This is a genomic window from Thalassospira lucentensis MCCC 1A00383 = DSM 14000 (genome assembly GCF_000421265.1).
Taxonomy (GTDB): Bacteria; Pseudomonadota; Alphaproteobacteria; order Rhodospirillales; family Thalassospiraceae; genus Thalassospira; species Thalassospira lucentensis.
In genome coordinates, this window is sequence record NZ_ATWN01000001.1 from 634,018 (window position 1) to 749,360 (window position 115,343).

Consider the following 115,343-nt stretch of genomic DNA (forward strand, 5'->3'; position numbering starts at 1 on the left):
AACATCGCGTTAATTTCCGCCGATGGGGGCGCTGTATGACCGATGTCATGGTTTATGTGCAGCATTTGCTTGGTATTGGACATGTCCGTCGCATGGCCTTGATCAATCAGGCGATGCGCGAGCAGGGGTTAACGGTGACTGTTGCCAGCGGTGGTATTCCGGACCCGGCACTTGATTTTGCTGCAGACGAAGTTGTGCAATTGCCCGCATGTCGCACAGCAGATAGCAATTTTTCAGGCCTTGTTGACGCCAATGATTGTCCGATCAATGAGGATTGGACAAGCCGCCGGACACAGGATTTGCTGGCGGCATTCAAAAAGGCATCGCCAAAACTGCTTCTGATTGAAATGTTCCCGTTTGGGCGGAGGGCATTTCGGTTCGAATTGATCCCCTTGATGGAGGCGGCACAGAAGGCCGGTGTTCCCATTATCTGTTCGGTGCGCGACCTTTTGGTGCGTAAGAAAGACCCGGTAAAGACCAAGTGGATGCGCGATGTCGCGCGTCAGTATTTCGACAAAGTTCTGGTGCACGGCGATCCTGATCTGTTTGGCTTTGACCATAGTTTTCCATACGCCAATGATATCGCCGACATGATTACCTATACCGGCTATGTGGCGCCAACGAATGCATCGGAATATTTGAACAGACAGGATGATACACGAAGTGGGGTTCTGGTATCGGCGGGCGGCGGTGCGGTTGGTGTTGAGCTGATCGAAATTGCCATTGCTGCGCGGGAGCATTCAGAGCGGTTTCGAAATGCGCAGTGGGACATCGTTGCCGGGCCGCATTTCGCGCAAGAACGCTTTGACGCAGTATCGCAAACATTGCCGCCCGGCATGGTTTTGCATCGCTTCCTGCCAGACTTTCGCGCCCGCATGGCCAAGGCTGCTGTGTCCGTTTCGCAAGCCGGGTACAATACGTTGATGGATGTTCTTTCGACAAAGACACCTGCGGTTATGGTGCCGTTTGCCGAAGGTGGCGAAAGTGAACAAAAAGAGCGCGGCGAAATTTTATCAAGTGCCGGTGTCATTTCCTTGCTTGATCTTAGTGGCCTGACTGCGCAATCATTAGCAAAACAAATAGATCGTGCCAATCAACCGCAAAATCTCAGTATTGCGTTGGATGGTGCGCAAAGAACTGCGGCACTTATCGCAGCTTTGATAAAGGGATCGGCATGAGCAGTTGGGATCATTTGCGCGCAGAACTTGATCTGTGGCAGTCCGAAGGACGGATTGCCACGGCTTGGTGGCGCGATGATGATGCTGTAACGGTAACCCCGCAACTCGATACCATTCTGGCATTTGAACAGAAATACAAGGTACCGCTTGCCTTGGCCGTGATTCCGGCAAATTTGCAAAACGGTCTGGTCGAGCGGCTGGCAGAAACTCTTGATACCCGCGTGTTGCAGCATGGATGGGCCCACCAGAACCATATGCCTGACGGGCGCAAAAAACAGGAACTTGATGACGTGCGCGATCTTGGTGCTGTCGTTGCCGATTTGCGCAAAGGGTTTTCGGTGCTCTCATCACGGTTTGGGAACCGGTTTCTTCCGGTGGTTGTTCCGCCGTGGAACCGGATCGCCGATGATGTGGTCGCAACCCTAAATTCCCTGGGTTTCTGTGGTTTAAGCACCTTTAATGCGCGCCAAACTGCCGAGCCGTATAAGGGGCTGTTGCAGGTAAATACCCATGTCGATGTCATTGATTGGTGGGGCAGTCGTGGATTTGTTGGTGAAGACGTGGCGCTTGGGTCTATGATCGCCCATCTTGCCGCCCGTCGTACCGGTGCTGCTGACCCAAAAGAGCCGACTGGTATCCTGACCCATCATCTGGTCCATGACGGGGCAACAACACATTTTCTTGATAATCTTTTTTCGATGGAACATTCAGCACTCAGCTGGCTAAGAATTCCCGGAGTATTTCCATGGCAATAAGTCCGAACAAACATCCGGAGCTCGATGACGCGCCAGTCGTCGACGAAGCGATTGATCCGGTAAAACCAGCCGGGGTGCATGATCGTGATGTGCAAATGCTGGCCTATCCGACAAAAACAATGGCGCCTGATTTGGCCAAATCAATTGTTGGTTTGCTGATTTGCGGGGTGATTGCCCTGATCCCGGAAATGCTTGCCATCATTCAATGGACCTCAGCCGGGCTGTCCTTGCTGTTCATTTTTTACTTTGTGCGGACTTTGCTGCGGTTCCAGTCGAAAATTTACATTTCCGAATATGGCATTCGTCTTTCAAGCATGCGGGGCGGGACGGCGTTTGCCTGGTCGGAACTTTCAAAGTTCCGTTTGCGTTACTTCAGTACCAAGCGCGATGGCAACAAAGGTTGGTTTGAACTTACACTGCAAGCCGGAGATGCCAAGATTGTTGCAGAATCCACCTTGGTCGGCTTCGACGAACTTCTTGATATTTCTCGTGATTGGGCGAAAGATAACCAACTTCTTGTGGACGACGTTACACGTACCAATCTGATGCGCATGGATGAGGCTGAAACGCTTGTTCGGGCTGTCGCATCAGAAAGGTCAAATGGTGGTGCCTAAGAAATTATGACTGACATTCTGCGTATCAAGGACCTGAAAGTTGAATTTGTTTTGCCCCATATGCGGGTCAAGGCAGTCGAAAACGTCACTTTTCGGATTGGTGCGCAGGAAACAGTCGCTTTGGTCGGCGAATCAGGGTCGGGCAAGAGCACAATTTCACAGGCCATCATGGGGCTGTTGCCCAAGGCCGCACAGATCACCAACGGTTCGATTATATTTGCAGACCCCGACAAGCCCGGAACACGCGTCGATATTGCCATGCTTGACCGTTCTGGCGCGCAAATGCGATCAATCCGCGGTGGCCGGATATCGATGATTTTTCAGGAGCCGATGAGCTCCCTGTCCCCGCTTCATACCATTGGCGATCAGATTTGCGAGGCCGTCCGCCTTCACCGAAAGGTCGGCAACAGCGAAGCCCGCGAACTTGCCAAGGAAATGCTGACCCTTGTCGGGTTTGCCGACCCAAAACGTGCGCTTAAGACCTATCCGTTTGAATTGTCTGGTGGTCTGCGGCAGCGTGCGATGATTGCCATGGCCATGGTGTGTCGACCTGCCTTGTTGGTTGCGGATGAACCGACGACTGCACTTGATGTCACCATTCAGGCGCAAATACTGCGTTTGATCCGGGAAGTGCAAAGCGAACTTAAAATGTCGGTGCTGCTGATCACCCACGATCTCGGGGTGGTGGCCAATATGGCCGATCGCATGGTGGTTATTTATGATGGCCGGGTTGTTGAGTCGGGCAGAACCGATGACGTGTTTATCAATCCGGGCCATGCCTACACCCAGTCGCTGCTCGCTGCTGTACCGCATTTTGACATGGGGCCCGACGAACGGCTAAAGCCGTTGCGTGAAATCAAACCAAAGACCGGTAGTCTTTTAGCGCTTAACGAATCCGAAGATGATCCACGCGAACAAACCGAAGTTCCACCGTCATTGGCCTTACATCCAAGCATGGCGAGCGAACCTGTATTGGCCGTCCGTCATCTCAGCAAAAGCTTCACCCAGCGTAAGGGCAACTGGTTTAAGGCCGAACATCATTCAATCCCGGCAGTATCGGACGTATCGCTTACGGTGAACCGCGGCGAATGCGTTGGTCTGGTTGGCGAAAGTGGTTGTGGCAAGACAACGCTGTCCAAGCTGATTATGCGGGCAATGGACCCGGATGATGGATCGATCCTGTTTCGCGGTGAAAGCGGTCAGATGACCGAGCTGACGGGCCTTGATGAAGATCAGCTAAATCCATATCGCAAACGCATCCAGTTTGTTTTTCAGGACCCGTTTGGATCACTTAATCCACGCATGACAGTGCAGGATATCATCACAGAGCCAATGATCATCCATGGGGTCGGCAATAGCGCCTATCACCGTAAGATGGTGCTCGAACTGATGGAAGTTGTCGGGCTCGACCCACGTTTCCTGAGCCGTTATCCGCATAGTTTTTCTGGTGGTCAACGCCAGCGTATCGGCATTGCACGTGCGCTCAGCCTTAAGCCGGACCTGTTGATCTTTGACGAACCGACGTCGGCACTTGATGTGTCAGTTCAGGCGCAAATACTTAATCTTTTAAAAGATTTACAACGTGATCTTAATTTGACTTATCTGTTTATCTCGCACAACCTTGCGGTCATAGATTATGTCGCGGATCGCATTGCTGTGATGTGTGCTGGTCGTATTGTTGAGTCTGCACCACGTGAACAACTGTTCCGCAACCCGCTGCATCCATATACGCAGGCGTTGCTCAATGCTGTTCCGTTTGCTGATCTGGACCATCCACTTGATTTCAACAAGATCATGGATGGCAAGGCGTCTGATCCGGCGCGCTGGCCTGCACCCTTTACGATTAACCGTAATAGCGACCCGAAAATGATGCAGTTTGCCGAAGACCATTTTGTACGCGCCGAGCGTGCCGATTTTACGGAGATAGCAATATGACCCGGTGGCCCAATGACAAAGGTTGTGTTTTTCGCCATGCCATCATGGGGGCTATCTTCGCCGGTGGGCTTTGCTCCGGTGGGGCAGTTCTTTCGACATCAGCGCAGGCCGAGGTGCCGTATTTTGAGGATGCCGTTGCCACTGGCGACTTGCCACCGATGCTTGATCGATTGCCAGAACATCCCAAAGTGATCGATTTCGAGGCCGAGGATAAAACTGTTGGTAAGTATGGTGGCCAGTTCGTGACCATCATGGGTCGGTCAAAAGACATCCGCATGGCGGTTGTTTACGGCTATGCACGGTTGATCGGTTATGATGAAAACCTTGATCTTAAGCCTGACATTCTTGAAAGCCTTGATGTGAACGAGGAGGGGAATGTCTTTACCCTTCATCTTCGCAAAGGTCATAAATGGTCTGACGGCGAACCCTTTACCGCCGAAGATTTCCGCTACTACTGGGAAGACATTGTTAACAACGATGAACTGTTCCCAGTCGGTCCGCCGCGGTTCCTGTTTGTTGGCGATGAACCCGCAACCTTTGAAATTCTTGACGAATTTACGGTGCGATATAGCTGGTCACAGCCCAATCCGTTCTTTTTGACCGAACTTGCCGGTACAAGGCCACCATTCATTTATCGTCCGGCGCATTACCTAAAACAGTTCCATGAAAACTACCGCGATGCGGCCGAACTGGATGCCATGGTCAAAGAACGCGGCTTGCGCAGCTGGGCCGTGTTGCACACCGATATTGACCGGCCCTACAAGCTTTCAAATATCGACCGTCCGTCGCTTGAGCCGTGGTTGATCACCACGGAAGAACCGTCTGATCGATTCGTCTTTGTGCGCAACCCGTTTTATCATCGGGTTGATCCGGCCGGGAATCAGCTTCCCTATATCGACAAGATGATCTTTAACATCGCCAACTCCAAATTGGTCCCGGCAAAAGTCGGGGCAGGAGAGGTCGACCTGCAAAGCCGTATTCTGTCGCTAAAGGATTACACCTTCCTCAAACAGGCCGAACCACAACAAAACTATAACGTCCGCCTGTGGGATGTCGGGGCCGGTGCCTATGCCGCACTTTATCCAAATCTGACCTGCTCTGATCCGGTGTGGCGTGGTGTATTACGCGATGTTCGATTCCGTCGGGCATTGTCGCTTGCGATCAATCGCACCGAAATCAACCGCGTTATGTTCTTTGGTCTGGCACAGCCAACCAACAATACGGTTCTGCCAAAAAGCCCGCTGTATAAGCCGGAATATCGCGAAAACTATATCCAGTTCGACGTTGATAAGGCCAATGCCCTGCTTGACGAGATGGGGCTTGATGAACGCAATGGTGATGGCATCCGGCTTTTGCCTGATGGTCGGCCAATGGAAATCATTGTTGAGACAACAGGCGAGAACCCCGAACACGATGATATGCTTGAGCTGGTTGGCGACAGCTGGCGTCAGGTCGGGATTAAGATGTTTGTCAAAGGGCTACAGCGCGAAGTTTTGCGCAACCGGGCCTATACTGGCGAAACCATCATCTCGATTTTCAATGGCATCGACAACGGTTTGGCAACACCCAATTCCGTTCCGTCCGAATTTGTCCCGGTACAGCAAGACACCCTGCAATGGCCGAAATGGGGGCAGTACTATCAAACCGACGGCGAAGCTGGCGAAGCACCAGATATGCCTGCGGCCAAGGAATTGATGGTGCAATACCGCAAATGGCAAACTGGCAATGACGCTGCACGGATGGCGGCTTGGCAGTCGATCCTTGATATCAATTCGGAAAACATGTTTTCCATTGGATTGATCGGGAATGTACCGCAACCGGTTGTTGTGGATAAAGATATGCGCAATGTGCCGGAAAAAGGTATCCATAGTTGGGAACCGGGTGCCTTCTTTGGCATTTATCGACCAGATACATTCTGGTGGGATCGATAAGACGAACAATTTGATTATTCGACGGTTTGTTCCTGATGTGGGATTGGGAATAAAACGTTTGGGGGAGCGTAACCGCCGATGCTGACCTTTCTGGCTAGACGGCTTTTTGTAATGGTGCCGACACTGATTATGATCAGTGTTCTGGTGTTTGTGATCATTCAGCTTCCCCCTGGGGATTTTCTGAGCACGTATCTCAACGAGCTGCAGTCGCAGGGCGAGGCCGTTGATCCGGCAAAAATCGAATTTTTAAAGCACCAATACGGCCTTGATCAGCCGCTTTACGTACAATATTTCGATTGGGCTTGGGGGCTTTTGCACGGCGATCTTGGGTTTTCATTCGAATATAACCTGCCGGTGACCGAAGTTGTCGGCGACCGGCTATGGTTGTCGCTGGTTCTGAATTTCAGCACCATTTTGTTCATCTATATCGTCAGCTTCCCAATCGGCATTTATTCCGCCACCCGGCAATATAGCTGGGGCGATTATGGTTTTACGCTGCTTGGTTTCCTTGGCCTTGCGATGCCAAACTTCCTGTTCGCACTGGTTTTGCTGTATTACGCCAATGTGGTGTTTGGCACCTCAATCGGCGGGTTGATGGATCCGGAATTCATCAATCAGGGTTGGTCGTTTGCCAAGATCATGTCCGTTGTCGAACATTTATGGGCGCCAGTACTTGTCATCGGGACATCGGGAACAGCATCCATGATCCGGCGGTTGCGGGCCAACTTGCTTGATGAGTTGGGCAAGCAATATGTCGTTACAGCTCATGCCAAGGGGCTATCACCGCTTAAGGTGCTGTTTAAGTATCCGCTGCGCATGGCGCTTAACCCGTTTATTGCCGATATTGGTAATATCCTGCCGCAGGTGGTTTCGGGGTCGGTCCTTGTATCGGTTGTCATGTCCTTACCGACAACCGGGCCGATGTTGCTGACTGCCTTGCAAAGTCAGGACATGTACCTTGCTGGTTCATTCCTGATGTTTTTGGCCCTTCTGACGGTTGTGGGGATGTTTGTTTCCGACGTGTTACTGGCCTGGCTTGATCCACGCATTCGATTGCAGGGAGGGGTTGGAAAATGAGCAGTGACGAAGAAAAGCGCAACGCGCATTTTGTCGATAAAGCACCCTTTAATCCCTATGAACGCGATGCCCTGACGCCAGAACAGGAAAAATACTATCTCGCATCGCAGTGGCGTTTGACGTGGTGGCGCTTAAAACGCCATCGGTTGGCCTATGTCTCACTGATCATTTTGGCTGTGATGTATGCGTCGGTGTTTATTGTCGAATTCATCGCACCCTATGCGCAGGAAACGCGTAATTCGAACTTTATCCATCATCCTCCGCAATCCATTCACCTGTTCCATGACGGGGAATTTGTCGGCCCGTTTACATATGGCACGGATTTCTCTGTCGATATGGAAACGCTTAAGCCGAACTACGTCCCAAACATGGACCGGGTTGATCGGCTTCGGTTCTTTTGCTCTGGCGATGATTACGAATTCTGGGGCCTGATTAAAACCGATTTTCATTTCGTGTGTCCGGCGCAAGACGGCACCTTATTTGTCTTTGGCACAGACCGACTTGGACGCGATATGTTTTCGCGCATCATTTATGGTGCGCGGGTATCGCTCACCATCGGTCTTGTCGGCATTACCGTCAGTTTCTTCCTTGGTATCGTGATTGGCGGGGCAGCGGGCTATTACGGTGGTTGGGTTGATGCAACCGCGCAGCGCGTGATCGAGGTGATCCGTTCCTTGCCCGAAATCCCGCTTTGGATGGCATTATCAGCAGCCTTACCGGTCACCTGGAGCCCGATCCTGATCTATTTCGGGATAACGATCATTCTGGGCCTGATTGACTGGACTGGGCTTGCACGTGCGGTACGTTCCAAGCTGCTTGCGCTGCGCGAAGAAGATTACGCGCTTGCGGCCCGTCTGATGGGCGCAAAGCCCAAACGGATTGTCGCACGTCATCTTCTGCCAAACTTTGCCAGCCACCTGATCGCATCCGTAACCCTGTCGATCCCCAACATGATCCTTGGTGAAACAGCGCTTAGCTTCCTGGGGCTGGGCCTACGGGCACCGGTGACAAGTTGGGGCGTGTTGCTCAATGATGCGCAAAACATCAACGCGGTTGCGGTTTATCCATGGCTGATGTTGCCGGTGGTGCCGGTGGTGATTGTTGTTCTGGCGTTTAACTTCCTGGGCGATGGCCTGCGCGATGCGGCCGATCCCTATAAGAATTAGGCGGGATTAAGCAGCGTTCATTTACACCAAAGGGCAGCTCTCTGAGCTGCCCTTTGGTGTCTGTATAAGCTTGGTCTATGGGTGCGTTATTTCTTATGCAGCCACAGGCTGGTCTCTATCGCTCCCCTTGGCAGATGGATGCTCTTTGCCGGTGACGCATCGACAAGCTCTTGAAGCCTTGTCGTCGCATAGGCACTCGACCACAATATTTCAAAGCCGTTTCCGGCCAAAAGGGACGCAACACCCTGTTGTTCATTATATCCGCGCCACTGCCATTTTGACGGATAATCATCGGGCAGGGTGATGTCGTGGATATGAATGATCGTGCCGCTGGGCAATGTCGGGATGACTGATGAGAACAGCAAATCAACATCGGTGCCGGGCATCAGGATGTGGCTTGAATCAATCGACAGGATATCGGCCCCTTCGATGGTCTCAAAAACTGTCTGGTCGGCCTTTTGCACGATGGTTTTCTCAACCGTAATCGGCAGTTCGGCAATATCGGCGCGTGGTGCCGGGTCAATTGCGTGAAACGCGGTTTCAAGGTCACCGTCACGGATCGCACGGTGATAGAACCGGGTTGAATGACCCGATCCGATTTCAACAATCCGCTTGGGACGAAATTCACGCGTCATGACATAGGCCATCATGCCATCAAGGCGCGGGAACCAACTTTGCTGCCAGCGCGGTTCGGGCGGCACGGCATCGTTTAGCGTATCAAATATGCTTTGGTATTTTTCCGCCTTGGTCAGCCATGCTTTCATGGTTGGCGCTGCATGATCCATCATGCGTTCAATCGCCGGGTAGGATGGTTTTCCAACTGCCTTGGCGGTTTCATCGGCATAGCGATACGGGATGAAGTAGCCCGCAGGTGAACTGCCAAACAAGGTTTTCAGACCGAATTTCCAGCGGCGTATTCGGCGTGATAACGGCATTGACGTCATGAAGGCTCCCGTTTGGCGGATTTGGTTGTGTTTGTATTCAATGAAACTCTGTCAGTCACAGAATGTCTTGTCCTCGCCGCGCCAACTTTGCATAAGCCAGAAGGCAAATACCAGCGCAATCCCTGAAAGTCCGGCCATGGCGTAATAGGCGTGCGATCCGAAATGTTCATATAGCGGGCCGGATGCCCAGATGCTGCTGCCCAAAAACACCCCCATCGACAAGGTCGCCATCAGGCTTTGTGCCGAGGTCGCCAATTGTTGCGGAATGGCGCGTGCGATAAAGCTGACAGCTGCCAGATGGGTGATACCAAAGGTCATGGCGTGTAACGGCTGAACAAGAACAATCATCCAGAATGCATCACTGCTGCCCAGCACAATCCAGCGCACGATACCCGCTGTTGCACCAAGGGCAAAAAGGATCCCCGGATGGCGGCCTCGCACAAACTTGCCCGCAACTGCAAACAGCGCGATTTCGGCAATCACCCCGATGGACCAGAATGTGCCGATCATTTCATGGGAATAACCAACCGTTTCCCAATGGACTGAGGCAAAGCTGTAATAAGTTCCATGCGACCCTTGGGCAAAGCCAATACAGCCAAGATAGATCAGGAAAACCGGCTTGCGCAGCAGATAAACAAGCGATGATCCGGACCTCAGAGAACGGTCTGTTTGCGGATCAGGCATGCGGGTAGTGATGGCAAAATTGACGATACCGGCAATAAACAGCATCCAGACAATCCATGTGGTTGAGGTTCCATCGAGAACCCAACCCGCACCATAGGATGCAAAAATAAATGCAAGCGACCCCCAAAGCCGGACGCGCCCGTAGTCAAGGTCGCGGGTTTTGCATTCATGCACGGTAATGGTCGTGCCGAGTGGCAGCAGCGGGGAAAACGTAAAGCCAATGACCACCGATAACCCGGCAAGCCACCAAAAGTTACTTGAAACCGGAAAGGCCAGAACGGTCAGGACATAAATACCCGCCAGCCACATCATGGGTGTTTTACGATTGCCCGTATGGTCGGCGCGCTGGGCAATCAATGGATCGGCAAACACCCGCACCCAGTTTGGCAGCGACAGCAAAATACCGATTTCACCGGCCGACAATCCTTGCGCCTTCAACCACACTGGCCAATAGGGTAGGAAAACGCCTTGGATCAGGAAAAGCCCGACGAAAAACAGCGCAAGGATCGTTGCTGTTTGCATCCGTTCGGACGATTGCAGGGGAAATTTGTCGTGCATACTCATGCCGTGATTTTCCGCCGTTTCAATCCGCGAATGATGAACCGTGCTGGATGGATCGCATGCATCAGCTGTTTTTCCAATGGCAGGGGCATGGCGCAAATCTCACTGGCAAGAATTTCGGCGGCAAGCGGGGCGGCAATCAACCCGCGCGCCCCAAATCCGGTACAGATATACACGTCCCTGTGGTAAGGCGCATTGAAATATCGCGCGTAATTCTTGCCTTTGTCCAGATCGGGATAGGCCGCAAGGAAGGCATCATAATCAGGGGCCGGGCCGACAATGGGCAAATGATCGGTTGTGACAGTACGAAGTGCCGCACGACCGCCCAGGTCGCCGGGCGAAAGCATTTTTGCCATATCGGGTAACACATCGGCCAGTTGGGCAATGTTAACCGCATGGTCGCTTTCGCGCAGATCGGTTCGTGTGTCGTCACGTGCAAAGGTTGCCCCGAATACGTGAACACCTTTACGCGCAGGGGTTATGTATCCCGTATGGCTCAACACACAGCGGATGGTCTCGCGGCCATGTGCATTGCGGACAAGACTTTGCCGAAATGTACTGATCTGGCCGCGAACGGGCTGCATGTGCGCGCTAAGCCACGCCGTTTGTGAAAGTTGCCCGGTTTCGGTGGCACCGGCGATGATCACGGCATCAAACGGGCCGTGCTGCGCCCCATCACGGGATGCCAAAACTTTGCCCGATGTATCATCGGAAATTGTGACGATTTCTGTGGAAAGATGGATGGCAATCCCATCCAACAGGGCGTTCACAAAGGACGGCGGATTAACCCAGCCAGCATTCGGGTAAAACAACCCGCCCGCAGGAAGGGGCAAGCCAAATGCTGTACTGGCCTCATCACGGTTAAGGGCTTTGACCAAATCGGGCTTGTCAGGTAGGCGGGCCATCAGACCATTTTGACGTTCTTGCGTGCGCAGGTCCGTTACCAGGGAAAGCACACCACAGAAATCAGCATCAACCAGCCCTGCCTCCGCAAGGCGTTTGATCATGTGATGGCTAAACCGGAACCCGGCTTCGTAAAAGCGTCCCATAATCGCGTTATCGACGGTTAAATAGGGTTCGAGCATCGCAACCGCATTGCCCGATGCCGCACTGGCCGTATGGGTATTCTTTTCAAACAGGTGGACGTCACACCCACGTTGTCGCAGGGCTTGCGCACAGGCCGCACCCGCCATGCCGGCCCCAATGACAGCCACGGATCTGGGGGGACGTGCTTTGGGTAAGACAAACCATGGCTCATCGGCAATCTTTAATCCGACCTCCGACGGTGTCTTGGCGGGCAGGGTGGCGATGATCATGTCACGCTTGTGATTAAAGCCCCGGCGTTTGCTGACCGTGAAACCTGCATCTTTAAGCCCGTCACGCGCAATGCGCGCGGAGCTAAAGGTCGCCAGTGTCGCCCCGTCATCATTTGACGCCGACGCAAGTGCATCAAACAGCTTTGGCTGCCACATGTCGGCGTTTCGCGACGGGGTGAAGCCATCAAGGAACCAGCAATCAACCGTACCGTCATAATCACCAAAACAATCAGTCGCATCACCGATCAGGACCGTCAGGCTGATTGCGCCATCGCCAAGGATGAAACGATGGGCGCCGGGTAACATGGTCTCATTCGGCCAAATATCGACAAGTTGCTGTGAGAAATCCTCAAGTTCCGGCCAACTTTGATGGGCACGGATCATGTCGTCGCGCGAAAGAGGGTATTTTTCGACAGTGACGAAATGCAGGCGCTTTGATCGCTTGGGGTCTTGTGCCCAACGCTGCCAAGCCGCTAGAAAATTTAGCCCGGTACCAAACCCTGTTTCCCCGATGGTGAAATTATCACGCGTTTGCCATGCGCTTGGCAGGTTGTTGCTTGCAAGAAATACATAGCGTGTTTCTGCCAGACCATCTTTGGGGCTGAAATACACATCGCCAAAATGCGGTGAAAACGGCACATTGCCGTCGCGCCAGGTTATGTCACCGGCAACGGGATCAGCGTTTTCACCCGGCGCATCGGCTGTCATGCCGAAAGTACTTCGTCTTGCAGCTCGGGCACAAGGGCAAGTGCTTCACGCACAACCTCTGTTCCAGCCCCTTTGCGGTGCGCATTTTCACTTAAATGCCGACGCCATTGTTTGGCACCGCGCATCTGTTGAAAAATACCCAGCATATGGCGGGTAACATGGCCAATCGTGCCGTTTTCTTCGCCAAGGTGTTGTTCGATATAGGGCAGCATCGCCTCGACCACCTGATGGCGGGTCAGGGGGGGCGTGTCATTACCGTAAAACCGCTGGTCCACGTCCGATAAAACATATGGGTTTTGATAGGCTTCTCGCCCGATCATTACCCCATCGACATGCTTAAGATGATCTTCGGTCTCATCAAGCGTCTTGATGCCACCATTGATCAGGATTTCCAGTTCGGGAAATTCCTGCTTAAGCTGATAGACCAGCTCATAGCGAAGTGGCGGTACTTCACGGTTTTCCTTGGGCGAGAGGCCCTTGAGCCACGCCTTGCGGGCATGGACGATGAACGTCTTGCACCCGGCATTGGCCACGGTTTCGGTAAACCGTTTGAGCGACGGATAATCTTCCTGATCATCAATGCCAATTCGATTTTTGACTGTGACTGGCGCCTCGCTGGCCGCAATCATCGATTTAACGCAATCGGCAACGACATCCGGTGTCGCCATCAAACACGCGCCAAACGCCCCATTTTGCACCCGATCAGATGGGCAACCACAATTAAGGTTGATCTCGTCGTAGGCATATTGATTAGCGATATCACACGCACGCGCCAGATCATCGGAATCACTGCCACCAAGTTGTAAGGCAATCGGATGTTCCGCATCGTTAAAACGCAGATGCCTGTCCACACCGCCATGAATGATCGCACCTGTTGTGACCATTTCGGTATAAAGCAACGTATGCCGACTGATCTGCCGCAAGAAAAAGCGATCATGCCGGTCCGTCCAATCCATCATCGGGGCGACGGAAATACGTCGATTAACAGTCATATCTGTGCCGTTCGTCATCAAATCGGGGTCAATGGGGTTGCCGTCGTCAAGGCGTGGTCTTTATATAGGTTCAATGATTTAGGGTCAAAACCGTTTACATGATGCATGGCTGCATCGCACGGATATCAAAACAGGAATGAACATGGTTACGATTTACGGCATCAAGAATTGCGACACGGTGCGCAAATCCCTGAAATGGTTTGACGCCAAGGGTGTTGAAAACAAACTTCATGATTTCCGTGTCGATGGCATTGATGTCAAAACCATTGCGGGCTGGTTGGATGAAGTTGGTGGCAAGGTGCTGATCAATAAACGCGGGCCAAGCTATCGCAATCTGTCAGACACCGATAAGGCAACGCTTGAGCAGGGCGGACCAGCGGCGGCGGAAATCCTTGTGGCCAATCCAACCGTGATCAAGCGTCCTGTGGTTGATTTTGGAAATACCCGCACCGTCGCCTATGACGAAGCCCGGTGGGCAGAACTGGCTGGTGTGTAAGGATAATCAAAACATGACCAAACCAGTTGTACGCGGTGTAATCTTTGATTGCGATGGTGTTCTTGTTGATACCGAAACTCTTGCATGTCGTGTCTTGACCGAGCAGCTCTGTGGCTATGGTTGCGATATGGATATGCAGAAAACCCATGATCTTTTCATCGGCGGTACACTTGCGATGGTGCCACCCAAAATGAAAGACCTGTTTGGCATTTCCTTGCCAGAAGACTGGCTGTCAGAATGCTATTCGCGGACTTTTACGGCATTTCGCAACGACCTTGAACCCTATGCCGACCTCGGCCCGATCCTTGATCTTCTGGATGCCAAGGGCATCCCTATGGCGGTTGGCAGCAATGGTCCACATGACAAAATGGAAGTGTCATTGGGCAAGGTTGGGCTTAAAGAACGCTTCAACGGCAATATTTGTTCGGCCCACGATGTTGCTAATGCCAAGCCACACCCGGATGTCTATTTGCTGGCAGCTAAAAAGATCGGTGTTCCAATTTCAAAATGTGTCGTCGTTGATGACAGTCAGAACGGTGTGCGTGCAGGTGCTGCGTCCGGTGCGACCACCATTGGTTTGGTTGATATCACGCCCGCCGACATGCTGCGCGCAGCGGGGGCCGATTACATCGCAAGCGACCATAAAGAGCTGAATGCCCTTCTTGATGATTGGCTAACTGTCTAACTGGCAGCTAAGCCTGAATGTATGACGTTTCCAATGAAAAACGGGCAGCCACACTATGTGCTGCCCGTTTTGTCTGACCAAGGTGGTTACTCCCCGATCACGATACCTTCGCGCCGTGGATCGGCGCCACCAATCAGCCCATCCTCGGTGATCATGATGGCATGGATACCGGAATTGAGATCCCGAATGCTGGTCTCAAAGCCCATGTCCTCAAGGGCTGGGGCAAGGTCCTCGGCCCAGGTACCTGCTTCCAGATCAAAGGTACCGAACCGGTTGACCAAATGGGGCATGGTGACCGCGGCCTGAGGATGTTGTTGCCAGTCAATCATGGCGATGATCGACTGTGTGACATAGCCAATGATCCGTGACCCGCCGGGCGATCCGGTTGCGATAAATGGTTTGTTGTCCTTCATGACGATTGTCGGCGCCATTGAAGAGCGGGGGCGTTTGCCCGGTTCAAGCCGATTGGCGATGGGAACGCCGTCCGTGTGCGTGCGGAAGGAAAAATCAGTTAGTTCGTTGTTGAGCATGAAGCCCCGCACCATCAGGCGTGAGCCAAACCCGTTTTCAATCGTGGTCGTCATAGATGCAACGTTGCCGTAGGCATCAACAATGGAAAAATGGCTTGTGCTGGGAAATTCGATGGCGTCGTCGTCTGAAAGGTTCATCGCGTGGCTAAAGGCTGGCGTTCCCGGTGCGACATCTTCAAGGGCTGTATCGCGGTTAAGCTGTTCTGACCGGTCTGCGAGATAGTCCGCGTCAAGCAACCCGGTTAACGGCATAGGAACGAAATCAACATCAGCCATATAACGTCCACGATCCGCAAAGGCCAAGCGGGATGCATCCCCAATCAGGCGCCAGCTTTCTGCTGAATTCGGGCCAAGCGATGCAATGTCATAAGGCTTCAGAAGCCCAAGCGTCTGCCCAACGGTGAGGGCACCTGACGACGGCGGGCCCATGCCGCAAACATCATATGCACGGTAGGTCGCGCAAACCGCAGCGCGTTCTTTGACGTGATAACGGGCAAGATCGCTAAGCGATAAAACACCGGGGTTCCAGCTTGCACCGGTGACTTTGGCGACGATGTCTTTGGCTATCTGTCCGGTATAGAAGTTCGTTATGCCGTTTTCGGCCAAATCTTTTAGGGTCGTGGCATATTGCGGGTTTTTTAAAACCGTCCCGACTGTCAGTGGCGCACCGTCTTTGTCAAAGAAATAGCTTTTCGCAACCGGATCACGTGAAAGCTTTTCTTGGTCACTGGCGATCAGTTCTGCCAGTCGCGGGGACACTGAGAAGCCGTTGGTTGCTGTGCTAATTGCCGGGGTAAGCAAATTTGCCCATGGGAGTTGCCCCCACTTTTCGTGGGCGGATTTCATCAAGGCCGGAGTCCCCGGTGTTCCGACCGACCGTCCACCAACAACTGCATCATAGAATTCAAGCGGTTCGCCGTTTTCATCTTGAAACAGGGTTGGTGTGGCATTTTCCGGCGCGGTTTCACGCCCATCCAGCGTTGTAAGCTTTTCCGAACTGGCATCATAATACACCAGAAAAGCACCCCCGCCGAGGCCCGAGGACTGCGGTTCTACAAGGCCAAGCATTGTCTGTACGGTGACCATTGCATCAATCGCATTGCCGCCACGGCGCAGGACGTCTGCCCCTGCCTGAACTGCAAGCGGGTTGGCCGCCGCGATCATCCAGTTATCGGATGTGATCGACTGGCTAAGCCCGATGCGTTGTGTGCTGCCGGTTTCTGGCGCGACGGCGTCGGTGGCCTGTTGGGCATATGCCGATGGTATGGGGATACAGGTTAAACAGGCGACCGTCACAATTGATGCAAGGCGAAAAGATGTGTTTTTGTGGGGCATATCAACAACCTTTTATCTGGTGAGACACTAAATCCAGAGGTTGTTCATGCTTCCAGAATTTCCACAAAATGGAAAGCGCTTGTTTTCGCCGTTGTCATGCTGCGCTTTTGTTGCCCTTGCGACGTTCCTGAGTGACGAGTGTAACTTCAAGCCATTGCAGGATAGTTTCTGCAACCTTTTCCCAGTTTTTATCAAGCATCATGGCATGCGCGATATCATCAATCAGCGCATAGTCGGCGTTATAGCGTCGGGCGGTCCGATGGATCAGCTCGCTTTGGATGATTTCGTCATTGCGTGCCCCAAGAACAAGCATCGACGGTACTTCTGTGGATGGCAGAAAAACCGGGTTTGCCCCCATCATATCCATCAATGCCCGATGACTTTCGGTCTCGAGCCGCCCAAAATAGATCATGCCTTCATCTTCGGCGATGTCAGGTGATAGCATCGCACGGCCAAGACGCTCACGCAGCAGGGTGTGCGGTCCAATAGCCTGTAACCAGAACATCTGGAAAAACAGATCAGGCTGTGCCATCGCCATCATTGCGTTGCTTGCCAAAAGCCCCTCTGGCGGCACGGATGCCAAAAGAACTGCCGCTTCGGCGGTATGGCGTTCAAGATATTTCTGAATGACATAGCCCCCCATCGAATGACCGATCAGGATAGGCTTTTTGCCGAGTGTCTCGACGATTTCTTCTAAGTCCTCGACGTAGTCGTCAATTGAGGCAAGGCTGCGCAATGCGCGACCACCACTGCCGCCATGACCACGAAGAGAGAAGGATATTGTTTCAAACCCCTGATCTGCAAACCAGGTGAGGAAATGTTCGTTCCAGCACCAGGCACCGGTATAGGCACCATGGACAAAAACGATTGGGTTTTTGCTTTTGGCTTTGCCAGTCGGGCTGCGGCGAAAGATTTCCAACTCGGGACTCATGGTCGGTCTCCTTGGTAATGGGACGGACGAAAGATCAAGCCTTGTCTGAAAACGTCAATCACATGTTCGCACATGCAGCATGGATAAGTCTATCTTGATCTGGTTTCAAACATTTCAATGCGCAATGATTGTCAGTCTACTTTTGTTTGCATATGATCAAACTTGATACTGCAATGGGGTGGACCTTCCTGTTTTAAGACAATGGGCTGTTCTCATAAAAACAACACAAAAGCGAAAAGCACGGACACATGGTTAAATTATCTGTCGTCGGGATTTTGGCGGGTTTGGACGAGGAGGCGCTTACTGATGTGGAGCGCCACATTAACCGGAAAAACTTCTCGGCCGGGGCACAAATGATCGAACCGGAAGCCGATAGTTCAGATGTTTATCTGATCCTGTCTGGTCGGGTGCGGATCGTGAATTACTCGCTGTCCGGGCGTGAAATCACGCTTGAAGAAATCGGGGCAGGCGGCTGTGTGGGACAGCTTTCAGCCATTGATGGGCAGCCAAGATCTGCCTGTGTGTTTGCTGTGAACGACACAGAGGTCGCCATCCTAAGTCCGGCCAATTTTGAAACGGTTGTCAAAAGCCATCCGTCGGTCGGTTGGAACGTCATTCGCGAACTCGCACGCATTGTACGCACATCCACACGGCGCATTGTCGATGTAAGTACCCTTGGTGCCAACGAACGGGTGGTTGCCGAAATCATGCGCCGTGCACAGCAAGTCTCAGATGATACAGGTGCAGCAGTATTGTCACCCGTGCCGGTTCATTCCGAAATCGCCGGACGTGTCAGCACATCGCGTGAAACGGTGGCCCGCGTTATGGGCAGTCTTGGCCGCAAGGGGCTTGTGAACAAAGTCGATAACGGCCTGCATGTCCCTGATGTGCGTCGACTTGAAGAATTCCTGAGTGAATCAATCCACTAAGCTGTAATCTGCTTTAACTTGTGGCTTTGAATGAGTGTCTCGGATGGACAGTCATCGCCGAAAATTATTTTCTAATTGTGATGGTTGTCACAGAAATTCGATGATCGCGGGGGTAGTAATAGTCTTGTGACGGACAGTTAGATTGTTCGACACATCTCCCCCAAGAGAGTTTACTGGCCGTACATTTTTATGTACGGCCATTTTTTTTGCGTTATCGCATGGCTGTTTTCCCAAGCGCCCGGTAATGTCGCGCATGACTTTCATGGCGTAGCCAAGCAGGAGAAAATCCACCATGCGTATGTCTGTTATTCTGGCGGGGCTGAATGGCGCTATCGCGGTCGGACTGGGCGCATTTGCCGCCCACGCGATGGCCGGAAGCGACATGGACTATGCGCGCGGTCTTGTTGAAAAGGGCGCACATTATCAATTGATCCATGCCGTGGCCCTTGTTGCAATCGCGGCAGTTGTTCGCCAAGTGCCCGATGAAAAGCTTTTGCGGGCTGCTGCCTATGCCATGTTGATTGGAATCTTGTTCTTTTGTGGCGCGCTTTACGTGATTGCGTTTACCGGCTTGTCAGTTTTTGGCGCCGTCGCACCCATTGGGGGGATCGCGTTTATCGTCGGCTGGTTATTGCTTGCTGTGGCTGGGTACCGGCAGTTTTCGTCTTAGGGGACGTGCGGGTGTGGACAGGACGTAATGGTCGTCCTTTAAAGGTGGGGGGGCATTCAGTTCGAACTGGCACAACCTTTCGGGACAAATAAAAAAAAGACGTGCCCATAAGGACACGTCTTTTTTAAAGTCTGAGTGCAATCAAGTTCCGAAGAACCAGATTACTTCATTTTCGCTTCTTTGAACACGACGTGCTTACGCACGACGGGGTCGTACTTGCGAAACTGGAATTTCTCGGTGGTATTCCGCGGGTTCTTCTTAACAACATAGAAGTAACCGGTATCTGCGGTGCTTACCAACTTTACGAGGATCGAAGCGGGCTTCGCCATGTCTCTGCATCCTGTGTTCAGGTGTATCTCAGGCGCCGGAACATAAAGGTTATCGACAGACTGTCAAGCCATTTTGGCAAAAAATAATGCATTTTTACTCGACGTTAAAAATGTCCGCGATTTCCTGTTGTCCAGCAAAGACGAGCGTCCTGTAATAAGGGTGGTTTTTGATCAATTCAAGGGCAACTTCAACGTCAAATCCTGTGCCATGCGTATCGGCCGGGCAGACGTCCCGAAGCTCTCGCCGTGTTGCTTCGTCCTGATAATCAAGACTGCGCCACTTTGTCATGATCTTGGTGATCTGATCGTGATGGGCCAGTGCATTTGTTACTTGATCGGACGCATTGATTTTCTGCGTCGCCGGTGTGCCCGTACAGACCGCCGGGAACAGACCAATTCGATCAAACGTGTAGCCAGAAGGTGCCGTCATGCGTGACCACGTGAACGTCAGCGTACCTTTGTTAGGAAGATCGTTGATGGCCTGAACAGAACCCTTGCCAAAACTGGTCGATCCAATCAGCACGGCGCGATTGCGATCTTGAAGTGCTGCTGCGACCAACTCCGCCGATGATGCCGTGCGCCCATCAATCAGGACCACAAGCGGGACACCAGAACTGACATCACCTGTTTCAGCTTTAAACACATGACGTGCGGCCATCACGCGCGAAAACGTGTTGCCAATGGGACCGTTTTCCAAAAACAGGTCGGCAACTGCCACACCCTGCTGCAAAAGGCCGCCACGGTTGCCACGAAGGTCAAGGATGACCCCTTTGAGCCCGCCAGGACGTAATTGAGCCGTTAGAAGGCTGTCACCAAGGGCAGAGGCCGTAGCATTGTTAAAACTGCTCAGGCGCGCAATCAGCACATTGTCGCGAAACTCGGTAAAGACTGTCCGGTCAATCACCCGTTCACGCACAATCTCCATCGGGATGATTTGTAGCGAACTGGCGGTATTGACCTCCATGCGCACACTGCTGCCTTCTTCGCCATGCAAAAGGTCGGCTGTGAACTGGCTGGTCTGGCCATACATGTCATCGCCATTGACTGAGATGATCTCATCACCCGGATGCAAACCGGCCAAATCGGCTGGACTATCAGGATGAACCAGTTTGACCACAGGGTATCCTTCCCCGCCAATCACACGGACCCCGATCCCGATATAGCCATCACGACGATTGCGCGCCGTTTCAGCCTGCTTTGGGCCTTCATAACGGCTGTAGCGATCCAGATTGCGGATCGCACCGCTGATCAGGGCGGATTGAATGTCGAGTGTCGAACTGGAACGCAAATCCGGCGAATAAGCCCGGTATGTACTCAGTCCCTTGATGGTGATCTCTGACCACACCATCGGGCTGCCGCCACTGTCGGGCGTTTTGGGAAGCTCGATGGTTTGCACCGTTTGCGTGCCATAGTTCAGAACAAGGTCATCAGGGGTAATATTTACCCGAATGTTGTTATCCAGATCAGAAAGGCCATCAAGTGTGTTAACCAGAATCTGTTCACGGCTGATCGGATCAATATAGCGTGTCGCAACCAGTTCAATAGTCTGGTTAAGCAGATCTCGCGTTTGCGGATCATCAACTGATGTTATTGCGGGCTGGTTGGATGTGGCGCATGCTGCTTGCCAAAGACAGGCACCAACAAGTACGACCATACGCAAATGTCTTCGCGGACGGCACGTCAAAGAGCAGGTGTCGGTGATTGGCAAAGCAGCTGTAACCAATTAAATGTTCCGGTTCAAATAAAGTGCCAAGAGGACTAATTCTAAAAGAAAACCGCCATCAGGCCAATGGCTATCCTTTGATCCCCATGGCCCATTGCGTGCCCAGAACAGCTCCCTTGACGAAGGGCAGAATGCCAAGGCACAACACAACAGTTGTCGGCAGCCAGACAACCAATTGAAGTGTCATCGACGGGCTCATGGATTGTTCCATGGCAAGGGCGCCTGACACAACAATGTGTCCCACCAGAAAAATGGTAAAATAGGGCGGGGCATCGTCACAGCGGTACTCGCCAATCGGATGTTCGCAGACGTCGCATTCAGATCGAAGTTTAAGATAGCCGCCAAAAGCAAAACCTTGGCCGCAATTGGGGCATTTGCGGCGAAAACCACGGCGCAGACCTGTCATTAGTCGGCTGCCGCGGCTTTGTTGTGGGGCGTGCGCGTCGGTCATGGGGCGAGAACTCCAGTTTCTTTTTTGTCCCCTTGATCCGGGGGCTAAAAAGGGGCATTGAAACGTCAAACCATCATCATGATGTTCAATAGCGTAAGCAAGAAAATTCGTTCCACCCAATTCAGCCCCTGCGCGAACTAAAGATTATTGAGCGTTATCAAATACCTGCCAAAGGAGTCGCCCAATGGGAAATGCTGACGATATCGTCGCCAATCTTAAACAGGACTTCATTGAGGACACCGTGGACCGGGTCGACCGGATTGAAACCACAATTGATCGTATCGCAGGTGGTATGGATGAAGCCGGACCGGGGATTGCCGAATTGCGCCGCGAAGCCCACACCGTTAAGGGACTTGCGGGCTCATTCGGCTTCCCACTGGTTGGGGCAATTGCCCATCGTCTGGAAGACTACATTGCCGAATTGACCGAGATTAATGATCTTGAAGCGGCTTCCCTTGTCGATTTCACCAGTTGGATCCGTGAGATCATTGAAAGTGGCACCAACCCGGCTGCGGACGAAGAAACGCGCATTCTTCGCTCTTTGCCGACCCGCAGTGTCACGACCGAAGATGTTGGGACAAAAAGTGCTGCGGTCACGACCAATGACAAGGAAGTTCTGCTCGTCACGGCAACCGCTGTTCAGGCGCGTTTTCTACAACGTGAGTTGCGTGAAAAGGGTTTCCGCACCATCACGGCACGCACTGCGGTCGAAGCATTTGAAACCGTCGTGCAATCACATCCTGATGCCGTGATCACAGCCGCCGTTCTTGATGGATTAAGCGGTATTGAACTGATCCGCGCACTGGCTGCGATGAAAACTCTGGCCAATAAAAAACTTGGTTTGCTGACAAGCTTCGATGCCGGTCATCCCGACCTTGAAGGCTTGCCGGGCAATGTTGCGATTATCAGTAACCGCGGCAAACAAACAGCCGACCATCTTGCAAAATTCATCGATACATTGATGTAAGCAATGTTTGTAGGAACCAGACAGGTGCGAAAAAGGGCGGCCCCCTAAACGGGCCGCCCTTTAAGCGTCTTAACGGATGTCTTGGGTCTTATTGCGGTTTGTCGCCGCGTTTTGCATTGCTGCGTGCAACGCGGTCTGACGCGACCATTTTACGCTGCTTTTTCGGGGTTGTTTTCTTTTTACCCCCGGGCTTGGCTGCACCTTTCCCCTTCGACTTTGTCGCTGACGTACCACCCGGACCAGCGGCATCACGTGGGCCGGATCGGAATCCCGGCTTGCTGCCGTGACGATGGCTGCGATCCCCCGGGCTGCCGCGGCGGTTTTGCTGGCCACGACGGCCACTGCGTGGGCGTTCTTCCAGATCGCGTGCCGTGATATCGGCATGTTCGGCCAAACGCAGTGCCAGCGATCCTGTGGCGGCATCAGCATCTGCAATACGCACAACAACCTGATCGCCCAGACGGAACGTCTTGCCCCGGTTTTGGCCAACCAATGCGTGGTTGGCGGGGTCGTGAACGTAATAGTCGTCGGGCAGGGTGGAAATCGGCACCAGACCATCCGCGCCGGTTTCCTGCAACGAAATGAACAGGCCAAAATGTGTCACACTGGAAATCTTGCCGGGGAATTCGGCGCCGACCTTATCAGACATATAGGCCGCAACATACCGGTCAACCGCATCGCGTTCTGCCATGGCCGCCCGGCGTTCGGTGCCAGAAATGTCTGCACCGATTTGTTCGAACCGTTCACCTTCTTCCGGTGGCAGGCCACCTTCACCAAGTTTCAATCCGGCAATCAGTGCGCGATGAACCAGAAGATCGGCGTACCGGCGGATTGGGGATGTGAAATGCCCGTATTTGTTCAGTGCCAGACCAAAGTGCCCAATGTTGTCGGGGCTATACATTGCCTGTGACTGACTGCGCAATACCACGGTATTGATCAGTTCGGCCTCTGGCGTGTCTTTGGCTTTTTCAAGGATCTGGTTGAAATCACGTGGGCGCAAAACGGCTGCCTTATTCAGGGTATAGCCAGCCCCTTCAAGGAATTCTCGCAACGCTTCGAGCTTTTCCTCACTAGGCGCATCGTGGATACGATACATGCAAGGTTGCTTGATACGCTCAAGTTCCTCGGCCGCGCAAACGTTGGCCGCGATCATGAGTTCTTCGATCAGTTTATGGCTGTCAAAGCGGGCACGCGGTGCAATGGCAACGATCTGACCCTGTTCGTTCAGTTCGATCTTGCGCTCGGGAACATCAAGTTCCAGAACGCCACGGCGTTTGCGTGCCTGCAGGAAGGCGTCAAACGCGCCATAAAGCGGTTTGATGACCGTATCGACCAGCGGACCCGTCGTATCGTCTGGCTGCCCATCCACGGCGCGTTGAACTTGATCATAGGTCAGACGGGCCGCAGAGCGCATCATCCCGCGACAGAACTTATGTCTGAGTTTATGGCCGTTTTTGTCGAGCCACATTTCAACAGCCATACAGCCGCGGTCTTCATGGGGAACAAGCGAACACCAACCGTTTGACAGTTCAAACGGCAACATCGGCACCACGCGGTCAGGGAAATAGCAACTATTGCCGCGTTTTACTGCCTCGCGGTCAAGCGCATCGCCCGGACGCACATACCAGGACACATCGGCAATCGCCACCATAAGGTGCCAGCCGCCTTCGTTTTCCGGATCGGTGTCGGCTTCTGCCCAGACCGCATCATCAAAGTCACGCGCATCGGCACCATCAATGGTGACAAGCGGGATGTCGCGCAGATCTGTACGTTTGTCCATCGGCGTTGCCTTGGACTCACGGGCCTGTAATTCGACTTCTGGCGGGAATTCAAATGGAATGCCACGCGCATGGATCGACACAAGGCTGATCGACTTTGGTTCGTTGATGTTGCCAAGAACTTCGGTGATGCGGCCTTTGCGCAATCCAAAATGTTTGCCCGGCAGAATTTCGGTTAAAACCAGCGCACCGGTCTCAAGATCGGGATGATCATCAAGTGGCACGGCGATTTCGCCGCTATCCTTGCGGTCTGTCGGCACAACACGGCCTTCGCGCTCGTTCGGTCGATAAAGACCCAGAACGCGTTGAGGACCGCTACCCAGAACCTTCATGATGCTGGCTTCGTAGGTCTGCTTGCCAGTATAGCGCAACTTGGCGAGGATTTTGTCACCAACGCCCGGTGCACTTGGTCCACCGCGACGGATCGACTTGACTGTGATCTGTGGCGGTTCGTAGTCGTGCTTCCAGACATTTGGCTTGGCAAGAACTTCGCCGTCATCGTCAATGCCGGTGATTTCAAGAACATCGACCGGGGGCAGGCGGTCTGGTTTATCAAACCGTCGACGTCCTTTGACGACGTCACCGCCGATATTCAGGTCTTTGAGGACTTTTTTAAGCTCAATTTTGGCCGCACCTTTAATGTTAAAGGCGCGCGCGATCTCGCGCTTACCGACCGGGGTCGGGCTCATGCCGATGAACTCAATGATTTCTTCCCGTGTCGGGAAGTGCTTCTTATCGTCTCTATCGTTCGCCAACTTTGCGGCGTCCTTTCAATCGTGTCACCCGAAAAAGGAAGGCGGCGATTACGTCGCCGCCGCCTTTTTCGTGGTTGTCTTTTTCGCTGCAGGTTTCTTTGCTGCTTTCTTGTTAGCGGGGCCTTTCTTGGCCGCTGTTTTCTTCGGAGCCGCTTTCTTCGCCGTGGCTTTGGTGGTTTTGCCCGACTTGGATTCCTTTTCCTTAATCGCCTTAATCGCCATCTCCAGCGTGATGTCGTCACGTTCAACGTCGCGGATGTTGGCGATGGTCTTTTTGTGCTTCACAAACGGACCCCAGCGACCAACGGCAACAAAGATCGGTTCATTGTCGTCAGGATGCTTGCCGATCTCCGTGCCGGCCTTTTCACGTTTGTCCGCAATCAGGGTAATGGCGCGGTTTTCGCCAATCGTCAGAACGTCATCATCGGCCTTAAGGGACGCAAATATGCTGCCTGCCTGAACATAGGGGCCGAAACGACCAACATTGGCTTTCATTTCTTCACCGGTATCAGGATAAATCCCGACCAGCCGCGGCAACGTCAGAAGCTCCTCGGCTTTTGACAGGTCAACGACCGACGGTTCCAGCCCCTTGGGCAAGGATGTCCGTTTCGGTTTGACCTTTTTGGGCTTGCCGTTTTTGCCTTCAACTTCTTCTTCTTCGCCAAGCTGCACGTAAACGCCGTATGGGCCTTTGCGTAGTGTAATTTCCTTGCCGGTTTCCTTGTCAATACCAAGGACCTTTGGTCCGGCATCAAGTTCGGAATCACTGCCGTTTTCATTGGCAACCAGCGGACGGGTGAAATTACATTCCGGATAGTTTGAACAGCCAAGGAAGGCGCCAAACTTACCCAGTTTCAGACTCAGCTGACCGTCTTCGCATTTCGGGCATTTGTGTGGATCTTTGCCGTCTTCGCGGGTCGGGAACAGATAGTTTTCCAGCATTACCTGAAGCGCATCAAGTACTTCGGTGATTTTGAGTTCTTTGGCTTCGTCAACATTGCCTTTGAACGAAGACCAGAAATCTTTCAGAACATCTTTCCAGGCCAGATTGCCCATTGAGACTTCATCAAGCTGGTTTTCAAGGTCGGCGGTGAAGTTGTACTGCACATAACGTTCAAAGAACTTCGACAGAAACGCTGTGACAAGACGTCCCCGATCCTGTGCGACAAAGCGACGACGTTCGAGCAAGACATAGTTACGATCCTGCAACACTGAAATGATCGACGCATAGGTCGACGGACGGCCAATACCGAGTTCTTCCATCTTCTTGACCAGGCTCGCCTCGGTATAGCGGGGCGGGGGCTGGGTGAAGTGTTGATCAATGCTGACTTTGCCAAGATCGGGTTTCTGACCTTCTTTTAACGGCGGCAGACGGCGGTCTTTTTCATCGTCTGAATCATCATCCTTGCCTTCCTGATACAGTTTCAGGAAGCCATCAAACTTCACGACCGAGCCATTGGCACGCAAAACAACGTGATTGTCATTCGATGACAGATCAACCGCAACCTGATCAAAACGCGCGTCTTCCATCTGACAGGCGACGGTCCGCTTCCAGATCAGGGTATAAAGGTTCAACTGATCTTTATCGAGGTGTCGCGCCACCTGATCGGGGCGACGGAACAGATCGGTTGGGCGGATGGCTTCGTGGGCTTCCTGCGCGTTCTTGGATTTGTTGGCAAAGCTGCGCGCACTGGCCGGCAGATACTGATCACCGTAATCCTTGCCGATCAGGCGACGTGCCGCGGCGAGTGCTTCGCCCGACAATACGACGGCATCGGTACGCATATAGGTAATCAGACCAACGGTTTCGCCGCCAATATCAATCCCCTCATACAGGCGCTGGGCAAGCTGCATGGTCCGCTTGGCCCCAAAGCCAAGCTTACGCGATGCTTCCTGCTGCAAGGTTGAGGTGGTGAAAGGCGGCTGCGGACGGCGTTTAACGTCTTTGCGCTCAACCTTGGAAACCGTGTAGCTACGCGATTCGACTTTTTCTTGCGCAATCTTGGCGGCGTCTTCGTTGCCAAGGGCGAGTTTGTCGAGTTTTTCACCATTCAAATGGGTGAGGCGGGCCGAAAAATTGCCTTCCGGGATCGTAAACCCAGCTTCGAGCGACCAGTATTCATCGGCGCGAAATGCTTCAATCTCGATTTCGCGTTCGCAAATCAGACGAAGTGCGACCGATTGCACACGGCCAGCCGACCGTGAACCGGGCAGTTTACGCCACAGAACCGGCGACAGGTTAAACCCGACCAGATAATCCAATGCGCGGCGCGCCAGATAGGCATCGACCAGCTCTTTATTAAGCTCACGCGGATTGGCAATTGCCTCGGTAACAGCCTTTTTGGTGATCTCGTGAAACACGACGCGATGGACATCACGCCCACGGAGCAATTTTTTCTGCTCAAGCACCTCAAGAATGTGCCACGAAATGGCTTCACCTTCGCGATCCGGGTCAGTCGCGAGATAGATGGTATCGGAGTCTCGCGCTGCCGAAGCAATTTCACGGATCTGTTTTTCAGATCGACCGTCTGTTTCCCAGATCATCGAAAAGTCGTTATCGGTATCGACCGAACCGTCTTTGGACGGAAGGTCGCGGATGTGACCGAAAGAGGCCAGCACCTTAAAATCATCACCGAGATATTTGTTGATCGTCTTGGCTTTGGCCGGGGATTCGACGATGACAAGATTCATTACGTTTTTCGTGTCCGGTTCTTGCGCCCGAAGGCGATCATTATGTTGTGCTTCGAATAATCCGAATGAGCGACACATATATATAGTGTATCGGAAGTTCAGACCAGATTGCGCAAATTGCAGCAAATCACAACAATATTTGTCACGCCCGATTTCGACGCGACTCTCATTTGGCGATACGCGATACCCTATTTCCGGGGTGACGTTCAACCCTTCCTGCAAGTTCGAGTTCAATCAGAATGCTCGAAATGCTGTTTGCCGGAAGCTCAGACGCCCGAATAAGGTCATCAATCAGAAGCGGTGTGGTCGATAAAAGATCAAGAACTTTGCCACTCTGATTTACATCGGTGTCGGTGGGGGATAAATCCCCCAGTTCGCTATCAATTTCAATGCTTTGTGACGGTTCTTTTGATCCGGAATTTTCCGCATCCTGAACAATCGATTGTGCGATGTCATCATACCGCGCCGGATCGCTATTTGCCTCAGGGCTGCGTGCGTTCGTGTTAAATTGATGAAAATCTTCAAAAAGGTGCGTGTTTTGCGTCGCATCACGCAAAGCATCCAAAATCACATCCGCAGAGTCGCATAATATTGCGCCATCCCGGATCAGGCTATTTGGGCCTGCTGCACGCGGATCGGTTGGGGAACCGGGGACGGCAAACACATCGCGTCCCTGTTCACCGGCAAACCGTGCCGTGATCAATGACCCGGAATTTCGGCCCGCCTCAATCACAACCGTTCCGTATGATAGGCCGGAAATAATGCGGTTCCGCCTTGGGAAGTGACGCGCTTGTGGCTGTAAGCCGGGCGGCATTTCAGAAATAACACAGCCCTGTTCGCACAGTTTGCCATAAAGATCGCGATGTTCGCGTGGATAGATAACATCAACCCCACCGCCCAGAACGGCAATGGTGCCACCATGTGCATTTGGGTCAGCCTTCAAGGCCGCTTCATGGACTGCCCCATCAATGCCGCGCGCCATGCCTGACACCACAACATACCCTGCATCACATAGGCTGTGGCTAAGCTTTCGGGAAAATCCGCATCCGTTGGCCGATGCGTTGCGTGCCCCGACCAGCCCAATCGCAGGGCGGGCTAAAAGCTCAACACGGCCGATGGCATAAAAATAGGGTGGGGCATCTTCGATCCTGGCCAGCAGGGCTGGATATTCAGGGTCGCCAAAAATGATTGGCTTTGCACCACATGCCTTGGCGGCTTCAATCTCTTTGATCGTATCATCTCGACTAGCAAGACTGATTTTACGAGACGATTTAGTTCTGACGAGGAAATCAGGCAAGGCTTCAATAGCGTTGAGCGCGGAATCAAACTGGTCAAGAAGCTTGCGAAAGGTGATCGGACCTATATTGCTGCTAAGCGCCAGTCGCATACGCGCTAGACGTTCAGACTGTGGGTATCGCAATGGTGGCTCTATGTTTTTCCGCATATCGTTATAATTGTGGGCTTTAAGGTGTTTGTTCATCAAGAAAATCAACCAAGAGTGAGTTTTGTCATATTTTCCGTATCCCGAATTCGGTATCTGTGATGATTGTAATGCAATTCATGGTTATGTAAAGATTTGCGTCACCATTTGATTACATATGTAATCAAATGTATTGACTGCACGTAAAAGATGTGTAAGTTTCCATTTTATTGAAGCTAAAGTCGAGCACGTAATGGTGCTCTAATGTTTCCGGACGACTAAGGAGACGGATATTGTCCAATAAATCAGTCCCATTCAGTGTTCGTCTAGCAGCGGAAGATGCCGAGTTTGTTGCGTCTCTAAGTATGTCCGGGGCTGTTACGCCCAGTGACAAAATTCGCCAGATCATTTCCGAAGCTCGATTGCGCAAAGAAACCGGGCAGGACTTTAATGAAGTTCTCAAGTCTGTTCGGGATGACCTTCGCCCTTCGCTGGACAATCTGAGAAATCTCGAACGGGAGTTCGAGATTGAATCAGAGTTGCTTCACTACTTTGCCGACTGGATTTGTGAAGTACATGCTGAGTTGATTTCTGGCCCGAAGGGCGGAGATGATCTTCTCAAGTTTGAAGCGCGGATGGCTCAGCAGGCCGTTAAACTTTCCGAATATGTGCTGCGCCTTGCCATTACCGAAGATGCTCCGTGTTTTAATCCGGGGCTTATGAATGACTTAACCCGACGTATTGTCGAACTGTCGCGGCTCGTGGAAGCGCGAAATCAGAAGGAGAGTGTCAATGACTGAAGGATTATCAAGTCGTGTAAGCCGTATTATTAGTGGTGGACTGAATGCCATTCTTAATGCGGTCGAAGATGCGGCACCTGATGCAATCATGGAACAATCCATCCGGGAAATTGACGATGCGATCGAGGATGTACGCACAGAATTGGGCCGTGTGATTGCGACCAAACATCTCGCGAACAAGAAACTGTCGGACAAAAACTCTGAGCATGAAGATTTGTCTGACAAGATCGAAATAGCGTTAGGTCAAAAACGAGAAGATCTAGCTGAGACTGCTGTTTTCCATCAACTGGATATTGAAGCGCAAATCCCTGTTTTGGAGCAAAGCATTGCCGAAGCTGCGGAGCAGGAACGTGAGCTTGAAGGTTATATCGCTGCTCTACAGGCCCGTAAGCGTGAAATGAAGGAAGAATTGCAACATTTCCTCCAAGCGCGCCAAATATCCGGGGTTAAAACGTCAGATGGTGGCGCTGAGGCTTCGGTGGAACGTGGTGTTTCGAATGCAACAAAGACATTTGAACGTGTAATGGAACGTCAGACCGGCCTTGGTTCGGGCGGTCTGACCGCACCAAAGACCGCTGCTCAACTGCAGGAACTTGAAGCCCTTGCTAGGCAAAACCGCGTAAGCGAACGGCTAGCTGCGATAAAAACCCGTTTGAACAAATAGATGGTTTTGCAATGTTGCTGTCCTATGTGAATGAAACGGCAAATTTTCCATTCTCGGTCGCACTGGTGATCGTTGCAATTCTTGCTGCGATTGAAGGTGTGGGCCTTATGGTTGGGGCAGGGATATTTGGCTTCCTTGATGGATTGTTGCCAGATATTGATATTGATCTCGACATTGATGCGCCGGATCTTGCGAAGCCATCTCTCAGCGGGCAATTCTTGACCTGGCTTCGAATTGGCAAGGTTCCAGCTATATTCTCACTAATCGTATTTCTGGTGGCATTTGGCTTACTTGGCTTATTCATACAGGGATTAGTGAACGCTGTATTCGGTGCGCCTTTGCCGGCTTTGCTGGCCTCTATCCCTGCATTCGCCTTTTCAATGCCGGTGCTAAGTGTTGGCAATGCTGTTTTGATCAAGGTTTTGCCTCAAGACGAAACGTCTGCCGTTTCGCGCGATAGTTTGATTGGAAAACTAGCTACCCTTACTGGCGGCGAGGCGCGATCAAAATATCCGGCTCAGGCCAAAGTAAAGGATCAGCATACCCAAACGCACTACATTTTGGTTGAGCCAGATATTGGAATGGACAGTTTTATCCGCGGTGAGCGGGTTCTGATCGTTCGCCGAAAGAAGTCTGTTTATTTCGCGATTAGGCCGGAATCAAACGGTTTGACGGACTAGAGATGTTTATCTTCTAAAAATACTGGTGGAGAATTTTTGATGTACGGCAGAACAAGTATGTTTGATGGCCTATTAGGCGTTGGCACGGTGGCGATTGTGATTGTCGTCGCGATGTTGGCGATGGGCATGATTTTGATGCGGTTGTACGTCCGAGCATCAAAAGAAACTTCCTTTGTACGTACAGGTTTTGGTGGCCAAAAGATCATCATGAATGGTGGTGCATTGGTTTTCCCGATTCTGCACGAAACCATTCCGGTCAATATGAATACACTGCGTCTTGAGGTGCGCCGTGATGACGATCAGGCATTGATCACTCGGGATCGTATGCGTGTTGATGTGGTGGCAGAATTTTATGTTCGTGCCCAACCAACGGAAGAGTCAATTGCTGCTGCCGCACAAACGTTGGGTAAGCGCACGATGCAGCCAATGCAGCTTAAAGAACTGGTAGAAGGTAAGTTCGTCGATGCATTACGTTCGGTTGCAGCCGAAATGACGATGGAAGAACTCCATGAAAAAAGAACCGATTTTGTACAAAAGGTACAGCAAGCGGTTACAGAAGATCTTTTGAAGAACGGTTTGGAATTGGAATCTGTTTCTTTAACCGGTCTTGACCAGACCGGAATGGAATTCTTCAATCCGAACAACGCGTTTGATGCAGAGGGCTTGACCCGCCTGACAGAGGAAATTGAACGTCGTAAAAAGATCCGCAACGATGTTGAGCAAGATACGCAGGTCCAGATCAAGACCAAAAACTTGGAAAGTGAGAAGCTCCACCTTGCGTTAATCCGTGACGAGGAATACGCCAAGCTTGAGCAGCAACGCGAAGTGGAGGTGCGTAAGGCAACGCAGTTGGCCGAGATCGCACGCCATCGTGCAGAACAAGAGCAAGCAGCAAAGCAGGCAGAGATTAATTCTGTTCAGAACGTCGAAAAGTCAAAGATTACTGCCGATAAAGGCGTTGCCGAAGAACGGATCGAGATGGAACGATTGATCCGAGAAAAAGAAATTGAAAAGGAAAAGGCAATCGAACTTGCCGAACAAGTACGTGCGATTGCTATTGCTGAAAAATCCAAAGAGCAATCCGAAGCGCAATCTGTTGCTGATATCGCACGCGCCAAAGCCGTTCAGGCCGAGGAGAGAGTGACGACTTCTCGTGAAAACGAGGTCGCCGAACGTCACAAGGTGATTGAACTGATAGAAGCGGCAAAAGAAGCTGAACGACAGGCAATTGGCATCAAGGTTGCAGCGGAAGCAGAAAAAATGGCGGCATCGGATCGTGCAGATGCCCTGCGTGAAGAAGCTGAGGGTGAAGCTGCGGCAGAAAAACTCCGTGCGGAAGCAGCTGAAATTCGTTATCGCGTCGATGCAGAAGGAACTAGAGCGATCAATGAAGCGCAAAATGTCCTATCGGCGGAGCAGATTGCAATGCAGATCAAGGTTAAGCTGATTGAAAATCTGGATCAGATTATTCGTGAAAGCGTCAAACCTATGGAAAACATTGACGGTATCAAGATTATTCAGGTCGAAGGTCTTGGTGGAGGATCCGGTTCAAATGGTGCGCAGGCTGGCAGCGGTAACCTCGCCGACAATGTTGTCAACAGCGCCCTTCGCTATCGTGCACAGGCGCCGTTGTTGGATTCCTTATTGAAGGAAGTCGGGATTAACGGGGGTGATATAAATAGTATCGCCTCAATTTTACCCGAAATGGGTGGTTCGGTTGAAGCAGAGAAAGCTGGAGGCGGCGCCGCGAATCAGACACCTGAAAAACCAGCAAATTAAGTGATACTTCGCCTGTTGATTTGAAGCAAAGAAGCCCATCCAGAAAAATTGGATGGGCTTCTTCTTTATATATTTTGTGGCCTTGATGTCGTGCGTTCTACAAATTCACTTCTTTTTCTGGCCAATCTTTGGTTCTTCACTGCGCAAAAGGCGGCCAATATTGTCGTGATGCGCCAACCAGACAATCACCGCCAAAAACACACCAAGCCATCCAGCACCCGGATCATTGGCAATAAAGAAAGCGGCAAGTGGGGCTGCGATCATCGCAATCAGCGCCGAAAGCGATGAGATGCGGAATATCAGCGCCATCACCAGCCATGTAAGTGCTGCGCAAAGCCCCATGATCCAGTTTACGGCGGCCAGAGTTCCAAGGGTCGTGGCAACACCTTTGCCGCCCTTAAACCGCAGCCAGACCGGGAACATATGGCCAATCACAGCACCACCGCCGGCAAAGATGCCCTGTTCGACGCCGACAAGGTGGGTGAAAATCAGAACCGCAAACGCGCCTTTGCCCGCGTCCCCAATCAGGGTCAGGAAGGCAAGACCCTTGCGTCCGGTGCGTAAAACGTTGGTTGCACCAATGTTGCCCGAACCGATTTTGCGAATATCACCAAGACCGGCCATGCGGGTGAGGACAAGGCCAAACGGAATGGACCCCAGCAAATAACCGCACACTGTTGCCACCTGAAGCGACATCAACATTGCTTTGTAGGTTGCATCAAGTTCCATCTCAGGCACCTTCCGTAAAGACTTCGCGGCCATCAATCAGGGTGCGCAAAACGCGACCCTGCGTCAGACGGCCATCAAAGGGCGAGTTTTTTGATTTGGACTGGAATTGGTAAGGATCAATTTTCCACGGACGGTCCGGATCAAAGATCACAAGATCCGCAGGTGTTCCTTCTTCAAGCGTGCCAGCCCCCTTGATGCGGACAAGTTCGGCCGGAACACGGGTCAATTTCGTGATGACCTCAAGCAGTGACATATGCCCGTTGTGATAGAGCTCAAGTGCGATGGGCAGCAACGTTTCAAACCCGACACCACCGGCGGCGGCTTGCGCAAAGGGCAGGCGCTTTGAGTCAACATCTTGCGGGTTATGGTCCGACGCAATGGCATCAATCGTGCCATCGGCCAAACCGGCAACAATCGCCTGACGGTCATCTTCGGATCGAAGGGGGGGGGACAGTTTGGCAAATGTCCGGTAATCAGACACCGCGTTTTCATTGAGCGCAAAGTAAAACGGTGCCGTGTCACACGTGACTTTTAGGCCACGTTTTTTGGCCTTGCGGATCACCTCAACCGATTCACCTGTCGAAATATGGGCAAAATGCAAACGTCCACCCGTCATTTCAACCAAACGCAGGTCACGCTCAATCTGAATAACCTCGGCCAAGGGCGAAGCACCCGAAAGTCCAAGACGGGTGGCAAGCTCGCCACTGTTCATCGCCGCACCCTTGGAAAGTTCCGGTTCTTCGGGATGCTGAACAATCATGCCGTCAAAGAAGGTCGAATAGGCCAGTGCCTGACGCAAAAGGCGTGCACTGGCAATCGTCTGAATGCCATCGCAAAAGGCAACCGCACCGGCCTGATGCAATAGGCCAAGCTCGGTAATTTCCTTGCCTTCGATGCCTTTTGATACCGCGCCATAGACAAATACTTTTGCCAGACCAACCTTGCGTGCGCGCCGGGCGATGAATTCAACACCGGCCACATCATCAATCACCGGGTCGGTGTTGGGAAGGGCGATGATGGTTGTAATGCCACCGGTGGCGGCCGATTTCCCGGCGGTTTCGATGGTTTCTTGGTGCTCAAATCCCGGTTCACGCAATTGCGCGCGCATGTCGACCAGGCCCGGTGCCAAGCATGCGCCGTTAAGGTCGGTGACCAAATATCCATCAGGCACGGTATCGGCGGTTACATCGGCACCGCTTTTAAGGATCTTGTCATCCTGAATCAGAATACCACCAAGGGTATCGGTCTGTTTTGCCGGGTCAATCAGGCGGGCATTGATAAATGCCTTTTGGCCAGCGCCTTTGGCGCGAATGGCGGGGCTCATGCCTGACCTCCCATCGTTCTATGGTTCTGGACAAGCAGTTCAAGTGTCGCCATGCGCACGGCAACCCCCATTTCGACCTGTTCGCGAATGACCGACCGTTCGACGTCGTCGGCCACTTCACTGTCGATTTCGACACCACGGTTCATGGGGCCGGGATGCATGATCAGCGCGTCGGGTTTGGCATTTGCCAGTTTGGCACGATCAAGCCCATGGAAATGGAAATACTCACGCACCGAAGGGATAAAGCTTCCTTCCATGCGTTCAAGCTGAAGACGTAACATCATGACGATGTCGCAGTCTTTCAGGCCTTCTTCCATGTTATGGAATATTTCAACACCCATCCGGTCGATCTTTGACGGGATCAAGGTCGGTGGGGCCACAAGGCGCACCCGCGATCCCATGGTGTTAAGCAATAAGATGTTGGACCGTGCGACCCGTGAATGGGCGATGTCGCCGCAAATAGCAACATTCAGGCGATGCAGACGCCCCTTGTGGCGGCGAATGGTCAACGCATCAAGCAGTGCCTGTGTCGGATGTTCGTGGCGTCCATCACCGGCATTAAGAACCGCGCAATTCACCTTTTCGCTCAGAAGCTTAACTGCACCACTGTCCCCGTGGCGCACAACAAGCGCGTCCGGGTTCATCGCATTAAGCGTCATCGCCGTATCAATCAGGGTTTCGCCCTTTTTGACCGAACTTGTCCCGACCGTCATATTAATGACGTCCGCCCCCAGACGCTTGGCTGCAAGCTCAAACGACGTCAGGGTACGGGTGGAATTTTCGTAAAACAGATTAACAACCGTGGCACCGGCCAGAATATTACTGGTCTTGTCAGCAGAACGGTTCTTTTCCGCGTAATGCTGTGCCCGATCAAGAATAAGGGTGATTTCCCCGGGGGTAAGACCCTCGATGCCGAGGAGGTGTGGGTGCGGATAATGATCCGCCGCTGGTCCCATGACGCTCATGGCGTTGCACATTTCCCTTGGGTGATCCTGGAAGAATTTCGCGCGGAGCATACCCAATTGGCCCGGTCACGAAAAGGTAAATATTGCGCTGTTATACTGCCTGTTTCCTGACTGCATGGTCAAGTTTTCCGGACGGTTGCGTGGACAGGGCCCGCGTTAAACCGCATGCACCAGAATGGCAATGATTGGCATGCTCGCAATTGCCGCCAGTGTATGGACAGTAATGATGCTGGCCATCATCGGCGCATCCCCGCCCATCAGGCGCGCCAGTACATAAGCACTGGCCGAACAGGGCAGGGCGGCATATAGGACAACGGCTGCCATGTCGGTCGTGGGTAACCCCAATGCGATGCAAAGCCCCGCGGCGATTGCCGGGCTGATTGCCAGTTTTCCAATTGTTGAGATACCAACGGGAATGCCCGCCTGCCGGGCTGCTGTCAGATCGAGTCCGGCTCCAACCGCAAGCAACCCGATCGGAAGGGCTGCCCGGCCAAGAACCTCAAGAAACGGACCAATGACTGGGGGCAACCCAACTCCGATGACGTTCACAAGGCTTCCGAGGACACAGGCCATCAACAGTGGATTTTTGCCGACATCGCGCAACAGCGACAACACCCCGGGTTTACGGTCATTGTCGCCCCAGTGCGCGCAGGCAAGAACCGAGATAACATTGACTGTTGGCACCACCAGTGCAACGCAAAGGGCAGTCACCGTTAATCCATGCGTCCCTAGCAAGGTGGCCGCAACGGCAAGGCCGATATAGGTATTGGGCCGAATGGCCCCTTGCACCAGCGATGAAAATGCCGCCGGGCTGACTTTAAGCACCGGTTTGATTGCAAGAATTAAAAGCGTGCAGATCGCAATCGTCCCCAGCATTGCCCCGGCAATCCCCAACAACGGCAAACTGCCAAGGTCGGCCTTGGCCGTATTGGAAAACAGCAAGGCCGGGAAGGTGACAAAATAGGTCAGTTTTTCCGCGCCCGGCCAAAACGTGTCTGGCAGAAAACGCCGTTGACGTAAAACATACCCCAGAATGATCAGGGCAAATGTCGGTAGCAGGGCGGAAAGAATGGCGATCATCAAATGTCTTTCAACATGGAACTGCGAGCACTGTTTGTCTTTCGATCAGCAGTTTGGATCTTGATTTACAATTGTAAAGCAACCACTTGGTCTAGGGAACTGGTTTGCAGAATATGATCTGACCGTGAGCCAGTTGTGCTTTGCTGATGATATCAGACTGTGATAGTCAGCACAGGGTTCATAATGCTGACAATGTACACTGATTTCAATTGAAAGCGTTTTCTACGCCACCACCATAAGGGGTTACCACATGCCGCGCGCGATTGATCATCTTGTTTTGTGTGTGAACGATCTTGATGCCGCAATTGCCGCATATGTTGAGCTTGGCTTTACCGTAACGCCGCGTGCGATCCACCCGTTCGGGACCGGAAATGCGCTGATCCAGCTTGATGGTCTGTACATCGAATTACTGTCGGTCATTGAGCCAGCCAAGATTGCCGAAACCGATCTGGCGTCGCCATTTTCCTTTGCCGTTTATAATCGTGACTATCTGCGCCATCGTGAAGGCATGTCGATGCTGGCCCTTCAATCACACGATGCGGAAAAAGATCGCGAAGATTTCATTGCCGCCGGAGCGGCTGTGCCGCACGTCTTTCATTTCGAACGCGATGCCAAAACGCCACAGGGTGATGAAGTTGGTGTTGCGTTTGCGCTGGCATTCGCCAACCATCCTTTATTACGAAATGCGGTCAGTTTCGTTTGCCAGCATCGCCATCCACCCCAGAATTTCTATTTCCCCGAATATCAGTCACACGAAAATACGGCCTGCGCGATTGGCAAGGTCTTCTTGTCACATTGGGCTGCGGATGCCGTACGCGAATTCTATCAAGGCATTGATGTCGATGGATTGGTCGAAGCCCTGCACGGCGATGAGTTGGTCGACAAATACGGCATTGATGATCCAAACTTCCCAACGGACGGGTTCGCCGGGTTTGAGCTGATTGTCGATGACATGTCGCGGATTGCGGATGCGGCAAAAACGCTGGGGGCGATCTATAAAAAGGATCAACTGATCCTGCCGCCCTCGAAATTCTTTGGCGTGATGGTTGTGATCACTGCCAAATAAAAAAAAGCCGCCTGAAATATCAGGCAGCTTTCAATTTGGTGTTACGTCGCTTGTGCTTGGGGTAGGGGCGTTTATGCCTCGTCGCCCTCATCATCAAAATCGTCTTCTTCTTCATCGGGCACGGCATTCTCGCCCGGATCGGTATGACGGTTAAGGTTATCAAGCGCACCTTGCAGGATATAGGCGGCCGCCGTTTTATCGACGACTTCCGCGCGACGTTTGCGCGTCATGTCGACTTCCTGGATCAGGATGCGCTCAACTGCATTGGTCGACAGGCGCTCGTCCCACATCAAAACGGGCAGGTCGATATATTTTTCCATCTCGTCGATGAACGCGTAAACCCGATGGCAAGCTTTCCCAATCGTACCGTCAAGCTCACGCGGGAAGCCAATGACGATGCCCCCGACATTCTGCTTGGTGACGATTGATGAAAGCTGTGCAACGTCGCGGGTGAATTTCTTCCGCGAGATCAGCTCATAAGGTGATGCAATCTGCAGCCCGACATCTGAAAGGGCCACGCCAATGGTTTTGGTGCCAAGATCAAGCCCCAAAACGCGCGCTGCTGGTGTAAGGCACCGCAGCAATTCCTGTGTATCATTGCAAATCATGGCGACCTTATAGGTTTGTTGGCGATAAAATACCAGCGCAAAGCAATCATGTTGCCCATCCGTGAACGCATAGCAGGCCGCACCCCTAGCAGCAGTCGATAATGCTGCTTTTGGTGTAATCTTTGTGTGGTTATGTCGCAATGCTTCTATATTTGGTGTTTCTTTAGGTTGAACTGAAGCAGCATGTTTGTTCTAATGTGTGAATTCAAAATTTGAGCAAAACTGAAAACAGCACAAAATTTGTGCGAAAACGAAACTCAAAGTGAATGAAGATAAAACAGGGGGTATTTGGGCTTGACCGACGGTGCATCTAATGACGCGTTTGTTGAATTTGAACGCGTACAGAAAAGCTACGATGGCGAAACGCTTGTCGTGAAAGATCTCAACCTATCGATGCCAAAGGGCGAATTCCTGACGATGCTTGGCCCGTCAGGGTCTGGCAAAACGACATGTCTTATGATGCTCGCAGGTTTTGAGACAGCCACACATGGCGACATTCGCTTGGGCGGTGTTTCCATCAATAATATCCCGCCGCACAAGCGCGGTATTGGCATGGTGTTTCAGAACTACGCACTGTTCCCGCATATGACCATTGCCGAGAATCTTGCGTTCCCGCTAGAAGTTCGCAAGCTTGGCAAGGCCGAGCGTGAGCAGAAGGTCAAAAGGGCACTCGACATGGTCGAGATGGGCGATTTTGGTGGTCGCCGTCCGGCACAATTGTCGGGTGGACAGCAGCAACGTGTCGCTTTGGCGCGCGCACTGGTGTTTGAGCCGGAACTGGTTCTGATGGATGAACCGCTTGGCGCACTTGATAAACAGCTGCGTGAAAAAATGCAGTTTGAAATTACCTATCTGGCGCATCAATTGGGCATCACCACCGTTTACGTGACCCACGATCAGACCGAAGCCCTGACCATGTCAGACCGGGTTGCCGTGTTTGACGATGGCCGTATTCAGCAGCTTGCGCCGCCCGATAAGCTTTATGAAACACCGGAAAACAGCTTCGTCGCCCAATTCATCGGTGAAAACAACACGCTTGAAGGTGTTGTGAAAGAAATCAAGGGCAATACCTGCGTGATTGAGCTCGATGGCGGCGAAGTCATTGACGCCGTACCGGTCAACGTAAGTAAAGTCGGCGAACGCACCCGTGTGTCGATCCGCCCAGAACGCGTTGAATATAACCGGGATCGTCTCCACGCAGATGCCCACACACTCAAGGCAGAGGTGCTGGAATTCATCTATATGGGCGATATTTTCCGCACACGTCTGCGTGTGGCCGGGAACGACGAGTTTGTGATCAAGACAAGAAACGCACCAGATCAGGTACGCTTGAAGCGGGGCCAGCAGATCGAAATCGGCTGGCTTGCAGAAGATTGCCGCGCACTAGACGCGTAACAATCAGACTTTAGGCAGAAACAGGATTGGCACGCCCGGGTGCCTTCCGACGTCAATAGTTCCGGGAAACAATCAGGGAGCATAACTATGCAACTCATTAAGACCCTTTCGGCGACGGCACTGCTCGTCGCGGCCAGTGGTACGGCATATGCCGACGATATGGCTTCGAACATGACGCTGGTAAGCTGGGGTGGTGCCTATCAGGCCAGTCAGGTTGCGGCTTATGCCGAGCCATACAAAGCCATGCACTCAGATGTTACGATCACCTGGGACGAAAGCTCGAACGAGGCTGTTGCCAAGTTGCGTGCGATGAACGAAGCAAACAACGTCACCTGGGATCTGGTTGACGTCGTTGCTTCTGACGCGTTGCGCCTTTGCGACGAAGGTCTGGCAATGGAAATTGACGCCAATGAACTTCTTGCTGAGGCCCCTGATGGGACTTCTGCCGAGGATGACTTTGGTGATCTTCTGGTCAGTGACTGCTTTATCCCGCAGATCGTTTATTCAACCACCGTTGGTTTCCGTACCGACATGGTTCCGGAAGGCACTGCTGCGCCGACCGACATCTGTGCAATTTTTGATACCAAAACCTATCCAGGCATGCGTTCGCTCGAAAAACGCCCGATCAATAACATGGAATGGGCACTGCTTTGCGACGGTGTTGCCAAGGACGAAGTTTACGACGTTCTCGGTACCCCGGAAGGTCAGCAGCAGGCACTTGATAAGCTCGCAACCATCAAGGACGACGTGATCTGGTGGAGCGCTGGTGCAGATACGCCGCAGCTTCTGGCTGATGGCGAGGTCTTCATGGGGTCAACCTACAACGGTCGTCTGTTCTCCGCGATTGTTGAGCAGGACCAGCCGATTGGTATGCTTTGGGATGCGCAGGTCTTCGATCTTGACGGCTGGATCATTCCGGCCGGCTTGCCAGAAGACCGCCTTGCACGCGTGAAGGATTTTGTGAAATTCGCAACCGACACGCAGCGTTTGGCTGACCAGTCCAAATATATCTCTTATGGTCCGGCACGTGCGTCATCTGCTCCGCTGGTTGGCAAACATGCTGAACTCGGCATTGAAATGGCGCCGCACATGCCGACCGATCCTGCAAACAGCAAGAACACGTTCCTGTATAACTACGAGTTCTGGGCTGATTACCGCGACGATATCGATGCCAAGTTCCAGGCTTGGTTGGCTCAGTAAGAGCTAATTGGAAGGGGGCCGCCTGCGGCCCCCTTTTCCCATTAAAGTGTGACCAATCGATATAACAGACCGACAAAACGGCGGGCTGACGGGGGCGTGATGAGTGATACGACACAAGAGTTAGTGCTAGCAGCGGATGGCAGGCCACTAAAACAGAGCTTGCGACGGGCTTTAATGCGGCAAAAGATACGAGCGCTGATGCTGATCGCGCCACTTTTGCTGTTTGTGGTTGTGACCTTTATCGTGCCTATTCTATCGATGCTTTTCCGTTCTGTTGAAAATGACATCGTGCCCGATACAATTCCCGGCGTCGTGACAGAACTTGCCGAATGGGATGGTTCCGTCGGGGCGCCGCCGTCCGAACAAGTATTCCGCTACCTTTATCTGGACCTGTTTAAGGCATCAGAAGCCAAACAGCACACCAGACTGGGGACGCGCCTGAACTATGAGAAAACCGGACTGTCATCTTTGTTGCGCACCACCGGGCGTTCGCTTGATGACGTTGGTGAAGAATGGCAGGATCCGCTCGAAGATATCGATGCGAATTTCAAAGACGGTGCGTTCTGGTACCAAATGATGTCTGGCACCGACGGCGAAGATCTGCTTGAGGAGCGCCGCGATCTTTGGGCCGCAATGGTTGGCGAAAGTATGGCCGGGGATGTCGGCTTTGTCCCGTCAGAGCAGGTTGCTCAGATGTTGCCCTGGACCACACGTGCCTATACAGATTTCGCAATCTGGACCGCGATCGAGGACGAAGACTCCGTTGCCGAGGAAGACCCTTGGGAAGCAGTCTATGGTGCCTTGGGGATGGATTTGACCAACCCCGAAACTGTCTCCGCGATCCAAAGCTATACCGGGCCGGGGGCTGATGCCTTAAAAGCTGCGGCTGCCAATGTCGGCCAACTGCCGCAAACCGGCTTCCGCGAGGCCTTCGCGGCTGAGAATGAAGACTGGCTGTCGCCTGATGTCTGGGCCACGATCAAGCTCTATTCATCGAGCATGACGTCCGGCTATTTCCTCAATGCGGTCGATATGCAATTGACCCCGGACGGGATCGAACAGAAACCAGAAAACCAGCAAATTTACACTCAGCTGTTTATGCGAACTCTTGTGATGGCACTCATCATTACGGCAAGCTGTGTCGTTCTGGGCTACCCGGTTGCGTGGCTGCTGGCAAACTTGCCAATGCGCACGGCCAGTATTCTGATGATCCTTGTTCTTCTGCCGTTCTGGACATCGCTTCTTGTACGGACTTCTGCATGGAAAGTTCTTTTGCAACAACAAGGGGTGATCAACGAAATCCTTGTTTGGCTTGGCTTTGTAAATGATGCTGATCGTTTGATCCTGATGAATAATGCGACCGGTACGATCATTGCCATGACGCATATTTTGTTACCGTTCATGATCTTGCCGCTTTATTCGGTGATGAAAACCATTCAGCCCAGCTACCTTCGGGCGGCCAAATCACTTGGTGCCACCAACTGGACTGCGTTCTGGCGGGTTTATTTCCCACAATCGGTTCCGGGCATTGGTGCGGGCTCGATCCTGGTCTTTATTCTGGCGATTGGCTATTACATCACGCCGGAAATCGTTGGGGGCACAAGTGGTGTCTTCATCTCAAACCGGATTGCCTATCACATCTCAAGTTCACTCAACTGGGGCCTAGCGGCTGCATTGGGCTCGATCCTTCTGGTGGTCGTGCTCGGTCTGTACTGGTGCTATGACAAGATTGTCGGCATTGATAACGTGAAGTTGGGGGGCTAAGGGCATGAGTGCTGCAATCATTGAAATCAAACGGCCGGACCTGTTGACCTTTACGATGCCCATCGTGGCAGTTTTGGGGGCGATGTTCGGCTTTATCACCGGCAACATCTTTGGTGATCCATGGATCGGGTTGATCGGCGGTGCCATTGTCGGTGCGGCGTTGGCCGGTGTTTTGGCAAAGATCACGTCGGTCAAGCGTTGGAAAAGCATCTGGGGCGTTGCCGTACTTTTCGGTGTCGTCGGGGCACTTTTCGGCGGTGTTGGCGGTCTGTTTGGCGGTTTCCTTGTCGGCCTTTCGATGGGCTGGTTCGCGACATGGGTCGGCACCGGTCAGTATCGTAAACGTGTGCCAATCTATTACACACCGGGGCAGGTGCTGTGGCACAGCACGTTCCTGTTCATCTGTGCTTTTGTCTTCTTCTTCCTGATTGCGCCGTTGGTTCCAGTCATTTGGCTCAGCTTCAATGCTGAAAACTTCTTCACCTTTACGCCTGAAATGTTGAGTTTTAAGGCCGAAGGGTACAGTCTGAAGCATTACCGTGACTTCCTTGGGACGGATGAGTGGATGGTGCCGCTCAAAAACTCGCTGATCATTGCGCCGATTGCGACAATTATATCGGTGTCGCTGGGAACGCTGGCGGCCATCGGTCTGAGCCAGTCTCATGTGCCCGGTCGACAGGCAATGATGGCTATCCTGATTTCACCGATGATTGTGCCATTGATCATTTCTGCGACCGGCATGTTCTTTTTCTATGCGCCGCTTGGCAACTGGCTTCAGGTCAATCTCGGCCTTAATCAGGCGTTTGTTGGTTATGTGAAGGTGATCCTTGCCCATGCGGTGCTGGGGATTCCTTTTGTCATTATCACTGTCACGGCGACACTGGTGGGCTTTGATAAATCGCTGACGCGTGCAGCGGCAAATATGGGGGCCAACCCGGTCACGACGTTCTTTCGGGTGCAAATGCCACTTATTCTGCCGGGTGTAATTTCAGGCGGTTTGTTTGCTTTCATCACCTCGTTTGATGAAGTTGTCGTTGTATTGTTCGTTGGCTCAGCCCGTCAGCAAACCCTGCCATGGCAGATGTACACTGGTTTGCGCGAACAGATTTCTCCGACCATTCTGGCAGCCGCGACGATCCTTGTGGCGGTTTCGATCCTGCTTCTGCTAACGGTCGAGTTGCTCCGTCGTCGTTCCGAGCGTCTGCGTGGCATGAGCCCAGGGTAAGCCGAACACGTCAGACCGGGATGTCTAACCAAGTTAAACCGGGCCGGCGGCATTCTGTGTCGTCGGCTCGGTTGTATCTCGGGCCCTTAAAAACCGCCCATTCGTATCTGCATTATGGTGATTGTCATTGTGTGTTGATGCGTGTGGGTGTCGTGGTAAGACGATGCTGTGAAATCGTAAAATCAAAACGACCGGGATGGCGCATGATCATCGCCATTACCGGCCCTTGCGGCGGGGGCGTCGGGGTGCTAGTTTCCGCGCTGTAATTCACGTTCTGGCAGATGGATCATCTGCCGGGTTTTTTGTCATTCCTTAAGAGAGACTTTCATCCATGTCGTCTTTGGATAAGGAAACAGTTCGCCGTATTGCCTATCTTTCACGTATCAACGTGTCCGAAGAAGGCCTGACCGAACTGGCGGGTGATTTGACCCGTATCCTCGATTTTGTCGAGGAACTGCAAGAAGTTGATGTCGAAGGCTGTGAGCCGCTGACGTCGGTTGCCGATCTGACCTTGCCGCTGCGCAAGGATGAAGTCACCGATGGCAACATCCAGCAAAAAGTGCTGTCAAACGCACCGATGACCGATGCTGGCTGTTTTGTTGTGCCCAAGGTGGTTGAATAATGACTGATCTGACAAAGCTGACACTTGCCGAGGCCCGCGACGGTCTGGCAAAGGGTGATTACACTTCGGTCGAACTGACCCAAGCACACCTGAAATCGATGGAAGCGCATCGCAACCTGAACGCTTACATCACCGAAACTCCCGACAAAGCCATCGAGATGGCCAAGGTATCCGATGCCAAGCGCGCCAAAGGTGACGCTGGCAACATGGAAGGCCTGCCGATTGCGGTCAAAGACCTGTTCTGCACCGAAGGTGTTCAGACCACCGCCGCATCGCACATCCTTGAAGGGTTCAAACCCGAATATGAATCCACCGTCACCAGTAAGCTGTTTGACAATGGTGCGGTTATGCTCGGCAAGGCGAACCTTGATGAGTTCGCCATGGGGTCCGCCAATACGTCGTCCTACTACGGGAATGTGATCAACCCGTGGAAAGGCAAAGACGGCAAGAACCTTGTGCCTGGTGGTTCATCTGGTGGTTCTGCTGCTGCCGTTGCCGGTGGCATGGCGCTTGCCGCAACCGGGACAGATACCGGTGGCTCGATCCGTCAACCGGCATCCTATTGCGGTATTGTTGGCTTGAAGCCGACCTATGGTCGTTGCTCACGCTGGGGCGTTGTTGCCTTCGCAAGTTCGCTTGATCAGGCCGGTCCGATGACCAAAACCGTGCGTGATGCGGCCATCATGCTCGGTTCAATGGCCGGTCACGATGCCAAGGATAGCACGTCTGCCCCGATGGCTGTGCCTGACTTCGAAGCCGCCCTTACCGGCGACATTCGTGGCATGAAAATCGGTATTCCGAAAGAATACCGGGTTGATGGCATGCCCGAGGAAATCAGCAAGCTTTGGGAAAATGGCGTTGCCATGTTGCGCGATGCCGGGGCGGAAGTGGTCGATGTGACCTTGCCGCACACCAAATATGCGCTTGGTACCTATTACATTGTTGCCCCGGCAGAAGCATCATCGAACCTGGCTCGTTATGACGGTCTGCGTTATGGACAGCGTGTGATGGACGAAGGCGACAGCCTTGATGACATGTATTCCAAATCGCGTGCGGCTGGTTTTGGCAAAGAAGTCCAGCGCCGCATCATGATCGGTACTTATGTGCTGTCGGCTGGCTATTACGACGCCTATTACAACAAGGCGCTTAAAGTCCGTCGTCGCATCTACGAAGATTTCGCAAACGCCTTTGGCAAAGTTGATGCCATTTTGGCACCAACCGCACCGTCTGCGGCCTTCGCGATTGGTGAAAACGAAGACGATCCGGTCAAAATGTATCTCAACGATGTGTTTACCGTTCCGGCAAGCCTTGCGGGTCTTCCGGGCCTGTCATTGCCTGCGGGGCTGTCGTCCGAAGGTCTTCCGCTTGGTCTGCAGCTGATTGGCAAACCGTTTGACGAAGAAACCGTTCTGCGTGTCGGAGGCGTGCTTGAAAGTGCGGCCAACTTCACCGCAAAACCATTCGGGCAGGAGGGCTGATCCATGACCTATATCATCGAAGGTTCAACCGGCCCGTGGGAAATCGTTGTCGGTCTGGAAGTGCACTGTCAGGTGGTTTCCAATTCCAAGCTGTTTTCTGGTGCCTCGACCAAATTTGGCAATGACGCCAACAGCAACGTCAGCCTTGTTGACGCCGCGATGCCGGGCATGTTGCCGGTGATTAACGCCGAATGCGTGCGTCAGGCGGTAAAAACTGGTCTGGGCCTTAAGGCACAGATCAACAAGGAAAGCGTCTTTTCGCGCAAGAACTACTTCTATGCCGATCTGCCGCAAGGTTATCAGATTTCGCAGTTCGATAAACCGATTGTCGGCAAGGGCACGATCATTCTTGATATGCCCGATGGTACGACCAAGTCGGTTGGCATTGAACGCCTGCATCTTGAACAGGATGCCGGGAAGTCGATGCATGATCAGGACCCGAAATATTCACACATCGATTTGAACCGTTCGGGCGTTGCCCTGATGGAAATCGTCTCGGACCCTGACATCCGCCACCCCGAAGAAGCAGGTGCCTATCTGACCAAACTGCGCGCGATTGTGCGTTACCTTGGTACGTGTGATGGCAACATGAACGAAGGCTCCATGCGTTGTGATGCCAACGTATCGGTCCGTCGTCCCGGTGAGCCGTTTGGTACGCGTTGCGAGATCAAGAACGTCAACTCCATCCGTTTCGTGATGCAGGCGATCGAGATCGAAGCAAAACGTCAGGTCGAAGTTCTAGAATCTGGCGGCGAAATCATTCAGCAGACCCGTCTGTTTGATCAGCGTCTTGGCGAAACCCGCGCGATGCGTTCCAAAGAAATGGCACATGATTACCGCTATTTCCCGGATCCCGATCTGCTGCCGCTGGTGTTCGATGATGCGTTTATCGCGGAAATCGAAAAAACCTTGCCGGAACTGCCAGACGAGAAAAAAGCCCGCTTCATCAATGAAAACGGCCTGTCGGCCTATGATGCTGGTGTATTGGTCGCCGAAAAGGAAAAGGCTGATTACTACGAGATCGTTGCAAAGGGCCGTGATGGCAAACTGGCAGCGAACTGGGTGATCACCAACCTGTTTGGTGCGCTTAATAAGGCCGAAGTCGGCATTGCCGAAAGCCCGGTCACGGCTGAAAATCTCGGTAAGCTGATCGATCTTATTTCCAATGACACCATTTCTGGCCGTATCGCCAAGGACGTCTTTGAAATCATGATCGAAACCGGCGGTGATCCTGAAAAGATCGTCGAAGAAAAAGGTCTCAAACAGATCACCGATACCGGTGCGATTGAAACAGCGATTGACGAAGTCATTGCGGCCAACCCGGACAAGGTCCAAGAAATACGCGACGGTAAGGATCGTATGCTCGGTTGGTTCGTCGGGCAGGTGATGAAATCCACGGGTGGCAAAGCCAACCCGGGCATGGTCAACAAAATGCTCCGCGATAAAATCCTCGGCTGATTTTAATCATCAGACGATTTAAAAAGCCGCCCGTTTCAATATGAAGCGGGCGGCTTTTATCGTTTCAGGTGATGTCGTGTTTCTGATCTGCATCATCAAGTGCCTTGCGCAAACTGCCAAGTGCTTGATCAAGTAATCCTGCCGTTTCAGGATCATTGATGATGTCATCGGCACTGTAATTCTTTCCATTCAGCACAATGGTCACACAGGCATCGTCGATGATTGTTGCATCCATCGTACGGATGGTTTCGATCAAAGCTGCTTGTGCAATGGTCGCCCGGCCCGATGCGTTGATGGCCGCGACGGGCATTTGCATAAACTCGCCACTGGCCACCACCCAATCGAGCGCATTCTTAATCGCCCCGGTCACCCCGTGGGCATATTCCGGGCTTGCGATCAAAACCGCGTCGCTTTGCGCAAGATGGGCCCGAAAATCAAGAACGCTTTTGGGTGGTGTTTCTTCATTGTCGGGATTGAAAATCGGCAAATTGCCCAATCCATCATAAAGATGGATTTCTAATCCGTGCGCTTGCCCGCATTTCTGTGCGGCCAGCAATAAGGTGCGATTAATTGACTGCGCCCGCAGGCTTCCACAGATAGCAAGAACATGACGGGGCACCGGGACGCTTTCCTGACGGTTGGTGTGTGCTGACGGCGAATTTCGGATTGCAGTGTAGGGGGCTTTGTACTGCGATGAAAACCCCCGGTTGGACAAAACAGCGTTTATCTATCTGCCGTCCGGTAATCGCGCGGCGATGTGCCAAGAATACGTCTGAACATATTGCTAAACGCGGCTGGATTGTCATAGCCAAGGTCCAGTGCAATGGTCGTGATGGCTTGCCCCGCGGCCAACCGTGGCAGGGCGGCAAGGATACAGGCCTGTTGCCGCCATTCGACAAAGCTTGATCCGGTTTCCTTGCGAAACAGGCGGGTAAAGCTGCGGCGGCTCATGCCCAGATGATCACACCAGTCGTCAATCGTTTCATGTGGGGTCGGGGACGCCAGAAATGCTCTGCATTTTGCCCCAAGGGATGCATGTTCCGGCAATGGAAGCGACAGTGGCAAAACCGGCAGCCGTTTGATTTCATGGCCAATCAACGTCATCAGCGCTCCGTCGCGCCCGTCGACGTCATACTCAGCCGGAATTGTCACCGCCTCGCTCAGCAAGTGCCGCATCAGCGATGAAATACCAACCACCTTACACTGGCGATCCGGCGTTCCGAGTTGTTCGGGGCGCAGATACAGCGATCGCATTTTAACATCGCCAAACAGGCGGACTTCATGAATAACCCCGGCCGGAATCAGCATGCCGCGCTGGGGCGGCATCATCCATGCGCCTTGCGGGGTGGATGCCATCAAAACCCCGGTCAAGCCATACAGCAACTGATCACGGTCATGACGATGGGCGGCAATCACATGACCGTCGGGATAATCGGTGCCCAATGCAATGATCGGGCGTGGAACTTCGCGAAAAGATGACATGGCAATACCTATGCCGATGAATTGGCCCAATCTCGTAAGAATCTGACCCTAGCGCGGTGGTGGGCCGACTGGCAATTGTTATAATAAGGACCGCGCGCCGGAAACGGGCACAGTTGCCATTTAACGAGGTCACCCATGAACGAAGCCGTTCTCAAATCACCGCAACCAACCCGAACCGTTTTACCGGTTCTGGGGGCGGCCAGTTTTTGTCATTTGCTGAACGATATGATCCAGTCGCTATTTGTGGCGGCCTATCCGGTGTTTAAGGGCGGCTTTGATCTGTCATTTGCCCAGCTTGGGTTGCTGACACTGACCTATCAGGTCACCGCATCCCTGTTACAGCCGTTCATTGGCCATTTCACCGACCGGCGCCCACAACCCTATTCTTTGCCGTTTGGTATGGGGATGTCGCTTTCTGGTTTGCTGGTGCTGTCCTCGGCCCCCAGTTTTGCCGTGTTGCTCCTGGGGAGTGCCATGTTGGGGGTGGGATCGTCGATCTTTCACCCGGAATCATCGCGTCTGGCGCGGTTGGCATCTGGTGGGGCACATGGTTTCGCCCAGTCGCTGTTTCAGGTCGGCGGCAATGTCGGCTCGGCCATTGGACCGTTGCTGGTGGTGGCGGTTGTTCTGCCATACGGGCAGGGCAGTCTGGCGTGGTTTGCCTTTGTCGCCCTTGGTGGGGTGATCATCCTGACGCTGCTGGGGCGCTGGTATAAACGCAATGGTCATGCTGTGCGGCGTCTACGTGTGATTGTCGCGCCAAAAGATCGTCCCGCCCATCGTCAGGTGGTTGGTGGCCTGAGCGTCCTGTTTTGCCTGATGCTGTCAAAATGGTTCTATCTGGCCAGCTTCACCAGCTATTACGTGTTTTATCTCATGGAAAAATTCCCGCTTTCCGAAGGCGACGCTCAAATTTTCCTGTTCGTCTTTCTGGCCGCGGTTGCTGCGGGAACATTGATCGGCGGGTCTGTCGGGGACCGGATCGGGCGTAAGAAGGTGATCTGGGGATCGATCCTTGGCGCGCTACCCTTTGCGCTTATCTTGCCCTATGTGGGACTGATGGCAACCGTGCTGCTTTCCATTGCGATTGGCCTGATCATGTCCTCGGCGTTTTCAGCCATTGTTGTTTATGCGCAGGAACTTGTGCCCGGGCGCATCGGCATGATTTCGGGCCTGTTTTTTGGTCTTGCCTTTGGGCTTGGCGGGATCGGAGCGGCGATTTTAGGCGTGATGGCCGATGCCGTTGGCTTGGAGCTTGTCTATCAGGTCTGTGCCTTTTTGCCCGCCATCGGATTTCTGGCGGTGTTCCTGCCCGATATCGAGCATGGGCACAAAGCCTGATGCGCGTACCGACTAAAAGTGCCGCCCTGAAAACTGTAACGTATTTCAGGGCGGCACCATTGGTGTTTGGGCATCATAAGGTCAGACGACTACTTCCCCAGAAGCTTCATGACCGCATCGGCCGTCGCATCGCTTGATCCCGGGTTTTGACCGGTGACGAGCTTGCCATCAACAACCGCATAGGACGCCCACATCTCACCGCGTTCATAAAGGCCGCCCTGTTTGTTGAACTCGTCTTCAATCGACAGCGGAACGACGTTTTCAAGACCAACGGCCTTTTCTTCGTCATTGGTAAAGCCGGTGACTTTTTTGCCTGCGACCAATGGCTTGCCATCGGTGGTTTTGGCATTCACCAGTGCCGCCGGGCCGTGACAAACAGCCGCAACCGGTTTGTCTTGGGCAACAAAGGCTTCGATCAATGCGATGGATTTCGTATCGGTTGCCAAGTCCCAAAGTGGTCCGTGACCACCCGGATAGAAAATGGCGTCATAATCATCGGCGTTTAAGCCGTCCAGCGTGACGGTATTGGCAAATGCCTTTTGCGCCACGTCGTCTTTTTCAAACCGTGCAGTCGCATCGGTCAGCGCATCTGGCACTTGGCTGTTGGGATCAAGGGGCGGCTGGCCGCCTTTGGGGGAGGCCAGCGTAATTTCAGCACCGGCATCACGGAAACGGTAATAAGGGGCGGCAAGTTCTTCAAGCCAGATGCCGGTTTTGTGGCCGGTATCGCCCATCTGGTCGTGGGATGTGACAATCATCAGGATACGCATAAGGTCCTCCATGCGTTGATTTGGTTTGAACCGAATATAGTTGGCTGACAAATTTTGCGAAAGATCGTAGATATGAACAGATTGTCAAATTTATTGAGCATATAAAATGTCGGCATTGGATGAAGTACGGGCCATGATGATCTTTGCCCGCGTGGTTGAAGAAGGCGGGTTCTCCGCTGCTGCGCGTAAAATGGGGTTAAGCCGTGCGGCCATTTCCCATCAGATCAGGCAGCTTGAAGCGAAACTTGGCGTGCCGTTGCTTCGGCGCAGCACGCGGACATTTAGCCTGACCGATGCCGGAACGCGTTATTACGATAGTTGCCGCACCATCACGCTTGAAGCCGAGGCCGCGCGCAAACGCGTTGAAGAACTCCGTGATGAGCCGGTGGGCAAAATATCGCTGAGTTGTTCGGTTCACATGGGCAATTTGCGGATCGTCCCTATCTTAAGCCGGTTCCGTCAAACCTATCCCGGCGTTGCGCTTGATGTGCGCTTGACCGACGAGGTTGTCGATTTGATCGGGCAGGGGATTGATATCGCCATTCGATCCGGCCCGTTGCGCAGTTCGGAATTGAAATCCATCCGCCTTTACGAAACCCGCCGTGTCATTGTCGCCAGCCAACAATATGTGGCCGCCTTTGGTATTCCAGACCAGCCCGAGGACCTGACCGATCATAACTGGGTGATGTATAGCCGTGTGCCTGAAACCCTGCGGCTGGCACAAGGAGATCAAGAACGCAAAATCCCGGTGTCGGGCAGTGTTCAGGTCGATAGTGCAACCGCACGGTTACAATTTCTGCGCGATGGTCACGGAATGGCAGTGGTGCCGTTTTCGGATGTGGTCGATGATATCGCAAACGGCGACTTGATGCGGGTTTTGCCTGATTGGAACCTGCCGGATCTTAGCGTTTATGCGGTTTATTCCGGCGATGTCATGCGAAGCAGTAAGGTCAAAACCCTGCTTGATTTCCTGCGAGCGCAACTGGCCGATATTGACGAAAGCCGACATTAAGAAAACTTGCGCCTTAAGCCATATTGATCAATCGGCACTGATCGGCTATTCCCCATTTACGATCATTCGGGGGACCCATGGCCAATCTGTTTTTTTATTATTCGTCGATGAACGCCGGCAAATCGACAACATTGCTTCAGGCAAGCTTCAATTACCGTGAACGCGGGATGCAGACGCTGTTGCTGACGGTGTCGTTTGATGACCGGTTTGGCGAGGGCAAAATCGCATCGCGTATTGGTCTGGAAGCCTCGGCACTGCTGTTTGATGCGAAAACCGATATGACGGCGCTGATTTTGGGGGAGTTGGAAAAGGGCAAGGTTGATTGTGTTTTGCTCGATGAAGCGCAGTTTCTGACCAAGGACCAAGTCTGGCAGCTTTCCGATATTGCCGATAAGCATAAGGTTCCCGTGCTGTGCTATGGCATCCGCACCGATTTTCAAGGCGAGCTGTTCGAAGGATCGAAATGGCTTCTGGCCTGGGCCGATAAGCTCAATGAGCTTAAAACCATCTGCCATTGCGGGCGCAAAGCAGGAATGGTTTTACGCGTTGATGAAAACGGCGATCCGGTCCGTGAAGGGGCTCAAGTCGAAATCGGCGGCAATGATCGTTATGTTCCGGTATGTCGCCGTCATTTCAAGGATGCAATGGGGCAATAATCCCCATCCTTTTAATTGTATGATGAATTATTTTGGGCCGTCAGCCGCCAATAAGCGTGGCAATTTCCGGCGCCAGTAGGCTATAGGCCACCAGCCACATGACCGTGCATGTCAGGCCATCGACAATTTTCCATGTGGCCGGTCGAGCGACATAGGGGGCGAGCCATGACGCGCCAAGCGCAATGGCAAAGAACCACACGAAACTGGCACTCATCGCGCCGAGCGCAAAGCCAAGCCGCTCCTCAACCGGAAACTGCCCGCCAATCCCACCCAGCATCACCACCGTATCAAGATAGACGTGCGGATTAAGCAGGGTGACGGCCAGTGTCGTCGATAGAACGGCTTTCCAGCCGGTTTTGGTGATATGTTCTTCTGCCAGTGTTTCCGTGTCAAACAGGCGGCGGAGCGCCCCAAACCCATACCAGATCAGAAACGCCGCACCGCCCCATGCGGCGATCTTGGTCAAAAGCGGGTAGGCCGCAATTAACGTGCCCAAACCCGCAACGCCTGCGGCAATCAGGACCGCGTCACACAGCGCACAGACAAATGCCACCATCATCGGGTGATTGCGCCGCAATCCTTGGCCAAGGACAAAGGCGTTTTGTGCGCCAATGGCAATAATCAATCCGCCGCCAAGGCCAAATCCGGTTGCATAGCTGAGAAACATGTTCGGGCATTCCTGTATGTGTTGGGAGCCTAGTCATAGCAATTTGATCAAATAAGAAAATCGAATTATAATCATGTAGGATTAGAATATTTAATATGAACGAGTAGGAATTTGGGATAGGCCATGCTGGATTACAAGTTACTGCAAGCCTGTGCCGAAGTGATCCGTCATGCCAGCTTTGAAAAAGCCGCCCGTGAGTTGGGTCTGACGCAATCGGCGATATCGCAACGGGTCAAGCTGCTGGAAGACCGTCTGGGCCAACCGCTGATCATTCGGGCCAAACCGATTGTGGCGACGGCGGCTGGTAAGCGCCTGTTGCAGCATTACCAAAGTGTCCGGTTGCTTGAACTGGACCTTCAGGATGACTTGCCTGATATCCCGTCTGATGGTGGTTTCGGGCAGGTGGCTCTTGCGGTTAATGCAGACAGTTTGGCAACATGGTTTATCAATGTTCCCAAATGCTTGTTTGATGAGTTTGGACTTTTGGTTCATCTGAGTGTCGATGATGAATCGCTTAACCACGAGGCCCTTTTGGATGGCAGGGTGCTTGGCGCCATCAGCCTGCGCCCGACCCCGATGCAAGGCTGCTGGGCGCGACCACTTGGTAAGATGCGCTATGTCATGGTGGTGTCACCGGAATTTCAAAAACGCTATTTTTCGGGTGGGGTGACGGCAGACGCATTGCGGTCCTGTCCGGCTGTGAATTTTTCACATCATGATGAATTGCAAAACCAGTACCTTAAAACCTATTTCGGCTTGAACCCCGGCGATTTTCCCGCCCACACGGTGCCAAGTTCACAAGGGTTCGTGACGGTGGCCGAACAGGGCATTGCCTATGCCGTGGTGGAAATCCATCAGGCCGAAGAAGGCCTGCGTACCGGGCGTTTGATGCAACCTTGTGATTATGTGATTGAACGCCCGCTGTATTGGCATCACCGCACGATGAAAAGCAAATTGCTCGATCGGGTCAATGAAACAATCCTGTCCGAAGCGCGCCGTTTTTTACCCGCAATTGATCGCTAACACATTCAGATAACAAGGCGTTTTACCAAAGTTTGGAACGACTCTTTTCTGATCCGGTTTGACTTCAAGGCCAAACTGGCGCTTACTTTGGCGGGTAAAACAAATTCGATAATGGTCTGTTTAAACAGGGAAACCATGGCGCATCGCCTGATTGCTTGTGAACATTGTGACTATGTGCATGTGGAAAACGACATTCCCGCAGGCAGTGTCGCATGCTGTATTCGATGTGGTTCACCGCTTTATGCGGCCGAACAACCACGTTTTGACAAGCCATTGGCACTGGCCTTTACGGCCCTCGTGTTGTTTGTGATCGCCAATATCTATCCGCTTTTGACCTTCTCAATGGAAGGCCGTGCCGAGACCAATACCCTGGGCAGTGGCGTTTTGACATTCTGGCAGGAAGGGTTTCCCTTTCTGGCCTTTATGGTCGCACTCACATCGATAGCCGCCCCGATGGTGGTGATCGCAGCCCATATCTATGTCTTGTTACCACTCTCAATGGGGTGGACTGTGCCGGGGGTTAAACGTGTCTGGCGTGTTCTGGCGATCATTCGTCCGTGGTCGATGCTTGATGTGTTTTTGATCGGGCTTTTGGTCGCGCTGACCAAGCTGACTGATTTCGCCCAGGTGATCGCAGGACCGGCATTCTTTGCGGTCTGTTGTTTGATCCCGACCGTGCTTTTAATGAATATCACGCTTGATCCCCGGACGGTTTGGCGCCGCATTGCGCCTGCGGGTTTGCGATATCTTACCGAAGATGACCTGACAGAAATCCGTTCCAACGGTTCGGGGCAAAACAACGCCAAAGGGTCAGACGCAGGGCTTATGACCTGTCATACCTGTTCGATGGTTGTTGCCGCGCGGAATGTTGACCATGGGCATTGCCCGCGCTGTGGGGCGGTTGTTCATCTGCGTAAGGCCCGCAGTCTGTCGCGGGCTTTTGCCCTGCTGTTGACGGCAGTTGTTCTTTATATCCCGGCGAATGTTTTTCCAATCATGACCGTGACCTATCTGGGCCGGGCGGAGGCCGATACAATTCTGTCTGGTGTGGCGGCACTGGTTCAGGCCGGGGAATGGCCGATTGCCATTGTTGTCTTTACCGCAAGTATCCTTGTGCCCATTATCAAGATTGTTTTGCTGGGCTGGATTTACCTTGCAACATGGTTGGGCCTGTCCGGGCCGTTGCGGCAACGCACACGGGTCTATCGGATTACGGAACTGATTGGGCGCTGGTCGATGGTAGATGTGTTTATGGTATCCATCCTTGCGGCCTTGGTGAAACTGGGCAACATCGCATCCATTCAACCGGGATTTGGCGCGGTTGCTTTTTGTGGCGTGGTCATTTTAACCATGCTATCGGCGATGGCCTTTGATCCAAGGTTGATCTGGGATCGCGCCGGGATGCGCCGGGAAACACTGCGCAATAAAACCTTACGCAGCAATAGTCTGAAAGAAACACAGGGGAGCCCGTCATGAGCGGCGAAAATATGACGCCACAAGGGCCAAACGAACGACAAGCCGGTCAGCCTGACGTCAAAAAAGGCTGGGGCAGCTTTTCAATTATCTGGCTGGTTCCATTGGTGGCGCTTCTGGTTGGCGGGTGGTTGCTGTGGCGGGATGTTGTGTCAAAGGGCCCGGAAATCACCCTGACATTTGAAACCGCTGACGGGTTGGTGGCGGGGAAAACCCCGATACGGTATCGCGATGTTGATGTTGGGCAGGTCACCGAAATCAGCCTTTCGAAGGGCTTTGATCATGTGCGTCTGACCGTTCGGATGAATGCCGATTTCAGTGATTATCTGACGGATAAGACCCAGTTCTGGGTCGTGCGTCCGCGTGTGTCAGGGCGCGGTATCACCGGTCTGGAAACAATTGTTTCTGGCGCATATATCGAAGTTGCCCCTGATGATAGCGGTGCTGCGCAAGATACCTTTGTCGGTGCCGAGGAACCTCAGCTCATCACAAGTGATGAAGAGGGGACGCGCTTTATCCTGACGGCCGACAAACTGGGGTCATTGTCGGTTGGTGCGCCGGTGTTGTTGCGCGGGGTTGAGGTTGGCGAAGTCCTTGATACAGAACTTGATCAAGATGCCAAGGGGGTTTCCGTCCCCGTCTTTATTCGAAAACCGTTTGATCAGTTGGTGAAGCGCGATACCCGTTTTTGGGATTCCAGCGGCATTGCGGTTGATCTTAATTCCGATGGGCTGTCATTGCGCGCGCAATCGGTTAAATCGGTTCTGGCCGGGGGGATTAATTTTTACACCCCCGATGACAGTGAACAAAGCGAAAGAGCCCCATCTGACACGGTTTTCAATCTGTTTAAAACGCTTGAGCAGGCTGAACTTCTTACCGAAGGATACAGTAAGAAATACATTCTTTATTTCGACTCATCCGTACGCGGACTGTCACGCGGCGCACCGGTGGAATTCAACGGTATTCGTGTTGGTACAGTCGAAAGCGTTGATCTGGAATATGTGGTTGATCAGCGCGCCTTCCGGGTCCCTGTCGTTGTCACCCTTGAGCCGGAGCGGGTCAGTGTTGTCGGCGGTGATTCTGGTGAGATTGATCATACCGAAACCATTGCAACCTTGGTCGAGAATGGCCTGCGGGCGCGCCTGAAAACAGGAAGTTTCATCACCGGTCAGCTGTTTGTTGATCTGTCGATGCACACGGTCGCGCCAGCCCGATATCTGGGCAATCAAAAGGGCGATATACCTGAATTGCCAACCTTGCCACAGAAGCTTGACGAGATTGCCAATTCACTGAGCAGTTTGCTTGAAAAGGTCGAAACGTTCCCGATTGAAGAAATCGGCATTCGCTTGCTTGGAACGGTCGAGGGGATGGAAAACATCGTCACATCTCCTGCCTTGAACGATGGCATGAAAAGTCTTCAACAGGCCGCAGATGGCGTTAACAAGCTGGTTGAAAACCTTGACAGTAGTGTGCTGCCTGCAACCCAAAGCGCACTTGATGCCGCCCGCGAAGCATTGGGTGGTGTGCGCGATGTGACCGGCCCGACGTCGCCTGTGCGCTACAATCTGGAACAGGCCCTTAAGGAACTGACGGCAACGGCACGTTCGTTGCGCGATCTCGCCGAGTTTCTTGAACAAAACCCAAGTGCATTGATACTTGGCAAAAAAGGCCCGAGGGAGGACGAATAATGCGTCAGACATTGCCAATGCATATCCGTGCGGGGGTGCTCCTGTTTCTTATCGCACCCTTGATGGCCGCCTGTTCAACACCGGCCCCGGATCGGTACTACCTGCTTTCGGCGACCCTGAACCCGGCGGCACCGGTTACCGGGCAGGGGGCTGTAATCGGAATTGGGCCTGTGACCATCCCAAGTCATCTGGATCGTTCGATGATTGTGTCACGCAGCAGTTCCAACCGGCTGGAAGTCAATGCTGGCCATCGGTGGGCCGAACCGCTCGATGAAAACATCAACCGCATCCTGCTGGAAAATATAGACCACACCGGTAAGGCAGTCCGGTTGGAAACATTCCCCTGGACATCGCGCGATGGTGTCGACTGGCAGATTGTGGTCGATATAGACCGGTTCGAACGTCAGGCGGATGGCAAGGTTCTTTTGGCGGCCCGCTGGAAACTTGTTGCGTTTGAAAGTGGCGATATCACTGCATCAAACCGCTATGAGAAGGTTGTTGATCCCAAAAACACCGATGTTGAAAGCACGGTTTCGGCCATGAGTGACCTTTTGGCCGATATGTCGGTTGATATTGCAAAATACATTCCGTGATAGGTTGTCGGAGTGCCGGTATGACCTAATTTTGGGTCCAGCCTTGGCATGTCGCGCTGATCTAGGCTGGGTAGGCTTTTGGGTGAATGATCCGGTTTGGAAAGGTGTCCGACTTCACATCGAAATTGCTGAAGATTGGAAAAGATCAATATCAACCTATTGTTTTCATCATACGAATGGGCTTATATAGAAGATATAAATATAAAAACTATGGGACACGCGCCTGACTGCAAAAACGGCATGTAGATGCCGCCCAAACAGGAAGTTAGGGAGCCAGAGCGCGTTATGTCGGATACGACATTTGAAGTACGGGTTCAGCGGGGGGATCGCTGGATCATTCATTCGACATTTGATGTCGAAAAAGAAGCGGTAACAGAAGCTGAAAAGCTTTTGAAAACCAAGGTTTCGGCCGTGCGCGTTGTCCGTGATTGGGAACGCGGCGACGGTAAGCATATCGAAAAGGTCCTTCTTGAAAAAGAAGGGGCTGGCGACGAAGAAGAAAAAGACGTGCGTGTCACGTCGATTGACGAAGCGCCGCTTTGCGAAACCGACAATGACCTTCTCCAGAAAGAAAGCCGCGCGACTATCAACCGGTTGCTGCGCAAGTATTTCGAACAGGAAATCCTGACTCCTTGCGAGGTAATGTATAATTACCAGAATCTGCGCAAGTTGATGTTCCATGACACCCTGATGCCGACTGCGGTCGACAAGGTTGCCGGGCTGCATGCCAAGGCAACCGACGGCGATCATATTGAGGCGATGAACAATCTGCATGGCGCGATTGAGCAGCTTGCGGCCCGCGCCCGTGAAGTTGAAAAGGTTGATCTTCCTGAATTTGAAGACGCAACAATTTCAGAAGTGCGCGATGAAATTCGTCGCCTGAATTTGGCCGAAGATACTGATTTCCTTACGATGGTAGCGCTAACACGCGTTATGTCATCGACGCGAAACTGGGTTGGCAAGCTTGATCTGGCACTTAAGGTCAAAGGCGACGAGAAAGACGAAGCCGCCCGCAAACTGCTTGATGATGTCATCGCAGATATTCTGGGATCCCCGGTTGCACTTAAGGAACTGCTTGGCAGTTCACGTAGCTTCGGCGAAGCGGTCACGCTACACATTGATCTGGCGCTGGGGCGGGCTAAGGGCAATCGCGGTGCCGCGAATGATATTCTTGAACTGATGAACCCGCTGTTTGGTTCGGGCCTTTTGGCGACCAGTCAGGAAGCGATGTTTGACTACATCGTGCGTGAGCTTAAAAGCCCCAATAACCTGACGCGCCACGAAAGCGATCCGGACCCGTTAACCGATATTCTGGATCGGTTGGTGACGGAAAATGGCGTTATCTATGGAACACCGATGACGGCAGCACTGGCAGAACGTGGTGCGCGGTTGCGCAACGTTGGTGGTCCGCGCGCCATGATCGAAGGGGTCGAGGAAATCTGCGGGCGACTGATCCCCAACTGGCGCAAACTGACCTGGCTGATTGCGGTGGCCAACAGCGGTGTCGCCGAAGGTTTCGAAGACGAGCTGTATGGCATGATGACCGATGCGGTCAAAGACATGCGTGCACTGCGGGCGTTTTGTGATGCCGACGCAAAGCCGCGTGACAAGATGGCCAATGTCAAACACATGAACGATATCCTTGAAGCATCGGTTGTGCCCGATGACAAGAAAAAGGAAATCGGTGGCAAGCTTGATGACGGGTTGGCGGACTATCTAGTGCGCGAAAAGGTGATTGAGCGGATCGACAACCCGTCACTGCATTTGCGCAAACGCGCCTATATGCTGGTGCAGTTTTGTTCAAGCGGCGTGTTGATCGAAGGAAAGTCGGCCAACATGGCTCGAAAACGGGTGGTCGGCTACCTCAAACAACCGAACTTCACTGACAAGCTGGTCGATGACATTACCGACATGCCCGCCAAGGAAGGCACCATTCGTGACTTCTATGCGCTTTTGCAGCGAAGCGGGTTCTAGCGACGTTCTTTTTGACAAGCTGGCGAATACACAACACCCCACCAAGCCACAGTGGCAAGATTGGTGGGGTGTTTGTCATTGTTGCCAGTTTTGATTTCCGGCATTGTTGGGGTGCGTAAGGGAGATCACGCTATGTCAGCACAAACATCCGATACCCGGTTGATCGTTTGCTATGCCTATGACGAGGTCATGAGCCTTGATATCGTCGGGCCGTTGCAGGTGTTTGCCACTGCCAATGACGAATTATCATCGCTGGGCCGTGCGCGGACCTATGAGAATATGGTCGTGGCAGATGACGCAGGCCCGGTCAAAACGTCATGTGGCATTCGGCTTCATGCCGACATGGCGTTGCGTGACCTTGATCTGGCTGGTGTTGATACCCTGCTGATCCCGGGCGGCAACGGAATACCCGAACGCCGCAAGGATAAAGCATTGCATCAATGGGTCCGCGATGCGGAAGAACGGATCGCGCGTCTGGGCTCTGTATGTTCCGGTGCCTTGATCCTTGCCGAGGCCGGGGTGCTTGATGGGCGCATGGCGACAACCCACTGGTCGCGGTGCGATGAAATGGCGCGCGATTTTCCAAAAATCAAAATGATGGGCGACCGTCTGCACAGCTATGACCCCACGGGGTTTGACGGCGATCCACATGTTTTCACATCCGCGGGTGTAACCGCCGGGATTGATTTGGCATTGGCAATCGTCGAGGCCGACTTTGGCCGTAACCTTGCCTTGTCCGTCGCCCGCCGGTTGGTGATGTTTTTAAAGCGCCCTGGCGGACAGGCACAGTTCAGTTCCTATCTGATCCCGCAAAAGGGGGCGACCGCGCGCCTTGCCGGTTTGCTGGCATGGTTGCCGGGCCATCTTGAACAGGACCTGTCACTTGACGTCTTGGCGGGGCGCGCAGGGATGACACCCAGAACATTTTCACGCGTGTTTGCGCGCGATATGGGCATGAGCCCGGCACGATACATCGAACGGATCCGGGTTGAGGCTGCAAGGGCATTGCTACAGGACGAAGCCATGACGATTGCAGATGTCGCGACCTTATGTGGCTTTCGCCACCCTGAGACCCTGCGGCGTACGTTTCAACGTCATTTGGCCGTCAGCCCGCAGGAATATGTTGAACGGTTTGCCCGAAAGTCACTTTCACCCGTTTAGGACCTGATCCTTAACACCTGTCATGACGGGCGAATATTTACCGTAAATTTGAATGTTTTTTGGGAGTTGGAAACATGTTGTTGCTGACCAATGGATCATTGCGTCTGCTGTTTGTCGCACAGGCACTGTATTGGTCCTGTTCACTGATCGGCATTACGCTGACCTCGATTGTTGGCGTGTCGCTTGCGCCAACGGCGGTATTGGCGACTTTGCCGTTGGGCATTTTGATGCTTGGCAATCTGGCGTCTGTGCATCCGCTGTCGATGATCATGCAGAACTATGGCCGACGCACGGGCCTGTTTCTGGGGGCTGTGTGTGGCGTTGCTGGCGGGTTGTTGCTGTCTGTGGGGATTTACATCGGCGCATTCTGGCTGGTGGCAGCCGCACCTTTTTTGATCGGGACCTATCAGGCATCTGCGATGTATTACCGCTACGCCGCCCTTGAAACAGTTGATGCCGCCCATAAAGGCCGTGCCGCAGCACTGGTTGTCGGTGGCGGTGTCTTGGCCGCGCTGATCGCACCGGAAATTGCTGCGTCCAGTCGCGACATGCTGCCCGTCCCATTTGCCGGTGCGTATGTTGCACTGGCGGCGTTGGCGGCGGTGGGGGCGCTTTTAATGCTGATGTTGCCTGATGGCGGTATTCCGGTCAAACCGCACACAAGTCGGGGCATCATGCGCGGCCTGCTGCGACGCCCGGCCATTCGCGGGGCGATCGCGGTTAGTGCCAGTGGTCACGGCATTATGGTGTTGGTGATGACCGCAACGCCGCTTGCCATGAAGTATTGCGGTTTTGATGTCGATGTATCGGCCAACGTTATCCGCTGGCATCTGGTCGGCATGTTTCTTCCGGCTTTCGTTGCGGGGCCGATGATTGATCGGTTCGGTGCACGTCGTGTCGCGGTTCTGGGCAGTGGGGTGCTGGTGGCCAGTGTGGTTGCTGCTTTGTCCGGGGTGACGGTTACGGCCTTTTTGGTCAGCTCGTTTCTGCTTGGGATTGGCTGGAACATGATGCTTCTGGCAGGTACGACCTTGTTGGGCAAAGGACACACGGAGGCGGAGCGTGGCCATGCGCAAAGCCTGATGGAATTGGGCAACGGCATTACTGCAACCATCGCATCCGTCATATCAGGGGCGCTGATTGCCGGGGCCGGTTGGGATTTGATCAATTATGGCGTGCTGCCGTTCCTGTGTGTGGCGCTGATCATGATGTGGCGCGCACGACAGGACCAAATTCCGGCCAACGTCTAAGCAAGATAAAAGAAACCGCCGGTCATCGCGACCGGCGGTTGGAGTTGCGAGGCGAACGGGGAGGCTCGCCTCGGCGCGATTTCATGCCCGGAACATAAGATTGTGCTTAGCTGTCAGGTTCTTGGACCCCAAGGACCGGGCAATAAAAAACCGGCCATCAGGCCGGTTGTGCGTTCATTGACGGGGCATTGCCCGCGACAAATTCCTTGATCTTCTGCAACACGAACTCTCGCGAGCTGTTTTCACGGGTGCGGAAAAGAACCTCGCGATCCTGAATGACCAGCCCCATATACACCGGATCGGTATAACCTTCCGGGGTCATTTTGAGGGCGCGAAGAGTGTGGCCGAAGTCATCGGTGCTTTGATAGATGGTACGCATGTTACTCCAACCAGCTTGTAGCGTCTTCTGACGGTGAAAAACCAATCGACTGTCGCTTTATGACAGGTGTTCTTTGCCAACAGATGACAGCTGTGTGATGGTTTGAAGACTCTTTTGGCTTTCAACCGGAAAATACCATGAGAGCAGCTGCCAAAAAGCTGCTGGTTTTATTTGGCAGGCCTGTTAAAAAGAAAACGTCGTCAAGGCGGGTTTCTGGCATTGACATGCGCCATGGCGATGTTTAAGAAAGGCGTCGTTCCGCAGGGAACACCAAGGACATAGAGGGCAAGTGGCCGAGTGGCTGAAGGCGCTCCCCTGCTAAGGGAGTATAGGGTCAAAAGCCCTATCGAGGGTTCGAATCCCTCCTTGCCCGCCAATGTTAAAGGCACCCCAAAAGGGTGCCTTTTTCTTTGCCTTGCTGGCAGAAAACTTCCTTCTCAAGCGTTGTCTGGGTATCGGGGCCTCGCATTTTTGCGAAAAGCCCTCATCTGATCATGGATGCGATACCACAATGATTGAGGAAAAAATGCCCAGTAAAACGATAGTTTACGCAGGATGCATAACCAAAGCGGTTGCCGTTGCCTGTGCGATGTTCGCAACACCATCGGTGATGGCGCACGCGTCAAACAGCGCGCATGATCATGGATATGTCGAAATCGCACAAAGCGGCGGTATTTTTTCCGATGAAGAACGCCGCATCATCCGTGATGTTCTCGATGTCGCAACTGGGACCGTTGATGCCGATCAGGGGCACGGCAACGACAAAGGTGGTAAAGGCCACGGAAACAAAGGCAAGGGCAACAAAGGTCTGCCGCCGGGAATTGCCATGAAGCTTGAGCGGGGTGGTTCGTTGCCACCAGGAATTGCCAAGCGCGATCTTCCGGCTGATCTGCGCGCACGCCTGCCAAATCGCACAGATGACGCTATTCGCCAGATTGTCGGCAATGACGTTGTCCTGATCCAGAAGGGCACCGAGCTTATTCTTGATGTGATTTCGGACGTCGTGCGCAACTAGACGAAATGTCTGACGACACAAACAAAAAAACGCGGCGAAGATTTTCGCCGCGTTTGTCATTTTACGCCCTTGCCTGAGTGATCAGGTGAACGCGTTAAACGTGATGATGGTTTGGGTGTCCTTGATATTGGGCAGCTTGTGGATTTGTTCGTTCACATAGCGCCCGATATCCTGTTCGTCTTCGACATAAACTTTGACCAGAAGTTCGAACGGGCCGGAAATGGAATAGACTTCCGAGACACCTTCGACTTCTTCGACAAGATTGGCGGCGACGTCATAGGCTTTGCCCAATTCGCATTTCACGAAGATGAAAAAGGGGTGCATCGGCAGTGCTCCAGTAGGTTTGAATTTCAGATAAGCTATCGCGACACGGCAAGGCTTGCAATCTTATCGCGCGTGTAACCGGTCAAGATAAGACGCGCCAACCCGATCCGTGAGGGTTAAATCAGTTTTTTAAAGGCGTGCTCGGCGCGTGCGTCAACCGCACTCTGTGTCAGGTTCCAAACGGTGGTGCCTTCGGTTTCAGCCGTCAGGCTGGCCATGGCCAAACCTTCGGCAACCCCATCATCCATCGTCGCCCCCGGCTTGGTAATCCGTGACAGGAATCCGGAATAAAACGCATCACCAGCCCCGTTTACGTCGCAGACCTTCGTTGGCAGTGGATGCCAGAATGCCGTGCTGTCGCCAGATGCTGAGACAACACCCTTTGCCCCCAGCGTAATCACCACGTCACAGACACCTTTGCCGCGCAGAACTTCAATGGCGGTCTTTGCCTGATCAATCTCGTTGATTTCAATGCCGGTCAGGACTTTTGCCTCGGCCCGGTTGGTGATCAGCAGGTCAAGCTTGTCCAAGACCGGGGCAAAGCGGGCACCCTTGCTTGGTGATACAGTTGCAGCACAGAATTTTGAGCTGCCCTTGTTTTCCGTCAGCCAGTCAATGGTGGGGGCGGGCAGGTTGGCATCAATCAGCCACCATGGCCACGCCTGAAGGTTGGCCAGTTGATCCTTCAAAAGGTCGATGCTCAGCAGGTCATAGACTTCGGCGTCCATCATGCCCAACGCCAGTTCGCCGGTGTCATCAAGCACTGCGGTATAGCCTGCTGTATGCTTACCGTCGAGCTTGTGCATCCGGCGGGTATCGATCCCCAGTTCAGACAGGGCGGCAATCACCTGTTCGCCGTCACCGTCATCCCCAACCGCGCTCAGCATTGCGACATTATTGCCAAGCAATCTCAGATGAACCGCAATATTGCGCGCAACACCGCCGGGTTTGCGGTGCAGGGTTCTGACGGGGTTTGAGGCCGCCGGGACAAACTGTTCCGTACATTGCAAGGTGCGGTCAAAATGAGCGGCACCAAAACAAAGAATATTGGCCGAGGGCGTGATCACAGGTTGTTGCTCTTTGTGGTGAGGGTCACGGTGTGACAGGCAATTTCAAACAAGCGACTTTCTAAGCCGCGACACCGATCAAAGGCAAGAAAAACAACAAAGGGCGACCCACGTGGCCGCCCTTTGATATCTTAAGCCATATGTTCGGTGCTTATTTCAGTATGATCCGGTCACCCGCCATCGGGGTCATTGGCGACTTCATACCGATATAGTCGGCAACCGCCTGTTCAAGGTTCGGACCAAAGTCATAGACATTGGTCGCATTATCCCGGAACAGGGCATAGCCATCACCGCCATTGCGCATGAAGTCGTTGGATACAACACCATAGGTCTTGTTCATATCAATCGGGGCATAACTGTCCCCCTCGGCGACCATGACGTTTGAAACACGCGATCCAACCGGCTTGGACAGATCAAGATCAAATTTAAGACCGGCGACTTGCGGGAACTGGCCTTTGTCCTCGTCGACTTTCGAAACACCATGTTCAAGCGATGCGACAACATCCTTGCCCGACAGGTTAAAGGTTGCCAGCGCGTTCTGGAACGGCAAAACCGTCAGGACTTCGCCCATGGTAACCGTTCCTTCGTCAATGCTGGCACGCACTCCACCACCGTTCTGAATGGCGATCTGATAACCGTCGCCCGCTTTCCACAACATCGCATCGGCCACCAATGAGCCCATGGAGCATTCCATATGGCGGCATGTTTCGCGCGATCCGTCGGCGGGGGTTGTAAAGCTGCCGACATCGACATTGCGAACTGCATCAACCTTGCCGCTGGACAAGGCAATAACGTCGAGAACGTCCTGGGCCGGTTTTATGCTGGCATCAAGGGCAATCGGTTCACCTGACCACGCGGTTGCGACACCATCATCATCAAAGGTGACATTCAACTCACCAAGATAGCGGCTATAGGCATACGCCTGAACCACAAGAACAGGTTTACCGTCCGGTGCGGTTTCAACAACCGGGTAGGGGTAGTTGGCCTTTTCATTGGTATTGGAAAACAGCTGGTTGTCATGGCCACCGACAATGACGTCAATACCACTGACCGTTTTGGCCAGTTCGAAATCCTTGTAGGAACCCGAATGGCTCATGACGATGATTTTATTGACCCCCTTAAGGCGCAAACGCGCCACGGAATAGCGCAATGCCATCTCGGAATCCGTGATTTCAACCTGATCGCCCGGGCTTGAGATATCCGGGGTTTCTTCCGTCGTGATACCGATCAGGCCGATTTTTTCACCGCCAAGCTCAACAATGATGTCGGGCTTGATTTCACCATCAAGGCTGGACGCCGCAGTCGGATGTACATTGGCCGACAGGACCGGAACAGTGCTGGCTTTGATAAAAGCCTCGAGCACTTCGGGGCCATCGTCAAATTCGTGGTTGCCAATTGTCATGGCGTCATAGCCGGCCATGGTCATCAACTGGGCGGTCAGTTGGCCTCGATAGGTCGAATAATAAAGGGATCCCTGAAACTGATCGCCACCGTCAAGGGCCAGCACATTACCGCCTTGGGCCTTGGCATCACGGATGGCGGTCGCAAGACGCGCGTATCCGCCAAAACATTTTCCGTCGGCATCGTCTTCGACCGAGCAGGTATTGTTATACTTGGTGACAGATTCAACGCGATCATGAACGTCATTGGTATGAAGAATACGCAAATCATAATCTGCCAATGCGCTTCCGGCACCAAGGGTCAACATGGTGCATGCCGATAGAAGCCCTGCAATCTTATGTTTCATTATTGATCTCCAGCAATGGGCCAGTTTTGCCGATCCCTCACAGCAAGCTGGCATGATATGACAAAGCCTTAAACGTGCGGAATGCTAACACCAATTAATCGCCGGTGGTACGCCCGGTTGATGACGGTGCGATGAAAAATACAATTTTCCAACCGTGACCTGCGCGTTGGATGCGCATGGTTTTATGTCGCCGGTAAAGAATCGGCAGGACAGAATGACCGTGTTGCGATGGCGAACGTCATAAAACGGGTTTGGTTGATTATTAAGTTTGCCAAGAAAATCTATCGTGCGAAATATCGTCGAACCTGAATGAGGAATGCGCCCTAACCTAAGGGAAACCCCGCAGGAAGGGGACGTGCAACGGCAGAATTGCTGCGTGCCTTTTTTGACCAAATGGACAGGTTATGCAGCAGTTTGCGCGGTCTTCTATTTACAGGGTACTATCTTTTGTAGTTACCATAAGCATCTCGCAGTGCAGACATTCCGGTTCAATCCGGTAGAGGGGCCAAATTTTGGTCGCACTGCGGATCAGGTTTTTCGATGAGGGAGTTCCACCGGTTAAGGGCACCGGCGGAAGAATGAACAGAATTCAAGCAAAGAAGGGCATCGGAATGAAAAAGCTTCTGACCTCCGTGGTCGCGGCTGTCGCCTGCTATGCAGGTGTTGCAGCGGCTGCAGAAATCAATCCGGCAGTGGTCTATGACCTTGGCGGCCGTTTTGACCGTTCGTTTAATCAGGGCGCATATAACGGCGCTGAAAAATACAAAGAAGACACCGGTACAGAGTATCGCGACTTCGAAATTCAGAACGATTCCCAGCGTGAACAGGCGATGCGCAACTTTGCACGTCGCGGCATGAACCCGATCGTTGCGATTGGCTTCTCGCAGGCTTCTGCTTTGGAAAAAGTCGCCAAAGAATTCCCGGAAACCAAATTCACCATCATTGATATGGTTGTTGACCTGCCGAACGTTCAATCCGTGGTCTTTAAAGAGCACGAGGGGTCGTTCCTGGTTGGTATTCTGGCCGCAATGGCATCTGAAACCGGTAAAGTCGGCTTTGTCGGTGGCATGGACATTCCGTTGATCCGCAAGTTCGAGTGTGGCTATGCACAGGGTGTTAAATACGCCAATAGCGACGCTGAAGTGTTCCAGAACATGACCGGCACCACGGGGGCAGCATGGAATGACCCAGTTAAGGGTGGCGAGTTGGCCAAATCACAGTTCGACCGTGGTGCCGACGTTGTCTATCATGCCGCTGGTGGTACGGGCGTTGGCGTTCTTCAGGCAGCAGCTGATGCCGGTAAACTGGGCATTGGTGTTGACTCCAACCAGAACGCCCTGCATCCGGGATCGGTTCTGACCTCGATGCTCAAGCGCGTTGATGTTGCTGTTTACGAAGCATTCGAAGCAGCCGCTGGCGATGACTGGCAGCCGGGCCTGACCATTCTTGGTCTGGCAGAAGGCGGTGTTGACTGGGCTCTTGATGAAAACAACGAGAAGCTCATCACCGACGACATGAAAGCGGCTGTTGCAAAAGCCAAGGAAGACATCGCTTCGGGTTCGCTTGAAGTGCATGATTACATGAGCGATAGCGCCTGCCCGATGTAAGGCAGTGGTGAAGCAAACCGGGGATTTGTAGTGTCGGATACGATGCATCAAATGCACGGCACCGGGGAAACCGGTGCCGTGCAACCCGCTATTGAACTGCGTGGAATAGACAAGCGGTTCGGAGCGGTACATGCCAATAAGGAAATTGACCTTAAGGTCGATAAGGGAACAATCCACGGTATCGTGGGAGAGAATGGCGCAGGTAAATCGACGCTGATGAGCATCCTGTACGGCTTTTATCAGGCCGACGGTGGCACCATTCATGTCGATGGCAAGCTGTGCGATATCAAAGGGTCCGAAGACGCCATTGCCGCCGGTATTGGCATGGTCCATCAGCATTTCATGCTGGTCGAGACCTTTTCTGTTCTGGAAAACGTTATTCTTGGTGTCGAAGGCGGGGCTGTTTTGCGCGACGGGGTCGATAAGGCCCGCGTGGAGCTTGAACGGCTTGAACGCGAATATTCGCTCGACATTGACCCGGATGCAATTGTCGGCGACCTGTCGGTTGGCCTGCAACAACGTGTAGAGATTCTCAAAGCACTGTATCGCGGTGCGGAAATCCTGATTTTGGACGAGCCGACTGGTGTTTTAACGCCACAGGAAGCGGACCATTTGTTCCGTATTCTGGCAACCCTGAAGGAACAGGGCAAAACGGTCGTGCTAATCACTCATAAATTGCGCGAAATCATGGCTGCGACGGACAATGTGTCTGTCATGCGCCAGGGCGCAATGGTGGCAGATCGCAAAACTGCTCAAACCAGCCCCGAAGAATTGTCCGAACTTATGGTTGGCCGTCGTGTATTGCTCCGTCTGGAAAAAGGTGAAGCCAATCCCGCTGCGACGGTTCTTCATGTGAACAATCTGTGTGTTGATAATGCCCAAGGTGTTCGCAAGGTCAAAAATGCGAGTTTTACCGTGCGTGCAGGTGAAATCGTAGGCATCGCCGGGGTTTCAGGCAACGGGCAAAGCGAACTTCTCGAAGCCCTTGGCGGTATTCGTTCTGCCAGTGAAGGCAGTGTTTTGCTCAATGATCAGGATGTGACACCGGGTAAGGGCGTTGATGCGGCCGAACTGCGCAAACGCGGTGTCGCCCATGTGCCAGAAGACCGGCATCGCATGGCGATGGTTACTGGCTTTACGGCAAAGGAAGCCGCCATTCTGGGCTACGAGGATGACCCGGCCTATAACAAGGGCATTCTTTTGGACTGGAACGCGATTTCCAAGGCCACAGCGAACATGATGTCGGAATTTGACGTACGCCCGGATGATCCCGATTTAAAAGCCGCCAATTTTTCCGGTGGTAACCAGCAAAAACTGGTTCTGGCGCGTGAAATCATGCGGGACCCTGAACTATTGCTGGTTGGTCAGCCGACCCGTGGTGTTGATATCGGGGCCATCGAATTCATTCACAAACGTATTGTCGCCATGCGGGATGCTGGCAAGGCTGTCCTTCTGGTGTCCGTGGAGCTTGACGAAATCATGTCGCTTGCCGACCGAATTTTGGTGATGTGCGATGGTGTCATCATCGGCGAAGTTTCTGCTGCTGAGGCAAATGAACGTATTCTTGGTCTGATGATGGCCGGGGTTGATCCAAACCAAGCCAAGGCAGCGGAGGGGCAGGCATGAGTAATGTTGTCCAACTGCCGCGCTGGATAGATGTCGGGCTGTTGCCTATCTTAAACCTTGTACTAGCTTTAGCTGTGTCTGGGCTGGTGGTTCTTGCTATTGGTGAAAACCCGATTGAAGTTGTTGAAGTTCTTCTTTATGGCGCATTCGGCTATGACGAGGCGTGGGGTTATACCCTGTATTACACTACCAACTTCGTCTTTACCGGACTGGCGTTTGCAGTCGCGTTTCAATGTGGATTATTCAATATTGGGGCAGAGGGGCAAGCCTATATTGGTGGTCTTGGCGTTGCGCTTTCTGCGCTTTATCTTGATTTTTTGCCATTTCCGGTGATGTTGATTGTAAGTGCAATCGCTGCTGCAGCTTTTGGGGCTGGATGGGCCTATATTCCGGCTTATCTTCAGGCCCGGCGCGGATCTCATATCGTGATTACGACCATCATGTTCAATTTTATTGCGTCTTCTGTGATGGTTTACCTGTTGGTCAATGTGTTGCGTCCGGAAGGATCTATGTCACCTGAAAGCGCACGAATTGCCGAACATCTTACCCTTCCAAACATTGTATCACTGGCATCGTGGTTTGGGATCGAAGCAGCAAACAGCCCACTGAACCTCTCGTTTGTATATGCTATTATTGCAAGTGTTCTTGTCTGGTTGCTGATCTGGCATACGCGATGGGGTTATTCCATCCGTACGGCTGGGGCGAACTCGGTTGCTGCAACCTATGCCGGTATTGAACCAGGACGTCATATCATAATGGCGATGATGATTTCAGGGGCGCTAGCATCATTCGTCGCGCTCAACGAGGTGATGGGGGCACAACAACGTCTTTTGATCGATTTCACCGCAGGATATGGTTTCGTCGGTATTGCTGTTGCGCTTATGGGACGTAATCACCCGTTTGGCATATTCTTAGCTTCGCTACTGTTTGGGATGCTCTATCAGGGGGGAGCTGAACTCGGTTTTGAAATTCCGACGATTTCAAATGATATGGTTGTGGTTATCCAGGGCTTGGTGATTCTCTTTACCGGTGCGATGGGAAATATGCTGCGCCCAGGAGTGGGCGGTATATATCAGAAGCTTTATGTTGCGTGGATTAACCGTCGGAATTCACGGGAGAGCGCGTAATGGAAATATTTCAAATTGGCGTACTTCTGCTTGATGCGACACTACGCACGTCAACGCCTCTGATTCTTGCTGCTTTGGCAGGGATTTTCTCTGAGCGATCAGGAACGATAAATCTAGCACTAGAAGGTATGATGCTTGGCGGTGCATTTTCTGCAGCGACGATTGCATTTTACACCGGAAATCCATGGATTGGATTGTTGGCCGCCATTGCGACAACTATCGGTTTGTCCCTTATTCATGGATTTGCATGTATCACCCAGAGAGGTAATCAGGTTGTTTCGGGTATGGCGATCAACATTCTGATGTCTGGTCTGACGGCATTAGTCGGGATTGCATTGTTTGCCCAAGGCGGCAAAACTCCGGCCCTTGATAAGGCATCGCGTTTTCAGCCGATCACGCTTCCGGGGGCTGAGGCCGTTCGGGATGTGCCAATACTGGGGCCGATTTACTTCGAACTTCTCAGTGGTCATAACGTCCTTGTATATATCGCGTTCTTTGCCGTTCCGGCGGCATGGTGGGTGATGTATCGCACCCGGTTTGGGTTGCGGCTGCGTGCGGTTGGTGAAAACCCGGGTGCCGTTGATACGGCCGGCATCAGCGTTGTTCTGATGCGCTATCGTGCGGTGGTGTGTTCTGGCGTGCTTGTCGGCATGTCGGGTGCGTATCTTTCAACCGCCCAAGGTGCGTCGTTCCTGCAGGATATGACGGCGGGTAAGGGCTATATTGCGCTTGCGGCCATGGTCTTTGGCAAATGGCGTCCGTTCCCGGCGTTGTTTGCGTGCTTGCTGTTCGGGTTTTTGGATGCGGCGGCAACCCGTTTGCAGGGCGTTATTCTGCCCGGTATTGGCGAGGTCCCGGTCCAGTTGGTGCAGGCATTGCCTTATGTGCTGACCGTGATCCTGCTGGCCGGGTTCATTGGTCGCGCCACACCACCCAAGGCACTTGGCCGTGCCTATGTGAAGGAACGTTAATCGGGATGCGGTTCGGTTGATGGTCTAAAGGGACCATGCGCCGGACCGCGAACCTCCGATTTGTTGCGTTGGAGACATTCATGCAAAGAAAACCGCTCCTTGGCACCATCGCAGTTCTTTCGGCGTTTCTGCCTGGGATCATCGCGACGAGCAGCCCCTCATTTGCAGACGAAACCATTAAACCGGCTGTTGTCTATTCGACGGGTGGCAAGTTCGATGGTGCGTTTAATCAATCTGCATTTACCGGGGCAGAGAAATTCAAAACCGATACCGGCATTGACTACCGCGAGTTTGAACTGCGCAATGACACACAAAGCCAGCAAGCCATCAGGACCTTTGCCCGTGATGGGCATGATCCGGTCGTTGTGATTGGTTTTCAGCAGGCGTCGGCCTTGGCCGAAGTCGCACCGGAATTCCCCGAAACCCGGTTTGCAATTGTCGATATGGTTGTCGATCAACCCAATGTGCAATCGGTTGTCTTTCGCGAACACGAAGGCAGCTTCATTGTCGGCATGCTGGCTGCCATGGCGTCAAACAGCAATACAATCGGTGCCGTCGGCGGGATGGACATTCCGCTTATTCGCCGGATGACATGCGGCTATCAGTTGGGCGCGCACTACGTAAAGTCCGATGCAAATGTTCTGGTGAATTTCGTCGGCACAACTGGTGCGGCATGGAACGATCCGATCCGTGGCGGTGAACTGACCAAAACCCAGATCGGGAAGGGGGCGGATGTTGTCCTGCAACTGGCTGGCGGAACGGGGATTGGCGTTTTGCAGGCGGCTTCTGACGCCAAGATTCTTGGCATCGGTTCAGATGCCAACCAGAATGGGTTACACCCGGGGCAGGTTCTGACATCCATGGTCAAACATGTTGATGTTGCGGTGTATGAGGCCTTCAAGGCGGCCCGCTACGGGAACTGGCAACCGGGCATCAAAAGCCTTGGTTTGGCCGAGGGCGGCATTGACTGGGCGCTGGATGAAAACAACCGTGATCTGATGACCGACGATATGGAAGTGGCCGCCAAGAAGGCAAAGGCCGACATTATCCGCGGTAAAATAACGATCCATGACTACATGATAGATAACACGTGCCCGAATTAGGCTGCACGGATATAGAAAACAGGACGAAAACGATGGGTACGACACAACAGGCACCGCGCGATTTGATTGACGCGGCCCTTGCTGCTCGCGACAAGGCATATGCGCCTTATTCAAAATTCCATGTCGGGGCGGCATTGCGCACGGGCAATGGTCAAATCATCGCTGGATGTAACGTTGAAAATGCGGCCTATCCCGAAGGTGTCTGTGCCGAGGCCGGGGCAATTTCGGCCATGGTTCTATCGGGTGAAACCAAGTTCGACGAGATTGTTGTGGTTGGTCTGGGTGACGTTGCCTGTACGCCGTGCGGCGGGTGTCGTCAGAAAATCCGTGAATTTACCGGACCAGACGCAACGATTTTCATCATCAATGATCAGGGCGAAACGCTTCTGACCCTGACCCGCGAAGCCTTGATCCCGCATTCCTTTGGGCCGGAGAACTTGAAATGAGCAATGTCAAAGCCGCACTTGATGTCATCGCGTCAAAGGCACCGGGATTTAAGGCCGATGTCGCCATGGTGCTTGGCAGTGGGCTGGGCGGGGTGGTTGATGCGGTTAGTGACCCGATCAAGATCGCCTATGAAGATGTGCCGGGCTTTCCGTTGCCGACAGTGCACGGACATGGCGGGCAGCTTGTCCTTGGACGGATCGGCGGTGTGTCGGTTGCTGTCATGCAGGGGCGCGCGCATTTTTACGAACATGGCCGTTCGGATCTGATGGCCGAACCACTTGAAACTCTGCGTGAACTTGGCGCGGATCGCTTGATCCTGACCAATGCGGCTGGGTCGCTTGTGCCTGACGCGGTGCCGGGAAGCCTGATGCTGATCACCGACCATATCAGCATGTTTGGTCCCAATCCGTTAATCGGCTATCACGGCGATGACCGCTTTGTCGGCATGGATGTGCCCTATGATCCGGAAATCGGGGCGGGCTTGCGTCAAACGGCGGCACAGCTGGGCATTAAACTGTTTGAAGGCACCTATTGCTGGTGCACCGGGCCAAGTTTTGAAACCCCGGCTGAAATCAAGATGCTTAAGGTGCTGGGGGCGGATGCGGTTGGTATGTCAACTGTGCCTGAAAACATCCTTGCCAGACGGCTTGGCTTTAAAGTCGCAGCCGTTTCAAACATCACCAACCTTGCTGCGGGCATGAGTGCGACGCCGCTTAGTCACGCGCAAACTCTTGAGATGTCCAAAGAAGGTTCCTCTAATCTTATCCGTATCTTGTTGCAGTATTTCTCACGTTCTGCATGAAATCGAATTTTCGGGTCTGGACCAAATTAAATTAACGATAAGCCCCCAGGAGACAGCTTATGCTGCCCCAAGAAATCATTCGCCGTAAACGCGAAGGCGACGTTCTAAGCGACGCCGAAATTGCCTTTTTCGTCAAAGGCATTGCCGATGAAACCATCAGCGAAGGGCAGGTTGCTGCCTTGGCGATGGCGGTCTTCTTTAATGGCATGACCATGGATGAACGGGCCGCCCTGACGCGTAATATGCGCGATAGCGGTACGGTTCTCGATTGGAAGGCACTTGGCCTTGATGGGCCGGTTGTCGATAAGCATTCGACCGGCGGGGTTGGCGATAAGGTTAGCCTGATGCTGGGTCCGATTGTAGGGGCATGTGGTGCCTTTGTGCCGATGATTTCTGGGCGGGGCCTTGGCCATACGGGCGGCACGCTCGACAAATTTGACTCTATTCCGGGCTATCGGACGGCACCGACACTCGAAGAATTTGCCAAGGTTACCCGTGAGGTCGGCTGTGCGATTATTGGCCAGACGGCCGATCTGGCGCCAGCCGATAAACGGTTTTATGGCATTCGTGATGTCACCGCGACAGTCGAAAGCACCCCGCTGATCACCGCGTCCATTTTGTCAAAGAAACTGGCCGCCGGGCTTGATGCCTTGGTGATGGATGTCAAATTCGGGTCGGGTGCCTTCATGAATGAATATGAACGCGCACGTGAATTGGCACAAAGCATCACCGAAGTCGCCACTCGCAATGGTGTACCGACCGTGGCCCTTCTGACCGATATGGAGCAGGTTCTGGGCGATACGGTTGGCAATGCGCTTGAAATGCGCGAAGCGATTGATTTCCTGACCGGAAAGCATCAGGAACAACGGGTCTATGACGTCACCATGGCGCTTGCCGCTGAGATGCTGGCGGTTAGTGGCGTTGCAACCGATGTCGCCGATGGCTTCCAGATGGCCAGTGAGGCCCTTGAAAGTGGCAAGGCCGCCGAAGTGTTTGCCAATATGGTTTCAAGCCTTGGCGGACCGTCAGATTTCGTTGAGAAACATGACAATTACCTTGAAGCCGCCCCGATGGTGCAGGTGGTCAAGGCAGCCAAAACCGGACGGGTCCTGTCGATGGATGCGCGCAAAGTGGGCTTGGCCCTGGTGGCCCTTAAAGGTGGGCGAACCCGGGCCGATCAAAAGATCGATTTCGCCGTTGGCTTTAGCGACTTTATCAAGGTTGGGCAGCCGGTGTCGGCTGAAACGCCATTGTGCAGGGCCCATACTCGCGATCAGGCCCAGTTTGACGAAGCAACGGCCCTGCTGCGCGATGCAATTGAAATCGGCGAGGGTGAGGTGGCCCAAACCGGCGATGCACCTGCCGTTCGCGAACGGATCGTTGCCAGCACGAAGTCCTAAGACGTTCTTGCAAATAAGCCGGGGATCATCCCCCGGCTTTTGCATGTCAGGCGTTGGCAGCAGCCTTGATCATGGCCGCAGCTTTTTCTGCGATCATGATGGTCGGCGAGTTTGTGTTGCCCGAGGTGATCGTTGGCATGACAGACGCATCGGCAATCCGCAAACCACTCAACCCGCGAAGACGCAGTTCCGGGTCAACAACCGACGTCGGATCCGCCCCCATTCGGCATGTGCCGACAGGATGGAAAATGGTCGTGCCAATGTCACCTGCCGCACGAACCAGATCATCCTCAGTTTCATAAGACGGACCGGGTTTGAATTCTTCGGGGCGATAGGGGGCCAATGCAGGCTGTTGCGTAATCTTACGCGTCAGACGAATTGAATCAGCCGCGACCGTTTTATCCGCATCCACCGAAAGGTAGTTTGGCGCAATGGCAGGCTGTTCGCGGTAATCGGGACTGCTGATATGAATGCTGCCGCGGCTTTGCGGGCGAAGATTGCACACACTGGCTGTAAAGGCCGGAAACGGATGCACCGGGTCACCAAACTTTTCCAGTGACAGCGGCTGAACATGATATTGCAGGTTCGGTGTGTCGTATGAGCTGTCTGAGCGCGTAAACACGCCAAGCTGGCTTGGTGCCATGGACATCGGACCAGACTGCTTGAACAGATATTCAAGCGCGATACTTGCCTTGCCAATCAGGCTGCTGGCTTTTTCATTCAGGGTGCGAATACCGCTGACCTTATAGGCACAGCGTAGTTGCAAATGGTCTTGCAGATTTTCACCGACCTGTGGGCGATCAAGGGTTTGTTCGATGCCATATTGTTGCAAAACGTCCCCACGCCCGACCCCCGACAGCTCAAGGATTTGGGGCGATCCAACTGATCCCGCACATAAAACGGTTTCGCGCGATGCGGTCACGCTTTCGATCTGACCATCTCGTTCATATTCAACACCCGTGACGCGGCCATCGGCGATGGTCAGACGACGCACATGGGCGTTGGTACGGACTTCAAGGTTCTTGCGGTTAAGGGCTGGGCGCAGAAACGCCTTTGACGTGTTCCAGCGAATGCCGCGCTTCTGGTTGACATCAAAATACCCGGACCCTTCATTGGTACCGCGGTTAAAGTCCGATACTTTCGGAATGCCTGCCTCGGCTGCAGCCGTTTGAAAGGCATCAAGGATGTCCCAGCGTACGCGCGCCTGCTCAACACGCCATTCACCGCCCGCGCCATGCATCTCGTCGGACCCTTTGTAATGGTCTTCGGACTTTTTAAAGAATGGCAAGACATCGTCCCAGCCCCAGCCAGAACAGCCCGCCTGTTGCCATTGATCATAATCATTGGCCTGACCACGCATGTAAATCATGCCATTGATCGATGAACATCCGCCCAGAACCTTGCCGCGTGGATAGCCCAAAGACCGGCCATTCAGCCCCGGCTCGCGCACAGTTTTAAAGCACCAGTCGACATTGGGATTGCCGATGCAATAAAGGTATCCAACCGGGATGTGAATCCACGGGTTGCGATCTTTTCCACCGGCTTCAAGTAGTAAAACTTTCGCATTTTCGATTTCGGAAAGCCGATTGGCCATCGTGCAGCCGGCCGAACCGGCACCAATCACGATATAATCAAAATGATCCATGCGGTCCTCCGACCTTCAAATCATCGGGGACACATATCAATGTGCGTAAATGGTTGGTCATTGTGGGGCCCTCCCTGGTGGGCATATTCTTGTTTTTGATCGAATATTTTATGTTTATCGACGCTACCATTGATCCGATGAACGGGAAATATATTCATTGGGGATATGCTTTCCAACATACGGAAAATGATGCTGCCCGCATATGGAGCAGCAAGGGTGAAAGATCAAAATAACCGCCGTATTGTGATGCGAACGTCGCATCATATGTTCGATTGTAATGATCCCAATTCTTTTGACTTCAAGTGCTTCGTGATCAGAAAAGGTTGCATCTTGTCCGGATAGATCGCATTTTGATCGTCAATGAAAATTCACCGACCAAGGTGAAAATCCGCACAACAGGAGAACGTCATGGGTAAATTGGATCGTCGCCGCCGTGAAATACTTGAACTGGTGGCTTCCAATAGCTTCATGACCATTGATACTCTGGCGGATCATTTTTCAGTCACCCCGCAGACCATTCGTCGTGACATCAACGAAATGGCCGAAGAAGGCCTGATTGCCCGCTACCACGGCGGGGCTGCCAGCGTTTCGACCACGGAAAATACCGCCTACACGGACCGGCAGGTTCTTAATCTTGGCAGCAAGCGTGAAATCGCCCGACTGGTCGCCGAACATATTCCCGAAGGCGCATCGTTGTTTATCAATATCGGCACCACCAACGAAGAAGTCGCCCATGCCCTGTCGGGTCATACCAGCCTTAAGATCATCACCAACAACCTGCATGTCGCCGAAATTTGTGCGGCCAATCCGGGATTCGAAGTGATCATCGCCGGGGGTGTTGTCCGGCAACGAGATTTTGGTGTGATTGGGGAGGCGACCATCGATTTCATCAACCAGTTCAAGGTTGATTTTGCGATTGTCGGGATTTCCGGTGTCGATGAAGACGGTAGCCTGATGGATTTTGACTACCGTGAAGTCCGCGTTGCACGGGCAATTATTTCCAACGCACGGCAGACGTTCCTGTGCACCGATGCGTCAAAATTCGGTCGTCGTGCGATGGTGCGACTTGGGCATCTTTCGGAAATTGATGCGCTGTTTACCGATCGCCATCCGGGGCCGATTTGGTCCGATGTTATCCGGGATGCCGACGTATCGGTCTATACCGCCAACTAATCTTAAAACTGAAGTCCCATCATCAGGCGTAAACGCCATCATCGCGTTTGCCTGCCCGCATCGTAATCGGACCATGTGACGATCCCTTGAGCATCTGGGTCAGATGGTCGTTGTGCGCGTCATCAATGGTGCCGGTCGGGCCAGACCAATAGACCTTGCCATTATGCATCATCATCAGGTTCTGATACCGGTGGCGCGCGATCTGCATGTCATTGGTGATTGAGATAACAGTGGTGCCGCGTTGCTCGGCTATTTTGGTAATCATCAATTCGATATGATTGGACAGAACCGGGTCAAGGCCCGCTGTCGGGTTATCAAGCAGCAACAAAGCCGGATCCGATGAAATGGCGCGCGCGATGCCCACACGTTTTTGCATGCCACCAGACAGGTCGCTGGGTGACAGGGTGGCACTTTCTTCGGCAAGGCCAACATGCCCCAGAAGATCAATCGCGTGCGCCTTTGCTTGACTACGGTTCATGGTGCCAAGCTCAATCTGGCGAAAACAAATGTTTTCCCAAACCGTCAGGCTGTCAAACAGGGCATTTTGCTGAAACAGCATGCCGATTTTTGATGCCCATTCCGGGCGTTTGTCCGCATTCGGTTTGCTGACATCATCGCCATCAAGAATGATGGAACCGCGATCGGCGCCGTAAATACCCACCAAGCATTTCATCAGAACGCTTTTACCTGCCGCCGACGGGCCAATAATCGCAAGCGTTTCACCCTTTGCCAGGCGCAGATCAACACCGTCCAACGCGACCGTGGTGCCAAACTGTTTGGTAAGGCCGTCGACCGTGATGAAAGAAGGCGTGATCGGTGCTGTTGATGCTGGCTGTGTCATATGACTTCCGGGTTTTGCGTCGGCTTTGAAAGCGGCTTGGCCGCGGATGGAGGCGAGTTTCGGCAATTGGCGGGCAGGGGGCAAGTGAGAAATTCACAAAAAACAAAGCGGCCCCGTCCGGGGCCGCTTTGCAGATGTGTTTTGGGTCTTGATAAACCGCTTAATGCGACAGGATCTGGCTGAGGAACAGCTTGGTCCGGTCGCTTTTGGGGTTATCAAAGAATTCGTGCGGTCCAGCCATTTCAATGATCTGACCTTCATCCATAAAGATCACGCGGTCGGCGACCTCTTTGGCAAAGCCCATTTCATGGGTTACACACAGCATGGTCATGCCTTCTTTGGCCAGTTCGACCATCACGTCGAGCACTTCCTTGACCATTTCCGGGTCAAGGGCGGACGTCGGCTCATCAAACAGCATGATTTTCGGCTGCATGCAGAGCGAACGGGCAATCGCCACACGCTGCTGCTGGCCACCCGAAAGCTGACCGGGGAATTTATGGGCCTGTTCGGCAATGCGAACACGTTCAAGATAATGCATCGCTAGTTCATTGGCTTCTTTCTTGGGCATCTTGCGAACCCAGATCGGTGCCAACGTCAGGTTTTCCAACACGGTCATATGCGGGAAAAGGTTGAAGTGCTGGAACACCATGCAAACATCCCGGCGCACAGCTTCGATGTTTTTAACATCGTCGCCCAGCAGGATGTCATTCACGGTGATTTCGCCTTGCTGATAGACTTCAAGACGGTTCAGCGTGCGGATCAGCGTTGATTTGCCCGAACCCGAAGGTCCGCAAATAACGATACGCTCACCTTTACGAACAGACAGGTCAATATCCTTGAGAACATGGAAATTGCCGTACCATTTGTTCATTTTGGTGACGGTGATGACGTCCTCCGAAGAAGGAGGAGGGACAGCACCGGTTTTTGTTTCAGTTGCTACAGTCATTGTTTTTTCCTCAACGCCTTACCTGCGTTCGCCTTTGCGAAGTTCTTTTTCAAGATAGGCGGAATATTTCGCCATCGAGAAACAGATCAGGAAGAATATTGCCGCGGCGAAGGTGTAACCTTCGACGTAATACTTGGTCCAGGCCGGGTCGCTGCGCAGTGCCAGCTTTACCGTGCCAAGGAAATCAAACAGGCCGATGATGACGACCAGGGTGGTGTCCTTGAACATGGAAATAAAGCTGTTCACGGTTGGCGGTATAACCAGACGCAAAGCTTGCGGCAGAATGATCAGTCGCATGGACTGCCAGTATGAAAGTGCAAGGCTTTCACCTGCTTCAAACTGACCACGTGGTACCGCCTGCAAACCACCACGGAATACCTCAGCAAGGTAGGCCGCAGTAAACAGGATGATACCGATCTGTGCACGCAGCAACTTGTCGATGGTTACCCCATCAGGCAAGAAGAGCGGGAACATCACCGATGCCATGAACAAAACCGTAATCAGCGGCACGCCACGAATGACTTCGATATAGACGACCGACAGGGTTCTCAGCGCGGGCATGTTTGACTGACGCCCAAGGGCGAGCAACAGGCCAAACGGGAACGCAAAGACGATACCAATCGACGACAGGATCAGGGTCAGCGGAAGACCACCCCAATAGCTGTTCTGGACATAGGTAAGACCCAGAACACCGCCCCACATCAAAATGGCAATGATCGGAACGCCAATCACCCACATTGGGATGATCCATTTACGAACATTTGGGTATTTAACACCGCCAAGGCTGGCACAAATGATCCCCATCAGCAAGATCATGGCAAGCAATGGACGCCATTGTTCATCATACGGGTAGGTGCCAAACAGGATCAGCCGCAGGTTCGCATTGACAAACCCCCAGCATGCACCTGTTGCCTCGGCACAGCCTTCAATCGTCGGGGTAAGGGTCGCATTGATGATCCCCCACTCGATGATCGGCGGTATCAGCCAAAGCAGGAAGGCAACGGAACCAAGTGTCAGGATGGTGTTGAACCAGCCATCAAACAGGTTCTTCTTTGACCATGTTACAGAACGTTCAACAAAGGTGCCGACCGGCAGGGGAGGTAATTTTGCATTTTCTGACATATTACCTCTCCACCAAAGCCATCTTATTGTTGAACCAGTTCATAAAGAGCGAGGTCAACAAAGACAAACCAAGATAGACCGACATGAAGATCGAGATGGCCTCAATCGCCTGACCTGTCTGGTTCATGGTCGTGTTGGAAACGGAAACCAGATCAGGATACCCGACGGCAACAGCTAATGAACTGTTTTTGGTCAGGTTAAGATACTGGTTGGTCAAAGGTGGGATGGCAACGCGCATCGACTGCGGCAAGATCACCTTGCGAAGTGCTACAGAACGTTTGATGCCAAGGCTGTCTGCAGCTTCCCACTGCCCCGACGACACCGCTTGAATCCCCGAACGCACGACTTCTGCAACATAAGTCGACGTATAAACCGTCAAGCCGATCAGAACCGCCATGAATTCCGGTGAGATGTTATATCCACCCTGAATGTTAAAGCCCTTGAGGGCTGGCGTGCTGAGCTCGGTCGGCGCACCACCGATAAGATAGGCCAGGAAGACAAGGCCGACAAAAATACCAATGCCTGTCAACAGCATCGGGAAAGGTTGGCCGGTCGCATCCTGCCGTTTTGTTGCCCATTTCTTGATGAAGTAAATGGCCACAAACGCGATGATGGCGGCAATACCCATAAGCGTATAGGCGTTATCAGCCAGCGGAACAGGCAAATACATGCCGCGCGATGTCAGCAAGACGCCCGGCAGCGGTTCCAGTGCATCACGTGGATGCGGGAAGGCGGCAGGTATAAGCGCATACCAGAAGAAAAGTTGAAGCAAAACCGGGATGTTACGGAATGTCTCGACATAAACAGTTGCCAGTTTGCGAACGATCCAGTTCGACGACAAGCGGGCAATGCCAAAGATGATACCAATAATCGTGCAAAGGACGATGCCAAGCACCGAAACTTTCACGGTATTGAGAAGACCGACAATCAGTGCCGACGCATAGTCGCTTTTGGCACTGTAATCGATCATGGTCTCACTGATCTCGAAGGATGCTTCAAGATCGAGGAACCCGTAACCGGTAGAGATGTTCTGTTTTTCAAGATTGTGCAGGGTGTTGGACACCAGATACCAGCCAGCCAGAATAACAAGGCCGATTGCGATAATCTGATACAAAACCGCACGTACATTCTCGTCGTTCAAATAGTCGACGAGGCTCTTGGAACGAACATCCCCCGGGGCATTTTGAGGCTTACTCATATGACCCTCAGGTGTAGATTGTATCCAATGAATGGGCACCTAACGAAAAGCTCCGCCCATGCGTCAAGGCAGTGGGGCGGAGCTTCGTAGGTTTAGTTAGCCGTTGCTAAGCGAATTAGCGAACTGGCCAAGCATACTGCAGGCCACCATCGGTCCACAGAGCGTTCAGACCACGCTCAAGGCCCAATTTCGCGGTAACGTTTTTCTCATAGCTTTCGCCATAGTTACCAACCTGTTTGATGATGTTGTATGCCCAAGCTTCATCAAGACCAAGAGCTTCACCCATCCCTGGTGATACGCCCAGCAGACGCTGGACACCCGGGTTGGTGCTGTTTGCTTTCATGTCGTCAACATTTTCCATGGTGACGCCATATTCTTCGGCTTCGATCATGGCAATCAGTGCCCAACGTGCAACGTCCGACCACTGTTCGTCACCTTGGGCAACAACCGGGCCAAGCGGCTCTTTGGAAATGATTTCCGGCAGAATGGCATAGTCATCGGGGTTTTCAGCCATCTGGGTACGGATCGAAGCAAGGCCCGAAGCATCCGTGGTGTAAACATCGCAACGGCCTGAGAAGAAGGCTGCAGTTGCTTCGTTGATGTTTTCGATCACGACCGGCTCAAAGCTCATGCCTTTTGCGCGGAAGTAATCAGCAAGGTTCAGCTCGGTGGTAGTACCCGGCTCAACACAGACGGTTGCACCGTCAAGCTCGGTCGCGCTAACGCCAAGAGCTTTCGGGATCAGGAAGCCCTGACCGTCATAGTAGTTGATGCCGACAAAGGTCAGGCCAAGTTTCGCATCACGGGTCGTGGTTGCAGTGGTGTTACGCGACAGGATGTCGATTTCACCAGACTGCAGCGCCGTGAAACGCTGTGCTGCGGTCAGCGGGGTGTACTGCACACTGTTGGCATCGCCAAGTAACGCTGCTGCGATACCACGGCAAACATCAACGTCGATGCCTTCCCACTTGCCTTCAGCGTTGGCAGCAGAGAAACCCGGAAGACCGGTGTTCACGCCACACTGAACGAAACCTTTTGCCTTAATACCGTCCAGTACAGCACCGGCTTGTGCGTTCTGTGCGGCGATGGCTGCAACAGTCATTGCGCCAGCGGCCAGGATCGTTTGAATTTTCATAAGAAAGAGCTCCCTTATTAGCAAAGCATTGTTTTTAGCTTTTGTGCCACCCTGAATATGCGTCTCGGCATATCCATCAGTCCAAAACTTAATCGGACAGCCAAAATAAGAAATTTTAGGCCGCCATGTGTCAAGTATGAAAAGTTTTCAGCCTGCACCCATGCTGTCAAATAAGCAGTAAAATCAGCTGTTTTTGACCACTGGCGATGCTTTAAGTAGGGGCGGTTGATGCGTGTAAATTAGTAGAAAGTTGTGTTTTTTCAATCGCTTGATGAATTCATTCATTGAATGTTCGCTAAAGCAGGAAAATGCACGAACTTTTTTTCGTAATGTTAACGGCAGTGATTAAAAATATGCCACATCAGGTTCATGATTAAAAAATAAACACTGTTGCGGCGCGGAATCGGAATGCGTGACCGTTCTTTACAATCTTTCTCGGATAGCGGGCGCGTCCGCAGACCAAAAGAAACCCCCGCCGGTTAGGGCGGGGGGAAAAATTCAGCTTTTCAGTTCACCAAGATTGGAAAATAATTCCAGTGCCGTCGGGTTTGCTAGGGCTTCCTGATTTTTAACCGGTCTGCCATGAACCACATCGCGCACGGCAAGCTCGGTTATCTTGCCTGACTTGGTGCGCGGAATGTCTGCTACGGCAATGACCTTGGCGGGGACATGACGGGGCGTGCAATTGGCCCGTATCTGCTTCTTGATCTTGTCGATAAGTGCGGTATCCAACACGTTGTTTTCGCGCAGCACAACGAACAGGATCACCCGAACGTCATTATCCCATTCCTGACCAATGACAATCGATTCCTGAATTTCAGGCAGCATTTCCACCTGTCGGTAAATTTCGGCGGTGCCAATTCGAACGCCACCTGGGTTCAGGGTCGCGTCGGATCTGCCGTAAATCACCATGCCGCCCTCATCATCAAGTTCGACATAATCGCCGTGACACCAGATGTTCTCGAATTTATCGAAATAGGCGCTGTGATATCGCGATCCATCCGGATCATTCCAGAAACCAACCGGCATCGATGGGAAGGGTTTGGTGCAGACCAATTCGCCTTTTTCATTGCGAACCGGTTGGCCGTCATCATCAAAAACATCGACAGCAACGCCAAGGGCACGTGTTTGAATAACCCCGCGCTTAACCGGCAGAACAGGCGAGGCCAGCACAAAGCAGCCAAGGATGTCTGTACCGCCTGAAATCGACGCCAGATGAATGTCATTTTTAATGTCGCGATAGACATAATCAAAGCTTTCCGGCGCCAATGGCGATCCGGTTGACGTCATCGCACGTACACTTGACAGGTCATGGGTTTCACGCGGTTTAAGGTCGGCCTTGGCCAGTGCGTCAATATATTTGGCAGACGTCCCAAACAGCGTCATGCGTTCCGCGTCGGCATAGTTAAACAGGATGTTGCCGTTTGGATAGAACGGGGAGCCGTCATACAGCAGCAAGGTCGCGCCGGCTGCCAAGCCCGCCATCAGCCAGTTCCACATCATCCAGCCACATGTGGTGAAATAAAACACACGATCACCGGGCGCTACATCACAGTGCAGAACATGTTCTGATACCTGTTTCAAAAGCGTGCCGCCGGTTCCATGCACAATGCATTTCGGTTTGCCGGTCGTGCCTGACGAAAACATCACATACAGCGGATGGTTGAATGCGACCTGTTCGAAAACGATCGTCTCAGTGCGAAATGGCGCAACGAAATCATCATAGGAAATCCCGCCGCGGATCCCGGTGGTGTTGGTGCCATCAAATGCATAAGGAACAATGACAACCTTCTTGAGGCTATCGATACGATCCACAACATCGCGAACCTTTTCGCGGATGTCATGCTGCTTGCCATTATAATGGTAGCCATCCACCGTGATCATAATCGCCGGTTCGATTTGCCCAAACCGGTCAACCACACCCTGTACGCCAAAGTCAGGGGAGGCCGATGACCATGTTGCGCCAATGGTCGCGGTTGCTAGCATCGCAACAACGGTTTCGCTCATGTTGGGCATGTAGCCACACACACGGTCACCTTTGACAACGCCCTCGGCGCGCAAAGCTTGCGAGAATTTTGAAACCGCGATGTTAAGCTCAGCCCAGGACATGCGCGATTTGACTTTATCTTCGCCCCAAAACACCAGCGCATCGCTGTCGTCATCACGCACCAGCAGGTTTTCAGCAAAATTCAGCCGCGCATCGGGGAAAAACTGTGCGCCGGGCATCTTGTTGCCATCAATCAGGATGCGCTCGCCCCAGCTTTCTGCCTTAAGTCCTGTATATTCAATAATGGCAGGCCAGAATGCTTCGATGTCATCAACCGACCAATCATATAGGGCTGTGAAGCTCTGCAGGTTGAGCCCATGCTTGTCATTCACCCAGCGGCGGAAGCGGGTGACATTCGCATTTTCGATACGGTCTTTCGCAGGTTGCCAAAGCAAGTCGCTCATGATGTGTCCTCTGTTTCCTGCCAATGTCTGGTTTTCGGCGCAGCGCATCGTTCGTCTGGCGCTAAATTGGTATCTCGTTACCGCTTTTTTACGGCTAAAAATATTGCACTTCAAGAACAGTGACAAGGAAGTCAATAATTGGTAATACCAATTGTCGAGTATTTTCTAAAGTTATCTATTATGTTTCTCTTCTTAGTGTTCTGTTTTTAAATGTATATGAGATGTATTTTTATGATTGAAAATAGTTTAGCGATTGCGGTCTATTATCTGAGGGGATGATAATAATATAACCGAAATGGGTGCATTTTTGTTTTTTCATGATTCGCCGCTGCGCCGGTTTCTGGGCAAATACGCAAAATTTCTTGCGCTTGATACAGGGAGTACTAGGTTGGCGGGGCACCGAGCAAAAAGGGAGAAATGTCTTGGCTGGGATTGATGAAAGTCGCGCGTTTGTATCGATTAATATTGCCGTCCTGACAGTTAGCGACACCCGCACCCAATCCAATGATACATCTGGCGATATTCTTGCCGAACGTATCGTGCAGAAGGGGCATTGTGTCATTGATCGCAAAATCCTGCCCGATGATCAGGACGGTCTGGTGGCGCAACTCGACGCCTGGTGCGACGCGCCTGATGTTGATGTGATCATCACAACCGGGGGGACCGGTGTGACCGGCCGTGACGTGACGGTCGAAGCCCATCGCCGGCTGTATGAAAAGGAAATCCCCGGGTTTGGCGAATTGTTCCGTTGGCTTTCGTTTAAAACAATCGGGACCTCAACCGTTCAATCGCGCGCAACTGCAGGCGTGTGCCGCGGGACGTATATGTTTGCGCTGCCCGGTTCAACCGGCGCCTGTAAGGATGCGTGGGATGATATTTTGCAGTATCAACTCGATATCCGTCACCGCCCATGCAATTTCGTTGAATTGATGCCGCGCCTGACCGAAGTTTAAGCCGTCGTCCGTCCCAGTGTTGCGACCCCCGTCAGGGTGTTGCATCCCTCCGATCCAAACAGGAAGCCCCATGGAATTCATTACCGACCCGTTCTTTTATGCTGTTGGTATTCCCGCAGTTCTGATTGCAGGCGTATCAAAAAGCGGCTTTGGCGGCGGGTTGGGGGTCATGGCCGTTCCCTTGATGGCGCTTGCGGTATCGCCACAGGCCGCCGCGGCCATCATGTTGCCGATCCTGTGCATGATGGATCTCGCCAATGTCTGGGCCTACCGGAAACGCTGGGATCGTCGCAACATGATCATCCTCGTGCCTGCCGCCCTGGTTGGCATTCTGATCGGGACCTTAACGTTTAGCTACCTGAGCATTGCGGCGGTAAAACTGATCATTGCCGCAATCGCGATCATCTTTACGCTTGATCACTGGCTGCGCGGCAAGAATGCCGGCGACACGCCCAAGCCCGCGACATGGGGCAAGGGCACGGTGCTTGGCGGGTTGGCTGGTTTTACCAGCTTTGTCGCCCATGCTGGTGGGCCGCCCGTGTCGATGTTTTTGCTGCCGCAACGCATGGATAAATCAATCTTTGTCGGAACGACGGTAATGTTCTTTATCGTTGTGAACTACGTCAAGCTGATCCCATACTGGTTCCTTGGGCAGTTTGATGCATCAAACCTTGGTACGGCGGTTTTATTGATCCCGGTTGCGCTGTTTGGCACATGGCTTGGTCTTTGGGCACATGACAAGGTCAATGTCGTGGTGTTCTACCGGGTTTGCTACGGCCTGCTTTTTGTGACCGGGCTTAAGCTTTTGTGGGATGGGATAACGCACTTCATTTCGGTTGGCGCGGTTTAAGCAAGGCACCCGATCCGGACGTCTTCGATCGTCCTTGGTCTATACCGGTTTTCAAAGAGAAAATGAACACTTCTGCGGTTTGGATCGTTCACCTATCCATACGTCGCATATGGTGCTGATCTGACAGCGAATATATCGGTTGTTTACGGTTGGTGATAACTGCATTAAGAGTTTTTCTGCTGATAAAATAACCAGAAAAAATGGCTGATTAAAATAAACACAAGCCAAAAGCTGGAGGAGACGGGTGTGCATCGAGGAGCTTGGTTTAAATGCCAGAAAGAATTCTGCAGGTGGCGACGGACATGTCCGGGCAGGCCAATGAAAAAATAACTGAAATCAAGGCCGTTACGCGCGCAACAGCGGACGCTGGCACTGAACGCCTTGATCGAGGCGGCCCGGGCCGGTGATGTTGGTCGCGGCTTTGGGGTTGTCGCCAATGAGGTCAAGGATATCTCGCAGCGCGTCACCATAATTACCGAAGAGCTTGAGAAAATGTTTCTCGATCTCGCCTTTGATCTTGAACGTACAGCGCAAACCGCGCGCGGGGATCGGTTTGCTGATCTTGCGCGTTATGCGGTCGAACTGATGGATCGCAATCTGTACGAACGATCCTGTGATGTGCGTTGGTGGGCGACGGATGCGGCCGTGGTCGATGTTTGTGAGCATGCGCATGATGATGCGATTGCGGCGCGCGCGTCTGAACGACTGGGCGTGATCCTTGATTCCTATACCGTCTATCTTGATCTTTGGGTTGCCGACCGTGATGGCAATATCATCGCCAACGGACGCCCGAATGAGTATCGCCTCAAAGGTGTAAATATCGCAGATCAGAAATGGTTTCAGGATGCGTTGCGTTGTCGCGACGGCGGGCAATATGCGGTTGCCGACGTGGCGCGCAACAGTCAACTCCGCGATGCCGCAACTCCGACCTATGCGACGGCTGTGCGCAAGTATGGTGCGGCACATGGCGAGGTTATTGGTGTTATGGGGGTATTTTTTGATTGGGAAAGTCAGGCACCCATGATCGTAAAATCATTGAATTTCAATGATGAAGAACGTGAACGTACCCGGGTCTTGTTGATTGATGTCCATAATCGGATCTTGGCCGCCTCCGATGATAAGGGCGTTCTCACGGAGAAATTTGACCTTAAGGTCGATGATCCGGCAATCGGATCATACCTTCTTGAGGACAAATCCCTTGTCGCCTATGCGCTGACCCCCGGCTATGAAACTTATCAGGGGCTTGGTTGGCGCGGTGTTATTGTGCAGGCACCAAAAGCAGTGAAATAGCATTCAGCGCACTTTATATGCGACGTTTTATAACAGGCTCCCTTGTTTGGGGGCCTGTTTTTTGTATGTCCTGGTCCTGCACTAGGAACCACCTGAAATGGTTCATGCTTGTCTAATGCCCGCAAAGGCGATAGCGATATAAGCAGATTATCGATAAATTGTTTTTGATGCGAATGGCGGAGAGCTTCGATTGGCGCTGATTTTGGCAAAGCTTGCAGTTTCGATTGGCGTGGTGCTGGGCCTGTCGATGCTGGCGGAACGTGCTGGGCCACGTGTGGCCGGTGTCTTGGCCGGATATCCGTTGGGAACGGCGATCCTGCTGTATTTCATCGGGATCGAGCAGGGGATCGATTTTGCCAGTAAAAGTGCGGTCTATGCCTTTCCCGGTCTGATCGCGACCTTATCGTTTCTGTATGCGTATTTCTTGGCGTCGCGCCGCTGCACGCAGTTTCCTGTCTTGCCGCAAATCTTGCTGTGCTCGCTATGCGCCTTTGCCGCTTTTCTTGGGGTGTCCTGGCTGTTCCAACTGACCGAAATGTCCTTGATGCAGGCAGCGATCATTCTGCTGGTGGCGATGTTTGTTGCCCTTATCCTGTTTCGAAAAATCGAAAATGAAAGCATCCTGAACCGTGTGCGCCTGACAAAAAGCGTTGTGTTGTTGCGCGCTGCTCTGGCGTCACTGATTGTTTTGATCATTAGTGGCCTTGCCGCATGGATCGGCCCGCGGTGGTCGGGGTTACTGTCGGGGTTCCCGGTAACGCTGTATCCGATCATGCTGATCTTGCATTTCACCTATGGCACGGGGCCGGTTCATACCCTGATCCGTAACTTCCCGCGCGGCATGGGGGCTTTGTGGGTGTATATCCTGACCGTGTCGCTGGGCTATCCTGTTCTGGGGCTTGAGCTTGGGACGCTGGCGGCGTTTGGCATCGCAACTGTTTATCTGGTCAGTTATTCCACTTTCGTCTGGATGCGACGAAAGTCCGTGCAAGCATCGGGCTGATTTCATACCATCACGACCTAAAAGTAAAATAAGGGCCCGTCCCGAAAGGCCACTTCAGGGAGATTACGCTGCATGCAGCAGGTACAGTCACTGGTCAGGGCATTAAGCATCCTCAACGCGCTCGCCGAGAGCGACGACGGGATGACGCTGACCGAAATTGCCGGGCAGGTTAAATTGCCCCCATCAACCGCCCATCGATTGCTGACCACGATGCAGTACGAACGCTACGTCGCCTTTGATGGCGAACGGACATTGTGGTTCGTTGGTGTGCAGGCATTCAGTGTTGGCAATTCCTTTACCAAAAACCGCAATCTGAGCCAGATCGCCCGACCCTATATGCGGGCTCTGATGGAAGACAGCGGCGAAACCGTAAATCTTGCCGTCGCCGATGGCGGCGAGGTGATTTTCCTGTCTCAGGTCGAGTGCCGCAAAATGATGCGCGCGCTCGTCACACCGGGGCGCCGGGCCTTGATGCATTGTTCTGGCGTAGGCAAGGCATTGCTGGCGTTCTTGCCAGACGAAGAACTCAGTGCGGTGATTGAAAAGCACGGCCTGCCAAAAATCACCGAACGCACACTGGTAACCACACGTGCATTGAAAAAGGATCTGGAACGGTCCCGTCAGCTCGGCTACGCGCTTGATGACGAAGAACACGCTGTTGGGTTGCGCTGTGTGGCCGGAGTTGTCCGTGACGAAACCGGCAATCCAATTGCTGCCTTGTCGCTTTCCGGGCCTGCGGCGCGCATTCCCAATGACCGTATTGAACAGTTCGGTTTAAAAGTACGGCGCGTCTGTGCCGACCTTAGCCGCGAATATGGCGGGGTTCCGGTTTAACAACTGATTGGCGGCCTGATTTAGCCCGTTTTGGGAAATGCTGGCCGTTTGGCTTAGCTGTTTTCAGACCGTTTGGTTGTTGCGAACCGGAATGTATTGCGCCCGTTTTTCTTGGCCATATACATCGCACTGTCAGCCGCCGAAATAAGCTCGTCAATGGTTTCGGCATGATCGGGATAAAGCGATATGCCAATGGACGCCGTAACAAGATAGGGCGCTTCGTCCGGGCCAAGGTCAACCGGGCTTGAGGTCAGGGCATCTTTCAGTTTGTTGGCGACAATTTCGGCATCCTCGGGGGTTTCTGACCCCGACAGGATGACGGTAAATTCGTCACCACCAATGCGCGCAACCGTATCAACATCGCGTAATTTCGCACTCAGCCGTGCGGCGACGTCCCGCAGGACTTTGTCGCCAATGATATGGCCGCGCGTGTCATTGAGCGTCTTGAACCCATCCAGATCAATATACATCAGCGCAAAGCATTCCCGTCGACGTTTGGAAAGCTTGATCGCAAATGTCAGCCGATCCATGAACAGATATCTGTTGGGAAGCGATGTCAGCGCATCGTGATTTGCCTGAAACCGGATTTGTTCTTCGGCGGTTCTGCGTTCGGTAATGTCACGGAAACTGGTCAGGCGAAGTGTCTTGCCATCAATAAGCACGTTTCGCCCATTGATCTCGCAGGGGAACTGACTGCCGTCGTGTCGTTTGGCCATCGCCTCATAGGGTTTATCATAACCCGATTGGATATTATCCGTCACGGTTGGCAATGTTTCAGATGAAATAATGTCCGCCGCACTAAGCTCCAAAAGTGCGTTGCGCCCATACCCGAACATGCGTTCCGCCGCATTGTTGGCATCAACGCATTTGCCGCTGTCATGAAGAAACAAAGCTTCATTGGAAAGATTGGCCATGGTTTCCAGACGGTTCTGGCTTTCACGGCGTAAATTGCGCTCGCGCACCAGCTCGGTAATGTCCCAGACAATACAATCAATCTGGCAATCGGACGTATAAGGCGGCAGGGACCGCATCTGAACCCGCAACCAGCGTTGTTCATGTTCCTTGTTGGTAAGCGGAAGTTCCGCCACCGTGATGTCACCCTGGGCGGAAATTGCATTTTCCCGAAGGTTTATAAGAGATGCATGGTCAAGAATGTGATCGCGAAGATCAGGACGACTGTCTGTCGCAAGATTGGCACCAATCCAGTCCAGACCCTGTTCGGAGGCAAACTCAATCAAGCCATCTTTGTCGATCCGAAAAACCAGACCGGGCAGGCGGGCAAAGAACCTTGCACGGGCGCGGGCATTGCGGCGCACGATAAGATGCAGGCCAATCATGCCAAGTCCGGTCAGTACAAAGAAAACAACGGATGAGGGGAATGCCGAAGAAACCATCAAGGTTTCAGTAGTCCCCAGTACAACATGGGCACCACCACACAGCCAAATTCCCAGCAAGCACCAGAAAATCAGCAGGGCGACAAAATATCGGTTCTCTAAAAAGGGACCGGGCATAGCGTTTGGTATATTCTTTCACCGTGATGACGGCGAAAGAATATACCTATGGTCGAGTATTACAAGTAGCTAATTGTCGTGTGTGGATAGGCTGGGGTCTGTGTTCTTACATCCCCGGGCAGGAAACGCCCGTTCCGCTAATCCCGCAATAGCCATCCGGATTCTTATCCAGATATTGCTGATGGAAGTCTTCTGCGTAATAGAAGGTCTGGCCATCGGCAATCTCGGTCGTAATCTCGGAAAGTCCGGCTTTGCCAAGAGCGGCAAGGTACTGTGTGCGCGAACTTTTCGCGGCCTCCGCCTGATCATCATTCATGGTATAGATCACCGAACGGTATTGGGATCCGATGTCGTTGCCCTGGCGCATGCCCTGGGTCGGGTTATGGTTTTCCCAAAACACCTTCAAAAGCGACGGATAGGAAATCACCGTCGGATCAAACACGACAAGAACAACTTCGGCGTGACCGGTCATGCCACTACAAACTTCGCGGTATGTCGGATTTTTGGTATAGCCACCGGCATATCCCGCGGCCGTTGTGTAAACGCCGGGAACCTTCCAGAAAAGCCGTTCGGCCCCCCAGAAGCACCCCATGCCAAACACGGCCGTTTCAAGACCATCGGGAAACGGGCCTGTCATGGGGTTTCCGGTCACAACATGCCGGTCTGCAACAGGAACTTCCTCGTCGCGCCCGGGCAGGGCCGTATCGGCTGTTGGCATTTTGGCTTTTTCAGACATAAGGCTGGAAAACATCTTCGTCACCTGATCAAATTTGGCTTTCTGTAGTGCAATGTAACCCAGAGCACGGCAATAGCAATTCCCCTGTTGGTAAAATGTCTTTGAACGTTCTTTTGGCAAGGACGAACCCGGCGCCGATACTGCGCTGTAAACCTGTCGCCCGTCATCGGGCTGGTCATCAGGGAATAGTATGGTTCAGCGCCTAAAGCATTTAAAATCAACGATTTTGATGATCGGCGGTGTCGTTTGTCTTCTCATCGGGTTTGCCTTTTTGCCCTTGCCGCCACCATTTTTCGGCATGGTTTTTCTTGCCGCCGGAATACCAATGCTTGCGGCTGGGTCAAAACGCACCAGACGCTTTATCCAGTTGATGCGATGGCGTCATTATCGCCATAACCAAAAGGTCGAATATCTGGTGTCGCGACTGCCATCTTTCTTGCGAAAACATGGACACCGTACGCGCCCGGATGTGTTGGTGCGCCTGCGCGGCAAAAACAACGCCAAGCAAGGTTAGATACGCCGTCGTTGGCAGGGGTTTGAATCCAATTGAATGTGCGGCAACGTCACACGGACAAGACAATTACGGCGTTATCCGCCGGACAAGGCAATCTACACCCTGATTTTTAAGTGCCGTACATGCCTGAGCGGCCTGATCGTTGGTTGCGTATTGCCCGGTGATCAAACGGAAAAACAATCCTTGGCCCTCAATTGCGATGGTGGAAACGTCATGTGCGGCATTGGTCAAAACACCATTTGATCGTGATTGAAAAACCGACCATGAAGATTCGGCGCGCTCACGTGTGCGATACGCCGCAAGCTGCACCGCGTAATAGGGACCCGATGGTGCAACCATTGGCTCGGTTTGTGTTGTCGGCGTGGCTTTAGCTGTCGCTGGCGCTTTGGATGCCATCGGCACTTCAATCATCGAGGTTGCGGGCGCACTGTCGGTGATTTCAAGCTCACCCTGTTCAACGGGGCGCGCATTCGTTGCAACCACGGCACCGGTATGGGTTGTTTCCTGTTGATCCCCGGCAATGGTCGGGGCCGACATTGTCGCGACGGCCATCGAACTGTCCGGTTTCGGGGCCGGTTTTGCCGTTTCTTTCAGGACAGGCACGGGGGCAACAACAGCAACAGGTGCTTTCGATGCCGCCTTCGTCGGTGCGGCAGCATTGATTGTTGCCGACGGTGTGCTTGTTACAGGGGCCGGTGCGGCTGCGGGGGTTTTGCGCTCAACAGATGTCAGGCGTGCCGTGTTTTCGCTGACATTCATTTCCATCGGCGGCGTTGGGGATGCGCGGTCTTCCGGCTCGGCAGTTACGACGCCGCCCGTTTTATAAAAGTCACGGTTCCGGTCGACCTGTGGTGGATTGGGAAGGTCAGGGCCGGGGGCAACGGTGGCGGCGGCGACCACAGTATCGATTTCAGCCGAACGGGCAAATTGCGGTTTGCTACGATCAAGGGCAACAAGGCGACGCTGTGCCAGACTGTTGATACTGCCCGAAAGGCGGATACTCTGACCGCAATCAAGATCAATCTTCAAATCCGGTGACGACGCGGTAAGCCAGACATAAAGCTTGCGCGCATTGTCGTAATGACCATCAAGGTCATAGGATATCGCTTGCAGCAGATTGTCCTGCGGACTGGCATCCAGCGAGATTGGCGGCATGTCGGTTGACGATGCGGTTTCTGTCGCTTGGTCACGCACATGATCCTGATCAAAGAACAGCCCACAGGTCGCCCGATCAAGGGCTGCGCGTTCGCCTGGCGGTGTTTCCATCGGCATGTCAGCCGATGTTGATCTGGCTTGCGGATCGCTTTCAAACCAGAAGCTGGACATATCCGATGAGCTGCAAGCCGCCAGAAGCGGCAGAAGTGCTGCGGCAGTAAACCAAACCCGTTTTCGCGATGCTTTAGAGGTGGTTGTCGCAGACCTGATTTTCACACTTCACCTGATGATCACTGTAATTGCATATGCGCACTGTTTATTGCCCTTTGCAGGGAAATACAACTGTCGCAAGCGCTTCAGATACTGTCAAGCATCCCGCAATTTCAGTGGGATAAACAATCAGGCGGAAAATGAAGGGAAATTGGCCGAACGGCATCAGATGATAGTGGGATAAAGCCGACTTTTAAATCAGCGCATCGCAATCGGAACGAGGATACCGCCCAGCAGTATCAGCACAGTGACGGCAATCACGATGTAGACGATGCCTTTGGTTGCCTGATTGGCAACTTCGCGCGATACACCCGTCGAACCCTTGGTATTTCTACGGGAGGATGATCCGCCAGATCTGCCAGGCCCGTTTGATTCAGGGGTCAGGATTTTGACGATCTGCTTTTTGTCCTTACGGGTCGCAGAATCGTATTTGTTCTCGACCACGCGGACTTCGGTGTTTTTGCTGTTTGTCAGGGCTTCTTTGGCGGAATTCACCGCCGCTGCGTAATCTGAGACCGTTTGTAGCTCCATCGGCTGTCCGGTCGTGCGCACGCACACGACCGTATAGCTTTTGCGCATGATGGTATCAGACATAACTTGATCGTTCTCCAGAGTCCCGTAAACGGCCTTTACATGGCGCTTTCAGAGAAAAATGAAAAGCTATCCTAACGAATAGGTCATCACATCTTCGCGATCAGGACTTAGGATCAGGACCTGTTCAGTTGGCGATCTTCGCCGACAGTTCCTTGTATTCATCACAAGACATACCGCAAACCTGTTCAAGTCGCGCAAGGTTTTCGCGTGCCATGTCAGGCTTTCCGGTCTGAAGGAAAAGCTCACCCTGATATTCAAGCGCCCCAACATGTTCCGGATCGATCATCAAAGCCCGCTCATAATTTTGGGCGGCACTGTCAAAGTCGCCCTGTTTACGCTGGCTGTAGGCAAGGTAGTTGAACAGGTCGGCGTTCTCAGGATCGTCTTTCAACATTTCCTTGATGGTATCGATCGCCTTGTCATACATGCCACCATCGACCAGTTCGGTAACGGCGGAAAGATCGGTGTCTCCTGAACCCCATGAAGTCGAATTGCCCATTGCCAAGGCGTTGGTTGCCGCTATCGGGCTTGCAAACATCATCGCGCACGCAACAGTCATGATTATTTTTGGGGTTTTACCACTAAGGGTCATCGTCGTACCTTTCATTGGTCGTTATAGTTTGTAAATACGTTCGATGGGACGGAACAGATTTGTGATTTATCACAACGGAAATTTTTGCATAGTCACTTGTTGGTGAAAATCATGACATTAAAAGGGCAAGTTCTTTGGGGGTAATCGAGACACTTGCACTGGGAATGGGCGGTGCCTGGGCCAGTGGAATCAATCTTTACGGCACTGTTGTCGTGCTGGGCATGATGGATAATTTCGGCCTCATAACCCTGCCGCCGGATCTTCAAATCCTGACGTCATGGTGGGTCTTGTCCTTTGCCGTTTTGTTCTACCTGATAGAGTTTGTCGCCGACAAAATCCCGTTTGTTGATAGTCTCTGGGATGCCATCCACACCTTCATCCGCATCCCGGCTGGCGCATTGTTGGCCGCTGGTGCAATGAGTGGCCTTGATGCTGGTATGGGCGAGGACGTCCAAACGGTGATTGCGTTATTGATTGGCGGCACGGTTGCGGCCGGAAGCCACTTTACCAAGGCCGGCAGCCGGGCTGCGATCAACACATCGCCCGAACCTGTGACAAACACCATTGCATCAGTAACAGAAGACGTCGCCGTGTTTGGCGCGCTCTATACAGTTGTGTTCCATCCGGTTGTGTTCTTTGTCTTGTTTGCGGTGTTTGTCTTGTTGCTGATTTGGCTGGTGCCAAAAATCTGGCGCTTTATCGGCGATGTGTTTGGCAATGCCCGTCATCCGTCCGCAGCCTACAGTCAGACACGCGCACATCAATCCGCACCAACCATGAACCAGACGGGAAAAATTGATCTGTCAGGGGCGGGCCACAATGCCCAATTGCCACCGCATGATCCAAAGTAACCGGCACATGATCTGAGTCGGCAGTTAATAAAATAGACAAAGAAAAACCCCGCAAGCAATTGGCCTGCGGGGTTTTTTGATTTTTATCTGATCAACTTGAAGGAATCAGAAATCCGCTTCGATCACGCGATCACGAATTTCAGCAGCCATCGCCTCGGCAATCTCATCAATGCCAAAGGTCTTCTGATGCTTGAACCCGATGCGGCGCACCGACGCGGTTTTCTCTTCGGCTTCGCGTTTACCAAGGGCAAGGATCATCGGGATCTTTGCGTGGCTATGTTCGCGGACCTTGTAGTTGATCTTTTCATTGCGGGTGTCGACTTCGACATTCAGCCCCTTGGCCGCAAGGGCGGCTTTGACTTCATGTGCGTAGTCATCTGCTTCGTTGGTAATCGTGCAGATCACCGCATGAACCGGTGACAGCCACAAGGGCAGGCGACCGGCATAGTTTTCAATCAGAATACCGATGAAGCGTTCCAGCGATCCCAAAATCGCACGGTGCAACATGACCGGACGGTGTTTTTCGCCGTCTTCACCCATATAGGATGCATCAAGACGTTCAGGCAGAACAAAGTCAGCCTGAAGCGTGCCACACTGCCAGTCACGACCAATCGCGTCGCGCAGAACAAATTCAAGCTTCGGCCCGTAAAACGCGCCTTCACCCGGATTAATCTCAAGCGCAAGACCAGCCTCTTCTGCCGCTTCGCGAAGGGCGGTTTCGGCCTTGTCCCAGATTTCATCGGAACCCGCACGCACTTCCGGACGGTCCGAGAATTTGACAAGAATGTCAGTAAAGCCGAAATCCTTATAAACCGATTTCAGAAGGTCGCAGAAAATCTTGGTTTCCGAAACGATCTGGTCTTCGGTGCAGAAGATATGCGCATCATCCTGAATGAACTGACGCACACGCATGATGCCATGCAGGCCGCCAGATGGCTCATTGCGGTGGCAGCAGCCAAATTCAGCCATGCGCAGCGGCAAATCGCGATAAGATTTGCTGCCCAGACGGAAAATCTGAACGTGGCATGGGCAGTTCATTGGCTTCAGCGCCAGAACCTTTTCAGGATCATCTTCATCCGGGGTGGTGGTGAACATGTTCTCGCGGAACTTTTCCCAGTGACCCGATTTTTCCCAAAGCACACGGTCCACAAGCTGCGGCGTACGAACTTCCTGATACCCGGCATCATCAAGACGATCCCGGATATAGGTTTCAACCTTGCGATAAAGCTTCAACCCCTTGTCATGCCAGAAGACAGACCCTTGGGCTTCTTCCTGCATATGGAACAGGTCCATCTCGCGGCCAAGGCGGCGGTGATCGCGCTTCTCGGCTTCTTCGAGCATATGCAGATAGGCATCAAGGTCTTCTTTGCTTTCCCAGCACGTTCCATAGATGCGCTGGAGCATCGCGTTATCCGAATTGCCACGCCAATAGGCACCGGCAACCTTCATCAGTTTGAAGGATTTACCGATTTTACCCGTGGACGGCGCATGCGGACCGCGGCAAAGATCAATGAAATCACCCTGACGGTAACAGGTAATGGTCTCGGTTTCCGGCAGGTCGCGGATGATCTCGGCTTTATAGTTCTCGCCTTTCTCAAGGAAGAACTTGATCGCCTCGCTGCGGTCCCAGACTTCACGCACGATCGGCTCGTTGCGTTCAACGATCTTGTGCATCTGCTTTTCGATCTTGACCAGATCGTCGGGCGTGAACGGGGTTTCGCGGGCGAAATCGTAATAAAAGCCGTTTTCAATCGACGGGCCAATGGTGACCTGCGTGTCGGGATAAAGCTCCTGAACGGCTTCGGCCATCACATGCGCGCAATCGTGACGGATCAGGGGCAGAACCTCTTTATGCCCTTTGGTCACGATTTCGATGGTCGCATTGGTGTCAATCTCACGCGCAAGGTCGCGCACTTCGCCGTTGACGATGATGGCAAAGGATTTCTTTGCCAGTGAAGAACTGATGCTTTTTGCGACATCGAAACCCGATACGGGACCGTCGAATTCGCGTACGGCGCCATCGGGAAGGGTCAGGGCAATCATGGTTGGCTCAACTCTGTTTTATCTGCGGGCACACAAGTGAAATGCACATTTCGAACCCGCATGTTTACGCGGGCGCAATGCACAAGAAAAGGAATTTCAGGATGAGGTCAAGTTCGCTCTTTGAAAAAAGCGACATTCGGGGCAGCACAAAACGCCGCGACACCATTGCAGCGCGCAGGAGTTACCTTAAAGATCAACTTTTTGTCGGCATGGCCGTTCATTGATGCTTTCCCGTTTCGTGATCAGCCAATATAACAGGTGAAACGCACACGGCAACATAGAAGGTACCATAGCCTGTGACCTGCAATGTCGATGACAAGTCATTGCCAGTTATGGCCTTTACCCGAATGTTCATGTCTGTGTTACAAAACCAAATAACGGCGCGTCACCACCGCCAGAAGGGAGCCCCACATGTCCAGCCCGGAAGTTCGCCGGAACATTATGTTCTTGAGCTTATGCGTCGCACTGTCGGCGAGCGCGATGTCCCTGATTTTTACGGTTGCCGCCGTCATCGGCTATTCGCTTGCCACCGATAAGTCGCTTTCGACCCTGCCGATTGCCTTCATGATGATTGCCATGATGGCCATGACCGCACCTTCGGCCATGGTGATGGCCAAATTTGGCCGTCGTTTCGGGTTCTGGATGGGCTCAGGCATCGCAATGCTGGGCGCGCTGTCTGGCATGGGGGCGGTGTATTACAGCAACTTCTGGCTTTTGTGTGTGGCTTGCGCCTGCATCGGCGCTGGCAACGCCATTGCCATGCAGTACCGGTTTGCTGCGGCTGAGGCAGCCCCGCCGGAATTTCGTGCCCGCGCCATTTCCTACACCATGCTCGGTGGGTTGGCATCCGCCTTTATCGGCCCCAATCTGGCAAGTTTTGCCCGTGACTGGTTTGAAACCGTACCGTTCCTTGGCACCTTTGTCGCGCTGATCGGATTGCAGGTCTTATTGATCATTGCCATTGGGCAATTGCGTCTTCCTGATGCGCGCGGTGTCAAACATGTCGAACCGGCCCGCGCGCTTAAAACCGTTCTGGGCCAGCCGGCAATCATCATCGCCATTTTTGCCGGTGCGCTGGGCTATGCGGTGATGAGCTTTGTTATGACCGCAACGCCACTTGCGATCCTTGATTGTGATTACGTGTTTGGTGATGCCGCCTTTATCATTCAGTGGCATGTGGTCGGGATGTATGCGCCGGGCTTCTTTACCGGCAATCTGATCAAACGCTTTGGCGCGCTTAAAGTCATTCAGACCGGGGCGATCTTGAATTTCGTCTGTCTGGCGGTTGCCTTGTCCGGTGAGGATCTGCTTGCCAACTTCTGGGTGTCATTGGTGATCCTTGGTATCGCGTGGAACTTCATGTTTGTCGGGGCCACGACCTTCCTGACGGAAAACTATCGTCCGTCCGAACAGGCCCGGGTGCAGGCAATCAACGAATTTGTCGTATTTGGCACGGTTGCCATCGGGTCGTTGTCGGCAGGCACGATCTATGCCGCATCTGGCTGGATCACCTTGCTCTATAGTGCGGCCTTGCCGGTTGGTCTGGTTTTGCTGGTGGTGTCGGTCTATGCGCTGCGCCGCCCCAGACAGATGGCTTGAACGACAATACCATCATCAAACGACAAAGGGCCGCATCAGCGGCCCTTTGTGCGTTCAGAAGGCCGATACGCCCGATCAATGATGCCCGGTCAGGATCTCAAGCGCATGGGACCGGAACTCACGGTTATACAGCACAAGTGTCACCCACGCGGCACAGACGATAAACGCCACCGGATGGTAAAACCATGCCAGAGCGGACAGTGCGAAGAAATAGGCACGAATGCCGCGATTGAAATTATGGGCCGACATCATGCTCATGCGCGCGGCCCGGGCGGCGGCGCGCGCTGCATCCGGGTCGCTTGGGTCGGGCGCGGCCCCAATCAGGATCGAACAATAGTTCGACAATCGAAACGCCCAGGTGAACTTAAAGAACGCATAGATAAAGATCACCACCAGCAGCACCACCTTGCATTCCCAAACCCCCGCCGTGGTGACCGCAGCAAAGGGCAGGGTGGCGACGGTTTCAATCGCCTTTTGCGTATAGCCAAGCAAGGCCACCAGACCGATCAGAACCAGAATGGTCGTCGATGAGAAAAAGCTGATGCCCGTAATCAGGTTACCGGCAATCGATGTATCGACCATGCGTATGTCGCGTTTGAGCATTTGCTCCATCCAGCGATGACGATTGCGCGCCATATGGGCCGAAATGGAATTGCGCCTGCGCGGGCTCGCATCGGCAAAGATCGTATAGCCAATCCACCAGGCAAACGCCCAGCAAATCGCAACAACATCAAGAACGGTAAATTCGAGCATACTTGTATCCATGCAAAAGGATGTTTGGCACGTATTGCTCTATATCCTACTGACATGTCGGCATTCTTCGCAATCTTCTTTGGCAATGGCTGGCTTGAGGGCCATATCGTCGGGATGTTCCATGTGCATAGCTGATGGTCATATTGCCGCTTCGGGTTGAGTTTTGCCGCAATTCAGAGTATCAGCAGCGCAAATTTTCATTGGAGAGTGACATGAGCGAACTCGAGAACGATCTTGGCGAAGACATTGATTTCGATGATTTCGAATCTCATACCGAAAAACTGCTGAAAGACGGACGCACCAAGGACGATCTGTTCGAGTTTGTCGGCTTTATGAACATCAACGAAGTCGGTACCCACATGATTGCCGCTGAAATGGTGCTCGACGAAGACGCCATCAACCAGATGAGCCGCGATCTGCGCAAACTGGAACTTGATCTGTCCCCACTGGGCGAATTGACCGGCGGGCTTAAGGGCGGCGAAGACGTCAAACGCGCCCTTGGTGCGCTGTTCCTTGAACTGGTTGAGCTGTGCGACCTTGACGCAGATGACGAAGACGCTGGCGAGCTGTCCGAAGAAGCCCTGCTGTTGCTCAACTTCATCAAGCGCTTCAATCCGCAGATGCGCCGTTTGACCGTGGCGCTGACCGACACCGACGATGACGATGTGTCGTGCGAATATGAAGTCACAAACTGGTAACCAATGGCTTGCCGTTACGGCGAAATATATGTAGGCAAAAGGCGGGGCTGTAACACCCCGCCTTTTTCTGTTTTGGAGCCACACGCGTGACCGCCCAAATGCCAATAGATGCGACCAAACGTTTTCAATCCTATCTTGATCGCCATGAGCGCGGTCAGGAAGCCATGCCTGATGCAGAACGCTTACGCCAATGGATTGTCGATCACGCCGATGATTTTGGCGCGGTGATGGAATGTGATCTGAAAACCTGCCCAAAAATCGTCTATGATTTTTCGAGTGAGGGCGATGTCGTGATCGGCAACACCAGTGACCCGGCCCATCAGACCGAGATCATGTGGCAGCAACTGGCAAGCGCCAATGCGCCGGTCGGCATCGGGCGTTACCGCGAAGACCGCGTGTGTTATCAGTCCGATCAATTCAAGACCGACGGCGAAGCCCGTAGCCAGCATCTCGGCATTGATCTGTTTGCCCCGGCGGGGACACCGGTCTTTGCCCCGCTGGATGGCGTGATCCACAGCTTTGCCGATAACAACCTGCATCTCGATTACGGCCCGACCATCATTTTGGAACATACCCCCGAACCCGGCATTCGGTTCTATACCCTTTATGGTCATCTAAGCCGTGATTCGCTTGACGGATTACATAAGGGCAAAGCCTTCAAAAAGGGTGATCTTGTCTGTCGGTTTGGCAATTTCCCGATCAATGGTGACTGGATTCCGCATCTGCATTTTCAGATCATCTTTGATATGCTCGGCCGCGAAGGCGATTTCTTTGGTGCGGCCAAACCGTCCGAATGGGATATCTGGACAAACATCTGCCCGAACCCGAACCTGATGTTGCAGATGCCCGAAAATGTCACCGCCAGCCGGGAAGGGGCCTAAGTCATGCAGCCCCGTTTAAAAGCAGGCCTCTGGGTGCGTGGTCAAATCGCGATTTGCCAGTCATCATCCATCATCGCCATGATCGCCCATATGGGCAACGAGGACGCCGGGGCTGTACTGGTCAAACTTAACCGCTTTGCCAACGGCTGCTTTGTTTATTCGCGCGTGACCACCCTTGATGGCGACATGGGCTGGATGCAGGTTGCGGGTGGCCCGGACGGGGGCCGCGAAACCGAGTTCGCCTGTGACGAATACTGGCGCAAACAGGTCGCCTTTGACCGCGATGTCTGGGTGCTGGAGGTCGAAGACCACAAAGCCCAATACGAACTTGATGCCCCGATTGTCGATTTCTAAGGGCCCCAATCGGTTAAAATAAAAGGCCGGCAACATTGTGCCGACCTTTATAAATGCGTCTCTGGCTGGGCGTCGCCTTAGGCGGTGCGCTGCAACAGGTGGTAACCGAAATCGGTCTCAACCACATCAGAAGTCGCACCAACGTCCATGGTGAAAGCAGCCGCATCAAATTCCGGAACCATCATACCACGGCCAAAGAAGCCAAGATCGCCACCCTGCTGACCGGACGGGCAATCGGAATTGGCTTTGGCCAGCTCTGCGAAATCACCACCGTTGGCAACCTGATCTTTAAGACCATTGATTTCAGTCAGGGCTTCTTCTTTGGTACGGGTGGCGGTCGAGCGTGCCGAACCGGCATACATCAGAAGAATGTGCGACGCGCGAACTTGTTCACTCATAATGGGTCCTTTCATCCGCCAATGGCTTGCGTTTGGCGGGTTTTATGCAAGATTAGAAATTATGGATAAGGCCCAGGGTCCAAATTCATGTACAGCCGTATACGCCTGTACATGAGCTTGAACCCTAGACATTGACCATGCCTTGTGGCTTGTTACGACAAAATGATCAGAGATGAAAGAGAAGAGGCAGATAGATGCTTGCTGTTGTGTCCCCGGCAAAGAAACTGGATTTCGAAACAGACGCGCCAGAAATGGCTGTTTCCCAACCTGTGTTTCTCGATGACACCGAGGAGCTTATTGAAGTTGCTCGCAAAAAAAGCCGTCGCGATTTGATGAAGCTGATGGGAATCAGTGAAAATCTGGCTGACCTCAATTATCAGCGCTTTGCCCATTTCTCACGGCCTTTTGATCGCACCAATGCCAAACCGGCGGTGTTTGCATTTCGCGGAGATACCTACATCGGGCTTGATGCCGATACCATGAAGGCCAAGGATATCGACTGGGCCGAAGATCATTTTCGCATGCTTTCGGGGCTCTATGGCCTGCTGAAACCGCGTGATTTGATGCAGCCTTATCGCCTTGAAATGGGTACAAAGCTTGCCAATGCACGCGGCAAAGACCTGTATGCCTTCTGGGGCGATAAAATTGCCCATGAGATTAACCGCCTGACCGATGGCCACAAAGACCGCAGCCTGATCAATCTGGCATCGAACGAATATTTCAAGTCGGTCAAGACCAAAACCCTTGAAGGGCCGGTCATTACCCCGGTCTTCAAGGAGGTCAAAGCCGGGGTTGCCAAGGTTATTGGGTTTTCGGCAAAGCGTGCACGCGGTATGATGGCGCGCTTTATGATCGATAATCGCCTTGAGACCCCCGAAGGTCTTAAGAAATTCGCGGTAGATGGCTATGGCTATCAGGATGATCTTTCGACAGAAACCGAGTGGGTCTTTACCCGCGTTCACGACTGATAACAAACAAGACTGGCAACAAATTCGGTGACAGAAATGACCGACGAGCATCTTGAACAGCTCGAGGAAGAAAACCACTTGCCCGAGGCACACCCGTTCTCTGGCTATTTGCGGACTTTCTTCCGCGGGCCGGGCCGCTCACGCAGCCTGACCCGCGAAGAGGCGTTTGACGCCTTTTCAATGATCCTGCGCGATGAGGTCGAACCGATCCAGCTTGGCGCGTTTTTGCTGATGCTGCGCTATCGGGCTGAAACCCCCGACGAACTGGCCGGGATGATTGAGGCCGTGCGCAAGGCCGCACGCCTTGATGCCGACGATGGCCCTGAAGCCGAGGCAGAAGGCCGTCCCATGCTGGATTGGCCGTCCTATGCGGCGGGTCGGTCGCGTGGCTTGCCGTGGTTTGTTCTTTCCGCACTTCTTTTGTCGAAAAACGGCGTGCCGGTCCTGATGCATGGCTATAATTCGCATCTTGTGAATGGTGTCGGCACTGAAACAGCGGTCAAGGCACTTAAATTGCCGGTGGCGATGTCTGCCGAAGAAGCCCGGTCTGACATCGCGTCACAAGGGTTTGCGTATCTTCCGCTGCGCCACATGCATCCGAAATTGCAGGAACTGATTGGTCTGCGGCCGCTGTTGGGGTTGCGCAGCCCGGTCAACACCTTGTTGCGTCTGTTAAACCCGCTGCAGGCACGCGCCGCATTCCTTGGCGTATTTCACCCGGCATTTCTTGATGTCCATCGTGAAACCGGAAAACTGCTTGATCTGCCGCGTATTGGCGTGATCAAGGGCGGTGGCGGGGAGGCCGAACGCACCCCGTTCAAACATGTCGATTTGCGTATGCTCGATAATGGTGAACTCGGGGATGTGCGCTGGCCTGCCTTGCTGCCCCGGACCGAAAAAGACATCGAAGAACAAAGCCCGGTAACCTTGAAGCATTTTTTCGATGTCTGGCGGGGCGATGTCGATGATGCGCCTGCGATTGCACGCATCAAGGGCAGTGCCGCCATGGGCGCGTTCCTTGCCGGTAAGGCCGATTATATCGACGAGGCCGAAACGCTGATCGATGGCTGGTGGGATGCGCGCGACAAAAATGTCGGGTAGGGCGTTTTGATCTGACCCTTATGTCGTCACGCACGGCACCAGAAAGAAATCAAAAAGGGACGGTTGCCGTCCCTTTTTTCATGCTCAGAACGAAGAATTCGGTTCTTTAAGAAACGCCAGTTCGTCATCCGTTGACGTCCGGCCCAGAATATCATTGCGGTGCGGGTAGCGACCAAAACGGTCAATGATTTGCTTATGCTTGATTTCAAATTTCAGGTTGTTTTCAAGGCCGGGCTGATCAAACAGTTCCATCGCAATGTCATGCATTGCCTCGGATTCCGAGTGCATATAGGGCATATACAAAAATGCCCGTTCCTCGGGTTTTACAATCTTCTTGTCTGCCCCTGCGGCAATCGCTTCCTGTGCCAGAACAAGGGCAAGTGTATCGGTGGCAAAGGACGCTGGACTGTCGCGAAACATGTTGCGTGAAAACTGATCAAGCACAATGATTTCCGCCAGACGCCCATGGGCGGTTTTACGCCAGCGATAAAATTCCCCCGCACTGGCCGCCGCATGGAAATCGGCAAACCGTTCGGTAATATGACGGTCAAGCGCAAGGTCCTTGATAAACCATTGTTTCTGTTCGAGTTCCTTGAACCAGAAAACCAGAACTGTTTCAGGTGTCATAACGCATCCGCCCCTTATTCTTGAGATTGTGGGTGTTGAAGTTTGGCTGATCTTAGGGGGGCAGGCGCGTAACGTCGAGTTTTCTGCGGACGTATGACGAAATATTTAAAAGTATGAATTGTAATGGTTGACACCCCATCACCGCCGATGGATTATGACGATGTCTTGGGTGTCGATCTTACTGATCGGCTTAAAAGGGAACGTGGTGCGTTTTGGGAAAGTCCCTTAAGCAATGCCACGGCTGCCCCCGCAACTGTAAGCGGTCTTGAGCGTTACACATGCCACTGGTGATGACCGGGAAGGCGTAATGTTCTGAAAACCGCGAGCCAGGAGACCTGCCTTGGACCATCAGCCACACATTGGTTGATGTGAAACTGTTGGACGCCGGGGTGAGCGTCAGGTTGCAGGGAAAATGCGGTTTCTTTATCGATCCGGACATCTGCTTCCAGCCATCCTATCGTTCTTGTCCTAACCCTGTGCGTTGGTATTTGCCTTACGCACATCGTTTTTGGAAGAGACGATACCATGTTGAAAACGCCTTTAAGGCTTGCTGTCGCAGCAGTCTGTACTTTACTGGCCTCTGGCTCTGCGCAGGCGCATTTCCAGTTGGCCTATACGCCGGAAGTAAACATCACCAAAGCCGGTGATCACGCCGTCAAACTGATTTTCTGGCACCCGTTTGAAAACGGCCACGTCATGGATATGGGCGAACCGCTTGAGTTTTATGCGGTGCATCGCGGTGAAAAGATTGATTTAAAATCAACGCTTTCCGAGGTTATCTTCAAGGGATCTGAAAACAGTGCCAAGGCATATGACGGCACACTGACGCTTAAACGCAGTGGCGATTACGTCATGGTGGTGGTGCCCGAGCCATACTATGAGGAAAGCGAAGACATCTATATCCAGCAGATCACCAAATCCTACGTCAACCGCAATGAAATCCCGACCGACTGGATGGATGCGCAAGGGGTGAAAACCGAAATTCTGCCGCTTAATCGCCCGACCAACATTGTTGCCGGATCGACCTTCACCGGCCGTGTTTTGTCCGAAGGCAAACCTGCCGCCGGGGTCGAGATTGAAATCGAATACATGGCCGCCGAACCTGATATGGCCAACAACCAACCGCAAGAACCAACCGCGTCCCCGATGCCGGGCGGTGCGATTGTCGCCATTTCCGATGACAATGGGTATTTCACGTTCGGCGTTCCCAAGGCCGGTTTTTGGGGATTTGCCGCGCTGGGCAGTGGTCCTGATAAAGAATATCAGGATAAAGAACTTTCACAGGATGCAGTCCTGTGGGTTCGCGCCTATGATGTGAAATAGGTGTAGGGAAAAATTAGATGCATATCGTTGACGGGGCACTGGCTCCTGAAGTTTTGATTGGCGGGGGTGTTCTTGCCGTTGCGGGCCTCGGTCTTGGCCTGCGAAAACTGCCGATTGATAAAATTCCGGCAACCGGCGTGCTGTCGGCAACCTTCTTTGTCGCATCCCTTATTCATGTGCCGGTTGGTCCAAGCAGTGTGCATTTGATCATGAGCGGTCTGGCCGGGCTTGTGCTGGGCTGGACCGCGTTCCCCGCCTTGTTTGTTGGCTTGTTGTTGCAGGCGGTCTTCTTTGGCTTTGGCGGCTTGACAGTTCTCGGCGTCAATACCGTCAATATTGCACTGCCTGCGGTGCTGATCGGGTTGACGTTTCGTGGTTTGGTAACACGAAGTTCACCGACAATCGCCGCCATTTGGGGCGGGATTGCCGGGGCGTCTTCGATCGCGGTAACGACCGTCTTTGTGGCGATCTCATTGGGGCTTAGTGGCGAGGGTTTCGTACCCGCCGCGAAGCTTGTGTTCTTTGCCCATATCCCGATCATGATCATCGAAGGCCTGATTTCAGCCGCTGCCATTTACCTGATTTGCAAGGTAAAGCCGGAACTGATGCGGGCTTCTGACTCTGCTTATGACCGGGTCTATGATGATGCGCCGTACCCAATCACCACTGGACAAACCGCACAAGTGACACCGGCGACGAGCGAGGCCAATAATGGCTAAATCTCTGTCAGTTCTGGCCGTTACGGTGCTCCTTTTGGCTGCCGCAACCGGACAGGCACAGGCCCATAAGGTGATCGCGTCTGTTTTTGCCAGTGGCACCGATATCGAAGGTGAAATCGGCTTTTCCAATGGCGACATGGCCGCCGACACAGTGGTTGAGGTGTTCGACGAACAGGGCAATAAACTTGGTCAGACCAAAACCGACAGTGACGGCTTTTTCACCTATACGCCGACAAGCCAGGTAAACCATGTCTTTCGCGCCGATCTTGGTGCGGGCCATATTGCCAAGACTGTCTTTGATATTTCCGAAATGTCATCGGTTCTAACGGGCGATCAGCTTGCGCAAAACACAGGTGAACCGGCCAAAGGGACCGGCGATGGCCCCAATACGGTTCCCGGAGATGTTGCAATCACCCAGCAACAGGAAATCTTGATTGCCGCCATCGTGCGCGATGAATTGCGCCCGCTACGCCGCGAAATCACCGCCTATAAGGAAAAGAATGACTTTCAATCGATTCTTGGCGGGATTGGCTATATATTCGGGTTCTTCGGAATTGCCTATTACATCGCAGCACGCCGTCTGAGAGCCAAAGATAAACAAGCATGAGCCATCTTTTCGGGCATGACCAGCCATTGGGCGTACAGGCAAGCGGCGGCACTGCGCCGTCGTTTGTCGGATCATTTGATCCGCGTGTGCGCGTGGTGGCGGCAGGCCTGTTTGCTGTGATGGTGGTGGCCTTACATCAGGTTGAATTTGCCTTTGGCGCATTTCTGCTGGCCCTCGGGACTGTGTTTCTGACTGATCTTCCCCTGCGCCTGACCTTAAAACGCATGGCGGCGATGGATGGCTTTATCATTGTGATGCTGGTGATGTTGCCCTTTACAACACCCGGCACACCGATGTTTTCGCTGTTGGGGGCGGATGCCAGCAAAGAAGGCCTGATGCATGCGGTTTTGATCGGTGTGCGGGCCAATGCGGTTGTCCTGATGATGCTAAGCCTGCTGTCTGGCCTGTCGCCAGTAGCATTGGGGCATACTCTGTATCGCTTGAAATGCCCGGCGGCACTGGTGCATCTGATGATGTTCACGGTGCGTTATATTTCTGTGCTGCATGACGAATATCACCGTTTGCGCATGGCGATGAAGCTGCGCGGGTTTCGGGCGCGCAACACATTCCATACCTATCGCTCGATTGGCTATCTTTTCGGCATGTTGCTTGTCCGCTCCCTTGAACGGGCTGAACGCGTGCTTGAAGCCATGAAATGCCGTGGCTTTAGTGGCCATTTCCCGATGATTGATCATTTGGAATTCAAGGTCCGTGACGGCATGCTGGCCGTTGGTTTTGGCGTCATAATTGGCGCACTTGTCCTGTTGGATCGAATTTATGTCTTCGCTTATTGAACTCAACGATATTTCGTATGGCTATCGGTCCGGGCAAAAGGTGCTTGATCGTGTCAGTCTGACCCTTGATGCCGGGGAACGGCTTTTTATCACCGGTCCGAACGGGGCAGGGAAAAGCACGCTTTTGCGTATTCTGGTTGGCCTGATTAAACCGCATCATGGTCGGATATCGGCATTTGGTCAGCCGCGTGTTCAGGAAGCCGATTTTCATGATTTGCGCTGCCGGGTTGGGTTCATCGTGCAGGACCCCGATGATCAGCTATTCTGTCCAACTGTGGTCGAAGACATCGCCTTTGGTCCGCTCAACCTTGGCGCCAGCCGCGATGAGGCATTGGCGATTGTTGATGAGGTTCTCGATCAACTGCATCTGCGGCATTTGCGTGAACGCATCACCCATGAACTATCTGGCGGTGAAAAACGGCTGGTGTCGGTGGCGGCTGTTTTGGCCATGCGCCCCGATGTGCTGCTGCTTGATGAGCCAACTAATGCGCTGGACGAAGAAAACCTCGAGCGGCTTGAAGAAATCCTGAGGGGCCTGCCGCAGGCCATGATCCTGATTTCCCATGACCCGCATTTCCGCCGTAAACTGGCCACCCGGACACTTGAACTGCGCGGCGGTAAGCTATCAGATCGTACTGCCCGAAAATGCAGTGCCGCTGATCGTGGACACGACACAGTCAATGCCAGCGCCAACGCCAACGCCAACGCCAACGCATCTGCCGCCCTGTAAGTTTTGATGAATGGTTTCATCCATGTCGCCATTTTCCGTTTCCGCCTTTCGCCATTTGTTTGGCGCACAGATCACGTCCCTTGTGGGAACGGGGCTGACAACGGTTGCACTGTCGCTTCTGGCATTTGATCTTGCCGGGGAGGACGCCGGGCTTGTTCTGGGCTCTGTTCTGGCGCTTAAAATGGTGGCGTATCTTTTGATTGCGCCGGTCGCGGGCGGTATTGCCCATCGGGTACCGCGCCGGGCGTGGCTGGTCGGTTTGGATGTGCTGCGCGCCGCAATCGTTCTCTGTCTGCCGTTCGTTGATCAAATCTGGCAGATTTTCGTTCTGGTGTTTGTCATCAACGCGGCATCGGCCGGTTTTACACCGGTGTTTCAGGCCATCATTCCCGACATACTTGATGACGAAAAAACATATACCAAGGGGCTGTCCTATGCCCGGTTTGCCTATGACCTTGAAAACCTTGCCAGTCCGGCAGTCGCCGCGGCCTTACTGTTTGTCTGGCAATTTGACAGCCTGTTTATCGTCAATTGCCTGACCTTTGTTGTCTCCGCCATCCTGATTGTTAGCGCTAACATCCCCGCTGCGGCTCAGACAGACCGGGTCGGCGGGTTTTATGAAAACACGCTGTTTGGCTTGGTGGCCTATCTTAAAACGCCGCGCCTGCGGGGATTGCTTGCAGTTTATTTTGCGGTGTCATGCGTCGGTGCAATGATCATCGTCAACACCGTTGTTTTGACCCGGTCTGTGCTGGGCGGCAGCGAAATCATGACAACGGTGTTTCTGGCATGTGCCGGGGCGGGATCGATGTGTGCTGCCTTCCTGATCCCCAAGGTGATTGACCAGCTTGGCGAACGCAGATTGATGTTGTCGGGGATCGTGTTTGCCGCCGGGGCGATGCTGATCGGGGGCATCAACATGATGCTCGGCTTTGACAGTGCGGTTTTCTATGCCGTTCTGTGGGCCATTGCCGGGGCAGGGACGACATTTGCTCAAACACCGGGCGGCAGACTGGTGCAACGTTCGGCCGCAGTCGGCGATAAATCGGCGTTCTTTGCGGCAAACTTTGCGCTGTCGCATGGTGGCTGGTTGGTAGCCTATGCCATGGTCGGCTGGCTGGGTGGATTGGTTGATTTATCCGTTGCCTTTCTGGCGTCGGGCAGCATGGCGTTGCTGGGGGTCGGGCTTGCGGTGTCAGTTTGGCCGCGCAAGGATCCGCTGGAAATTCATCACAGCCATCCGGGGTTTTGGCATGACCATCCCCATGACCATCATGACCCGCACCATACGCATGCACACCCGGGAACGCAAACCCATGCGGCGAATGCCAATGATCATGCTGATGCGCATTCTGACGATGATCAACGCCATCGCCACGAACATTTCCACCCGCCGGTCACGCACAAGCATCGCTTTGTGATCGACAGCCATCACAGCCGCTGGCCGGTCGAAAGTGGCGAACAGGTCTAGTAACGCTTATGCCTTGCTCTGACGGCGCGCAACCACCCAGGCACCGACACCAAAAATCCCGATGATAATGCCGATCCCGCCCAGAATGTCAGACATGCGGACATCATTGCGATACGCATTGATCTCGGCGCGCAGTGGCCCGACCTGACGCGCAACCGCCCGGTTGATCAGGGCCGTCAAATCACCCTCAGACAGGCCCTTGATGCCGATATTGCCACTCCCTGCAATGGCCTCGGTACCTTCATCTGTGCTGGTCGGCGCAACCGTGGGGGCGGTATCGGCCAAGGGTGCCGCGTCATGCAGGGCGCTAACCGTGATGGCGTCGCCATCTTTTGCCTCGGGCAGGGTTTCTAAAAACTCGGTTTTGGGCAGTGCAAAACTTGCAATATGCCCATCCCCTGTATCGGCGAAAACGGCATAATCGGCCCGGTGGCTGACGCGCAGGGCAAAGTTACCATCGCTGTCGGCTGTGGTTGTCAAAAGGGCGGTGTCAGAACCATCCTTTAGCGTGACAGTCGCATTGCGCGCCCGCGTGCCGCCGGTAAAATAGACATATCCCTCAATCACTTCGCCGTCGCTGATCGCAAAGACATTTAAGTTATGCGCCTGTGCCACGCCAACCGGCAGAACAAGCAGCAAGGTCAGGAGACTTAAGAATTTGCGATAGGGTGAGGTCATCGAGATTGCCTGTTTCATGGATGTCGCAACGGAAAATGGCGGGCAGTGACCTGCCCGCATTTCACGCCAATCAGTTCATTGCGTCGGTTTTGACCCAGATCACACCACCACGCTCGACAGGAACTTGTTCTTCGCTGTTGGGCGCGGCCATCGTGCCGTCTTCGATCAATGCGGCAAACACCCACCAGCCATCCTTTGGCATGGCGTAATGGAAAATGCCGTTGGCATCGGCCTTAATCACCTGGGTGGCAAATGTCGCATTGGGTAAGGTGACACTGCCGTCATTGGCATATTCAACTTCGACCTCGGCAAACGGCACCGGATCGCCGTTGTGGCGCACCATTCCGGAAAACACATTGCCGGTCCAGATGCCATATGGCCGGGTCAGCGGTTCGATCTCGACCGGAAAACCGACCATCTGGTCCCAGTCTTCGCCTGCGTCAAAGGCATCAATGACGGTTTTGGTATATTGAATGATGTATTTACCTTCTGCCGGCTCAAAATATGGAACCGGCTCAAGGTAAAAGGCATATCCCCCCGGTGCCTTGATGGTCGTCTTGGCGTCAAATGCGCCCTTGCCATCCACCGTCTTGGTAGTCAGCGACGACATAAGGTCGGTTTTTTCCCCATTGTGCTGCACACCAAACTGCAACGGTGTGACCATTTCCATCGCCGGGCCATTGGTCATCGGATGGGTAAAGGTCAGATCGAATGTCACCTGCGTCCCGCTGTCCTGATCGACCACATTGGCCGACGGGATCATTTTCTGGAAATGCGCCTGCGCCGTGCCAACGACGGCAGTGCTAAAGACCAGAGTAAGGGCAAGTTTGGGTAAAAAGCCG

General features: G+C 53.0%; 108 protein-coding genes, 1 tRNA gene and 1 riboswitch (2 of these 110 only partly in view). Of the genes, 66 read left to right on the forward strand and 43 right to left on the reverse strand.

Annotation, left to right across the window (positions count from 1 at the left end; all coding sequences use genetic code 11):
* The 8 genes from K355_RS0103005 to K355_RS0103040 all read left to right on the forward strand — a co-directional run.
* Positions 1–39, forward strand: partial view of a histidine phosphatase family protein gene (locus K355_RS0103005; RefSeq protein WP_022730635.1) — the 3' end only. Its footprint begins 579 nt before the window's first position; only the last 39 of its 618 coding nucleotides appear in the window; the start codon falls outside the window, past its left edge; its stop codon occupies positions 37–39.
* Positions 36–1,178, forward strand: coding sequence for a glycosyltransferase family protein (locus K355_RS0103010; RefSeq protein WP_022730636.1), 1,143 nt, complete (start codon positions 36–38; stop codon positions 1,176–1,178). Before K355_RS0103005 ends, K355_RS0103010 begins: the two co-directional genes overlap by 4 nt.
* A complete protein-coding gene (locus K355_RS0103015; RefSeq protein ID WP_022730637.1) occupies positions 1,175–1,933 on the forward strand; it encodes a polysaccharide deacetylase family protein in 759 nt (252 codons plus the stop codon). Before K355_RS0103010 ends, K355_RS0103015 begins: the two co-directional genes overlap by 4 nt.
* On the forward strand, positions 1,924–2,547 hold the full coding sequence (locus tag K355_RS0103020) for a hypothetical protein (protein ID WP_022730638.1): 624 nt from the start codon (positions 1,924–1,926) through the stop codon (positions 2,545–2,547). The genes K355_RS0103015 and K355_RS0103020 overlap by 10 nt, the downstream gene beginning before the upstream one ends.
* A 6-nt stretch (positions 2,548–2,553) precedes the next feature.
* Complete coding sequence (locus tag K355_RS0103025; protein ID WP_022730639.1) at positions 2,554–4,482, forward strand: ABC transporter ATP-binding protein; 1,929 nt, start codon at positions 2,554–2,556, stop codon at positions 4,480–4,482.
* On the forward strand, positions 4,479–6,413 hold the full coding sequence (locus K355_RS0103030) for an ABC transporter substrate-binding protein (protein WP_022730640.1): 1,935 nt from the start codon (positions 4,479–4,481) through the stop codon (positions 6,411–6,413). The genes K355_RS0103025 and K355_RS0103030 overlap by 4 nt, the downstream gene beginning before the upstream one ends.
* Before the next feature lie 78 nt (positions 6,414–6,491).
* Positions 6,492–7,490 carry an ABC transporter permease gene (locus K355_RS0103035; RefSeq protein WP_022730641.1) on the forward strand — a complete coding sequence of 333 codons (999 nt, stop codon included), beginning with the start codon at positions 6,492–6,494 and terminating at the stop codon, positions 7,488–7,490.
* The gene (locus K355_RS0103040) at positions 7,487–8,656 is read left to right on the forward strand and encodes an ABC transporter permease (RefSeq protein ID WP_022730642.1); all 1,170 of its coding nucleotides are present in this window, start codon (positions 7,487–7,489) and stop codon (positions 8,654–8,656) included. The genes K355_RS0103035 and K355_RS0103040 overlap by 4 nt, the downstream gene beginning before the upstream one ends.
* 86 nt (positions 8,657–8,742) lie before the next feature.
* On the opposite strand, the gene K355_RS0103045 is transcribed toward K355_RS0103040, so the two are convergent.
* Genes K355_RS0103045 through dusA form a run of 4 tightly spaced genes read right to left on the reverse strand, consistent with a single transcriptional unit; the run spans position 8,743 to position 13,861 of the window.
* Positions 8,743–9,600: a class I SAM-dependent methyltransferase gene (locus K355_RS0103045; RefSeq protein WP_022730643.1), complete on the reverse strand. Its 858-nt coding sequence runs from the start codon at positions 9,598–9,600 to the stop codon at positions 8,743–8,745.
* 51 nt (positions 9,601–9,651) lie between these two features.
* Positions 9,652–10,848, reverse strand: a complete 1,197-nt coding sequence (locus K355_RS0103050) for an MFS transporter (protein WP_022730644.1) — start codon at positions 10,846–10,848, stop codon at positions 9,652–9,654.
* Positions 10,845–12,869 (reverse strand): bifunctional tRNA (5-methylaminomethyl-2-thiouridine)(34)-methyltransferase MnmC2/FAD-dependent 5-carboxymethylaminomethyl-2-thiouridine(34) oxidoreductase MnmC1, encoded by a 2,025-nt coding sequence (mnmC, locus tag K355_RS0103055; protein ID WP_022730645.1) that lies wholly within the window; start codon positions 12,867–12,869, stop codon positions 10,845–10,847. Before mnmC ends, K355_RS0103050 begins: the two co-directional genes overlap by 4 nt.
* On the reverse strand, positions 12,866–13,861 hold the full coding sequence (gene dusA / locus K355_RS0103060; protein ID WP_033368376.1) for a tRNA dihydrouridine(20/20a) synthase DusA: 996 nt from the start codon (positions 13,859–13,861) through the stop codon (positions 12,866–12,868). The genes mnmC and dusA overlap by 4 nt, the downstream gene beginning before the upstream one ends.
* A gap of 142 nt (positions 13,862–14,003) precedes the next feature.
* Between dusA and K355_RS0103065 the strand changes: the two genes are divergently transcribed.
* Together K355_RS0103065 and K355_RS22970 are read left to right on the forward strand one after the other, a co-directional pair.
* Entirely contained in the window at positions 14,004–14,357 is a 354-nt protein-coding gene (locus K355_RS0103065; protein WP_033368377.1) for an ArsC/Spx/MgsR family protein, read from the forward strand.
* Positions 14,358–14,370: 13 nt separating this feature from the next.
* Positions 14,371–15,042: an HAD family hydrolase gene (locus K355_RS22970; protein ID WP_022730648.1), complete on the forward strand. Its 672-nt coding sequence runs from the start codon at positions 14,371–14,373 to the stop codon at positions 15,040–15,042.
* Positions 15,043–15,128: 86 nt separating this feature from the next.
* Here the strand turns inward: K355_RS22970 and ggt are convergent, their stop codons facing one another.
* Complete coding sequence (gene ggt, locus K355_RS0103075; RefSeq protein ID WP_022730649.1) at positions 15,129–16,907, reverse strand: gamma-glutamyltransferase; 1,779 nt, start codon at positions 16,905–16,907, stop codon at positions 15,129–15,131.
* Between the two features lie 94 nt (positions 16,908–17,001).
* Complete coding sequence (locus tag K355_RS0103080; protein ID WP_022730650.1) at positions 17,002–17,838, reverse strand: alpha/beta hydrolase; 837 nt, start codon at positions 17,836–17,838, stop codon at positions 17,002–17,004.
* A 248-nt stretch (positions 17,839–18,086) separates the two neighbouring features.
* Between K355_RS0103080 and K355_RS0103085 the strand changes: the two genes are divergently transcribed.
* Both K355_RS0103085 and K355_RS0103095 read left to right on the forward strand, forming a co-directional pair.
* On the forward strand, positions 18,087–18,767 hold the full coding sequence (locus K355_RS0103085; RefSeq protein ID WP_022730651.1) for a Crp/Fnr family transcriptional regulator: 681 nt from the start codon (positions 18,087–18,089) through the stop codon (positions 18,765–18,767).
* Between the two features lie 292 nt (positions 18,768–19,059).
* On the forward strand, positions 19,060–19,437 hold the full coding sequence (locus K355_RS0103095) for a DUF423 domain-containing protein (RefSeq protein WP_022730653.1): 378 nt from the start codon (positions 19,060–19,062) through the stop codon (positions 19,435–19,437).
* A gap of 161 nt (positions 19,438–19,598) precedes the next feature.
* Here K355_RS0103095 and rpmG read toward each other — a convergent pair whose 3' ends face one another.
* From rpmG to K355_RS0103110, 3 genes are all read right to left on the reverse strand, one after another.
* Positions 19,599–19,766 (reverse strand): 50S ribosomal protein L33, encoded by a 168-nt coding sequence (rpmG, locus tag K355_RS0103100; protein ID WP_008890790.1) that lies wholly within the window; start codon positions 19,764–19,766, stop codon positions 19,599–19,601.
* Positions 19,767–19,860: 94 nt separating this feature from the next.
* The gene (locus tag K355_RS0103105; protein WP_022730654.1) at positions 19,861–21,420 is read right to left on the reverse strand and encodes a S41 family peptidase; all 1,560 of its coding nucleotides are present in this window, start codon (positions 21,418–21,420) and stop codon (positions 19,861–19,863) included.
* A gap of 139 nt (positions 21,421–21,559) precedes the next feature.
* Positions 21,560–21,940, reverse strand: coding sequence for a DUF983 domain-containing protein (locus tag K355_RS0103110; RefSeq protein WP_028791270.1), 381 nt, complete (start codon positions 21,938–21,940; stop codon positions 21,560–21,562).
* A 184-nt stretch (positions 21,941–22,124) separates the two neighbouring features.
* Here K355_RS0103110 and K355_RS0103115 point away from each other — a divergent pair, with 184 nt between their 5' ends.
* Positions 22,125–22,907: an Hpt domain-containing protein gene (locus tag K355_RS0103115; protein WP_022730656.1), complete on the forward strand. Its 783-nt coding sequence runs from the start codon at positions 22,125–22,127 to the stop codon at positions 22,905–22,907.
* Between the two features lie 88 nt (positions 22,908–22,995).
* Here the strand turns inward: K355_RS0103115 and rnr are convergent, their stop codons facing one another.
* From rnr to dprA, 3 genes are all read right to left on the reverse strand, one after another.
* Entirely contained in the window at positions 22,996–25,440 is a 2,445-nt protein-coding gene (rnr, locus tag K355_RS0103120) for a ribonuclease R (protein ID WP_022730657.1), read from the reverse strand.
* Positions 25,441–25,488: 48 nt separating this feature from the next.
* Complete coding sequence (topA, locus tag K355_RS0103125) at positions 25,489–28,131, reverse strand: type I DNA topoisomerase (protein WP_022730658.1); 2,643 nt, start codon at positions 28,129–28,131, stop codon at positions 25,489–25,491.
* Positions 28,132–28,297: 166 nt separating this feature from the next.
* Complete coding sequence (gene dprA / locus K355_RS0103130) at positions 28,298–29,611, reverse strand: DNA-processing protein DprA (protein ID WP_245562894.1); 1,314 nt, start codon at positions 29,609–29,611, stop codon at positions 28,298–28,300.
* A gap of 233 nt (positions 29,612–29,844) precedes the next feature.
* Here dprA and K355_RS0103135 point away from each other — a divergent pair, with 233 nt between their 5' ends.
* From K355_RS0103135 to K355_RS22980, 4 genes are read left to right on the forward strand one after another with little or no spacing between them, the layout of a single operon-like run.
* Positions 29,845–30,351 carry a hypothetical protein gene (locus K355_RS0103135; protein WP_022730660.1) on the forward strand — a complete coding sequence of 169 codons (507 nt, stop codon included), beginning with the start codon at positions 29,845–29,847 and terminating at the stop codon, positions 30,349–30,351.
* Complete coding sequence (locus tag K355_RS0103140; protein WP_022730661.1) at positions 30,344–31,015, forward strand: PspA/IM30 family protein; 672 nt, start codon at positions 30,344–30,346, stop codon at positions 31,013–31,015. Before K355_RS0103135 ends, K355_RS0103140 begins: the two co-directional genes overlap by 8 nt.
* A gap of 11 nt (positions 31,016–31,026) precedes the next feature.
* Complete coding sequence (locus tag K355_RS22975) at positions 31,027–31,695, forward strand: YqiJ family protein (RefSeq protein WP_081649440.1); 669 nt, start codon at positions 31,027–31,029, stop codon at positions 31,693–31,695.
* Positions 31,696–31,734: 39 nt separating this feature from the next.
* Positions 31,735–33,474 carry a flotillin family protein gene (locus K355_RS22980; RefSeq protein ID WP_211219011.1) on the forward strand — a complete coding sequence of 580 codons (1,740 nt, stop codon included), beginning with the start codon at positions 31,735–31,737 and terminating at the stop codon, positions 33,472–33,474.
* A gap of 105 nt (positions 33,475–33,579) precedes the next feature.
* Here K355_RS22980 and plsY read toward each other — a convergent pair whose 3' ends face one another.
* The 4 genes from plsY to K355_RS0103170 all read right to left on the reverse strand — a co-directional run bounded on the left by plsY (position 33,580) and on the right by K355_RS0103170 (position 37,572).
* The gene (plsY, locus tag K355_RS0103155) at positions 33,580–34,203 is read right to left on the reverse strand and encodes a glycerol-3-phosphate 1-O-acyltransferase PlsY (RefSeq protein WP_022730662.1); all 624 of its coding nucleotides are present in this window, start codon (positions 34,201–34,203) and stop codon (positions 33,580–33,582) included.
* 1 nt (position 34,204) lies between these two features.
* Positions 34,205–35,527, reverse strand: coding sequence for a dihydroorotase (gene pyrC, locus K355_RS0103160; RefSeq protein WP_022730663.1), 1,323 nt, complete (start codon positions 35,525–35,527; stop codon positions 34,205–34,207).
* Entirely contained in the window at positions 35,524–36,483 is a 960-nt protein-coding gene (locus K355_RS0103165; RefSeq protein ID WP_101300911.1) for an aspartate carbamoyltransferase catalytic subunit, read from the reverse strand. Before K355_RS0103165 ends, pyrC begins: the two co-directional genes overlap by 4 nt.
* A gap of 165 nt (positions 36,484–36,648) precedes the next feature.
* Positions 36,649–37,572: an AEC family transporter gene (locus K355_RS0103170; protein WP_022730665.1), complete on the reverse strand. Its 924-nt coding sequence runs from the start codon at positions 37,570–37,572 to the stop codon at positions 36,649–36,651.
* 250 nt (positions 37,573–37,822) lie between these two features.
* Here K355_RS0103170 and K355_RS0103175 point away from each other — a divergent pair, with 250 nt between their 5' ends.
* Positions 37,823–38,638 (forward strand): VOC family protein, encoded by an 816-nt coding sequence (locus K355_RS0103175; RefSeq protein ID WP_022730666.1) that lies wholly within the window; start codon positions 37,823–37,825, stop codon positions 38,636–38,638.
* 71 nt (positions 38,639–38,709) lie between these two features.
* Here the strand turns inward: K355_RS0103175 and ruvX are convergent, their stop codons facing one another.
* Positions 38,710–39,246 carry a Holliday junction resolvase RuvX gene (gene ruvX / locus K355_RS22985; protein ID WP_022730667.1) on the reverse strand — a complete coding sequence of 179 codons (537 nt, stop codon included), beginning with the start codon at positions 39,244–39,246 and terminating at the stop codon, positions 38,710–38,712.
* 294 nt (positions 39,247–39,540) lie between these two features.
* Here ruvX and K355_RS0103185 point away from each other — a divergent pair, with 294 nt between their 5' ends.
* From K355_RS0103185 to gatB, 7 genes are all read left to right on the forward strand, one after another.
* Positions 39,541–40,641 (forward strand): ABC transporter ATP-binding protein, encoded by a 1,101-nt coding sequence (locus tag K355_RS0103185; RefSeq protein WP_028791272.1) that lies wholly within the window; start codon positions 39,541–39,543, stop codon positions 40,639–40,641.
* Between the two features lie 87 nt (positions 40,642–40,728).
* Positions 40,729–41,841 carry an extracellular solute-binding protein gene (locus K355_RS0103190; protein WP_022730669.1) on the forward strand — a complete coding sequence of 371 codons (1,113 nt, stop codon included), beginning with the start codon at positions 40,729–40,731 and terminating at the stop codon, positions 41,839–41,841.
* A 198-nt stretch (positions 41,842–42,039) separates the two neighbouring features.
* Positions 42,040–43,605, forward strand: coding sequence for an ABC transporter permease (locus tag K355_RS0103195; protein ID WP_245562895.1), 1,566 nt, complete (start codon positions 42,040–42,042; stop codon positions 43,603–43,605).
* A gap of 4 nt (positions 43,606–43,609) precedes the next feature.
* Positions 43,610–44,830: an ABC transporter permease gene (locus tag K355_RS0103200; protein ID WP_022730671.1), complete on the forward strand. Its 1,221-nt coding sequence runs from the start codon at positions 43,610–43,612 to the stop codon at positions 44,828–44,830.
* Between the two features lie 331 nt (positions 44,831–45,161).
* Entirely contained in the window at positions 45,162–45,452 is a 291-nt protein-coding gene (gatC, locus tag K355_RS0103210; RefSeq protein WP_022730672.1) for an Asp-tRNA(Asn)/Glu-tRNA(Gln) amidotransferase subunit GatC, read from the forward strand.
* Entirely contained in the window at positions 45,452–46,930 is a 1,479-nt protein-coding gene (gene gatA / locus K355_RS0103215; RefSeq protein ID WP_022730673.1) for an Asp-tRNA(Asn)/Glu-tRNA(Gln) amidotransferase subunit GatA, read from the forward strand. Before gatC ends, gatA begins: the two co-directional genes overlap by 1 nt.
* 3 nt (positions 46,931–46,933) lie before the next feature.
* Complete coding sequence (gatB, locus tag K355_RS0103220) at positions 46,934–48,388, forward strand: Asp-tRNA(Asn)/Glu-tRNA(Gln) amidotransferase subunit GatB (RefSeq protein ID WP_022730674.1); 1,455 nt, start codon at positions 46,934–46,936, stop codon at positions 48,386–48,388.
* 64 nt (positions 48,389–48,452) lie between these two features.
* Here the strand turns inward: gatB and K355_RS22990 are convergent, their stop codons facing one another.
* Positions 48,453–49,007 carry an NADPH-dependent FMN reductase gene (locus K355_RS22990; RefSeq protein WP_022730675.1) on the reverse strand — a complete coding sequence of 185 codons (555 nt, stop codon included), beginning with the start codon at positions 49,005–49,007 and terminating at the stop codon, positions 48,453–48,455.
* Between the two features lie 104 nt (positions 49,008–49,111).
* On the reverse strand, positions 49,112–49,870 hold the full coding sequence (locus tag K355_RS0103230) for an AraC family transcriptional regulator (protein ID WP_022730676.1): 759 nt from the start codon (positions 49,868–49,870) through the stop codon (positions 49,112–49,114).
* A 135-nt stretch (positions 49,871–50,005) separates the two neighbouring features.
* Here K355_RS0103230 and K355_RS0103235 point away from each other — a divergent pair, with 135 nt between their 5' ends.
* Positions 50,006–51,211, forward strand: coding sequence for an MFS transporter (locus tag K355_RS0103235; protein ID WP_022730677.1), 1,206 nt, complete (start codon positions 50,006–50,008; stop codon positions 51,209–51,211).
* A gap of 89 nt (positions 51,212–51,300) precedes the next feature.
* Here K355_RS0103235 and K355_RS0103240 read toward each other — a convergent pair whose 3' ends face one another.
* The gene (locus K355_RS0103240) at positions 51,301–51,981 is read right to left on the reverse strand and encodes a type 1 glutamine amidotransferase domain-containing protein (RefSeq protein WP_022730678.1); all 681 of its coding nucleotides are present in this window, start codon (positions 51,979–51,981) and stop codon (positions 51,301–51,303) included.
* Positions 51,982–52,087: 106 nt separating this feature from the next.
* Between K355_RS0103240 and K355_RS0103245 the strand changes: the two genes are divergently transcribed.
* Together K355_RS0103245 and K355_RS0103250 are read left to right on the forward strand one after the other, a co-directional pair.
* Positions 52,088–52,993, forward strand: coding sequence for a LysR family transcriptional regulator (locus K355_RS0103245; RefSeq protein ID WP_022730679.1), 906 nt, complete (start codon positions 52,088–52,090; stop codon positions 52,991–52,993).
* Between the two features lie 77 nt (positions 52,994–53,070).
* On the forward strand, positions 53,071–53,649 hold the full coding sequence (locus tag K355_RS0103250; RefSeq protein WP_022730680.1) for a thymidine kinase: 579 nt from the start codon (positions 53,071–53,073) through the stop codon (positions 53,647–53,649).
* A 40-nt stretch (positions 53,650–53,689) separates the two neighbouring features.
* Here the strand turns inward: K355_RS0103250 and K355_RS0103255 are convergent, their stop codons facing one another.
* Positions 53,690–54,316: a LysE/ArgO family amino acid transporter gene (locus K355_RS0103255; protein WP_022730681.1), complete on the reverse strand. Its 627-nt coding sequence runs from the start codon at positions 54,314–54,316 to the stop codon at positions 53,690–53,692.
* Positions 54,317–54,439: 123 nt separating this feature from the next.
* On the opposite strand from K355_RS0103255, the gene K355_RS0103260 reads away from it, so the two are divergent.
* The 7 genes from K355_RS0103260 to K355_RS0103295 all read left to right on the forward strand — a co-directional run bounded on the left by K355_RS0103260 (position 54,440) and on the right by K355_RS0103295 (position 63,478).
* Positions 54,440–55,339: a LysR family transcriptional regulator ArgP gene (locus K355_RS0103260; protein ID WP_022730682.1), complete on the forward strand. Its 900-nt coding sequence runs from the start codon at positions 54,440–54,442 to the stop codon at positions 55,337–55,339.
* A gap of 135 nt (positions 55,340–55,474) precedes the next feature.
* A complete protein-coding gene (locus tag K355_RS22995; RefSeq protein WP_022730684.1) occupies positions 55,475–56,815 on the forward strand; it encodes a paraquat-inducible protein A in 1,341 nt (446 codons plus the stop codon).
* Positions 56,812–58,500: a PqiB family protein gene (locus tag K355_RS0103275; protein WP_022730685.1), complete on the forward strand. Its 1,689-nt coding sequence runs from the start codon at positions 56,812–56,814 to the stop codon at positions 58,498–58,500. Before K355_RS22995 ends, K355_RS0103275 begins: the two co-directional genes overlap by 4 nt.
* Entirely contained in the window at positions 58,500–59,093 is a 594-nt protein-coding gene (locus tag K355_RS0103280; protein WP_022730686.1) for a PqiC family protein, read from the forward strand. Before K355_RS0103275 ends, K355_RS0103280 begins: the two co-directional genes overlap by 1 nt.
* 285 nt (positions 59,094–59,378) lie before the next feature.
* Positions 59,379–61,067: a hypothetical protein gene (locus K355_RS0103285; RefSeq protein ID WP_022730687.1), complete on the forward strand. Its 1,689-nt coding sequence runs from the start codon at positions 59,379–59,381 to the stop codon at positions 61,065–61,067.
* 132 nt (positions 61,068–61,199) lie between these two features.
* Positions 61,200–62,228, forward strand: a complete 1,029-nt coding sequence (locus K355_RS0103290; protein ID WP_022730688.1) for a GlxA family transcriptional regulator — start codon at positions 61,200–61,202, stop codon at positions 62,226–62,228.
* 74 nt (positions 62,229–62,302) lie between these two features.
* Positions 62,303–63,478, forward strand: coding sequence for an MFS transporter (locus K355_RS0103295; RefSeq protein WP_022730689.1), 1,176 nt, complete (start codon positions 62,303–62,305; stop codon positions 63,476–63,478).
* A 157-nt stretch (positions 63,479–63,635) separates the two neighbouring features.
* On the opposite strand, the gene K355_RS0103300 is transcribed toward K355_RS0103295, so the two are convergent.
* Entirely contained in the window at positions 63,636–63,857 is a 222-nt protein-coding gene (locus tag K355_RS0103300) for a hypothetical protein (protein ID WP_022730690.1), read from the reverse strand.
* 283 nt (positions 63,858–64,140) lie between these two features.
* Here K355_RS0103300 and K355_RS0103305 point away from each other — a divergent pair.
* Positions 64,141–64,233: transfer RNA gene (locus K355_RS0103305), tRNA-Ser, on the forward strand.
* Positions 64,234–64,383: 150 nt separating this feature from the next.
* Entirely contained in the window at positions 64,384–64,872 is a 489-nt protein-coding gene (locus K355_RS0103310; RefSeq protein WP_051145932.1) for a hypothetical protein, read from the forward strand.
* 81 nt (positions 64,873–64,953) lie between these two features.
* On the opposite strand, the gene K355_RS0103315 is transcribed toward K355_RS0103310, so the two are convergent.
* From K355_RS0103315 to K355_RS0103325, 3 genes are all read right to left on the reverse strand, one after another.
* A complete protein-coding gene (locus tag K355_RS0103315) occupies positions 64,954–65,196 on the reverse strand; it encodes an Lrp/AsnC ligand binding domain-containing protein (RefSeq protein ID WP_022730692.1) in 243 nt (80 codons plus the stop codon).
* Positions 65,197–65,312: 116 nt separating this feature from the next.
* On the reverse strand, positions 65,313–66,263 hold the full coding sequence (locus tag K355_RS0103320) for a carbohydrate kinase family protein (RefSeq protein ID WP_022730693.1): 951 nt from the start codon (positions 66,261–66,263) through the stop codon (positions 65,313–65,315).
* Between the two features lie 151 nt (positions 66,264–66,414).
* The gene (locus K355_RS0103325) at positions 66,415–68,010 is read right to left on the reverse strand and encodes a bifunctional metallophosphatase/5'-nucleotidase (protein ID WP_022730694.1); all 1,596 of its coding nucleotides are present in this window, start codon (positions 68,008–68,010) and stop codon (positions 66,415–66,417) included.
* Positions 68,011–68,621: 611 nt separating this feature from the next.
* Here K355_RS0103325 and K355_RS0103330 point away from each other — a divergent pair.
* From K355_RS0103330 to deoA, 8 genes are all read left to right on the forward strand, one after another.
* A complete protein-coding gene (locus K355_RS0103330) occupies positions 68,622–69,617 on the forward strand; it encodes a BMP family lipoprotein (protein WP_022730695.1) in 996 nt (331 codons plus the stop codon).
* 42 nt (positions 69,618–69,659) lie between these two features.
* Positions 69,660–71,243 carry an ABC transporter ATP-binding protein gene (locus K355_RS0103335; protein ID WP_425425734.1) on the forward strand — a complete coding sequence of 528 codons (1,584 nt, stop codon included), beginning with the start codon at positions 69,660–69,662 and terminating at the stop codon, positions 71,241–71,243.
* On the forward strand, positions 71,240–72,370 hold the full coding sequence (locus tag K355_RS0103340; protein WP_022730697.1) for an ABC transporter permease: 1,131 nt from the start codon (positions 71,240–71,242) through the stop codon (positions 72,368–72,370). Before K355_RS0103335 ends, K355_RS0103340 begins: the two co-directional genes overlap by 4 nt.
* Entirely contained in the window at positions 72,370–73,341 is a 972-nt protein-coding gene (locus tag K355_RS0103345; protein WP_022730698.1) for an ABC transporter permease, read from the forward strand. Before K355_RS0103340 ends, K355_RS0103345 begins: the two co-directional genes overlap by 1 nt.
* An 80-nt stretch (positions 73,342–73,421) precedes the next feature.
* Complete coding sequence (locus K355_RS0103350) at positions 73,422–74,444, forward strand: BMP family lipoprotein (RefSeq protein ID WP_022730699.1); 1,023 nt, start codon at positions 73,422–73,424, stop codon at positions 74,442–74,444.
* A 32-nt stretch (positions 74,445–74,476) separates the two neighbouring features.
* A complete protein-coding gene (cdd, locus tag K355_RS0103355) occupies positions 74,477–74,890 on the forward strand; it encodes a cytidine deaminase (RefSeq protein WP_022730700.1) in 414 nt (137 codons plus the stop codon).
* The gene (locus tag K355_RS0103360; protein WP_022730701.1) at positions 74,887–75,693 is read left to right on the forward strand and encodes a purine-nucleoside phosphorylase; all 807 of its coding nucleotides are present in this window, start codon (positions 74,887–74,889) and stop codon (positions 75,691–75,693) included. Before cdd ends, K355_RS0103360 begins: the two co-directional genes overlap by 4 nt.
* Before the next feature lie 59 nt (positions 75,694–75,752).
* Positions 75,753–77,093 (forward strand): thymidine phosphorylase, encoded by a 1,341-nt coding sequence (gene deoA / locus K355_RS23000; protein ID WP_022730702.1) that lies wholly within the window; start codon positions 75,753–75,755, stop codon positions 77,091–77,093.
* A gap of 46 nt (positions 77,094–77,139) precedes the next feature.
* On the opposite strand, the gene K355_RS0103370 is transcribed toward deoA, so the two are convergent.
* Positions 77,140–78,738 (reverse strand): GMC family oxidoreductase, encoded by a 1,599-nt coding sequence (locus tag K355_RS0103370; RefSeq protein ID WP_022730703.1) that lies wholly within the window; start codon positions 78,736–78,738, stop codon positions 77,140–77,142.
* 408 nt (positions 78,739–79,146) lie between these two features.
* Here K355_RS0103370 and K355_RS0103380 point away from each other — a divergent pair, with 408 nt between their 5' ends.
* Positions 79,147–79,911, forward strand: coding sequence for a DeoR/GlpR family DNA-binding transcription regulator (locus K355_RS0103380; protein ID WP_022730705.1), 765 nt, complete (start codon positions 79,147–79,149; stop codon positions 79,909–79,911).
* A 22-nt stretch (positions 79,912–79,933) separates the two neighbouring features.
* On the opposite strand, the gene K355_RS0103385 is transcribed toward K355_RS0103380, so the two are convergent.
* The 6 genes from K355_RS0103385 to K355_RS0103410 form a co-directional block, all read right to left on the reverse strand.
* A complete protein-coding gene (locus tag K355_RS0103385) occupies positions 79,934–80,752 on the reverse strand; it encodes an ABC transporter ATP-binding protein (RefSeq protein WP_022730706.1) in 819 nt (272 codons plus the stop codon).
* A gap of 160 nt (positions 80,753–80,912) precedes the next feature.
* Positions 80,913–81,623 (reverse strand): amino acid ABC transporter ATP-binding protein, encoded by a 711-nt coding sequence (locus tag K355_RS0103390; protein WP_211219018.1) that lies wholly within the window; start codon positions 81,621–81,623, stop codon positions 80,913–80,915.
* A gap of 93 nt (positions 81,624–81,716) precedes the next feature.
* Complete coding sequence (locus K355_RS0103395; RefSeq protein WP_022730708.1) at positions 81,717–82,820, reverse strand: amino acid ABC transporter permease; 1,104 nt, start codon at positions 82,818–82,820, stop codon at positions 81,717–81,719.
* Between the two features lies 1 nt (position 82,821).
* A complete protein-coding gene (locus K355_RS0103400) occupies positions 82,822–84,018 on the reverse strand; it encodes an amino acid ABC transporter permease (protein WP_022730709.1) in 1,197 nt (398 codons plus the stop codon).
* Between the two features lie 115 nt (positions 84,019–84,133).
* Positions 84,134–85,153 carry an amino acid ABC transporter substrate-binding protein gene (locus K355_RS0103405; RefSeq protein ID WP_022730710.1) on the reverse strand — a complete coding sequence of 340 codons (1,020 nt, stop codon included), beginning with the start codon at positions 85,151–85,153 and terminating at the stop codon, positions 84,134–84,136.
* A gap of 498 nt (positions 85,154–85,651) precedes the next feature.
* Complete coding sequence (locus K355_RS0103410) at positions 85,652–87,604, reverse strand: acetoacetate--CoA ligase (RefSeq protein WP_033368380.1); 1,953 nt, start codon at positions 87,602–87,604, stop codon at positions 85,652–85,654.
* Between the two features lie 422 nt (positions 87,605–88,026).
* On the opposite strand from K355_RS0103410, the gene moaB reads away from it, so the two are divergent.
* The 6 genes from moaB to K355_RS0103435 all read left to right on the forward strand — a co-directional run bounded on the left by moaB (position 88,027) and on the right by K355_RS0103435 (position 92,534).
* A complete protein-coding gene (gene moaB / locus K355_RS0103415; RefSeq protein WP_022730712.1) occupies positions 88,027–88,557 on the forward strand; it encodes a molybdenum cofactor biosynthesis protein B in 531 nt (176 codons plus the stop codon).
* Between the two features lie 70 nt (positions 88,558–88,627).
* Positions 88,628–89,407, forward strand: coding sequence for a sulfite exporter TauE/SafE family protein (locus K355_RS0103420; RefSeq protein ID WP_022730713.1), 780 nt, complete (start codon positions 88,628–88,630; stop codon positions 89,405–89,407).
* A 269-nt stretch (positions 89,408–89,676) separates the two neighbouring features.
* Positions 89,677–89,814, forward strand: a complete 138-nt coding sequence (locus K355_RS26005) for a hypothetical protein (protein ID WP_245562896.1) — start codon at positions 89,677–89,679, stop codon at positions 89,812–89,814.
* Positions 89,789–90,697 (forward strand): cache domain-containing protein, encoded by a 909-nt coding sequence (locus K355_RS26155; RefSeq protein ID WP_281168331.1) that lies wholly within the window; start codon positions 89,789–89,791, stop codon positions 90,695–90,697. The genes K355_RS26005 and K355_RS26155 overlap by 26 nt, the downstream gene beginning before the upstream one ends.
* Before the next feature lie 190 nt (positions 90,698–90,887).
* A complete protein-coding gene (locus K355_RS0103430; protein ID WP_022730714.1) occupies positions 90,888–91,700 on the forward strand; it encodes a hypothetical protein in 813 nt (270 codons plus the stop codon).
* 72 nt (positions 91,701–91,772) lie between these two features.
* A complete protein-coding gene (locus K355_RS0103435; protein ID WP_022730715.1) occupies positions 91,773–92,534 on the forward strand; it encodes an IclR family transcriptional regulator in 762 nt (253 codons plus the stop codon).
* A gap of 53 nt (positions 92,535–92,587) precedes the next feature.
* Here K355_RS0103435 and K355_RS24955 read toward each other — a convergent pair whose 3' ends face one another.
* The 3 genes from K355_RS24955 to K355_RS0103455 all read right to left on the reverse strand — a co-directional run bounded on the left by K355_RS24955 (position 92,588) and on the right by K355_RS0103455 (position 96,561).
* The gene (locus K355_RS24955; protein ID WP_022730716.1) at positions 92,588–93,928 is read right to left on the reverse strand and encodes a diguanylate cyclase; all 1,341 of its coding nucleotides are present in this window, start codon (positions 93,926–93,928) and stop codon (positions 92,588–92,590) included.
* Positions 93,929–94,151: 223 nt separating this feature from the next.
* Positions 94,152–94,796 carry a peptide-methionine (S)-S-oxide reductase MsrA gene (gene msrA, locus K355_RS0103445; protein ID WP_022730717.1) on the reverse strand — a complete coding sequence of 215 codons (645 nt, stop codon included), beginning with the start codon at positions 94,794–94,796 and terminating at the stop codon, positions 94,152–94,154.
* A gap of 565 nt (positions 94,797–95,361) precedes the next feature.
* Complete coding sequence (locus K355_RS0103455) at positions 95,362–96,561, reverse strand: SPOR domain-containing protein (protein WP_162142275.1); 1,200 nt, start codon at positions 96,559–96,561, stop codon at positions 95,362–95,364.
* A 4-nt stretch (positions 96,562–96,565) separates the two neighbouring features.
* Between K355_RS0103455 and K355_RS25660 the strand changes: the two genes are divergently transcribed.
* Positions 96,566–96,904 carry a hypothetical protein gene (locus K355_RS25660; RefSeq protein ID WP_022730720.1) on the forward strand — a complete coding sequence of 113 codons (339 nt, stop codon included), beginning with the start codon at positions 96,566–96,568 and terminating at the stop codon, positions 96,902–96,904.
* A 14-nt stretch (positions 96,905–96,918) separates the two neighbouring features.
* On the opposite strand, the gene K355_RS0103465 is transcribed toward K355_RS25660, so the two are convergent.
* On the reverse strand, positions 96,919–97,314 hold the full coding sequence (locus K355_RS0103465; protein ID WP_022730721.1) for a hypothetical protein: 396 nt from the start codon (positions 97,312–97,314) through the stop codon (positions 96,919–96,921).
* Between the two features lie 124 nt (positions 97,315–97,438).
* Complete coding sequence (locus K355_RS0103470) at positions 97,439–97,873, reverse strand: tetratricopeptide repeat protein (protein WP_245562897.1); 435 nt, start codon at positions 97,871–97,873, stop codon at positions 97,439–97,441.
* Between the two features lie 167 nt (positions 97,874–98,040).
* On the opposite strand from K355_RS0103470, the gene K355_RS23015 reads away from it, so the two are divergent.
* Positions 98,041–98,757, forward strand: coding sequence for a DUF4126 domain-containing protein (locus tag K355_RS23015; protein ID WP_022730723.1), 717 nt, complete (start codon positions 98,041–98,043; stop codon positions 98,755–98,757).
* A gap of 105 nt (positions 98,758–98,862) precedes the next feature.
* Here K355_RS23015 and thrS read toward each other — a convergent pair whose 3' ends face one another.
* The gene (gene thrS / locus K355_RS0103480; RefSeq protein ID WP_022730724.1) at positions 98,863–100,800 is read right to left on the reverse strand and encodes a threonine--tRNA ligase; all 1,938 of its coding nucleotides are present in this window, start codon (positions 100,798–100,800) and stop codon (positions 98,863–98,865) included.
* 441 nt (positions 100,801–101,241) lie between these two features.
* Here thrS and K355_RS0103490 point away from each other — a divergent pair, with 441 nt between their 5' ends.
* Complete coding sequence (locus K355_RS0103490; RefSeq protein WP_281168333.1) at positions 101,242–102,399, forward strand: MFS transporter; 1,158 nt, start codon at positions 101,242–101,244, stop codon at positions 102,397–102,399.
* 75 nt (positions 102,400–102,474) lie between these two features.
* On the opposite strand, the gene K355_RS0103495 is transcribed toward K355_RS0103490, so the two are convergent.
* Positions 102,475–103,152, reverse strand: coding sequence for a DUF599 domain-containing protein (locus tag K355_RS0103495; protein WP_022730727.1), 678 nt, complete (start codon positions 103,150–103,152; stop codon positions 102,475–102,477).
* 212 nt (positions 103,153–103,364) lie between these two features.
* Between K355_RS0103495 and K355_RS0103500 the strand changes: the two genes are divergently transcribed.
* The 3 genes from K355_RS0103500 (at position 103,365) to K355_RS0103510 (ending at position 105,085) form a co-directional block, all read left to right on the forward strand.
* Complete coding sequence (locus tag K355_RS0103500) at positions 103,365–103,850, forward strand: hypothetical protein (RefSeq protein WP_022730728.1); 486 nt, start codon at positions 103,365–103,367, stop codon at positions 103,848–103,850.
* 86 nt (positions 103,851–103,936) lie between these two features.
* Complete coding sequence (locus K355_RS0103505) at positions 103,937–104,731, forward strand: peptidoglycan DD-metalloendopeptidase family protein (RefSeq protein WP_022730729.1); 795 nt, start codon at positions 103,937–103,939, stop codon at positions 104,729–104,731.
* Positions 104,732–104,734: 3 nt separating this feature from the next.
* Positions 104,735–105,085, forward strand: coding sequence for a DUF1491 family protein (locus K355_RS0103510; RefSeq protein ID WP_022730730.1), 351 nt, complete (start codon positions 104,735–104,737; stop codon positions 105,083–105,085).
* A 77-nt stretch (positions 105,086–105,162) separates the two neighbouring features.
* On the opposite strand, the gene K355_RS0103515 is transcribed toward K355_RS0103510, so the two are convergent.
* The gene (locus tag K355_RS0103515; RefSeq protein ID WP_022730731.1) at positions 105,163–105,483 is read right to left on the reverse strand and encodes a peptidylprolyl isomerase; all 321 of its coding nucleotides are present in this window, start codon (positions 105,481–105,483) and stop codon (positions 105,163–105,165) included.
* A 194-nt stretch (positions 105,484–105,677) separates the two neighbouring features.
* Between K355_RS0103515 and yaaA the strand changes: the two genes are divergently transcribed.
* The gene (gene yaaA / locus K355_RS0103520; RefSeq protein WP_022730732.1) at positions 105,678–106,451 is read left to right on the forward strand and encodes a peroxide stress protein YaaA; all 774 of its coding nucleotides are present in this window, start codon (positions 105,678–105,680) and stop codon (positions 106,449–106,451) included.
* Positions 106,452–106,487: 36 nt separating this feature from the next.
* Positions 106,488–107,552, forward strand: coding sequence for a glycosyl transferase family protein (locus K355_RS0103525; protein WP_022730733.1), 1,065 nt, complete (start codon positions 106,488–106,490; stop codon positions 107,550–107,552).
* A gap of 84 nt (positions 107,553–107,636) precedes the next feature.
* Here K355_RS0103525 and K355_RS0103530 read toward each other — a convergent pair whose 3' ends face one another.
* On the reverse strand, positions 107,637–108,179 hold the full coding sequence (locus K355_RS0103530) for a DUF924 family protein (RefSeq protein WP_022730734.1): 543 nt from the start codon (positions 108,177–108,179) through the stop codon (positions 107,637–107,639).
* A 151-nt stretch (positions 108,180–108,330) separates the two neighbouring features.
* A riboswitch (cobalamin riboswitch) is annotated at positions 108,331–108,536 on the forward strand.
* Between the two features lie 168 nt (positions 108,537–108,704).
* Between K355_RS0103530 and K355_RS0103540 the strand changes: the two genes are divergently transcribed.
* From K355_RS0103540 to K355_RS0103565, 6 genes are read left to right on the forward strand one after another with little or no spacing between them, the layout of a single operon-like run.
* Positions 108,705–109,502 (forward strand): DUF4198 domain-containing protein, encoded by a 798-nt coding sequence (locus tag K355_RS0103540; protein WP_022730735.1) that lies wholly within the window; start codon positions 108,705–108,707, stop codon positions 109,500–109,502.
* 17 nt (positions 109,503–109,519) lie between these two features.
* Entirely contained in the window at positions 109,520–110,221 is a 702-nt protein-coding gene (gene cbiM, locus K355_RS23020; RefSeq protein ID WP_022730736.1) for a cobalt transporter CbiM, read from the forward strand.
* The gene (locus tag K355_RS0103550; RefSeq protein ID WP_022730737.1) at positions 110,214–110,828 is read left to right on the forward strand and encodes a hypothetical protein; all 615 of its coding nucleotides are present in this window, start codon (positions 110,214–110,216) and stop codon (positions 110,826–110,828) included. The genes cbiM and K355_RS0103550 overlap by 8 nt, the downstream gene beginning before the upstream one ends.
* A complete protein-coding gene (gene cbiQ, locus K355_RS0103555; protein ID WP_022730738.1) occupies positions 110,825–111,622 on the forward strand; it encodes a cobalt ECF transporter T component CbiQ in 798 nt (265 codons plus the stop codon). The genes K355_RS0103550 and cbiQ overlap by 4 nt, the downstream gene beginning before the upstream one ends.
* The gene (locus K355_RS23025; RefSeq protein ID WP_022730739.1) at positions 111,606–112,352 is read left to right on the forward strand and encodes an energy-coupling factor ABC transporter ATP-binding protein; all 747 of its coding nucleotides are present in this window, start codon (positions 111,606–111,608) and stop codon (positions 112,350–112,352) included. The genes cbiQ and K355_RS23025 overlap by 17 nt, the downstream gene beginning before the upstream one ends.
* A 22-nt stretch (positions 112,353–112,374) precedes the next feature.
* Positions 112,375–113,823 (forward strand): MFS transporter, encoded by a 1,449-nt coding sequence (locus K355_RS0103565; protein WP_028791283.1) that lies wholly within the window; start codon positions 112,375–112,377, stop codon positions 113,821–113,823.
* A gap of 6 nt (positions 113,824–113,829) precedes the next feature.
* Here K355_RS0103565 and K355_RS0103570 read toward each other — a convergent pair whose 3' ends face one another.
* Together K355_RS0103570 and K355_RS0103575 are read right to left on the reverse strand one after the other, a co-directional pair.
* Positions 113,830–114,519 (reverse strand): carboxypeptidase regulatory-like domain-containing protein, encoded by a 690-nt coding sequence (locus K355_RS0103570; protein WP_147250373.1) that lies wholly within the window; start codon positions 114,517–114,519, stop codon positions 113,830–113,832.
* Between the two features lie 52 nt (positions 114,520–114,571).
* Positions 114,572–115,343, reverse strand: partial view of a DUF4198 domain-containing protein gene (locus K355_RS0103575; RefSeq protein WP_022730742.1) — the 3' portion only. It continues 14 nt past the right edge of the window; the window shows 772 of its 786 coding nt (coding positions 15–786); the start codon falls outside the window, past its right edge — the gene reads right to left on this strand; it ends in the stop codon at positions 114,572–114,574.

Excerpts from the sequence above, each read along its gene's own strand:
- K355_RS0103455 (WP_162142275.1), bottom strand. The coding sequence starts at position 96,561 with ATGGAAACACCGCCAGGCGAACGCGCAGCCCTTGATCGGGCGACCTGT.
- K355_RS0103175 (WP_022730666.1), top strand. The coding sequence starts at position 37,823 with ATGCCGCGCGCGATTGATCATCTTGTTTTGTGTGTGAACGATCTTGAT.
- K355_RS0103565 (WP_028791283.1), top strand. The coding sequence starts at position 112,375 with ATGTCGCCATTTTCCGTTTCCGCCTTTCGCCATTTGTTTGGCGCACAG.
- K355_RS0103400 (WP_022730709.1), bottom strand. The coding sequence starts at position 84,018 with ATGAGTAAGCCTCAAAATGCCCCGGGGGATGTTCGTTCCAAGAGCCTC.
- K355_RS0103515 (WP_022730731.1), bottom strand. The coding sequence starts at position 105,483 with ATGAGTGAACAAGTTCGCGCGTCGCACATTCTTCTGATGTATGCCGGT.
- K355_RS0103050 (WP_022730644.1), bottom strand. The coding sequence starts at position 10,848 with ATGAGTATGCACGACAAATTTCCCCTGCAATCGTCCGAACGGATGCAA.
- K355_RS0103510 (WP_022730730.1), top strand. The coding sequence starts at position 104,735 with ATGCAGCCCCGTTTAAAAGCAGGCCTCTGGGTGCGTGGTCAAATCGCG.
- K355_RS0103190 (WP_022730669.1), top strand. The coding sequence starts at position 40,729 with ATGCAACTCATTAAGACCCTTTCGGCGACGGCACTGCTCGTCGCGGCC.
- K355_RS0103330 (WP_022730695.1), top strand. The coding sequence starts at position 68,622 with ATGAAAAAGCTTCTGACCTCCGTGGTCGCGGCTGTCGCCTGCTATGCA.
- K355_RS0103095 (WP_022730653.1), top strand. The coding sequence starts at position 19,060 with ATGCGTATGTCTGTTATTCTGGCGGGGCTGAATGGCGCTATCGCGGTC.
- K355_RS22980 (WP_211219011.1), top strand. The coding sequence starts at position 31,735 with ATGTACGGCAGAACAAGTATGTTTGATGGCCTATTAGGCGTTGGCACG.
- K355_RS22975 (WP_081649440.1), top strand. The coding sequence starts at position 31,027 with ATGTTGCTGTCCTATGTGAATGAAACGGCAAATTTTCCATTCTCGGTC.
- K355_RS0103105 (WP_022730654.1), bottom strand. The coding sequence starts at position 21,420 with ATGGTCGTACTTGTTGGTGCCTGTCTTTGGCAAGCAGCATGCGCCACA.
- K355_RS0103020 (WP_022730638.1), top strand. The coding sequence starts at position 1,924 with ATGGCAATAAGTCCGAACAAACATCCGGAGCTCGATGACGCGCCAGTC.
- K355_RS22995 (WP_022730684.1), top strand. The coding sequence starts at position 55,475 with ATGGCGCATCGCCTGATTGCTTGTGAACATTGTGACTATGTGCATGTG.
- K355_RS0103500 (WP_022730728.1), top strand. The coding sequence starts at position 103,365 with ATGAGCGAACTCGAGAACGATCTTGGCGAAGACATTGATTTCGATGAT.
- K355_RS0103230 (WP_022730676.1), bottom strand. The coding sequence starts at position 49,870 with ATGTCATCTTTTCGCGAAGTTCCACGCCCGATCATTGCATTGGGCACC.
- K355_RS0103300 (WP_022730690.1), bottom strand. The coding sequence starts at position 63,857 with ATGCGTACCATCTATCAAAGCACCGATGACTTCGGCCACACTCTTCGC.
- K355_RS0103470 (WP_245562897.1), bottom strand. The coding sequence starts at position 97,873 with ATGACTGTTGCGTGCGCGATGATGTTTGCAAGCCCGATAGCGGCAACC.
- cbiQ (WP_022730738.1), top strand. The coding sequence starts at position 110,825 with ATGAGCCATCTTTTCGGGCATGACCAGCCATTGGGCGTACAGGCAAGC.
- K355_RS0103495 (WP_022730727.1), bottom strand. The coding sequence starts at position 103,152 with ATGCTCGAATTTACCGTTCTTGATGTTGTTGCGATTTGCTGGGCGTTT.
- K355_RS24955 (WP_022730716.1), bottom strand. The coding sequence starts at position 93,928 with ATGGTTTCTTCGGCATTCCCCTCATCCGTTGTTTTCTTTGTACTGACC.
- mnmC (WP_022730645.1), bottom strand. The coding sequence starts at position 12,869 with ATGACAGCCGATGCGCCGGGTGAAAACGCTGATCCCGTTGCCGGTGAC.
- deoA (WP_022730702.1), top strand. The coding sequence starts at position 75,753 with ATGCTGCCCCAAGAAATCATTCGCCGTAAACGCGAAGGCGACGTTCTA.
- K355_RS0103530 (WP_022730734.1), bottom strand. The coding sequence starts at position 108,179 with ATGACACCTGAAACAGTTCTGGTTTTCTGGTTCAAGGAACTCGAACAG.
- K355_RS0103385 (WP_022730706.1), bottom strand. The coding sequence starts at position 80,752 with ATGACACAGCCAGCATCAACAGCACCGATCACGCCTTCTTTCATCACG.
- K355_RS0103080 (WP_022730650.1), bottom strand. The coding sequence starts at position 17,838 with ATGAGTCCCGAGTTGGAAATCTTTCGCCGCAGCCCGACTGGCAAAGCC.
- K355_RS0103315 (WP_022730692.1), bottom strand. The coding sequence starts at position 65,196 with ATGCACCCCTTTTTCATCTTCGTGAAATGCGAATTGGGCAAAGCCTAT.
- rpmG (WP_008890790.1), bottom strand. The coding sequence starts at position 19,766 with ATGGCGAAGCCCGCTTCGATCCTCGTAAAGTTGGTAAGCACCGCAGAT.
- K355_RS0103390 (WP_211219018.1), bottom strand. The coding sequence starts at position 81,623 with ATGAACAAATGGTACGGCAATTTCCATGTTCTCAAGGATATTGACCTG.
- dusA (WP_033368376.1), bottom strand. The coding sequence starts at position 13,861 with ATGACTGTTAATCGACGTATTTCCGTCGCCCCGATGATGGATTGGACG.
- K355_RS0103040 (WP_022730642.1), top strand. The coding sequence starts at position 7,487 with ATGAGCAGTGACGAAGAAAAGCGCAACGCGCATTTTGTCGATAAAGCA.
- K355_RS0103420 (WP_022730713.1), top strand. The coding sequence starts at position 88,628 with ATGGAATTCATTACCGACCCGTTCTTTTATGCTGTTGGTATTCCCGCA.
- K355_RS0103335 (WP_425425734.1), top strand. The coding sequence starts at position 69,660 with ATGCATCAAATGCACGGCACCGGGGAAACCGGTGCCGTGCAACCCGCT.
- K355_RS0103110 (WP_028791270.1), bottom strand. The coding sequence starts at position 21,940 with ATGACCGACGCGCACGCCCCACAACAAAGCCGCGGCAGCCGACTAATG.
- gatA (WP_022730673.1), top strand. The coding sequence starts at position 45,452 with ATGACTGATCTGACAAAGCTGACACTTGCCGAGGCCCGCGACGGTCTG.
- thrS (WP_022730724.1), bottom strand. The coding sequence starts at position 100,800 with ATGATTGCCCTGACCCTTCCCGATGGCGCCGTACGCGAATTCGACGGT.
- K355_RS0103435 (WP_022730715.1), top strand. The coding sequence starts at position 91,773 with ATGCAGCAGGTACAGTCACTGGTCAGGGCATTAAGCATCCTCAACGCG.
- K355_RS0103360 (WP_022730701.1), top strand. The coding sequence starts at position 74,887 with ATGAGCAATGTCAAAGCCGCACTTGATGTCATCGCGTCAAAGGCACCG.
- dprA (WP_245562894.1), bottom strand. The coding sequence starts at position 29,611 with ATGAACAAACACCTTAAAGCCCACAATTATAACGATATGCGGAAAAAC.
- K355_RS23025 (WP_022730739.1), top strand. The coding sequence starts at position 111,606 with ATGTCTTCGCTTATTGAACTCAACGATATTTCGTATGGCTATCGGTCC.
- K355_RS0103035 (WP_022730641.1), top strand. The coding sequence starts at position 6,492 with ATGCTGACCTTTCTGGCTAGACGGCTTTTTGTAATGGTGCCGACACTG.
- ruvX (WP_022730667.1), bottom strand. The coding sequence starts at position 39,246 with ATGATTTGCAATGATACACAGGAATTGCTGCGGTGCCTTACACCAGCA.
- K355_RS0103310 (WP_051145932.1), top strand. The coding sequence starts at position 64,384 with ATGCCCAGTAAAACGATAGTTTACGCAGGATGCATAACCAAAGCGGTT.
- K355_RS0103380 (WP_022730705.1), top strand. The coding sequence starts at position 79,147 with ATGGGTAAATTGGATCGTCGCCGCCGTGAAATACTTGAACTGGTGGCT.
- K355_RS0103570 (WP_147250373.1), bottom strand. The coding sequence starts at position 114,519 with ATGAAACAGGCAATCTCGATGACCTCACCCTATCGCAAATTCTTAAGT.
- K355_RS0103140 (WP_022730661.1), top strand. The coding sequence starts at position 30,344 with ATGACTGAAGGATTATCAAGTCGTGTAAGCCGTATTATTAGTGGTGGA.
- K355_RS0103085 (WP_022730651.1), top strand. The coding sequence starts at position 18,087 with ATGGTTAAATTATCTGTCGTCGGGATTTTGGCGGGTTTGGACGAGGAG.
- K355_RS26005 (WP_245562896.1), top strand. The coding sequence starts at position 89,677 with ATGCCAGAAAGAATTCTGCAGGTGGCGACGGACATGTCCGGGCAGGCC.
- K355_RS22970 (WP_022730648.1), top strand. The coding sequence starts at position 14,371 with ATGACCAAACCAGTTGTACGCGGTGTAATCTTTGATTGCGATGGTGTT.
- K355_RS0103065 (WP_033368377.1), top strand. The coding sequence starts at position 14,004 with ATGGTTACGATTTACGGCATCAAGAATTGCGACACGGTGCGCAAATCC.
- cdd (WP_022730700.1), top strand. The coding sequence starts at position 74,477 with ATGGGTACGACACAACAGGCACCGCGCGATTTGATTGACGCGGCCCTT.
- pyrC (WP_022730663.1), bottom strand. The coding sequence starts at position 35,527 with ATGAGCCCCGCCATTCGCGCCAAAGGCGCTGGCCAAAAGGCATTTATC.
- K355_RS0103245 (WP_022730679.1), top strand. The coding sequence starts at position 52,088 with ATGTCGGCATTGGATGAAGTACGGGCCATGATGATCTTTGCCCGCGTG.
- K355_RS0103015 (WP_022730637.1), top strand. The coding sequence starts at position 1,175 with ATGAGCAGTTGGGATCATTTGCGCGCAGAACTTGATCTGTGGCAGTCC.
- K355_RS0103290 (WP_022730688.1), top strand. The coding sequence starts at position 61,200 with ATGTCAGCACAAACATCCGATACCCGGTTGATCGTTTGCTATGCCTAT.
- K355_RS0103260 (WP_022730682.1), top strand. The coding sequence starts at position 54,440 with ATGCTGGATTACAAGTTACTGCAAGCCTGTGCCGAAGTGATCCGTCAT.
- K355_RS0103045 (WP_022730643.1), bottom strand. The coding sequence starts at position 9,600 with ATGACGTCAATGCCGTTATCACGCCGAATACGCCGCTGGAAATTCGGT.
- K355_RS0103275 (WP_022730685.1), top strand. The coding sequence starts at position 56,812 with ATGAGCGGCGAAAATATGACGCCACAAGGGCCAAACGAACGACAAGCC.
- K355_RS0103235 (WP_022730677.1), top strand. The coding sequence starts at position 50,006 with ATGAACGAAGCCGTTCTCAAATCACCGCAACCAACCCGAACCGTTTTA.
- K355_RS0103010 (WP_022730636.1), top strand. The coding sequence starts at position 36 with ATGACCGATGTCATGGTTTATGTGCAGCATTTGCTTGGTATTGGACAT.
- K355_RS0103165 (WP_101300911.1), bottom strand. The coding sequence starts at position 36,483 with ATGGGACCAGCGGCGGATCATTATCCGCACCCACACCTCCTCGGCATC.
- K355_RS0103295 (WP_022730689.1), top strand. The coding sequence starts at position 62,303 with ATGTTGTTGCTGACCAATGGATCATTGCGTCTGCTGTTTGTCGCACAG.
- K355_RS0103395 (WP_022730708.1), bottom strand. The coding sequence starts at position 82,820 with ATGTCAGAAAATGCAAAATTACCTCCCCTGCCGGTCGGCACCTTTGTT.
- K355_RS0103540 (WP_022730735.1), top strand. The coding sequence starts at position 108,705 with ATGTTGAAAACGCCTTTAAGGCTTGCTGTCGCAGCAGTCTGTACTTTA.
- ggt (WP_022730649.1), bottom strand. The coding sequence starts at position 16,907 with ATGCCCCACAAAAACACATCTTTTCGCCTTGCATCAATTGTGACGGTC.
- K355_RS0103350 (WP_022730699.1), top strand. The coding sequence starts at position 73,422 with ATGCAAAGAAAACCGCTCCTTGGCACCATCGCAGTTCTTTCGGCGTTT.
- K355_RS0103280 (WP_022730686.1), top strand. The coding sequence starts at position 58,500 with ATGCGTCAGACATTGCCAATGCATATCCGTGCGGGGGTGCTCCTGTTT.
- K355_RS0103525 (WP_022730733.1), top strand. The coding sequence starts at position 106,488 with ATGACCGACGAGCATCTTGAACAGCTCGAGGAAGAAAACCACTTGCCC.
- K355_RS0103325 (WP_022730694.1), bottom strand. The coding sequence starts at position 68,010 with ATGAAACATAAGATTGCAGGGCTTCTATCGGCATGCACCATGTTGACC.
- msrA (WP_022730717.1), bottom strand. The coding sequence starts at position 94,796 with ATGTTTTCCAGCCTTATGTCTGAAAAAGCCAAAATGCCAACAGCCGAT.
- K355_RS0103195 (WP_245562895.1), top strand. The coding sequence starts at position 42,040 with ATGCTGATCGCGCCACTTTTGCTGTTTGTGGTTGTGACCTTTATCGTG.
- K355_RS0103255 (WP_022730681.1), bottom strand. The coding sequence starts at position 54,316 with ATGTTTCTCAGCTATGCAACCGGATTTGGCCTTGGCGGCGGATTGATT.
- K355_RS25660 (WP_022730720.1), top strand. The coding sequence starts at position 96,566 with ATGTCAGCCGATGTTGATCTGGCTTGCGGATCGCTTTCAAACCAGAAG.
- yaaA (WP_022730732.1), top strand. The coding sequence starts at position 105,678 with ATGCTTGCTGTTGTGTCCCCGGCAAAGAAACTGGATTTCGAAACAGAC.
- K355_RS0103405 (WP_022730710.1), bottom strand. The coding sequence starts at position 85,153 with ATGAAAATTCAAACGATCCTGGCCGCTGGCGCAATGACTGTTGCAGCC.
- K355_RS0103250 (WP_022730680.1), top strand. The coding sequence starts at position 53,071 with ATGGCCAATCTGTTTTTTTATTATTCGTCGATGAACGCCGGCAAATCG.
- K355_RS0103170 (WP_022730665.1), bottom strand. The coding sequence starts at position 37,572 with ATGATCGCCATTCTTTCCGCCCTGCTACCGACATTTGCCCTGATCATT.
- K355_RS0103115 (WP_022730656.1), top strand. The coding sequence starts at position 22,125 with ATGGGAAATGCTGACGATATCGTCGCCAATCTTAAACAGGACTTCATT.
- gatB (WP_022730674.1), top strand. The coding sequence starts at position 46,934 with ATGACCTATATCATCGAAGGTTCAACCGGCCCGTGGGAAATCGTTGTC.
- K355_RS0103240 (WP_022730678.1), bottom strand. The coding sequence starts at position 51,981 with ATGCGTATCCTGATGATTGTCACATCCCACGACCAGATGGGCGATACC.
- K355_RS0103285 (WP_022730687.1), top strand. The coding sequence starts at position 59,379 with ATGTCGGATACGACATTTGAAGTACGGGTTCAGCGGGGGGATCGCTGG.
- K355_RS0103370 (WP_022730703.1), bottom strand. The coding sequence starts at position 78,738 with ATGGATCATTTTGATTATATCGTGATTGGTGCCGGTTCGGCCGGCTGC.
- K355_RS0103030 (WP_022730640.1), top strand. The coding sequence starts at position 4,479 with ATGACCCGGTGGCCCAATGACAAAGGTTGTGTTTTTCGCCATGCCATC.
- K355_RS0103025 (WP_022730639.1), top strand. The coding sequence starts at position 2,554 with ATGACTGACATTCTGCGTATCAAGGACCTGAAAGTTGAATTTGTTTTG.
- K355_RS0103550 (WP_022730737.1), top strand. The coding sequence starts at position 110,214 with ATGGCTAAATCTCTGTCAGTTCTGGCCGTTACGGTGCTCCTTTTGGCT.
- cbiM (WP_022730736.1), top strand. The coding sequence starts at position 109,520 with ATGCATATCGTTGACGGGGCACTGGCTCCTGAAGTTTTGATTGGCGGG.
- K355_RS0103465 (WP_022730721.1), bottom strand. The coding sequence starts at position 97,314 with ATGTCTGATACCATCATGCGCAAAAGCTATACGGTCGTGTGCGTGCGC.
- gatC (WP_022730672.1), top strand. The coding sequence starts at position 45,162 with ATGTCGTCTTTGGATAAGGAAACAGTTCGCCGTATTGCCTATCTTTCA.
- K355_RS0103200 (WP_022730671.1), top strand. The coding sequence starts at position 43,610 with ATGAGTGCTGCAATCATTGAAATCAAACGGCCGGACCTGTTGACCTTT.
- topA (WP_022730658.1), bottom strand. The coding sequence starts at position 28,131 with ATGAATCTTGTCATCGTCGAATCCCCGGCCAAAGCCAAGACGATCAAC.
- K355_RS0103345 (WP_022730698.1), top strand. The coding sequence starts at position 72,370 with ATGGAAATATTTCAAATTGGCGTACTTCTGCTTGATGCGACACTACGC.
- K355_RS0103410 (WP_033368380.1), bottom strand. The coding sequence starts at position 87,604 with ATGAGCGACTTGCTTTGGCAACCTGCGAAAGACCGTATCGAAAATGCG.
- K355_RS0103490 (WP_281168333.1), top strand. The coding sequence starts at position 101,242 with ATGTTCTTGAGCTTATGCGTCGCACTGTCGGCGAGCGCGATGTCCCTG.
- K355_RS0103340 (WP_022730697.1), top strand. The coding sequence starts at position 71,240 with ATGAGTAATGTTGTCCAACTGCCGCGCTGGATAGATGTCGGGCTGTTG.
- plsY (WP_022730662.1), bottom strand. The coding sequence starts at position 34,203 with ATGGAACTTGATGCAACCTACAAAGCAATGTTGATGTCGCTTCAGGTG.